Source organism: Bacillus sp. B1(2022) (assembly GCF_040259625.1).
Taxonomy (GTDB): domain Bacteria; phylum Bacillota; class Bacilli; order Bacillales; family Bacillaceae; genus Bacillus; species Bacillus velezensis.
This window is the reverse complement of record NZ_JANIFO010000003.1, coordinates 345,137-460,479: the sequence shown is the minus strand read 5'-3', so window position 1 is coordinate 460,479 and position 115,343 is coordinate 345,137. Positions and strand designations below refer to the sequence as shown.

67 protein-coding genes (2 of these 67 running past the window's edge) are annotated in these 115,343 nt (G+C 47.6%); 1 reads left to right on the top strand and 66 read right to left on the bottom strand.

Annotation, left to right across the window (positions count from 1 at the left end):
• The 12 genes from NQS30_RS08190 to NQS30_RS08135 form a co-directional block, all read right to left on the bottom strand.
• Window positions 1-3,799, bottom strand: the 5' portion of a protein-coding gene (locus tag NQS30_RS08190; protein WP_218791641.1) for a non-ribosomal peptide synthetase. 12,503 nt of this gene lie to the left of the window's left edge; only the first 3,799 of its 16,302 coding nucleotides appear in the window; its start codon is at window positions 3,797-3,799; its stop codon lies beyond the left edge, outside the window.
• Window positions 3,789-14,324 carry a type I polyketide synthase gene (locus tag NQS30_RS08185; RefSeq protein WP_015239891.1) on the bottom strand — a complete coding sequence of 3,512 codons (10,536 nt, stop codon included), beginning with the start codon at window positions 14,322-14,324 and terminating at the stop codon, window positions 3,789-3,791. Before NQS30_RS08185 ends, NQS30_RS08190 begins: the two co-directional genes overlap by 11 nt.
• Before the next feature lie 17 nt (window positions 14,325-14,341).
• Window positions 14,342-27,754: a type I polyketide synthase gene (locus NQS30_RS08180; RefSeq protein ID WP_218791640.1), complete on the bottom strand. Its 13,413-nt coding sequence runs from the start codon at window positions 27,752-27,754 to the stop codon at window positions 14,342-14,344.
• 1 nt (window position 27,755) lies between these two features.
• Window positions 27,756-42,707 (bottom strand): non-ribosomal peptide synthetase, encoded by a 14,952-nt coding sequence (locus NQS30_RS08175; RefSeq protein WP_218791639.1) that lies wholly within the window; start codon window positions 42,705-42,707, stop codon window positions 27,756-27,758.
• Window positions 42,708-42,746: 39 nt separating this feature from the next.
• On the bottom strand, window positions 42,747-43,496 hold the full coding sequence (locus NQS30_RS08170) for a polyketide synthase (RefSeq protein WP_168984986.1): 750 nt from the start codon (window positions 43,494-43,496) through the stop codon (window positions 42,747-42,749).
• Between the two features lie 9 nt (window positions 43,497-43,505).
• On the bottom strand, window positions 43,506-44,279 hold the full coding sequence (locus NQS30_RS08165; protein WP_124693034.1) for an enoyl-CoA hydratase/isomerase: 774 nt from the start codon (window positions 44,277-44,279) through the stop codon (window positions 43,506-43,508).
• Window positions 44,276-45,538, bottom strand: a complete 1,263-nt coding sequence (locus NQS30_RS08160) for a hydroxymethylglutaryl-CoA synthase family protein (protein WP_061581364.1) — start codon at window positions 45,536-45,538, stop codon at window positions 44,276-44,278. Before NQS30_RS08160 ends, NQS30_RS08165 begins: the two co-directional genes overlap by 4 nt.
• A 51-nt stretch (window positions 45,539-45,589) precedes the next feature.
• Complete coding sequence (locus NQS30_RS08155; RefSeq protein ID WP_012117592.1) at window positions 45,590-45,838, bottom strand: acyl carrier protein; 249 nt, start codon at window positions 45,836-45,838, stop codon at window positions 45,590-45,592.
• 65 nt (window positions 45,839-45,903) lie between these two features.
• The gene (gene fabD, locus NQS30_RS08150) at window positions 45,904-48,144 is read right to left on the bottom strand and encodes an ACP S-malonyltransferase (protein ID WP_043021109.1); all 2,241 of its coding nucleotides are present in this window, start codon (window positions 48,142-48,144) and stop codon (window positions 45,904-45,906) included.
• A gap of 1 nt (window position 48,145) precedes the next feature.
• On the bottom strand, window positions 48,146-49,120 hold the full coding sequence (locus tag NQS30_RS08145; RefSeq protein WP_043021108.1) for an acyltransferase domain-containing protein: 975 nt from the start codon (window positions 49,118-49,120) through the stop codon (window positions 48,146-48,148).
• 136 nt (window positions 49,121-49,256) lie between these two features.
• Entirely contained in the window at window positions 49,257-50,126 is an 870-nt protein-coding gene (fabD, locus tag NQS30_RS08140; protein ID WP_069007012.1) for an ACP S-malonyltransferase, read from the bottom strand.
• A 314-nt stretch (window positions 50,127-50,440) separates the two neighbouring features.
• Window positions 50,441-51,118, bottom strand: coding sequence for an MBL fold metallo-hydrolase (locus tag NQS30_RS08135; protein ID WP_012117588.1), 678 nt, complete (start codon window positions 51,116-51,118; stop codon window positions 50,441-50,443).
• A 932-nt stretch (window positions 51,119-52,050) separates the two neighbouring features.
• Here NQS30_RS08135 and NQS30_RS08130 point away from each other — a divergent pair.
• On the top strand, window positions 52,051-52,260 hold the full coding sequence (locus tag NQS30_RS08130) for a hypothetical protein (protein WP_043021106.1): 210 nt from the start codon (window positions 52,051-52,053) through the stop codon (window positions 52,258-52,260).
• A 382-nt stretch (window positions 52,261-52,642) separates the two neighbouring features.
• On the opposite strand, the gene mutL is transcribed toward NQS30_RS08130, so the two are convergent.
• The 54 genes from mutL to frr all read right to left on the bottom strand — a co-directional run.
• Window positions 52,643-54,517: a DNA mismatch repair endonuclease MutL gene (mutL, locus tag NQS30_RS08125; protein WP_218791638.1), complete on the bottom strand. Its 1,875-nt coding sequence runs from the start codon at window positions 54,515-54,517 to the stop codon at window positions 52,643-52,645.
• A 15-nt stretch (window positions 54,518-54,532) separates the two neighbouring features.
• On the bottom strand, window positions 54,533-57,118 hold the full coding sequence (mutS, locus tag NQS30_RS08120; RefSeq protein WP_025284749.1) for a DNA mismatch repair protein MutS: 2,586 nt from the start codon (window positions 57,116-57,118) through the stop codon (window positions 54,533-54,535).
• A gap of 118 nt (window positions 57,119-57,236) precedes the next feature.
• The gene (gene cotE, locus NQS30_RS08115) at window positions 57,237-57,782 is read right to left on the bottom strand and encodes an outer spore coat protein CotE (RefSeq protein ID WP_003154111.1); all 546 of its coding nucleotides are present in this window, start codon (window positions 57,780-57,782) and stop codon (window positions 57,237-57,239) included.
• Between the two features lie 251 nt (window positions 57,783-58,033).
• Window positions 58,034-58,465 carry a regulatory iron-sulfur-containing complex subunit RicA gene (gene ricA / locus NQS30_RS08110; RefSeq protein WP_003154113.1) on the bottom strand — a complete coding sequence of 144 codons (432 nt, stop codon included), beginning with the start codon at window positions 58,463-58,465 and terminating at the stop codon, window positions 58,034-58,036.
• Between the two features lie 2 nt (window positions 58,466-58,467).
• The gene (gene miaB, locus NQS30_RS08105; RefSeq protein WP_012117585.1) at window positions 58,468-59,997 is read right to left on the bottom strand and encodes a tRNA (N6-isopentenyl adenosine(37)-C2)-methylthiotransferase MiaB; all 1,530 of its coding nucleotides are present in this window, start codon (window positions 59,995-59,997) and stop codon (window positions 58,468-58,470) included.
• A 142-nt stretch (window positions 59,998-60,139) separates the two neighbouring features.
• Complete coding sequence (locus tag NQS30_RS08100; RefSeq protein WP_098081411.1) at window positions 60,140-61,318, bottom strand: glycine C-acetyltransferase; 1,179 nt, start codon at window positions 61,316-61,318, stop codon at window positions 60,140-60,142.
• Between the two features lie 12 nt (window positions 61,319-61,330).
• The gene (tdh, locus tag NQS30_RS08095) at window positions 61,331-62,377 is read right to left on the bottom strand and encodes an L-threonine 3-dehydrogenase (protein ID WP_043021104.1); all 1,047 of its coding nucleotides are present in this window, start codon (window positions 62,375-62,377) and stop codon (window positions 61,331-61,333) included.
• 257 nt (window positions 62,378-62,634) lie between these two features.
• Window positions 62,635-62,895: a stage V sporulation protein SpoVS gene (gene spoVS, locus NQS30_RS08090; RefSeq protein WP_003154135.1), complete on the bottom strand. Its 261-nt coding sequence runs from the start codon at window positions 62,893-62,895 to the stop codon at window positions 62,635-62,637.
• 199 nt (window positions 62,896-63,094) lie between these two features.
• Window positions 63,095-63,889 carry a TIGR00282 family metallophosphoesterase gene (locus NQS30_RS08085; protein WP_003154137.1) on the bottom strand — a complete coding sequence of 265 codons (795 nt, stop codon included), beginning with the start codon at window positions 63,887-63,889 and terminating at the stop codon, window positions 63,095-63,097.
• A 60-nt stretch (window positions 63,890-63,949) separates the two neighbouring features.
• Window positions 63,950-65,509 (bottom strand): ribonuclease Y, encoded by a 1,560-nt coding sequence (gene rny, locus NQS30_RS08080; protein ID WP_003154140.1) that lies wholly within the window; start codon window positions 65,507-65,509, stop codon window positions 63,950-63,952.
• Window positions 65,510-65,801: 292 nt separating this feature from the next.
• A complete protein-coding gene (locus tag NQS30_RS08075) occupies window positions 65,802-66,983 on the bottom strand; it encodes a serine hydrolase domain-containing protein (RefSeq protein WP_007409824.1) in 1,182 nt (393 codons plus the stop codon).
• 167 nt (window positions 66,984-67,150) lie between these two features.
• On the bottom strand, window positions 67,151-68,194 hold the full coding sequence (gene recA / locus NQS30_RS08070) for a recombinase RecA (protein ID WP_003154145.1): 1,044 nt from the start codon (window positions 68,192-68,194) through the stop codon (window positions 67,151-67,153).
• Between the two features lie 170 nt (window positions 68,195-68,364).
• Window positions 68,365-69,615, bottom strand: coding sequence for a competence/damage-inducible protein A (locus NQS30_RS08065; protein ID WP_218791637.1), 1,251 nt, complete (start codon window positions 69,613-69,615; stop codon window positions 68,365-68,367).
• Between the two features lie 17 nt (window positions 69,616-69,632).
• Window positions 69,633-70,214, bottom strand: a complete 582-nt coding sequence (pgsA, locus tag NQS30_RS08060) for a CDP-diacylglycerol--glycerol-3-phosphate 3-phosphatidyltransferase (protein WP_007409821.1) — start codon at window positions 70,212-70,214, stop codon at window positions 69,633-69,635.
• A 72-nt stretch (window positions 70,215-70,286) separates the two neighbouring features.
• Window positions 70,287-71,186, bottom strand: coding sequence for a helix-turn-helix domain-containing protein (locus tag NQS30_RS08055; RefSeq protein ID WP_167340664.1), 900 nt, complete (start codon window positions 71,184-71,186; stop codon window positions 70,287-70,289).
• 18 nt (window positions 71,187-71,204) lie between these two features.
• On the bottom strand, window positions 71,205-71,996 hold the full coding sequence (locus NQS30_RS08050) for a DUF3388 domain-containing protein (RefSeq protein WP_007409819.1): 792 nt from the start codon (window positions 71,994-71,996) through the stop codon (window positions 71,205-71,207).
• 127 nt (window positions 71,997-72,123) lie between these two features.
• Window positions 72,124-72,381, bottom strand: a complete 258-nt coding sequence (locus NQS30_RS08045) for a DUF3243 domain-containing protein (RefSeq protein ID WP_003154150.1) — start codon at window positions 72,379-72,381, stop codon at window positions 72,124-72,126.
• A gap of 75 nt (window positions 72,382-72,456) precedes the next feature.
• Window positions 72,457-73,185 carry an elongation factor P 5-aminopentanone reductase gene (gene ymfI / locus NQS30_RS08040; protein WP_015239877.1) on the bottom strand — a complete coding sequence of 243 codons (729 nt, stop codon included), beginning with the start codon at window positions 73,183-73,185 and terminating at the stop codon, window positions 72,457-72,459.
• Window positions 73,186-73,244: 59 nt separating this feature from the next.
• Entirely contained in the window at window positions 73,245-74,531 is a 1,287-nt protein-coding gene (yfmH, locus tag NQS30_RS08035; protein ID WP_029973455.1) for an EF-P 5-aminopentanol modification-associated protein YfmH, read from the bottom strand.
• Window positions 74,528-75,808 (bottom strand): EF-P 5-aminopentanol modification-associated protein YfmF, encoded by a 1,281-nt coding sequence (gene yfmF, locus NQS30_RS08030; protein ID WP_012117578.1) that lies wholly within the window; start codon window positions 75,806-75,808, stop codon window positions 74,528-74,530. Before yfmF ends, yfmH begins: the two co-directional genes overlap by 4 nt.
• 152 nt (window positions 75,809-75,960) lie before the next feature.
• A complete protein-coding gene (locus NQS30_RS08025; protein ID WP_218791636.1) occupies window positions 75,961-79,080 on the bottom strand; it encodes an MMPL family transporter in 3,120 nt (1,039 codons plus the stop codon).
• A complete protein-coding gene (locus NQS30_RS08020) occupies window positions 79,080-79,535 on the bottom strand; it encodes a MarR family winged helix-turn-helix transcriptional regulator (protein ID WP_015239873.1) in 456 nt (151 codons plus the stop codon). Before NQS30_RS08020 ends, NQS30_RS08025 begins: the two co-directional genes overlap by 1 nt.
• Window positions 79,536-79,641: 106 nt before the next feature.
• Window positions 79,642-80,970 (bottom strand): bacillibactin exporter BcbE, encoded by a 1,329-nt coding sequence (bcbE, locus tag NQS30_RS08015; RefSeq protein ID WP_218791635.1) that lies wholly within the window; start codon window positions 80,968-80,970, stop codon window positions 79,642-79,644.
• 12 nt (window positions 80,971-80,982) lie between these two features.
• Window positions 80,983-81,708 (bottom strand): GntR family transcriptional regulator, encoded by a 726-nt coding sequence (locus NQS30_RS08010; RefSeq protein ID WP_007409813.1) that lies wholly within the window; start codon window positions 81,706-81,708, stop codon window positions 80,983-80,985.
• A 124-nt stretch (window positions 81,709-81,832) separates the two neighbouring features.
• A complete protein-coding gene (locus NQS30_RS08005) occupies window positions 81,833-84,193 on the bottom strand; it encodes an FtsK/SpoIIIE family DNA translocase (RefSeq protein WP_025284740.1) in 2,361 nt (786 codons plus the stop codon).
• A 134-nt stretch (window positions 84,194-84,327) separates the two neighbouring features.
• The gene (locus NQS30_RS08000) at window positions 84,328-84,537 is read right to left on the bottom strand and encodes a YlzJ-like family protein (RefSeq protein WP_003154161.1); all 210 of its coding nucleotides are present in this window, start codon (window positions 84,535-84,537) and stop codon (window positions 84,328-84,330) included.
• Window positions 84,534-85,271 carry a ClpP family protease gene (locus NQS30_RS07995; protein ID WP_003154162.1) on the bottom strand — a complete coding sequence of 246 codons (738 nt, stop codon included), beginning with the start codon at window positions 85,269-85,271 and terminating at the stop codon, window positions 84,534-84,536. Before NQS30_RS07995 ends, NQS30_RS08000 begins: the two co-directional genes overlap by 4 nt.
• Window positions 85,272-85,386: 115 nt before the next feature.
• On the bottom strand, window positions 85,387-87,054 hold the full coding sequence (gene rnjB / locus NQS30_RS07990) for a ribonuclease J2 (RefSeq protein ID WP_007409811.1): 1,668 nt from the start codon (window positions 87,052-87,054) through the stop codon (window positions 85,387-85,389).
• Between the two features lie 178 nt (window positions 87,055-87,232).
• Window positions 87,233-88,102 carry a 4-hydroxy-tetrahydrodipicolinate synthase gene (gene dapA / locus NQS30_RS07985; protein WP_003154166.1) on the bottom strand — a complete coding sequence of 290 codons (870 nt, stop codon included), beginning with the start codon at window positions 88,100-88,102 and terminating at the stop codon, window positions 87,233-87,235.
• Between the two features lie 30 nt (window positions 88,103-88,132).
• The gene (gene dapG / locus NQS30_RS07980; RefSeq protein ID WP_003154168.1) at window positions 88,133-89,347 is read right to left on the bottom strand and encodes an aspartate kinase; all 1,215 of its coding nucleotides are present in this window, start codon (window positions 89,345-89,347) and stop codon (window positions 88,133-88,135) included.
• 88 nt (window positions 89,348-89,435) lie between these two features.
• Complete coding sequence (gene asd, locus NQS30_RS07975; protein ID WP_003154169.1) at window positions 89,436-90,476, bottom strand: aspartate-semialdehyde dehydrogenase; 1,041 nt, start codon at window positions 90,474-90,476, stop codon at window positions 89,436-89,438.
• Window positions 90,477-90,610: 134 nt separating this feature from the next.
• Window positions 90,611-91,201: a dipicolinate synthase subunit B gene (gene dpaB / locus NQS30_RS07970; RefSeq protein WP_007409809.1), complete on the bottom strand. Its 591-nt coding sequence runs from the start codon at window positions 91,199-91,201 to the stop codon at window positions 90,611-90,613.
• Window positions 91,202-91,203: 2 nt separating this feature from the next.
• Window positions 91,204-92,094, bottom strand: coding sequence for a dipicolinic acid synthetase subunit A (dpaA, locus tag NQS30_RS07965; protein WP_044801435.1), 891 nt, complete (start codon window positions 92,092-92,094; stop codon window positions 91,204-91,206).
• A 157-nt stretch (window positions 92,095-92,251) separates the two neighbouring features.
• Window positions 92,252-92,509 (bottom strand): YlmC/YmxH family sporulation protein, encoded by a 258-nt coding sequence (locus NQS30_RS07960; protein ID WP_003154176.1) that lies wholly within the window; start codon window positions 92,507-92,509, stop codon window positions 92,252-92,254.
• A 78-nt stretch (window positions 92,510-92,587) separates the two neighbouring features.
• Window positions 92,588-93,823, bottom strand: a complete 1,236-nt coding sequence (locus NQS30_RS07955; RefSeq protein WP_012117570.1) for a M16 family metallopeptidase — start codon at window positions 93,821-93,823, stop codon at window positions 92,588-92,590.
• Between the two features lie 39 nt (window positions 93,824-93,862).
• Window positions 93,863-94,822, bottom strand: a complete 960-nt coding sequence (locus NQS30_RS07950) for a polysaccharide deacetylase family protein (protein ID WP_012117569.1) — start codon at window positions 94,820-94,822, stop codon at window positions 93,863-93,865.
• A gap of 112 nt (window positions 94,823-94,934) precedes the next feature.
• Window positions 94,935-97,058: a polyribonucleotide nucleotidyltransferase gene (pnp, locus tag NQS30_RS07945; protein ID WP_015239868.1), complete on the bottom strand. Its 2,124-nt coding sequence runs from the start codon at window positions 97,056-97,058 to the stop codon at window positions 94,935-94,937.
• A gap of 174 nt (window positions 97,059-97,232) precedes the next feature.
• On the bottom strand, window positions 97,233-97,502 hold the full coding sequence (gene rpsO, locus NQS30_RS07940) for a 30S ribosomal protein S15 (RefSeq protein ID WP_003154182.1): 270 nt from the start codon (window positions 97,500-97,502) through the stop codon (window positions 97,233-97,235).
• Between the two features lie 165 nt (window positions 97,503-97,667).
• The gene (gene ribF, locus NQS30_RS07935) at window positions 97,668-98,609 is read right to left on the bottom strand and encodes a bifunctional riboflavin kinase/FAD synthetase (RefSeq protein WP_064107826.1); all 942 of its coding nucleotides are present in this window, start codon (window positions 98,607-98,609) and stop codon (window positions 97,668-97,670) included.
• Between the two features lie 19 nt (window positions 98,610-98,628).
• Entirely contained in the window at window positions 98,629-99,558 is a 930-nt protein-coding gene (gene truB / locus NQS30_RS07930; protein ID WP_218791634.1) for a tRNA pseudouridine(55) synthase TruB, read from the bottom strand.
• Between the two features lie 84 nt (window positions 99,559-99,642).
• Window positions 99,643-99,996: a 30S ribosome-binding factor RbfA gene (gene rbfA / locus NQS30_RS07925; RefSeq protein ID WP_003154185.1), complete on the bottom strand. Its 354-nt coding sequence runs from the start codon at window positions 99,994-99,996 to the stop codon at window positions 99,643-99,645.
• A gap of 16 nt (window positions 99,997-100,012) precedes the next feature.
• Entirely contained in the window at window positions 100,013-100,291 is a 279-nt protein-coding gene (locus NQS30_RS07920; protein ID WP_052827431.1) for a DUF503 domain-containing protein, read from the bottom strand.
• Window positions 100,288-102,438, bottom strand: a complete 2,151-nt coding sequence (gene infB / locus NQS30_RS07915; RefSeq protein WP_007611462.1) for a translation initiation factor IF-2 — start codon at window positions 102,436-102,438, stop codon at window positions 100,288-100,290. The genes NQS30_RS07920 and infB overlap by 4 nt, the downstream gene beginning before the upstream one ends.
• 19 nt (window positions 102,439-102,457) lie before the next feature.
• A complete protein-coding gene (locus NQS30_RS07910; RefSeq protein WP_003154192.1) occupies window positions 102,458-102,760 on the bottom strand; it encodes a YlxQ family RNA-binding protein in 303 nt (100 codons plus the stop codon).
• A 1-nt stretch (window position 102,761) separates the two neighbouring features.
• Entirely contained in the window at window positions 102,762-103,037 is a 276-nt protein-coding gene (gene rulR, locus NQS30_RS07905) for a glucose-induced regulator RulR (protein WP_003154193.1), read from the bottom strand.
• A 13-nt stretch (window positions 103,038-103,050) separates the two neighbouring features.
• A complete protein-coding gene (gene nusA, locus NQS30_RS07900) occupies window positions 103,051-104,172 on the bottom strand; it encodes a transcription termination factor NusA (protein WP_003154195.1) in 1,122 nt (373 codons plus the stop codon).
• A gap of 39 nt (window positions 104,173-104,211) precedes the next feature.
• Window positions 104,212-104,682: a ribosome maturation factor RimP gene (gene rimP, locus NQS30_RS07895; protein ID WP_007409801.1), complete on the bottom strand. Its 471-nt coding sequence runs from the start codon at window positions 104,680-104,682 to the stop codon at window positions 104,212-104,214.
• Between the two features lie 239 nt (window positions 104,683-104,921).
• On the bottom strand, window positions 104,922-109,235 hold the full coding sequence (locus NQS30_RS07890) for a PolC-type DNA polymerase III (protein WP_085341995.1): 4,314 nt from the start codon (window positions 109,233-109,235) through the stop codon (window positions 104,922-104,924).
• 111 nt (window positions 109,236-109,346) lie between these two features.
• Window positions 109,347-111,041 carry a proline--tRNA ligase gene (gene proS / locus NQS30_RS07885; protein WP_218791633.1) on the bottom strand — a complete coding sequence of 565 codons (1,695 nt, stop codon included), beginning with the start codon at window positions 111,039-111,041 and terminating at the stop codon, window positions 109,347-109,349.
• Between the two features lie 31 nt (window positions 111,042-111,072).
• A complete protein-coding gene (gene rseP, locus NQS30_RS07880; RefSeq protein ID WP_007611459.1) occupies window positions 111,073-112,341 on the bottom strand; it encodes an RIP metalloprotease RseP in 1,269 nt (422 codons plus the stop codon).
• A 6-nt stretch (window positions 112,342-112,347) separates the two neighbouring features.
• A complete protein-coding gene (gene dxr / locus NQS30_RS07875; protein WP_015239865.1) occupies window positions 112,348-113,499 on the bottom strand; it encodes a 1-deoxy-D-xylulose-5-phosphate reductoisomerase in 1,152 nt (383 codons plus the stop codon).
• A 55-nt stretch (window positions 113,500-113,554) separates the two neighbouring features.
• Window positions 113,555-114,352, bottom strand: coding sequence for a phosphatidate cytidylyltransferase (locus NQS30_RS07870; protein ID WP_007409796.1), 798 nt, complete (start codon window positions 114,350-114,352; stop codon window positions 113,555-113,557).
• Window positions 114,353-114,355: 3 nt separating this feature from the next.
• Window positions 114,356-115,138 (bottom strand): undecaprenyl pyrophosphate synthase, encoded by a 783-nt coding sequence (locus NQS30_RS07865; RefSeq protein ID WP_007611457.1) that lies wholly within the window; start codon window positions 115,136-115,138, stop codon window positions 114,356-114,358.
• A gap of 125 nt (window positions 115,139-115,263) precedes the next feature.
• Window positions 115,264-115,343, bottom strand: the final stretch of a protein-coding gene (frr, locus tag NQS30_RS07860; protein ID WP_003154212.1) for a ribosome recycling factor. 478 nt of this gene lie beyond the right edge of the window; 80 of the gene's 558 nt are visible here — the last part of the coding sequence; its start codon lies off the right edge, out of view — the gene reads right to left on this strand; it ends in the stop codon at window positions 115,264-115,266.

The window sequence follows — 115,343 nt, the reverse complement described above, 5'->3', positions numbered from 1 at the left end:
GCCCCTTTAATCCGAGCTTATGGGAAACCATCGTCGGAATCGTGCCGCTCTGCGCTAACACCCATGACACATAGCCGTCGGGAGATTCATGGCCTTCTGTCGTTTTTTCCGGCAAAAGCGACCGATACGAATTATTGCTTGCCGACATATAAACGCTTGTCTTCGGAATCTCTTTCGATACATATCCCGCATCCTCGACGGCTTTCCAAGAATGAAGCAGCAGAAGCCGAAGCTGAGGATCCATAAATTCTGCGTCTTTCGGAGAAATGTGAAAGAACTCAGGGTCAAAGAGATCTTTTCCTTCTATCGTCGATAATGCCGGCACATAGTCGGGATTTTCGATCAAATCTTCAGGCACGCCGGCTTCCCGAAGTTCTTCTTCCGAGTAGAAGCGGACGCTTTCCTTTCCTTCTCTTAACTGCTTCCAAAACTCATGATGGTTTTTCGCGCCGGGGAACTGGCAGGAGATCCCCACTATCGCCACACTGTCATCAAAGTAAGACGGCACCCCGTTTTGCGGTGTTTGTTCTCTTTCTCTCTCATCTTGGCCGGGCGCCTCTAATTCAGCCGCCTGTTTTGTTTCAACAATAAATCGGCTGATCGCCTGAATGGTAGAGTGTTCGAATAAATTGGTGACGGTAAAATCGCATTCCAGCTCCTGTTTAATGCGTTCTGCCGCCGCAACAGCCAGAAGCGAGTCGCCTCCCACATCGAAAAAGCCGTCTTCGATTTTGATGCCCGCCGTATTCAGCAGGTCTTCCCATATTGCGGTCACTTTCGCTTCCGCTTCTGATAACGGCAGTCTGCCCGTCTTTTCAGACCGGTGAACGATTACCTTGCGCTGTTTTAGGTCTTTGCGGTTCACTTTTCCGCTCGGTGTTAACGGCAGTGCATCCAGGCGGATAAAATGGGCAGGCGCCATATAATCCGGCAGACTCGATAAAAGATGGTTGCGGAGCGCTTTTTCGTCTGCCGTATGACCGGAGCGGGCCGTATAATAAGCAATCAGCTTTTTATGTCCGTTCTTTTCCTGAACCACAACCGCCTGGTCAAGGATATCCGGATGTTCGCTCAATTTCGTTTCAATCGCTCCCAATTCGATGCGGAAGCCGCGAATTTTCACCTGACTGTCAATCCGGCCGGCATATTCTATATTTCCGTCAGGCAGCCATCTGGCCAAATCACCTGTCTTGTAAAGTTTTTCTCCTTCACTAAACGGATTATCAATAAATGATGCCGCCGTCAGCTCAGGCTGATTGTAATAGCCTCTGGCCAGACCGGCGCCGGCCACGCAAAGCTCCCCGGCCACACCGTCAGGGACGGGGCTGAGCTTTTCATCAACGATATAAAGCCGCGTATTGTGAATCGGTTTCCCGATCGGCGTATTCCTGCTTGTGATTTCCTTTTGGCCGCAGCTGTAGTAAGCGGCATAAATGGATGTTTCCGTCGGGCCGTATATGTTTTCAATTCTGGCATGTTTGAAGATGGAAACTGACTTTTTAACTAAATCTTTCGGAAACGCCTCTCCGGCCACCATCACATATTTCACAGGGCCGTCTTCTGTAAATGCCGTATGCCGCTTTACCGTTTCCAGAAATACATTAAACACGGCGGGCGCAAAATTCAGATGCGTGACCTGGTGGGTTTGGATATATTCCATGCAAAGCTGCGGATTTTTTTCTGCACCAGGCGGCAAAATGACAAGCCGTCCGTTTCCGATAAACCAGCCGAATAATTCAGAAATCGAAACGTCAAATACGTAATTCGTTTTTAACAGATAGGCATTCTCTTGTGCGACTGGATACTCAGCTTCCAAAAACTGCAGCGTATTCATGATGGCCCTGTGCTCAACCATGACGCCTTTCGGTTTTCCCGTGCTTCCGGACGTATATAGAATATAAGCGAGATGATGCGGTTTTGAACGCGGCGTCAGTTTTGCCCCGCTCGCAGAACGTCCGCTGTTTTCAATTTCCACCGTGCTTACACCGCCGATGGCCAACTGTTCAATCATGCCGCGCGTCTTTTCCTGCGTTAATACGATTGACACGCCGCTGTCAGTCAACACGTGGGCCATCCGTTCGTTTGGAAAAGCCGGGTCCAGCGGTACATACGCGCCTCCCGCTTTTAAAATGGCGAGGATGCCGATGACCATCTCAAAAGAACGCTCCGTACAAATGCCGACCGGGCATTCCGGTGTGACGCCCTTTTCTTGCAGGTACACAGCGAGCGCCGTGCTTCGTTCATCTAATTCGCGATATGTAAGACTGTTTTCACCGAATGTGACGGCTTCTCTGTCAGGGTGGCGTCCGGCTTTTTCCGCAAATACTTCATGAATGCAGCGCTCATTCGGCTGATGGGATGAACGGCTTTCATCCCGTTTTTGATTGAGCAGGCCGGAACAGGCTTCAAAAGCGATCTCCGGATCAGAAAGCACCTTTTCTGCCAGTTTCATATAATGCTCCGCCATTCGTTCGATGAAAGAAGGGCTGTAGACATCCGGGTTGTACAGAAATTGCAGGACGGTTCCCGTTTCTTTTTTATAGACTTCAAGCGCAAGCTCAAATTCGCCTTCCTGATGAATGTCTTCTATCATTTCAATGCCGAGTGATTGATATAGTTCCGCCAGCTTTTCCGCTCCTTCTGTCCGGAAGAAGTTTTGATAGAAAAACGCGGTTTGAAAAACAGGCGACACCGCGGGCGAGCGTTCCGTCTTCAATTCTTTGACAAGCGCGGGAAACGGATACGCGGCATGGTCCAGCCCTTCTGCCAGTGTCAGCTGCAGCTCCTTCAAAAACGACGTAAAAGATTTGACGCCCGTCTCCCTGCTTCTGACCGCGATCATATTAATAAAGTATCCGATGACAGACTCAAATTGAGCCTCAGAACGCCCCATCGTCGGCATGCCGACGATGACATCTTCCTGATTCGTATATTGATAGAGCAGTCCTTTGAAAATAGCGAGATACACAACGGATTCATTGACATTATTTTTTTTGGCGCAAACTTTAATCTGCCGGTTCAGTTCATCAGGAAGCAAGCGCTGATACGCCTGCCCTTTGCAAGTTTGAACCGATGATCTCGGATAATCCGACGGAAGCTCAAGCACCGGCAGCGGTCCTTCCAGCTGCTTTTTCCAATAAGAGAGATGCGTTTTTCCCGCTTCGCTTTCCAGCAGCTCTTTTTCCCATTTCACAAAGTCATGATAATCTGCGGCCTGCTGAAGCATGACAGGTTCTTTGCCTTCGCTTGCTTTTACATAAGCGTCCAGCAGCGCCGACATAAACGTCATAAGAGAGACGCCGTCAAAAATGATATGGTGAATGGTGATTAACACAATCGGCTCCCGCTTCGCCCGCCGGAATACTTGAACACGCAGGAGCGGCCCGGTTTCAAGCGAGAACGGTTCTTTTGCTTTTTCTTTAATAAACGTAAGCGCATCACGCCCGCTTAATTCAGAAAGATCCATTTCTTCAATCGGAAAATGCCGATCCGTATCTTCTATCTGATACGGAAGGCCGTTTTCCTCTTTTATCACACTGGTCAAAATAGGGTGCTGGCGCTGCACGGACAAAAGGGCGTTTTTGAATGTCTCGATATCCAGCTTTTGAAAACGAAAGCATAACGGAATGTTATATGCGCTCATCTCCGGAAACATTTTCTGAAGCATCCACAAACCTTTCTGGCCTTCAGAAAGCGGACGTTTTGCAGTTGTCCGCTTGAAAGCCTGAAGCTTTTGTTCTACTTCAGCGATGGTGAGCGTTCCTGATCTGTAGGCATCGAGAAGTTCTTTATGATTCATAGGTCTTACTCCCTTCTATGATGTCTTGCACTCTTTTAAAATCTAATGTCCCCTCAGAGACCTGTTTCATCATGGCGATGATCTCCTGATCCGTATACTCCTTGCTTTCCGGAGCGGCGGCTTCTGTTTCGGTTTCTTCCGTTCTGTAAAACGTTTCGATCGTTTCTTTGTGTTCTGTCAAGTAATAGCTGATGACGTCTCCGAGCGTGGCATAGCTGTAAAATAACGCCGGAGTGACTTCAATGCCGTAATGACTCGTCAAAAGAGCGGCAAATTTGGCTAAATAGATGGAATCAAATCCGAATTCCGCCCAGTTTTTATGCAGGACGAGTTTATCTTTGGATATTTTCAGCAGACTGTGTATCTGCTCTTTCAAATCCGCTTCGAGCCGTTTTTCCGTGCTTTCTTCCGGAATGCGGCGGCTCACGGTTTCCAAAAGCGCTTCCGGTTTTGATGAATCGTCCCGCCGTATGCCTAAAAATCGTTCGGCACGGCTTCTTTTACCGGCAATGATAAGGCACTGGGTGTTGTCTTGAGAAATAACGCGCTCAAACAGCTCAATGCCTTCATCTGTTTCTAACAGGCGCTGGCCGCTTGATTTCAGGTACATGCCCGTCGTCTCTTCACCGCCGACGGCCATTCCGCCGTTTTTCCAGACCGGCCAGTTGATGACAAAAGCGTTTCCGCTTTCTGATTGTTCGTTTTTATAGCGGGCATACGCCATTTGGAACCTGTTCGCGACCGCGTAATCACAGCAGCCGAAATCTCCTAAAACAGCCGATGTGGATGAAAAGTAGCAGATGAAATCAGGCGTTTCGTTTTTCAGCCACTCGTCAAGAAGCAGGCTTCCGTTTATTTTCGGTTCAAGCGTACTGCGGAAATTCCCGATTTCATTTTCAAAGACGGATGTTCTGCTTTCGATGCCCGCCGCATGAATGACGCCGTGAATGGCTCCGAATCGTTCTTTCGCGCGCTTGATGCAGTCGCCCATTCCGATCGGATCACAAACATCGGCTTCGGCGTAAAGAACACCCGCGCCGAGATTTTCCAGGTCTTTCATTTTTCCTTTCTTTTCTTCATTGATCGGCGACCGCCCCGTGAGAATGACATTTGCCTGGTAGTTCCGGGCGAGATGGCGGGCAAATAAGTAGCCGAGCCCTCCTAATCCGCCTGTAATGAGATATGTTCCGCCGGTTCTGATCCTGCTGTTTTCTTTCGTTAGTCCGGTTGGTTCGGTGTGATAGACATATCGTTTTCCCTCTTCCAAGAAAACGGTTTGGTCTGTTTCAGCTTTCAGCTCGTCCCAAATGGTCCTCATCCAGTCCGTTATGGCCGCACCGGCTTTTCTGAAGTGGCCGGTAACACTTGTTTTCGGGAGAACAATGCCGAGCGAACGCTCAAAGCCGATCCATGATTCCAAGTAGCACCTTTCCAGACCGGATGCATATTCCCCCGCCAATAACAGCCTTTCCGGCTGCAGACCGGTCTCAGCCATTGCTTTGAGAATATGGACGATACATGAATAATCTTCGATGCAGCTTTTATCTTCAAGCGCCCATAAATACAAAATGGCAGAAGCTTCACCGTACTCTTTTTGAATATCCGCAAAAGCGTTCACATATGATTGCGGATCTTCCCGCACCACTTGGCAGCGGCCGGCGGACAGAGCCTCATACCGGTCTCCCTGAGCGATAAAAATAACGTCAATGCCACTGTCATACGATTTGATCACAGAGACGGCTTCCTGCTGCTTCTTCTGATCAGATAAGAAAGAAATCACCGTTTTGACTTGCTTTTCTCCGGCAGCCGGCAGAGCCTGTTCTTTAAGAACTTCTCTAAAAGCCATCACTTCAAATTGTTCCGCCGGATCATTTTCATCAGCCGGCGCCTTAACGGGCGCGGTCTTGCTTTGTACAGGCTGCTGATGCCAGAAGCGTTCTTTCGCAAACGGATAAGCAGGCAGGCTGATGCGGGCCGGAGGACGGTCTCCGTATAATTTCGCCCAATCGATGTCCAATCCTTTTACCCAAAGCTCAAGCAGCTTAGAATATTTCCGTTTGCTGATCCAAGCGTCTATGATTGTTTCCATATCATCATCCGCCGAAAATACGGCAAGCATCCGTTTGTTTTCTTCCGTGCCGTCACGGTGCAGTCCGGCGCTGTTTTGTCCGGCGATAAATCCATTCAGTTTTTCCTCAAGTTCATGAAGTGAATGGACGATAAAACCGAGACGCTCTTCCATCGGCACCCGGCCCGTCTGAAGAGTAAAGGCTATGCTCATAAGGTCGCGGCCGCTGTATCTTTTTTCACGGATGGCGTCTCTGAGCTGTTTTGCTTTTTCAGTGAGCCGTTCGCTGTTTTTCGCGGACAGGACGATGATGGCGGGCTGATCTGCCGGCGTCTCATCAGGTTCTTTGTCTGCCGTATATTCTTCTATGACGAGGTGGGCGTTTGCTCCTCCCGCGCCAAAACTGCTTAACCCCGCCCTTCTCGGTAGCTCTTTGCCGCCGATGACGGGACGTTTCCACTCACCGAGCTCCTGCTGAACGGCAAACGGCGTATACGCGAAATCAATATTCGGATTCAGCTGATCCGCGTGCAGGGACGGCGCAATTTGTCGGTCTTTGAGCTGGAATAATATTTTTGTCAGACCCGCAATGCCCGCGGCGCTTTCACAATGGCCGATATTTGATTTTGCGGAGCCGATGGCGCAAAACTGTTTGTCTGTTGTATCCTCTTCAAATGCTTTCGTTAATCCGGCGATTTCAATCGGATCTCCTAATGCGGTCCCCGTACCGTGGGCTTCAATATAACTGACGGTGCGCGCCGGGACGTTTGCCCTTTCGAAAGCTTCTTTTATTAAGGCGGCCTGCGCATTCGGATTCGGAACGGTGTATCCGTTCGTTTTGCCTCCGCTGTTAATGGTGCTTCCTTTAATCACACCGTAAATGTGATCGTTGTCGGCAATCGCTCGGTCCAACGGCTTTAATACGACCGCTCCTACCCCTTCTCCGTCGACAAAACCATCCGCGCGGTCTCCGAACGATTTGCACGTGTCGCCTGCGGAAAGCATGTTCATGACTGACAGATTCATATAATGGATCGGGTCGGTCACTATGTTTACGCCCCCGGCAATCGCACATTCGCTTGAACCGCTGTATATGCTCTCAAGCGCCAGATGAATGGCCGTCAAAGAAGAGGAGCAGGCTGTATCAACGGCAATGCTCGGCCCTTGGAAATCAAAAAGGTAAGATACCCTGTTGGCAATGGACCAATAGCCGTAGCCTGTCGGGTAGTTTTTGTTCATCGCGCCGGCAAAAACACCGATTTTTCTGCTCTGGCACAGGTTGTCAGGCGTATAGCCGGCATCCTCGATACTCGCATACGCCGTTTCTAAAAATAATCGCTCCTGCGGGTCCATTCGCTCCGCTTCCAAAGGAGAAATCTGAAAGAACAGCGGATCAAACTTGTCCATATCCTCAATGAAGCCGCCCCATTTCGTATAAATAGAGCCTTCTTTACCTTTCTCTTCATCGTAGTAATCCTGCCAGTTCCAGCGTTCCCGCGGGATTTCTTCTATGCAGTTTTTTCCTTTTTTAATATTAGCCCAAAGCTCAGCCGCTGTTTTTGCCTGCGGGTAGCGTCCTGAAACACCGATGATGGCCACGTCGCGAACCGAACTTTGCCGGACGGTCTCTTTGGCTGCCCGTTTTTCCCTCCGCCGCCAGCCAGTGTGAAGCGGCTTAGCAGGCTGTACAGCCTGAGGTTTTGGTGATGCCTTCCGTTCTTCCTGAACAGGCGTTTGTCCCGTCAGTTTGATCATCGCGTCTTTTTTCGTTTTGATTAAGTGAGCGACGAGCGCCTCAATCGTCTGATATTCAAAAAATAAAGTGCTGCTGACTTGGTCCAATACATTTCGTAACGCGTTTGTCAGCTGTACGACGACGATAGAATCAATTCCGTATTTTTCAAGCGGCGCTTTCGGATCAATTTGAGCCGGCGGAATTTTTAATGTTTCTCCGATTAACGTTTTCAAGTACTCGGTGCTTTTTTCTGTTAAAGACGTGTCGCCTTTTTGCACCGTTGTTTGCGCCTGAAGTTCCGGCGCATGTGCTGCTTTTGGCGGAGAGGTCCGTTTTCCAGCCCCTGCTTTAAGCGTTTTTTGGCGAACAATGCCGTTGCTTTTTGCCGCTATAATCTGATGGCTTAATTCATGTGCCGCTTCTGCCGGGAAGAAGACAGAATGCCAGCCTTCACTTTCTAACACGCGCTTCCAGCTTTCCGGATACAAGCCCGGGCACCCCGGAATACGAAGGGCAGAATCTTCATGCAGCCACCAGCCTTCAAGCAGTCCGAAAGTAATATGCGGGAACAGGCTGTTTCCCGCCATTTCATTTAAGAGCAGCAAACCGTTGTCTTTTAAAACGGCTTTGGCGTTTCTCAGCGTCTGTCGGATGTCTTTCGTCGCGTGGAGCACATTGGCCGCAACGACGATGTCGTATGCGCCCGGCTCTATGTCCTGGCCGGCAAGCGGCGCTTCTGCGTTAAAAAGCTTATACGTCAGATAAGGATTCCGTTTGCCGTATTCCGTCTCCGCATGCACGAGAAAAGCTTTCGATACATCGGTGTAACAGTATTCTTTTATATGGTTTTGATACGGCCTAAGCTTTTCAAATATGCCTGCGCTTGTGCCGCCTGTGCCCGCTCCGATTTCCAGTATGCGGATCTCGGCTTTTGAATGTTTGCTGATGTTTTCTTTCACATAAGCCGTTAATGTATCTGACAGGGCGCTGTTAAAGTAATCCGCGACTTGATTGTGCTTATAAATTCCTTCAACAAGTTCCATTGAAGAGTGCGGGAACATGATGTCTGTCGCCGGCACGTCTTCACGCAGAATGTCCGGCAGTGCTTTAAGCATCGTCTCGGCTAAAACAGTCATCGCTTTTGTATCGGCGTTATTGAGCCATTCCTCTTTTTCCCGCTCCCATTTTTGCCATAGCGCGGCGGTTGTGTTTTCGGCTCGCGCCGACAGTTTATATGAATCCGCATTCCCTTCCAGATAGCCATGTTCCAGAAGGAAAGCGATCGTTTGATTGAGCCATTTTTTAAAGTATTCATGTTCGGGCTCATACGCTTTAAGGCTTTGCGGCGTCAGCAAGTCTGCTTCTTTAAGCTGGGCGATCAACAGCTGATACAGATAATCATCGAGCTCCTGATGTTCAGCCTCTCTAACAAGACGTGCGCCGGGCGGAGCGACCTTCGGCTGTTGTGAAAAGACAAGCGGCTGAGGCGGATAAACGGAAATCTTTTCTCTTTCACTCATCCCTTCGACTGCGACCGGTTTTGTCGTATGAATGAAAGCCGCCTGATCAACCGGCAGCGTCATAAGGGTTTCAAGCGCCTCCATTGCAGCGTCCGGTTCGATCAATCCCAATCCGATCTGATCCATCAGCTGAATAAAATCCCCGTCTTCAGCCGCTTCGCTGTTGCCCCAATAGCCCCAATTCATCACTTTGACCGGACAATTCCATGTCTGATCAAGTTCTTTCGCAAATGCGTCACTGAAAGCGCATCCCGCGGCATAATGGCTTTGTTTCACGTTATGAATAAATGCCACAAGCGAGGAGAAGAAGAGCGCAAAGTCAAGCGGCTCCCGTCCAAATACCTCCGCCATGGACACACTTACATCGGCTTTTGCCCGCAGCACCGATTTGAACTCTTCTGTCTTCATATTATTTAAGCTTTGCTCAGACAGATCCATTGCCGAGTGGATGATTCCATTCATTTTTGTGTGGCGCTCTTTTATGAACTGATAAGCCCTCTCTAAGGAAGCACTGTCGGCGGCATCGGCGGAAACATATTCAGGCGCCGGGCCGAATGCGCTGAGCCGGTCGAGTTTCGCCTGTATGGAATCATTCAGTGTGCTTCTTCCGATCCAAATGATGCGTGCTTTGTAGCGGCGGATCATGTATTCACTCCATGCCTCGCCAAGATACCCCGCGCCTCCGATCACGGCATAAACCCCGCCTGTTTGGTACAGCGTGCCGTTTTTCGGCATATTGTCAAGCGGTATCAGCTGCCGCTCAAACAGCTGCTGATTGCGGTACGCCCAAATTTGACCGTTTTTCCCGGCAGAAAGACTGAGCGCCTCTTCGATCGGCCAGCTGCCGTCCGTTTCTGTGTCAATCATGCGGATATGCCAATGCGGATATTCTTTCGCCATTGTTCCGGCAAGTCCGCTGACTGCGGCTTGTGACGGGTCGGCGCTGTCTTGATCCGAAAACGGCTGGGCATTTGCTGTGACGATGCACCAGTCCAAACGTTTTTCTCCGTACCCTAAGGCAAGTAATGCTTTCATCAGCTTGAACACATGAAGAACGTTTCTTTCCTGTTCTTTGAGGCTGTCCGCACTCTCAGCCTGCGGAGCAAGCCAAATGATTTGCTCCAGTTCTTTTTGTCCTTCAAGCATGTGCGTAAGAGATGTGATATCATCCGTACCTCTGATCGGATAATAGGAAGCGTTCGGCAGGTGTTCTTTTATGCGCGTATGTCTCGAATCCGTTCCTCCGAATACTGCCGTCTGCTTATCCGCCGCTGCTTCCCCGGCTTTTTCAAGCGCAACAGGCTCCCAAGCCGGAATCAGCATCGTATGGCCGACAGGCGCCTCCGAGGTTTCTCCGCCCGCTGTTTGGCTTGTGTCAAGCGCCCGGACAGACGCGCCTTTCATCCGGACATAAACTGTACCGGCATCATCGCACATATCAATGTCAAATTTTCTTACGTTGTCATCTGCTTTGCTGCCTTCTGTGTACCGGATATATGACCAGATATGTTCAGGACACGGTCCGAACACTTCCACTTCCTGCATCGCAAACGGCAAAGAAAGCTCGTGGCTGTCTGCATCATCATGTATCGATCGGACAAGCAGACCGACGGAAGCGTGAAAAGCGGCGTCCATCATACTCGGGTGAAGCGTATACTGTTCTTTTTTGTCATGTACGGCTGCTGGGAGTGAAATACGGGCCAATAATCGGTCTTCTCCGATCAGCAATTGCTGTACGCCCCTGTATGCCTCTCCGTAATCCAGACCGATCTTCTCAAAAGCACCGTAACATTCTTCCGCAGTCACGATTCCTAAATTGCAGGAAGTTTTGACAGACTCGATATCAATCTGGGCGCTTCCCGGTTCGGTAATGACCGCTTCACCCTGGCTGTGAATAACCGGATCTTCGCCGTTTTCTGCCTCACTGTATATTTCATAGGTAATCTCACCATTATCTTCTGGGTAAAGGGCAATATGTATTTCCTTCGGTTTGTCTTCAATCATGACCGGCCGGACCCAAACAACCTGTCTGAGTGTGACGCTATGGTCTTTTTCCGTCACGGCAGCAGCCTTTTTGACCGCCTCTGCGGCCATTTCCAAATAGGCGACGCCCGGCAGTATTTTTTGTCCGTTGACGACATGGTCAGATAGGAAAAATTCATCTCCCGTAAAAAGAGACGTGAAGCGCTGCTGCGAAAAATCTGACGTATTTTCTTGTAAAAGCGGATGCAGTACTGTGCCTGACAGGCTTTTCTCCTGTTTTTTCTGCTGCGGAATCCAATAGCGTTCTTTTGCAAACGGATAAGTCGGAACGCTGGTTTTACGCGGTTTACCCGAAGCGTACAGCTTATTCCAATCTATTATTTTCCCTTCTGCCCATAACGCGGCAAGCCGTTTCGGATCGTCCGTCTCGGGAGCGGCTTCGCTCATCTCCGGCAGCTCAGCTTGTCCGCGCCATAAACCGGGGATGTTTTCGTTTCCTTTTACGAAATCATTCAGCTTTTGCTTCAAGTCGCGGATGTCATTTACAAGGAAGACAGCTCTCACCTCCATTGCTTGACGTCCTGTCTGAATTGTATAAGCCAGTTCAGACAGCACCGTCTTTTCTGAAAGCGATCGGGCTAGTTTTTCCGCATAGGCCAGAAGCCTGTCTTTATTTCTTGCTGACAGCGGGATGAGTTTTGCTGCCTCGTTTTCAGGTGCAGGCGCTTTTTGTTCAGGCTGAATGTATTCTTCTAAAATGATATGGGCATTCGAACCTGATGCACCGAAGGAACTGAGCCCGGCCCTGCGCGGATAATGTGTGACTTTACCGTTTTCTTCAGCTGACGGCTGCTTCCACGGAGCAGTCTGCTGCTGTACGTAAAAAGGAGTTTCCTCAAATTTCAGGTAAGGATTTAATTCCGCAGAATGCAGTGATTTGACAATCGTTTTGTGATGAAGCTGCAGCGCCGCTTTTGTTAACCCGCTGATCCCCGCCGCTGATTCTGCGTGGCCGATATTTGATTTGACCGAACCGATGGAACAAAATTGCTGATCCTGCGTCCCTTGGCTGAACGCTTTTGACAGACCTTCAATTTCAATCGGGTCTCCTAACGAAGTACCTGTGCCATGGGCTTCCACATAACTGACGGTCCGCGGGCTGATACCTGCTTTTTTCAGACAGGCCTTAATGACTTCTGCCTGTGCAGCAGGATTCGGGACGGTAATTCCGCTTACTTTCCCGACGTGGTTAACGGCGCTTCCTTTAATGACCGCGTAAATGCGGTCGCCGTCTTGTTCGGCTTTTTCCAGCGGCTTCAGCAATACCGCACCGACTCCTTCTCCGGAAACGTAGCCGTCCCCGCCCTCGCCGAATGTGCGGCAGCGGCCGTCACTTGAGTGCATGCCCACGCTTCCGTAGCTGAGATATTTCGCCGGGTGCAGCGACAAGTTCACCCCTCCCGCAAGCGCGGCTTCACATTCGCCGCGGCGGATGCTTTCAATGGCCAGATGAACGGCGGTCAATGATGAGGAACAAACGGTATCCACCGCGATGCTCGGCCCGTGGAAGTCACAATAATAGGACACTCTGTTGGCGATCTGCGCATAATTCAGTGAAACCGGAAAAGGATCAGTTTCAGATAATTGTTCTGCGCCGATTAAGGAATAATCTTTATGCATCACCCCTGCAAATACGCCGATCGGATGCTGTTTCTCCCCTTTATTTCCCAGCGTTTCAGGCGTATACCCTGCATCTTCAATCGTTTCCCAGCATGTTTCTAAAAACAGGCGCTCCTGCGGGTCCATCGTTTCCGCCTCACGCGGTGAGATTCTGAAAAACTGGGGATCGAAGCAGTCGGCATCGTCAATGAAACCGCCCCATTTTGATACTGTTTTTCCAGACGGGGACGTTACGTTTTGATATGTTTTCCAATCCCATCGGGACTTCGGAACTTCAGTGATGCAATCCGTGCCTGCCTTCAGGTTTTCCCAAAACTCCGCCACACTTTTCGCTTTCGGATAGCGGCCGGCCATTCCGATAATCGCGATGTCTCCGGTGTTTTTATGATGTTCTGGCGCGTCCGGCGCTTCAGCTTCAGACCGTGATGGTTCGGCTGCACGTTCCGCACATTCCAATGAAACGGTCTTTTTCAGATAGGCTGCGAGTTCTTTTATATTTGTATATTCAAAGAGAAGAGTGGGCGCGAGGTCCGCACCCGTCTTTTTATTGATATCCTGTACAATCTCAAGCAAAGAAGATGAATCCAGCCCAAGCTCATAGTAGCCTGCAAGAACGTCCAGCGTCTCCCAAGGCTGCCCAAGCTTATCAGCCAAAAGCTTCTTTAAAAACAGAATGATGTCTTTTTCATCTGCGCTTTCCGGCTCAGTTGCAGCCTGTTGATTCTGTTCGGCTGTATTCTCGTCTTCTTCGAACCGAACCGCTTTTCCCGTAATGTTTTTAAGCTCCGCCACCTTTTGTCCGGATCGGCTGAAGTACTCGATCGTCATCGTTGTGAGTTCTTTTTCCTGACGGACGCCGGAAGCGGCGATACGCGCCGTGCACTCAGATTGCAGTCTGTCGGCGGCCGTGAACGATTCATAATATAAAGGCAGATGAAGCCGGTTTGTTTCAGAAAGCAAACCGCTCGCCCCGATTCCGCTCGCATCCAAAAGGGCCGGATGGAATAAAAAGAAATCCTTTCCTTCTTCACAAGAAAGCTCAGCCAGCATGCCGCCTTCTGTTTCGTACAATCGTCCGTTCGATTTCATCATGCCGGAATGAACCAAGTCATGATCCAGGCAGCGGTTATACATGTCATCAAGATTCAGAGATCTGCCTGACTGCTTCACATCGCCGAAATCAATGGTTTCGTCAAATGTCACAGCGTCTCTTTTCACCATTTCAGCCGTCGCATATTGTATATTGTCTGACAGCTCGTCACCTTGCTGTTTCTGCCCTGAAAGGGAGATGAGCCACTTTCCATCTCCGCTATCAGAACATTGAATGGTCAGAATGATTGCAGCCGTTTCACTTACGGTTAAAGGCTGATAAATCGTAACGTGCTTCAATTCGAGCTCATTGTATACATAACCGTGTTCCTGAAAAACCTGATAAATCAAATCGATATAAGCAAGACCGGGCAATACCGCTTCACCAAAGACCTTATGGCCCTTCATGATGGGATGATCCAGTGAGATATTGATTTTTTCCGATATCATTCCTTCCCACTCCTCTCTCATTTAAATGCTTTCCAAAACATTTTTTTCGCAGGAAGCTCTTGTTTCTCCGCTAGTACGTCAGGTTCTTTTACCAGAGCCTTACGTCTTAATGACGGTACCGGCAGCGGCTTTCTTTTCATTCGGGTATCTTTTTCTTCCCAAGCTTCCAGAATGACGTGGGCGTTCGTTCCGCCGTCAGCAAAGCAGTTGATGGCTACTGACGGTCTGGCTGCATCCCATTCGCCGGCTGTTTTATGAAAATGAAAATCTGTCTTTGTTATATCAAAATGCGGCATCGGTTCATCTCCTGAGAGGAACGGAACCGTTTGTTTATGCTTCAGCATTAATACGACTTTAATGAAGCTTGCGATGCCTTCTGCGCAAAGCGGATGCCCGATGTTCGGCTTAATTGACCCGATGCCGAGCGGAACATGCTGGCCAGAGCGGTATACGGCTTGAATCGCCTTCAGCTCAAGCAAATCAGTTACAGCGGAACCCGATCCGTTTGCTTCGATATAACTGATGTCTTCCGGCTTTTTGCCGCTTTTGAAAAGCGCGCTTTGCATGACATCTTTTTGCGCCTGCATATTAGGAGCTGACGGGCCTGCCGTTCTGCCGTCATTGTTCATGGCGGCAGCCTTAATGACCGCGTGTATCGTGTCGCCGTCTTTTTGCGCCTGGCTTACTGTTTTTAACAGCACCATGCCGACGCCTTCACCGAGGACAACTCCGCCTGAACGCTTGTCAAATACGTGAAATGCCGGCTTTTCGTTTAACAGCCCGCGCTCTTGGAACATCCGGTGCGCCGCATCCGTGTTCAGCAGGCTGACGCCGCCAACTACCGCCGCTTTGATATCGCCGCTTCTCAGTGCCTGAACGGCCATGTTCATTCCTGTCAAAGCCGATGAACAAGCCGTATCAAGCACGATGCTCGGCCCGCGCAGATCAAAAAATTGCGAAACGTTTGCCGCTAAATAATTCTGCCCGCCCGCAACGATCGGGTTGCGGGTATTCGCAAGAATTTCAGGATCAGGCTGATGCTGGCTTCGGCCTCCGATATACACACCGGCCTCTATACCCTTGATTTCTTCACGGGAATAGCCGGCATGGCACCAAAGTTTCAAGCTCTCTTCCAACACCGCCAATGCCTGAGGGTCCATCGCTTTCGCGTCGTTTTCCGGAATGAAAAAGAATTCGGAATCAAAGTGATCCATATTGTCAATCAATCCCGCAACGTATTGATTTGCATATCCGAAACGTTCCGCCGGGACGGAGCCGATTGCGGACCTGCCGCTTCTCAGCAAGTCCCAATATTGTTCTAACGATTCCGCTCCCGGAAAACGGCAGCTCATTCCGACGACGGCAATGTCTTCAGTTACGGCATCACGCTTTTGTTCAGTATGAACCGTTTGTACGGCAGCCGGAACCAAGATTTCTGTATCAGGTTCCTCCCTTTCTGCAAGCAGCGGCTGTCCATTGGATACAAGCCATTCGGCAAACGCGTCAATCGTCGGATGTTCATATAAAACAGACGGATCTAAGTCCTCTTTGAGCGCTTGATTCATTTGCTGTAAAAGCTGCGCTAAAATGATCGAATCAACCCCGTAATCCTGAAACGGTTCGTCTGTTTCCAGTTCTTCCGGAGCGATTTTCAGCTCATCGGAAAACAGTTTCACAAGCCACGTCTTCGTATCAAGAAGCAGTTCTCTGTCTGAATGTTTTTCAGCGGCTTTGCCGTTTATTACGGCTTCAGTCTCTTTTTGTTTTTTCTCTTGACAGAGCAGCCTGTCAGGATGCCATTCGCTCCGATCAATGATAGCCGGCAGAACGGACGGGCGGATGTTTTCAGATAAAATGCGGTCCAGCAAGTCAAGTCCTTCCGCGTTGGACAGTCCCAGCAGCCCGGTCTGCTTCAAGCTTTCTGTGCGGACTTCACCCAATCCGGTTTCCTTCCAGTTCGGCCATTGAATGCTGACTAACGGATATTGATGCTGATGAGCCGCCGCGAAATAATCCATGTACGCATTTGCCATCGCATAATCCGACTGTCCCGCCGCGAGCGCCGGAACGACTGCAGATACTGAAGAAAATAAGACAAAAAATTGCAAAGGATCATTTGTGAAAAGGCTGCTTAATGTTTGAAGCCCTGCGACTTTCGGTTCCAGCACTTCTTGTATATCGTCAGCAGTCTTTCTGATAAACGCCGGATTTACTGAATTAACAGATCCCGCACAATGAATGACGCCGCCGATCGGTCCCATCGTGCGCCGGATCGTTTCAATTTCCGCTGCCGCCGCATCATGATCAGACAATTTCAGACTGATCACCGCCACTTGCACTCCTTTTGCTTCAAGCTCTTCAATCGCCCGTATCTTCTCTTTCAGCCTCGTATTAACGGCTGACCGTTTATGACGGGGAGGAATCGGCTCCCTGCCTGTCAGCACTACTTTTTTCACGCCGTGTTTTTCTGTGAAATGGCGGGCGCATAAGAGACCCAGTCCCCTCGTGCCTCCGGTAATGAAAAGCACATGGTCTTCAGGAAACGGTGCGGGCTTATGTTCTGCTCGCTTCCCGCTTGGAATCTCCCTGAATAAAGCACGGTATCTCTGTCCGTTTCGGCGGCAGATTTCCGGTTCTGTGCTGTCCGCCGCAAATTCATCTGCAATCTGTTTGGCAAGCGTCTGCTGATCCGTATCTGTATCGGCATCCATGTGTCTGGACGTCACGTTTTGATACTCATTTTGAAGCATTCTGTACAGGCCGCTTTTTGCCGCTCCTGCAAGATGAATCGTTTTCTGCTGAAATGGCTCCAAGCCTTTTGTTACATATAGCAGCGTCAGCGGCCGCGCCTGCCGGCGGCTTGTATCAATCAGAGTCTGGAGCCGGCTGATCCCTTCCAGTGAAGGGTCTTCGTCTCCGCATCCCGTCAGATCGATTGCGCCATCTATGTGATTCCAATCGCTAGCTGCAGTGTCAGCCGAATCGACCGGGAGAATGAATGAGTCAGTGAAATGCTTTGCAGTCTCTTCGGCTAGCTCCGCTGTTCTTGCATCAGCCAGAATCATGACCGTCTTGCCGCTTTTCTCACCGGCCGAATCGATCTCACAAGGAACCCATTGCTTTTCTAAAAGCACAGCCTCGCGCCGGTCTTCTGTTTCCTGCGGTACAGCTTTCGGCTCAGGCAGCCAGTACGGCTCCTTCGCAAACGGATAAGCCGGCAGACTGATTCTGCGGGGTTTTTCGCCTTGATAGAGTCTGTCCCAGTCCATCTGAAGCCCTTTGGCCCACAATTCCGCTATTTTGGCGTATTTTTTCTTATCGAACCATGACCTCACAAGCTGCTTCAGGTCATCGTCCGTTTCAAATGCTTTGATTTCTTTTTTAGCCGTTTTGATATGGGCTTCATATATCCCTTCACCCGTATTTCCGTTTACAAAATCGGTTAAACGGCTGATCAGTTCTTCTCTCGAACCGGCTGTAACCGCAAGACGGTAATCCATCGCATCACGCCCGGTTTGAAGCGTGTACGCCATATCTGAAAGATTGATATTCTGATTGGCTTTTGCAAATTCGATCACAGACTCGGCATAGGTTTTTACCTGGGGCGCTTTTTTCGCCGACAGCACAAAAATGTTTGTCTCATCAGGCTTACGGCTTCCCCGGTCTTTCGGCTGATACTCTTCGATAACGAGATGAGCGTTTGTGCCGCTGTAGCCGAATGAGCTGACACAGGCCCGCCGCGGTGCTCCGCCTGTTTCCCAAGGTTTGAGTTCGGTATTGACAAATAAAGGCGAGTCATCGAAATCAAAATGTTCATTCGGCGTGCTGAAATGAAGGGTCGGCACAAGCTGCTGATGCTTCATCGACAGCAGAACCTTCTGGACGCTTGCTACACCTGCCGCCGCCGACGTGTGCCCAATATTCGATTTAACCGAACCGATGGCGCAAAATTGTTTGCGATCCGTTTTTTCCTTAAATACAGAAGACAGGGCTTCTAATTCAATCGGATCCCCCTGCTTTGTGCCGGTGCCGTGCATTTCCGCATAGGTGATGCTCTCAGGGTGGATGTTGTGCGCTTCATACACTTGGCGCTCTAAATCCATTTGGCTTTTCGCGCTTGGTGCGGTAATGCCGTTGGTTTTTCCGTCCTGGTTAATTCCAGATCCGATAATGACTCCGTAAATATGGTCTTGATCGGCTTCCGCATCTTTCAGCCTCTTCAAAACGAGCGCCCCCGCGCCTTCGCCAGGCACAAATCCGTTCGCACTGTTATCAAATGCTTTACATTGGCCGTCAGGAGACAGCATTCCTGCTTCACACATGCTGATGTATGATTCAGGCGTTAAATACAAGGTCACACCGCCGACAAGCGCCATGTCAATTTCATGATTCAACAGCGCCTGACGCGCCAAATGAGTCCCGACGAGAGATGAAGAGCATGCCGTATCGATCGGAATGGCCGGCCCTTTCAAATTGAGATAATAAGGCAGGCGGGCCGCCGCGATGCTGAAACTGTTGCCCGTCGCGCTTCCTCCTGTCTGATGTTTGTTTAACATCATGCCGTATTCATTGTTCATAATCCCCAAATAAACGCCGCAATTTTTCCCGTTTAATTCTTTTGAGCTGTAACCCGCATCTTCAAAGGCTTTAAAACCTTCCTGTAAAAATATCCGGTGCTGCGGGTCCATAAGTTCCGCTTCAGACGGAGATATATTAAAGAACAGCGGATCAAACTCTTCAATGCCGTCAAGCATACCGATTGATCTGCAGTATACTTTGCCCTTCTTGTTTAAGGCCGGATCATAGTATTTGTTTACATCCCAGCGGGAAAGCGGGATGTCGCGAATGGCGTTTTTCGCACGGGCTAAGTTGTCCCAATATGTCTTTAGGTCCGGCGCATCCGGGTACTTGCCCGACATGCCGACGATGGCTATCGCGTCCGCTATCTCGTCTTCAGGCTCCCGTTTGGCCTGCACCGGTTCAGGTTCCTTTTGAACCGTTAATCTCTCCGGCTCGGCAGGTGTTTTCTCCTGCGGGGCATGTTGCGTAAGCGGCTTTGTACGTACGGGAACCGCCTGTTTTTTTCTTCCGCGGACAGACGGCTGCGTACGCAGAAAATCGGCAAATTGACGGATTGTCGGATAATCATACACTTTCGTTACGTTACAGTCCGTGCCGTACCGTTTATTGACGGCCTTTATCCATTCAAGACCGGTAATCGAATCCATACCCAAGTCAATAAAGGCCTCATCAATATCTACTTCATGCCGCTCCATGTACAATACATCAGCCAGTGCTTTTGATAACTCGTCATGCACCGCTTCAATCGGTTCTTCCGGTTCGGCGGAAGCTGCCGTTTCAGACATCGCCTCCAGAATATCCGCTTCTGCTTGTGTCACATGCTGCTTATGAGCGTTTAAAGGCTGCAGCATGATGTTTGATGGTTTTTTCACGGCCTCTGTTTTCTGCGGTTCGGTTGCTTCCTCAAGGATCGGTTCTGTCCCGAGCTCTTTTTGCAAGAAAGCCGCAAACTGGCGGATTGTCGGATAATCATATACTTTCGTCACCGTAAGGGACGTGCCGTATGCTTTATTAACAGACTTTATCCATTCAAGACCGGTAATTGAATCCATGCCGATATCAATAAATGTGTCGTCTGCGTCGATATCGTCGGCATCCATATATAAAACGTCTGCCAAACTTTCGGTCAATACGGCACTTACTTTTTCAGCGGAAACCGCCGGACGGGAAGCGGGCTGTACGGTTCTTTTCGGTTTCGCGCCGCTCAAAGTCTGCAGTGTAATGTTTGACGGTTTTTCTTTGACAGTCTCCTCGTGAAGAGTTGTTACTTCAATGACCGGTTCCGGGGCGGCCGCCGGTGCGATCGGCGCAGACTGTGTTTCGGCCGGTCTTTTGACAGCTGCATCAGCTGATGTGTCGATCCAATAACGGTCTTTTGCAAACGGGTAGGCCGGAAGACTGATTTTTTGCGGTCTGCCCATTTGATACAGCTTATCCCAATTCAGCGGAAGGCCCTTCACCCAAAGCTCTAATACCTTTGCGGCTTTGCCTTTTTCAAGCCACGCCTCAATGGTTTTTTCCATGTCCTCATCAGCCGTAAACAGCGCCATCGTGTCTTTATTCTGTTTGACTTGTCCGCGGTAGAGCTGGTCAATTGACTCCTTGCCGCCCGTAAATTCGTCAAGCTTCTCTTCAAGCTCGCGCAAATTGCTGACAATCATTCCGAGACGCTCTTCCATCGGTTCACGGCCGATTTGAAGCGTATATGCGATCCGGCTCAGATCTGCTTCCCGGTAACGCCCGCTCCGCAGTGCATCAAGAAGACGTTTCGCCTGTTTTTGAAGCCGTTGCTCATTTTTCGCGGAAAGGACGATCATCGACGGATGAGGCGCGGCAAAAGCCGTCTCCTTATCCTCATCAGCGGAATATTCTTCGATGACGATATGAGCGTTGACGCCGCCGGCTCCGAATGAGGAAAGTCCCGCGGTTCTCGGCAATTCCTTATCATTTATGACTGGTCTTTTCCACTCTTCAAGCGTCTGCTGCACTTTAAACGGCGTAGCGAGAAAATCAATATTCGGGTTAAGCGTCCGGGAATGCAATGACGGTGCTAGCTGCTTATGCTTCATTTGCAGGAGCACCTTCGTCAGCCCGGCGATGCCCGCCGCGCTTTCACAGTGGCCGATATTGGATTTCGCTGAGCCGATGGCACAAAACTGTTTATCTTGTGTTTGTTCTGAAAAGGCTTTTGTCAGACCCGTGATTTCAATCGGATCGCCGAGTGAAGTCCCGGTGCCGTGGGCTTCGATGTAGCTGACCGCCCTCGGATCGGTTCCCGCGTCTTTTAACGCCTGTTTGATCACCGCGGCTTGGGCGTTCGGATTCGGTACGGAATACCCGTTTGTTTTTCCATCATGGTTCACGGCCGTTCCTTTGATCAGGCCGTAAATATGATCACCGTCCGCTTTCGCTTTAGAAAGCGGCTTAAGGAGTACGGCGCCCACTCCTTCACCGGGCACATAACCGTCTCCGCCTTCTCCGAAACTTTCACATCTGCCTTTGCTTGATAAAAATCTGTTCTGGCCGAGCATCAAATATTTATTCGGATGAACGGATACATTGACGCCCCCGGCAAATGCTGCCTCGCATTCCCCGTTCCGCAAGCTTTGGCATGCCAGATGAATGGCTGTTAAAGAAGAAGAGCACATCGTATCCAGAGCCATGCTCGGGCCGTTAAAACCGAATACATAGGAAGCCCTGTTCGCAATTGATGACGGATTTCCGGTCAGCGCAAGCGATTTTCCGCGCGCCTGTTCTTCGGCTCCGTAAAGCTGATATTCCTCGTACATGACGCCTACGTAAACACCGACATTAGCGCCAAGCAAATCACCCGATTTTTCCGTGAGCTTTTTGCGCGTGTAACCGGCATCTTCCATCGTTTCGTAGACACATTGCAGGAATAACCGCTCCTGCGGGTCCATCAATTTTGCATCACGGGGCGAAATAGAGAAGAATTGCGGATCAAATTTGTCCACGTCTTTCAAAAATCCTCCCCATTTTCCGTACGTCTTGCCTTCTTTATCTTTATCAGCGTCGTAATAAAGACTGTGATCCCATCGATCGTTTGGAATTTCGGTTATGCAGTCAGTGCCTTCACTCAAATTCTTCCAAAATTCCTGAAGATTTTCGGCCTGCGGATATCGTCCTGATATACCGATAATCGCGATATCTTCACGCTCTGTAAGCTGCTGATTTTTTCGCGTGTCTGGACGGACTTGCGCAAAGCCTTTTTTGCCTTCATTCCGTTTGAAAACGGGCTTTACTTTCGCTTTCTCAGACAGCGCTGGTTTGGCTTCAGGGGTTTCTTCTGTTTTCACCCCGGTCACTTCCAGCAGCGTGTCCCGGTGTGCTTTCATAAAATACTGCGCCAGCGATTCGATATTCTGGTACTCGAAAAACAATGTTTTTGACAATGAACCGAAGCTCTTTTCCAGCCGGCCCGTCAAATGCATAATCATAATCGAATCAATTCCGTAATCTTCCATAGGCGCCTTGGCATCAATTTTGCCGACAGGAAGTTTGGTCACTTCCGAAAGCACTTGTTTCAAGAAATGCTCCGTTTTTTCTGCAAGCATGCTCTCTCCGCCTGCTGTAAGACCTGCCGTTTCTTCCGTTTCGCTGCCCTTATCCGGCTGATCATCCGCTGATTTTTTCAGAAACGCCCGGATTTTTGCGGCGTAGCCTTCCGTCACCATGACTTGGGATGTGTTTGCCGCCCACCCGCGGTATAAAGCCTGAATGCCGTTTTCTGTTTGCATAGGGACCATGCCGCTTTCTTTTGTCAGCATGGCTTCCGTTTCAGCATCAACCGTCATGCCGCCGTCTTTCCAAAGCGGCCAGCAGATTGAAAGGGTATGTCCATAGCGTTCATTTCGGGCTTTTTTACGGTTTCTTTTTTCACTGAAGGCGTTCATAAACGCATTGGCCATCGCATAATCAGCCTGGCCCGCGCTTCCGGCGCTTCCGGCTCCGGAAGAGAAAAGAATCAGAAAATCAAGCTCAATGTCCTTTGCCGCTTCATCAAGATGAACCAGCCCGGAGACTTTCGGCGCCAGTACATCACGGATTTCATCTTTGTGCTTTTTCAGAATATAGTTGTCTTTTATCGTTCCGGCGCTGTGTATGATACCGTTTAATCCGCCGTACTGCCGACAGATGTCCGCTGTGAGCGATTGAACTTCTTGTTTTTCCGTTATGTCTGTTTGTTTGTACACAGCTTGCGCGCCGAGATCGGACAGTTCTTGAAGCTGGGCTTTTTTACGGTTATCCAACAGAGAACGCCCCGTTAAAATAAGAACGGCGTCTTTTGCATGCCGGGCGATTTCTTTGGCGAATAAAAATCCGAGTCCGCCCGCACCGCCTGTGATCAGATAAACACCTTTATCCTTCCACGGCTTTTCGGCGCCGAACTGTTCAAGCCCTGTTTCCTGCCATTGTGCCGTATAGCGCCTGCCGTTTTCATAGCGAATATGCTTGTCATCAGGATGAGCGCTGCATTCTTTTACATATCGGGACAGAATGTCTGCCTTGACGTCCGGCTCCAATTCAATCAGCTGGCCGGTCAGGTTCGGGTTTTCAAGCGCCGCTGTTTTCAAAAGCCCCGTTAAGCCGCAAAGGAGCTGCGTATCCGCTTCTTGAGGCACGACAATCTGTATGAGCTCGCGCCCGCCGGAATTTGAAGAAAGGATTTTCTTCACTTCTTCGAACGCCTGAAGCGCACAAGCTTCAAACCGTTCGTCTTCACTCTTATGCTGATCACGGAGCACATGACAGCTGAAGTCCGTCTGTATGCTGTTCATTTGATCCGTAAACCGGTCAGATATCATCACGTGACGGGCTTTGAAATGGATCGGCGCTTCTTCATGTACAGCGGCCTTCTCTTCCCATACGTGTTCAAAATATAGTGTATCTGTTTTATCCGTTTCAATTTCCCGTGCGGAATAACCAGTCATTTTCACACATACATTGCCTTGTTCGTCACATACATCAATATCCAGCTTCTGCACGGCATCTTCAGGCTTGCTTTCGCCGCTGTACGCAATGGAAACCCACATATCGCTTTTACAGCTTTTCAACACATCAATCTGTTCGAGAGCAAACGGCAGCATCGGCCGTATGTCAGTCCCGTCTCTGTCAAGCATTAACCCGATTGTCGCGTGGAAGGCCGCATCCAAAAGGCTCGGATGGAGGACAAACTGATCTTTTGTATGAGAAATAGATGACGGGAGTGAGAGCTTCGCGAGCACTTTGCTGTCTTTTGCATAGATTTCCGTGACCGCTTTGTGAGCATCCCCGTATTCAATCCCCATCTGTTTGTATGCCTGATAGCAAGCGTCAGGTGTGATCAGACGGCGTGACTCTCTTAATTTGTCAATCTCGATTTTGGCCGGTTCGCCCGCTCGGACAAACGCTGCGCTTCCTTGCGCATAGAGTACGGGCTCTTCTTCCGAGGAAGCCGATTCACTGTAAACCGTAAATCCCATCTCTCCATTTTCTTCGTCATAAAGGCGGAGATACAGTTCTGCGGACTCATCCGCCGCTGTAAACGGACGTATCCATACGACATGTTTCAGCCGGACTGTTCCTTCTTCCTTCGTTTCTGCCGCATGTTCAACGGCCGCCCGGACCATTTCCAGATAAGCCGCGCCCGGTAACGTCCGCTCGTTTTTGACGACGTGATCTTTCAGGAAAAACTCTCCGCCGCTAAACGAGGACCGAAAACGGACGCCTGACATGTTTGATACATTTTCATGCAGGAGCGGATGCAGCATGCCTGCATTTTTTTGCGGCAGCGATTCTCTTTTCTCCGCCTTCGGCACCCAATACCGGATTTTTTCAAACGGATATGTCGGCAGGCTGATCCGATTCGGTTTGTTTTCACCGTACAAGAGATTCCAATCCATCGTTCCTCCGCCGGCCCACTTTTCGGCAATCATCTCCAGAGTTCCGGAAGAAAGCCATTTATGTATTAAGTCCGGAGCAAGCTCTGCCTGTTTGCTTTTATCGGCTCGGTTCCGCCAGCACCCGCTGACCGTTTTACCCGCCAGAAAGCCTTCCAGCCGCTCTTTGAGCTGTGTCATATTCTGAGCGGTGAACGCAACCCGCTCCTCCATCTGTTCACGGCCGATCTGAAGTGTATACGCCGCATCCTCAAGCGGCAGGCCGGGATGAATAAATGCAGACAGCTTCGCAACATACTCTTTTAGCCGTTCTTCATTCCGGGCTGAAACCGGGAAAATGAATGTCTGTTCTTCTGCCGGTTCATACGCTGTTCCGTGTGATTCTTCAGGGATAAATTCCTCCAGAATGAGATGCACGTTTGAACCTGTCGCCCCGAAAGAACTGATCCCAGCACGCCGGGGATATACGGTTTCGTTTCCGTTTTCCTTTACTGAAGGCTGCTGCCACTCTTCGGTATGATGCTGGACGTAAAACGGTGATTGTTCAAAATCTAAATACGGATTCAGCTCCTCGGAATGAAGAGACGGCACCAAAGTTTTATGGTGAAGCTGCAGGGCAACTTTGCTTAAGCCGCTGATGCCCGCAGCCGATTCCGCATGGCCGATATTGGACTTCACTGATCCGATCGAACAGAACTGTTTGTCCTGTGTGTACTGGCGGAACGCCTTGACAAGGCCTTGAACCTCAATCGGATCGCCGAGAGAAGTTCCCGTCCCGTGCGCCTCAATATAACTGACCGTGCGCGGATCGATGCCCGCTTTGTCCAGGCATTCTTCAATCAAATCGGCCTGCGCGACAGGACTCGGCACGGAAATTCCGCTCACTGTCCCCACGTGATTGACGGCACTGCCCTTTATCACCGCATAAATCCGGTCTCCGTCTTTTACCGCCTCCCGCAGCGGTTTTAATAAAACGGCACCGATTCCTTCAGCCGGTACATAGCCGTCTCCGTCTTTCCCGAATGTATGACAAACTCCGTCTGTTGAAAACATGTCCCATAAACCGTATGTCAGATATTTATTCGGATGCAGCGACAAGTTGACGCCTCCGGCAACCGCCGATTCACATTCCCCGCGCCGAATGCTTTCCGCAGCAAGGTGAACCGCAGTCAGCGAAGATGAACAGACCGTATCGACCGCCATGCTCGGCCCGTGAAAATTGCAAAAATATGAAACTCTGTTTGCGATTTGCGCATAATTAAGAGAAAGCGGGAATACATGATCTTCAGAAGAAGCTTCAGCCCCGACCAACGTATAATCCTTATGCATCACCCCTGCGAAGACGCCGACGCGCTGTCTCTTATTCCGTCCGCGCGCCTCTGCGAGCGACTTCGGCGTATATCCGGCATCCTCAATCGTTTCCCAGCATGTTTGTAAAAACAGCCGTTCCTGAGGGTCCATTGTTTCAGCTTCCCGCGGCGTAATCCGGAAAAATTGGGGATCAAAGCAATCCGTATCATCAATAAATCCGCCCCATTTTGAAATGCTCTTTCCGGAAGGCGACTTTACATTTTCAAACCGGCGCCAGTCCCAGCGAGACTCCGGAATTTCGGTGACACAGTTTTTTCCTTCTTTCAGGTTTTCCCAGAATTCATGAATATTTTCGGCCTGCGGATAGCGGCCGGCCATGCCGATAATCGCGATATCTTCATCTTGCGGAACACTGCTTTTCCGCCTGTTTTCTGTTTGCGGCTCAACCGGCTTCGCCATTTTTGCCGGAGGCGCGCTGAAATGGCTCCCGTACTGCTCAGTCAGGAAAGCCGCCAGCTCTGCTGCCGTCGTATATTCAAACAGCAAAGTCGGAGAAAGGGTTTCGCCGATTTTTTCGCTGATCGTTTCGACGACATCAAGCAGTCCGGACGATGTCAGCCCCATTTCATAGTAGCCGACTTGAGAATCAATCTGTTCAAGCGGCTTGCCGATTTTTTCCGCCATCAGATTCATGACATACCGCTCTGCTTCCTCATGCGGGTGTCCGCCTTCAAGCGATGCCGCAACTTCCGGTAAACCGGCTTTTTCAGGAGACTTCTCAGCAGTCTTTCGTTCTGTATTGATCAGCTCGGCATCCCGCACGAGCTTGCTTGTGAAATCTTTCAGCTCGGCTACTTTCCGGCCGGATGCGTTAAAAAACTCCAGTGTAATGTAAATGAGCTCCTTTTCCTGCCGAAGCGACGAACGTTTGATTCTCGTGATGCAGCCGGCCTGCAAAGGTTCGGAAGCTGTAAAAGATTCGTAGAAAAGAGGCAGAAACAGCCTCTTTTCCCCATTTAACAGCGATGAGATCAATAGGTTTGCGCCGACGCCGCTTCCGTCAAGAAGAGTCGGATGGAACAAAAACCCTCCGGCCTGTCCCATCGCGTCTTTTCCGAGCGATACATCAAAGGTGACGCCGTCCCGCTCCTCAAACACTTCTCCTTCTGCTTTCATATATCCGCTGTGAACCAATTCCTGGCTTCTGCATTGTGCATAAAGCTCATTTAAATCGATGGTGCGTTCCGCCCCGCGTTTGACAGAGTCAAGATCAAGCGTGTCACTGAAAATTGCGGGTGCCGTCTCGTGCATTTCCGCTTTGACGTAAATACGTTCTTCCGGCTGTACTCGTCCGCCGCTGACCTCAGCCCCTTTTGCGGTAAGTTTCCAGCGCCCTTCTTTTACCTTTGTACATTCAACCGTAAGCTTGACGGCGCTGTCTTCTTTCGCAATAAGCGGCTGATATATGGATAAATGGCGCAGCTGAAGCCCGTCGTATGAATAGCCGCGCTCTTTGAAAATCTGATAAAACATATCAATATAAGCCAATCCCGGAAGGACTTTTTGTCCGTAAACGTCATGGTGTAAAATAAACGGATTTTTCAGCGATAAAGTGATTTGCTTATTGAAGTTCTTCACGTTAAACCTCCACTTCATAGGTATCCCAGATGTTTGCCGCAGCTTTTTCGTTCGTTTCTTCTTTGCTGTCCGGCGAAATCAGCCGCTTATTTAATGCAGGCGGTGTTAAAGGATGGCGCTTGATTCGGCGCCCTTCGTCTTCCTGCCACGCTTCCACAATGACGTGGGCGTTTGTTCCGCCGTCGGCAAAGCAGTTAATTCCTGCCGCCGGTATTGGTGACGGCCAGTCTGCCAGAGTGCGGCTGAACTGAATATTGGCCTTTTCTCTATCAAAATGTGTGTTTTCATGCTCGCCTGATAAAAACGGGATAAAGCTCTTTTCTTTCAGCATGAGAACAACTTTTATGAAACTTGCAATTCCTTCCGCGCAAAGCGGGTGCCCGATGTTCGGTTTCACAGATCCGATTCCGAGCGGGCCGGCGTCTTTTGAACGGTAGACGGATTGAATGGCCTTCAGTTCTAACAGATCCGTCACGACCGTGCCTGAACCGTTCGCTTCAATATGAGTAATGTCTTCCGGCTGTTTTCCGCTTTTTTCAAGAGCCGTCTTCATGACGGATTTTTGCGCTTCCAGACTCGGCGTAGCCGGGCCTGCCGTTCTTCCGTCATTATTGACGGATGCCGCCTTCACTACGGCATAAATAGAATCTCCGTCTTCAATCGCCTGAGACACGGTTTTTAATAGAACCATTCCGACACCCTCGCCCAGCACGACTCCATCGGCGCGTTCGTCAAATACATGGAACGACTGCGCTTTACTTAATATGCCGCGCTGTTCAAATAATTTATGGGTTTCTTCTGATTCAAACAGGCTCACCCCGCCGACGACAGCCGCTTTTATTTCTCCTGTTACAAGAGCCTGCACGGCCATATTCATTCCGACTAAAGCAGAAGAACAAGCCGTATCGAGGACAACGCTCGGGCCGCGCATATCAAAGTATTGAGAGAGATTGGCGGCCAAATAATTCTGGCCAAGCGCGACGATCGGGTTTTTCGCGTCCAGCAGTTTCTCTTCACCCGGTCTGTGACGGCTGCGTCCGCCGAGATACACACCTATTGCTTCTCCCTTTATCTCATCCGGCGTATAGCCAGCGTGATACCACAGGTTAAGGCATTCTTCCAGAGCGGCCAAAGCTTGAGGGTCCATTGCCTTTACATCTTCTTCTGCCAGTAAAAAGAAGTCCGGATCAAATTGATGAATTCCATCAAGCATTCCCGCGTAATAAGGCGTCTTCAACCCCCATCGTTCAGCCGGAACAGGACGGATAGCCGAACGGCCTTCAGCCAAAAGCGACCAATACGCCTCTAAAGAAGCCGCTCCCGGAAACCGGCAGGACATGCCGATGACCGCGATATCTTCCCGGTGAATCTGATTTCCGGCCGGCTCTTCTTGCACCTTAACGGCTTGTGTTTCAATTACCGGCTCAGCCGGCTTCTTCAGAACAGGCTTCGCCGCCGCCAAATCAAATCGTTCTGACAAAACTTCTGTATATCCTTCGAGAAGCCAATTTGCGAAAGATTGAATCGTCGGATATTCATACAGAATGGACGGGTCAAGCGATGCCGAGAGATTCCGATTGATCCGCTGCAGAAGCTGAGCAAGAATAATGGAATCCACTCCGTAATCTTGGAATAATACGTCTGTCTCAAGCTGATCCTGGTCAATCCGCAGCTCTTCAGAAAATAATTCTTTCAGCCATTCTTCTGTTTTCCTTATTAATTGATCGTTGTCTGCGGCAGTATAAGCGGTTTTTTCCGCCGGTTTTACCATAGCCGGACTCATTGGCTGATCCTGCCTGCTCCGCCGCAGGAGTCGCTCCGGCTTCCACAGTTTAGGATTCAGAACGGCCGGCAGCACCGGGCCCCTTGCTGATTCAAGAAGTATGCCGTCAAGGAGCTGTAGTCCTTCTGCATTCGTGATGCTGTATAGCCCGCTCTCTTTATAAGCTTTGTTCGTTACCTCGCCCATTCCGGTTTCTTTCCAGTTCGGCCACTGAATGCTTACGATCGGCAGCTGCTCTTTGTATGAGTTTGCAAAATAGTCCATATACGCATTGGCCATGGCATAGTCGGCCTGACCTGCCGAAAGCGCCGGTATCGCAGCTGACACGGAAGAGAACAAGACGAAAAACTTCAGCGGCTCTTCGCTGAGCACACTATATAACGCCTGAAGCCCGTCTACTTTCGGCTCGAGCACGCGCTGTATGTCTTCATCGGTTTTTCTGATGAATGCGAGCGTCTCTTTATCGGTCACACCCGCGCAGTGAATCACGCCGCCGATAGGTCCGAGCGTCTGTTTTATCTGACTCAGTTCCTGTCTCAGCCCGGCTTCATCAGCTAACGGGACTGACAAAACCTTCACTTGTACACCTTTGGATTCCAAGTCGAGAACAGCTTCAATTTTCGCTTTTACAGAAGCCGTCACCCCATTCAGTCCGCCCGTCCACTCACTTCGCGGCGGAAGGGTCTCGCGGCCTGTAAGCACCAGTTTTTTCACTCCGTAATGTTCGGCAAAATGGCGTGCGCATAAAAGACCGATCCCCCTCGTCCCTCCGGTGATCAGAAGCACATGGTTGTCCGGAAAATCAATTCTCTCGCCTTGCATATTCATATTTTCTGATCCGCTCAATACGGCGCGGTAGCGCAAGCCATCCCTCCGGCAAACTTCCGCGTCATCAGTGCGGGCATGAAACTCATCGGCAATCTGCTTCGCCAGTTTGTCATCCGAAAGCGCTCCTTCAAGGTCGAGATGCCTTGAAGACAGGTGACCGTACTCGTATGCCAGCATTCTGTACAGACCAGCCCGTTTTGCTCCTGTTGTTTGATTGGTCTCTTTATTTAATGACTCAAGGTCTTTCGTGACACAAAGCAGTGTCATCCCTTCTTTATGCCCATGCTCAATCAATTGCTGAAGCCATTTGATTCCGGCCATGTCTTGAGAATCTTCTTTCGCTGCGCCGAGGAGGTCGATGACTCCGTCAAACGCCTGCCAGTCATATTCACCGGTAAGGTCTGATGCGGTGATGATACGGTGATTCGGCATGTGCGCTGCGATCTCTTCCGCGAGATTGATCGTGTCCCCGCCTGTCAAAATCGCAACGGAACGTGCGCACGGTTCACCCAGTTCGATCGGGCTCAGTTCCCATTGTTTCGTCAGAATACGTTTCATCCGTTCCTCTGCATGGACCTTCTTTTTGTCAGGATTCTCCGGTACCCAATACGTGTCTTTTGCGAACGGATAAGACGGAAGACTGAGTAAACGCGGCGTACCCTTTTCATACAGCCGGTTCCAATTCAACACACCGCCTTTCACCCATACCTCTGCCAGCTTGGCGAATTTGCCTTTTCTGATCCAGGCGTCAATGACGATGTCCATATCTTCATCTGCCGTGAACAAGGCAAACGTATCTTTATTGCGGTGAGACTGGCCGGTATACAGCCCGGCGATGTTTTTCTCATTTTTCGTAAATGCTTCCAGCTTTGTTTCCAATTCCGCCATCGTCGCTGCAAGAATGGCCAAGCGCTCTTCCATTTCGTCCCTTCCGGTTTGCAGCGTATAAGCGACGCCCGCCAAGTCTTGATCTGTATACGGCGTTTGACGGATCGCTTTTTGCAGCTGCTGCGCCTGTTCAAACAGTTTTTCTTTTGATTTGGCGGACAAAAGGATGATTGCCGGATTTTCCGGGCTGTGCTCAGGCTGAGCGGCTGCTTTCGGGACATACTCTTCAATAACGATATGGGCGTTGACCCCGCCGATGCCAAATGAGCTGACCCCGGCCCGGCGCGGAACAGCATTTCCGTTTCTATCTTTTGCTGCCGTCCATTCCTGATTTTCCCGCACGATGTAGAAAGGACTGTCATCGAGCTGAATGTACGGATTGATCGTTTCGCAATGCAGGCTTTTCACCAGCGTTTTGTGCTTCATTTGCAAAAGCACTTTCATGACGCCTGATACTCCCGCGGCAAGCTCTAAATGGCCGATATTGCTTTTGACCGAACCGATGCCGCAGCGGTGACCGGAGACTTCAGGCTCTTGATGTGTTTTCGCCAGCTCGTGAAACGCCGCTTTCAAACCGTTTATTTCAATCGGGTCGCCCAATTCGGTTCCTGTACCGTGCGCTTCAATATACGTGACGGTGCTCGGGTCCACTCCCGCTTTCCGGTATGCTTTCACCAATAAATCAGCCTGCAGTTTCGGATTCGGCGAGGTTAACGTATTCGCCCGGCCGCCGTGGTTTTCAGCCGTACCGCGGATCACGCCGTAAATCGGATTGCCGTCACGTTCTGCATCTGTCAGTTTCTTCAGCATCAGAATTCCCGCGCCTTCTCCTCTGACATACCCGTTGGCATCTTTGGAGAAGGTTTTGCATTTTCCGTCTTTGCTGAGCATGCCTGCTTTGCTGTAGCTGATATGCGCTTCTTCCGTCAGAATCGTGTTGATTCCCCCGGCGATCGCCATGTCGCATTCTCCGTTTTCTATCGCGGATACCGCCCGGTGAATCGCCACAAGCGAGCTTGAGCATGCCGTTTCAATCGGCTCGCTCGGCCCGTGAAGATTTAACAAATAGCTCAAACGGTTCGGACCTATGGAAGGAATCATGCTGCCTGTCGCCGCATGTCCTTCCGGCGCACGACCTGCCCTTGTGAACAAATCTTTATAACCGGTATTTCCGGTGCCGATAAAGACGCCCGTATTTGTACCGGAAAGGCTTTCCGGCTTACAGCCCGCATCTTCTATCGCCCGCCATGCATAAGTCAATAACAGCCGCTGCTGCGGATCTAAATATTGGGCTTCCCGCGGTGAAATCCCAAAGAACAGCGGATCAAATTCAGCTATTCCGTCGATAAAGCCGCCCCACTTGATATTCGTTTTGTTCCCTTCAAGATTCGGGTCGCCATCAAACGCTTGCCAATCCCAGCGTTCTTTCGGAATGGTTGTGATCGAATCCTTTCCTTCTTTCAAATTGCGCCAAAATTCCTCTATATCCTTCGCGCCCGGGAATCGGCCGCTGATTCCGACAATGGCAACCGGGTCAAAGCGGCGCGGCTCTTGTGTCGCTGCCGCAGCGTTCATTACCGTTGCGAAGCGCTTTTTCCGCTGCATTTTCGGTTTTTGGGCTTTTGGCTGCTCTTTTTTCGGAGACTCTTTCTTCTTTTCGCCGAAACGGCCCGGATGCTCTTTTGCCAAATATCCGGCGAGACCGCTGATCGTTCCGTGCTCAAAGAAAATCGTCGGCGCCAGCTCCAGCTGATACGCTTCATTTAATTGATTCGTAAAGACGGTAAACGATACGGAATCAAAACCGTATTCACTCAATTCCGTATCTGTATCTATGTCTTCACGGTCAACTTTTAAAATGCCGCTTACCATGGCTGTCAAAGCGGTGTGAAGCGTTTGAAGAGATTCTTCTGCATCGTGTTTTTCTTCCGGCTGAGAAGGAAGGCCGGCTTCTGCCTCATCCGTCAAATACTCCGCTAAACTGCGGATCGTCCCGTGTTCGAAGAAGATCGTCGGCGCCAGTTCCAGCTGATACGCTTCATTTAATTGATTCGTAAAGACGGTAAACGATACAGAATCAAAACCGTATTCACTCAGTTCCGTATCAATATCAATCTCGTCTTGGCCGACTTTTAAAATTGAACTGACCAATCTGATAAGCGCACCGTACCATTTGTCTCCCGAAACGGCGGATACAGGCTCTATTTTCTCCACCTGCGGCTTTTCAGTTTCAGAAACGGACAGGAACGACTGTTTTAATTTTGCAGCTTGTCCTTCGGCTGCTAAAAGCTGCGGCTTTTCCTGAGCCATTCCTTCATAAAATGCAGCCAGGCCTGACACCTTTTGAAGCGGAACCATGCCGAAAGCTTTTTTCATCATTCTCTCCGTCTCGTCTCCCGCCTGCATACCGCCATCTTTCCACAGCGTCCAGTTAAAGGCGACCGTTTTTCCGTGCCGCAGGCCATTCTCCGTAAGGGATTGCCTGTAAGCGGCGTATGCATCCATAAACGCGTTGCCGGCGGCATAATCAGCCTGCCCGACATTGCCGAGAACGCCGGAAACACTGGAGAACAATACGAAAAAGTCAAGATTGCAGTCTTTGCTGGCTTCATCTAAATAAGCGGTTCCGATCACTTTCGGATCAAGCACTTCCCTGAACTCTTCCTTCGTTTTTTGCAGCAGAAAGCGGTCTTGTATCACTCCCGCAGCGTGAATAATTCCGTTAAGCTTTCCGAATTTCTCCGTAATCTCTTTGATCAGCGCTTCATTTTCCCGCCGATCTGCCGCATTCAGCTTTTTGTAGACGACATTTGCGCCTGAGTGCTGAAGCATAGCAAGCTCACGCTGTTTGGCTTCTGCCAGATTTGAGCGGCCGGTCAGGATGATTTTCGGGTGTTTTACGCGACCTGCGATTTCTTTTGTGAACATCAACCCCAGGCTTCCTGCGCCTCCGGTAATCAGATATACGCCTTCGTCCTTCCAGACGGCGCCCCCTCCTGCAGGATGCATTTCTTCCCAAGCCTTCACATACCGTTTTTCTCCTTTATAACGGATATGTTTATCATGCGGCCGATGACTGTCGTTTTTCAGTTTTTGAGCGACAGCCGGCATTTCGCCGATTGATTCCATTTCGATGAGCTGACAGTCAAGTTTTCCGTATTCCAGCTCGGCTGTTTTTAACAAACCTGTTAACCCCGCAAACAATTGCTGGCTGCCGTCTGCTGAAATAACAGTCTGAATCAGAATGCGGCCCTGCCTTTTTTCGCTGATGATCCGCCGGATGTGTTCAGCGATTGTCTGCGCAAAGCTTTGGAAGCGTTCAGCGGCTGTTTCACCCTCACCTTCTGCAATCAGCAGTTCGGCGTCTTTCAGGCTTGATGCCGCTTCATCTTTTATACGGCAGGCATCTTCACAAAGTATGATCAAATGCTCATCAGCATGGACAGAAGCTTTCTCGGATGCGGTTGCTTCTTTCCAGACCGGTGCAAACAAGACCTTTTCCGATCCTGATGGCGGCTGAGCCGATTCTGCATCGCCTTCAAGCACTCTCGTAGAGAATCCTCTCACCTTCACGCAAAGCGCTCCTGTTTCGTCGAACAGGTCAATGTCGGCTTTCTGCACGGAATCACCGGTTTGATATCCTTCACTGAAGCGTGCATGCGCCCGCATAGCCGGCGTGCATGCTTTGACGACTTCAAGATATTCCAGTGCAAACGGCAGAATCAGCTTTTGTCCGGAAAACTCCTGCATAATGCAGATCGTCGCCGTCTGAATAGCTGAATCAATGATGCTCGGATGAAGCGTAAATTGTCCGTTCGTGTGAGAAACAGAATCCGGAAGCTGTATGTCCGAGAGCACTTCTTTCTCGCCGATAAAGGCGGACTTAATGCCTTGGAAGGCTTTTCCGTGGAACATCCCCCTGCTCCGGCCCTCCCGATAAAAGGCCGCCGGATCAAGAATGTCCGCTGTGCACCTGTTTTGTATGGCAGAAAGGTCGGCCTCAGGCTCTCGTTCAGCCTTTATGATCTCGGCCCGTCCTTGGCTGTGCAGCACTTCTTCGCCGTCAGCGTTTACGCTGTAAATGTCATATGAGATGATGCCGTCCTCTTCAGGGAACAGCGCAATATGGACCTGGCGCTCTTGTTCGTGAACGACGATCGGTTTCATCCAGATGGTATGATGGAGCGTTATTCTGTCTTGGTCTTTTAATAAGCTGCCAAGCGCCCGTTTTACCGCTTCATAAGACATTTCCAAATATGCCGCTCCCGGCAGCACCGCTTTTTCCCTGACCACATGATCCTTCAGGAAAAATTCTGAGCCTGTAAACCGTGAGCTGAACCGCTGAACGGCCAAATCTGACGTATTTTGCTGCACGAGCGGGTGTAAAACTGAGACTCCGGTGTGTGCGGCAGATGTGTTCTTTTCTGCTTTTTTCGGCCAGTACGGCTCCTTTGCAAACGGGTAGACCGGCAAGCTGATTCGTTTCGGATGCTTGTCTTTGTAAAGCTTGTGCCAATTGATGGCGACGCCTTTACTCCACATTTCACAGAGCTTCGGTCCTTTTCCTTTCGCAAGCCATTTCTCAATGAGTTCAGCGCTGTCATCATCATCAGAAAGCCAGGCAATATCTTTCGCCTGCTGTTTTTCTCCTCTGAAGCAGCCTGTTACAGCCGGCTTATCATTGATAAAATCGGCAAGCTGCCGCTTCAGCTCCGCAGTGCCGCTTGTGATAAAGGCCGCGCGCTCTTCCATCGCTTCCCTTCCGACTTGGAACGTGTAGGCAAGATCAGCGAGGTCTGTGTCCGTTTTTCTTTCCAGAAAAGCCAGCAGCTGTTTTGCGTACTCCTTCAGACGATCTTTTTTTCTGGCAGACAACGGAATGATGAACGGACCCGCAGCGTCTGCTGCTTCAGATGCATCCGGATATTGTTCAAAAATCGCGTGTGTGTTTGTTCCGCCAAGACCGAAAGAGCTTAAAGCCATGCGGTGCGCTCTGTTCTCACGAGTTAACTCTTTCTTTTCTTCCGCTACGTAAAACGGAGAGTCTTCTAAATGAAGATTCGGGTTCGGCTCTTTGTAATTGATGCTCGGCGCGATTTCCTGATGATATAAGCTCATGACAACCTTGATGCAGCCCGCCATTCCGGCCGCTGTATCCAAATGCCCAAGATTTGTTTTGACTGAACCGATGCCGCAGTATTGTTTTTTATCTGTATATCGGCCGTACACCGATTGAAGTGCGGACAGTTCGATCGGATCGCCGAGTTTTGTTCCTGTGCCGTGAGCTTCGACGTACGCGATCGTTTCGGGATGTATGCCCGTCTGATCAATGACCTTCTGAATGACCTCAGCCTGTCCTTTGACGCTCGGCGCATAAAATCCGACCTTATCCGCTCCGTCGTTATTGACGCCGATTCCGCGCAGCAGCGCATAAATATGGTCGCCGTCCTTAACGGCATCAGACGCTTTTTTCAAGAGCACGGCGCCGGCTCCTTCACCGCCGATCATTCCGTCAGCATCCGCGTCAAACGCTTTAATATGCCCGTCGCTCGAAAAATTCAGCCCCGGCTGATGAACATATCCGGCGCTTGATTCCGTATGAAGGGTCGCACCGCCGACAAGGGCGTACTTGGCTTCGCCGGACTGCAGGCTTTGAAAAGCCGAATGCAGGCCGATTAACGAAGATGAACAGTTGGCATGGACAAAATAGCTCGGCCCTTTCAACCCGAGTTTATGAGAAATCATCGTCGGAATCGTACCGCTTTGGGCAAGCACCCATGACACGTAGCCATCCGGCGTTTCCAGCTGTGCTGTCGTCTCCTCCGGCAGCAGGCTGCGGTAAGAGTTCGTGCTGGCAGACATATACACGCTTGTTTCCGGAATTTCTTTGGAGATATATCCCGCATCCTCGATTGCCTTCCATGAATGGAGCAAAAGCATTCTCAGCTGAGGATCCATATATTCCGCATCTTTCGGTGAAAAGCCGAAGAAACCGGGATCAAACATTTCTTTCCCCTCTAAAACTGATTTAGCCGGAACGAAGCCGGGATGATCAGCCAGTTCTTCAGAAATACCGAATCGGCGGAGCTCCTCTTTTGAAAAGAAGGTGATGCTTTCTTTGCCTTCTTTGATGTTATTCCAAAATTCATAATGATCTTTCGCTCCCGGAAACTCACAGGATATACCGATAACCGCAAGGCTGTCCTCGTAATAATCGGGAAATTCTCCCGCCGGATGTTCCCGGTCTTCTGCATTCACTTTCTTTTGCGGTACAGGAGCCAAAACGGCTTCTTTCGGTTTTTGTTCAGCGATATACCGGCTGATGTCTTTTACCGTCGCGTATTCAAACAGCTCCGTTACACTGAATTCACAATCCAGTTCCTGCGTCATCCGGTCAGTGACAGTCACGGCAAGAAGCGAATCTCCCCCCGCATCAAAAAAGCGGTCATCAAGCTCTATATCTTTGCTTTTCAATACATCCTGCCAAATCGCCAGCACCGCCTGCTGGATATGAGATGATGAAAATGTTTGTGTGTCCGGCTGCTTTTCCGTCAGATCGCGGGCAGCAAGAAGCTTGCGGTCCACTTTTCCGTTCGGCGTAAGCGGCAGCTCTTCAAGACGGATAAACGAAGCTGGCGTCATATAGGCCGGCAGCGCTTGTTTCAAATGATTGCGCAATTCCTTTGCAGACGGAAGCGGCTCTCCGTTTTTCCGGATATAAAACGCGCAAAGCTTCTCATTTCCGGAGTGATTGTTCACAACCACTACACTTTCCTGTACGGCCGGATGGGCATTCAGCCTGCTCTCAATATCTCCGGGTTCAATCCGGTAGCCGCGGATTTTAACTTGGGTATCCATCCGTCCCATGTATTCAATGCGGCCGCCGGGGAGAAAACGCGCCATATCGCCTGTTTTATAAAGCTTTGATCCCAGTTCGAGCCGGTGGCTGACGAAAGCTTTATCTGTCAGCTCAGGCTTGTTGAAATACCCTCTTGCCAATCCGTCTCCCGCAATACAAAGTTCTCCCGGCACCCCTTCTAAAACAGGGTTGAGACCGGAATCCATAATATACACGCGGGTATTGGCGATCGGGCGCCCGATCGTAAGCGCGCTCTCATTTTCCGTTATACGCTGCACCGCGGACCAGATTGTCGTCTCTGTCGGCCCGAACATATTCCAAGCCTCGCTTTTCGTATCGAGAAACTGCTGCTTCAATTGTTCGCTAAGCGCCTCCCCGCCGCAAAGGATTTTCACATTTTCTTCATTTGACCATCCGGAATGAAAGAGCATTTTCCATGTAAACGGCGTCGCCTGCATGATCGTCGGTTTGTACTCTTGAATCACCTCTTTCAGCTTCCGTGCGTCTTTTGTGACTTCTGTCTTACAGATGTTGCACTCCGCTCCTTTGATTAAAGGAAGGTAAAGCTCCAGTGCCGCGATGTCAAAGCAATATGTCGTGACGGCAAGCAGTTTGTCTTCGGACGAAAGCCCCGGTTCATTCGCCATCGAGAGTAAGAAATTGGTCAGCGCCCGGTGCGGAATCATGACGCCTTTCGGTTTGCCCGTGCTGCCCGACGTGTAAATGACATACGCCAGATCGTCAGGTGTCACTAACCGCTTCAGCGACGTTCTTTCAGCGGCTGTACTTTCAATATGAGACCAATCGCGGTCAATGGCAGTTGTCTGCACGCCTCCCCAGTTCAAAGAGTGCTCTAAATCAGCTGTCGTCAGGCACATTGAAATCCTGCTGTCGGCGATCATATATTCCAATCTGTCAGCGGGATAAGAAGGATCAAGCGGCACATACGCTCCCCCGGCTTTTAAAATGCCGAGAAGTCCGACAGCCATATGCAATGAACGGTCTGTATAAATGCCGATGAGATCATCAGGGCCTGCACCGTGCGCCTGCAAATAGAGCGCCAGCTTCGTGCTTTTTTCATTAAGCTCATGGTACGTCAGCTTTTGCTGTTCATACACGACCGCACAAGCGTCCGGCGTTTCTGCCGCCTGACGTTCGAATAATTCATGGAAGCAGGCATCCGGATATTCACGGCTTGTCTCATTCCAAGACTTAAGAATCATGTGCTCCTCTCTTTTTGTCATGAGAGAAACATTCTCAAGCGGCGTATCCGGATTCGCCGTCAAAGCTTCAGCAGCCTGTACAAATTGGCTGAAAAGTCTGGCCGCCCCTGCTTCGTCGAATAATTCGGTGCTGTATTTAATCGTAAGATCCATACCTGATGCTTCTTCCCACATTTCAAATACAAGATCATATTCCCCCTCCTGATGAATGTCTTTTACAAACTCACAGGAGAATTCCTTGTATTCATCAAGCATCGATTGATAGCTGGAATGCTGCAGAAAGTTCTGATAGAAAAAGGCATTGCTGAAAACAGGCGAACCGTTCTGCAGGGGTTTCGCATGCACATCACGTACCATTTTCGGAAACGGATAAAAGGAGTGATCCAGTCCGTCCAGAACGGCATCCTGCACCTTTTGAACAAAGTCAGCAAATGTTTCTTTTCGTCCGGCTCTGCTCCGTATGGGAAGCATGTTGAGGAAATGGCCGACCACTCCGTCAAAGCGTTCTTCGGGTCTGACCATTGCAGGCATGCCTGTCACAATATCTTCCTTATCCGTATATTTGCTTAAAAGCACCATGTAACAGCTCAGCATGACGGTAGACAAATGAATCGAACGAGATGCGGCAAACGCCGTTATATTATTCAGCAGCCGTTCGGGAAGACGGCGTGTCAGCGTATCTTCTGTAAACTCCGGAACACTGCTGTCCGTGCGCATCGGCGGAAGCTGAAGGTCAGGCAGATCGCCCCCGAGCTGTTTCATCCAGTAAGCGCGGGCAGCTTTGCTTTCTTCACCCGCTAAATACCGCTTTTCCCAAGCCGCGAAATCGGGATGAATGCCGGGAGCGGCAGCCGTAAACTCTTCTTTTCCCTCCAGCAGCGCCTGATAATGATCCAGCAGACTGTGAATAAATGTAATGGATGAAATGCCGTCAAACACGATGTGGTGAATGACCGTCAAAAGATAATGTTCCTCGGCGGATTTTGAAAGCAGCTGCACGCGCAGTAAAGGTCCGCTTTCTTTGACAAACGGCTCTTTCACTTTTTTCCGTATCAGAGCGGATATTTGTGATTCATTGACGTCAGAAATATCTTCTTCCGAGAATACAAAAGGATCTGCCGCTTCTATGAAATAAAACCCGCCGTCTGTTTCATTCACGGCGCTTTTGAGCATCGGATGCTGCTTTAATACGAGCTGAAACGCCTGTTTCAGTTTCTCTTTGTCGATTCCGGATGTGAATCGGAAACAGAGCGGGACATGGTATGCAGTCGTTTCAGGCGACATTTTCTGCAATGTCCACAGCCCTTTTTGGACTTCTGAAAGCGCTGGCGCCGTTTGCCGTCTCTCCCGTTCTGCCGGCGGTTCGGCTTTTTGGGGATGATGGTCCGCTGACATGTTTGCCGCTTTTTCAGCAGTATAAGCCGCTAAAGCGCCAATCGTCGGGTTTTTGTGCAGCTCTCTTGCTGTCAGCCGGATGTGATACGTTTTTTCAATTGATCTGGCGAGTTTCATCATCTTGATGGAATTGACGCCAAGACTTTGAAACGGTGTATTTGGATCAACGAGCTCATCCGCGATGGAAAGTTCCTCTTTCAGAAAACGGATAAAATCCCGTTCAATTTCTTTCTCTGCAGAAGCCGTGTCTGAATTGCCGCCTTCTTGTCTGTTATTATGTAATGAATCAAATTGCCCTTGTTCAAATGAATGTTTCAGCTGAGTGCGCTGGATTTTCCCGATCGCCGTCTTAGGAATGTCTTCTTTTGCGACCGGAAGCAGATAATCAGGGGTAACGCCGATTCTCTGTGTCACGTGCTGGTGAATGTGGTGAAGAAGCTTCGTCATGCGGTTCTCATCCAACGGAACAGATGTCACAAAGAAAATCGCCAGCTCATCTGTCGTGCTTTGATTCGGCCGGACGGCGCATGCCGCTGTATATGACGTTTCAATTTCCGGCAATTCCTCAACGGCTGATTCAATGGCATGGCTGTAATAATTCACACCGTTGATAATGATGGCATCTTTCGTGCGCCCCGTTATCGTCAGGCGGCCTTCACGCAGAAATCCGAGATCTCCCGTTTCAAACCAGCCGTCTTCTGTAAAGACACTCTCATTTAAGTCCGGGCGCTCATAATATCCGCTCGTTACAGTCAGACCCGACACTTGGAAGCGGCCGATTTCTCCTTCTTCCACCACTTGATTGCGGTCATCCGTAATTCTCATATTAAATCCCGGGATCGGCAGACCGATCTCGACGAAACGATCGTCGTCACTCGTGTTTTCCAGTGTAAACTCATCTGAGAAAATAACGCCCGAAGACGTTTCGGACATTCCCCATGCGGGACGGATGGCATTAGCCGGCAGACCGTGCGGCTCTAAAAGCTCCATAATTCTGCGTCCGACTTTCGCAACCGCGGCCTCCCCGCCGTTCAGCATGTAACGCATGGAAGATAAGTCCCATTTCCGCGTTTGAATCTCTTCTGCAAAATCAGCAAGCAGCCCAAAGGCAAAATTTGGGGCCCACGTGACCGAAGCGCGGTAATGATCAATCAGGTCGAGCCATTTTAAAGGGTCCATCAAAATGGATTCGCTCGGTATGTTGATTTCCTCACATCCGAGATAAACATCACGCAGATGAAGCATTCCGATGCCGCCGACATGGTCAAAAGGCATCCAGTTAAACGTGACATCCTCACTTGTATAGCCCTGCATCTGAATATTTCCTTTGACCATGCAGACGATATTTTCATGGCTGAGCATCACGGCTTTCGGCGTGCCCGTGCTTCCCGAGGTCAAAAGCAGCATCGCCAAATCTTCCGGACGGGGATGATGACAGTCCGTATCCATTTCGTGCGCACTGAGATCTTCTGCCGCCAAAGCGCAAAACCCGGAAAGCTCCTGCTCCTCCGCCCATTCAGTCATCTCCGGCAGCACGTCACGGCTTGTGATGACATACGGCTGATTCAAAAGCGTCCAAGCGTCTTTCAGTTTTTGCGTCCCGCTGTTCATTTCTGTATAAGCCGGAGCGGCCGCAAGCGGAACCGGGATCGCTCCTAAAAAAACACAGCCCCAAAAAGCAGGAATCAGCTGGGAATTGTCACTGAGCTGTAATATGACTTCATCCTGAGCCTTCACTCCTGATTGGCGGAGCCCTTTCACAATCGAAAGAGCGATCTTTTTCAGGCCGCTGTAAGTCTGGTACACTTTGGTGCCGTCAGGCTGTATATATGTGATGCCCTTTTGATCTCCCGCTGCCGCGGCGGTTTTGTGCAGGACTTCAGGAATCGTCATCGGCTGATCCGCTGAAAGCCGCAATGATTTTCCATAGCTGACAGATGGCTTGAGTAACCCGCTTGCCTTCATATCACTTTTCATAGAGCTGCCTCCATTTCATCTGTATGTAAGATGTATGTCTTATACTCCGTACATCGTCGTGATTCGTTTTTTCACTTCATCATCATGAAACGTCTCATCGTGCATGATTAACTCCTTCTCAATGACGGCCGGAAGCTGCTCGCGAAACGGCGTCACCAAGTGCCTTTTCAATGTAATTAAAGAGTTTCTCGGTTTTTCCGCAAGCTCACGGGCCAATTCCTGCGCATAGTCTAATACTTCCTGCCGAGGAAGCACCGGAAAAGGCACCCCTCTTTTCTCCAGGTCACCGCCGCGGTAGTGGCCGCCGTTTAACAGCATCTCATGGCCGAGGCTTGCCCCAAGCTTCTCCGGAACGATAAAGGTAGCGCCCATTCCGGGGGTGAAACCGTATTTCATAAAGTTTGCGGTATACACGCTTTCTTTGCTTAAAATGACAAAATCACTGAAAAGCCCCATGACAAACCCGCCTCCGATTCCGTGGCCCTGCATGGCGGAAATGACGGGGATATCACATTCCAGCGCCAAAGAGTACAATTTGTCTTCCGTAAACTTCGTGATGCCCTGCTGAATCCTGAGCAGGCCTTCCTGTGTGCCTCCGGAAGCAAAGTAATGGCCGTATCCTGTTAAAATCACAGCTTTATAGACTGACGATTTTTTTATACGGGTGAATGCTTCCATCAATCCATCCGTCAGTTCTTTGGAGAAGGCGTTTTTATGGGCTTTATCCTGCATTGTCACTTGGATAATATCCGGTTCAATTTCGTGCAGTTCAACTGCGGCGTTCGGCATGATATCCTCCTAACTGTTCTCCGTTTCCCAAGGAAGCCGTCCCGTTTCTGCATAACGGGTGATGGCTGATTGGTTATCCGGATCTGAAAACATCGCTTGATTTTCGGCTAAAGCAATGGATTTCGTACGATGAACAAGGTCGTTTAAGGAATCCATGTATTGTTTATAGCGGATGACTGCTTTTTTCGACAGAGGGCGAAGACGCAGCAAATGCTTTCTCAGCTCTGTTGCTGAGTCCGGGACGCATACGTCACAAAGTCCCCATTCAAGCGCCTGGCGTGCCGGCACGGGCTTTGTCATAATCGTCATATAATGCGCCTTTTGAAATCCGATTCTTTGAATTAAAAACGGCAGAACGCAGGCCGGATAAAGTCCGAATAACAGTTCAGATAAACTGAACGAAGCATTCTCCTCTGCAATGACGATATCGCACGCGGCGGCAAAACCGACACCTCCCGCATTTACTTGTCCGCGGACGCGGGCGATTGTGATGTACGGCCCGGATTTTAATGCCAGCCACAAACGGTAAAGCGGCTCCTGCGATTCCGCATGTTGCATTCCCTGCCTCATTTTCCGGTACATCTCATCAAAATCCGCCCCGAAACAAAATACCTCCGGGTGCCCTTCAAGCACTACGGAGGTCACGGAGTCTTCACATTCAGAAAGAATATGCAGGCATTCCTCCACTAAACGCTCATTAATCGTATTGTTGGCTTCAGGCCGATCAAAGGTGATGAAGCAGACATTTTGCTGAAAACGGACGTTTATCGTTTCATAGGTCACGATATCCACCTGTATTTCCGATGAAATTCCGTGATTTCTTCCAAATATAAACGAGGGCTCCCGGCATGATGGTCTAAAATGTTCGGAATCATATTCATATCCAATTTGACATTCCGGGTTCCGAACTTCACCAGACCGCTGCCTTTAAACAGTTCTTCATACTCTTCCATGGACAGCCTGTATCTGTTGTTCAGATGCTCTTCTATTTTGAAAGAATGCTGCCGCGCTTGCCCTTCAGGCGTCACAACGCCGCTGTAAAATTCTGAACAGCATCCGGAGCCGTAGGAGAAACAGCCGATCCGCTTAGAAGTGTCGAATCCCCCTTGGTCAATCGTGCTTGCAAGAGCCAGTAAAGAGGCTGCTCCCATAATATTTCCGACTCTTTGGCAATAGCGGAGCCCCGGCTCTACTCTGGTTTGAAAATCCTGTTCGATTTCAGCGTTTTTCGCTTTTGCAAGCTTGCGCATCATCGTCCGGTGGGCCCCTTTGACCATGCCGCCAAACGGTGTATGGAAGGCAAGATAGTGAAACGTCTCTTTGTAGTCAGCGCCCGGCACACGGTTTTTGTACTCGCGAAATGTCTGTTCACAGCAATCGAGGTAAGACATCAATGACAAATCGGCGTCACCGGCTTCACTGTCCGGGATCGGACGGCATGTATCCATCACCTCATAGCCGTAATAGCCGTTAGCTCCCGCATCCGCCTGAAATACGATTGGATTTTCACCGATCAATAAGGCGACGGCACCCGCTCCGGCGCTCGGTTCTGCGTAAGACCAATCCTCACTTAACGCATCACCGCCTTCGGCAATTAAAAACCGGGAAATATCCGTCGCGACAACAAGCGCCTTCGCTCCGGGGGATGTCTGCGACAAAATAAAGTTAAGCGCCATCTGCAAACCCGCCGTTCCTGAATAACAGGCTTGTTTCAGTTCAAATAAACGGCAGTTCCGGTTGAGGCCTAAGTAATCATGAATATATGTACTGAGTGATTTTCCGAAGTCGATGCCGGACTCCGAGCAGGTAATCAGCAGCTCGATTCTGTCTTTTTCAGCCTCTGTCAATCGGTCGATAATCGGCTTTGCCGCGTTAACGCCGAATGTAACAGGGTCTTCGTACGGAAGCGCCACCGCTTTTTCTTTCATCAGTAAATTCTCAAATCTGGCAGGGTCTAAGTTTCTGTACTCCGCCAGCTGCATGACATCAAGGTATGCTGTCCCGCCAAACACATTTATCGCTTCTATTCCGGCAGCCGCCATGAACTTCGCCTCCAATATGAATTTTGAGTTTCCGATTTTTCCACCGTTTTATCAGACAGCCTGTACCTTTTCATAAAGCTTTTCCGCCAATTCGCCGATGTTTGACACTCCCGTCAGCTCAACACGCGGGATCTGCAGTGATAATTCTTCAAGCATCATCGTGATAATTTCGGCGCGGTCCACTGAATCCGCCCCCAGATCAACTAACCGATCTTCCTGTGAAAGCTGTTCGCCTTCTAAATCAGGTAAAACCTCGTAGATTGTGTTCTGCAGCAATTCAAAGATTCTTTCTTTACTCATTGTCAGTTCCTCCCTGTTTCATCTTTTATGAATATTCCATGTTTTCAATCTATCATTTCGTCTTGTCAACACGTTTGCAAAAATGAACCTAACTTCTGATTCAAAAGCGTGGCCGTCTCTTCCATAAGCCGCATGCCGATACCATCGGCATGGCGGTTTTTCCAAGACTCCAGCTCCGTACCTTTCACCCATTGATTAAAGGCGCCTAATGCCGGGCCGCAATGAATCTGGAAGTCTACCTTGGCATCCGGGTCTCCTTTAATCGCCGAAGCAGAGCTTTGCCTGAAATACCATTTGAATATGAGCGCCATTTTCTGTTTCGGATTCCGTTCGGCTTTTGAAATGTCTTCATTCGAATAATGAGCCTTCACTTTGTCATAAATACTGCTTACACTTGCCTTAAAATACTTCTCTTCTATTTGTCTGAGTGTCTTTTCATCAATTTCTTCAATTGAGCGGTGACGCTGATACAGTTCATGCAGCTTAGAGGCGCGGGTCGGAAAGAACAGCCCTTTCTTTAATACCTGCACCTTGCTGCCTGATTCAAACATATCGCCGGCCGGCGCGTAGGCCGTGTCCTGTACATTCATCTGCTGCAGGAGGTCCTTTACGAGGCCGCTCGTCGCTGCCTCAACGGTGCATTGGTTAATAGATCCGGTCACAATAAAATCAGCGCCGAGCATAAATGCTGCCATGGCAGCCTCGGGCGTTCCGATTCCCCCTGCGGCTCCGATGCGGACGGTTTTGCCGTATCGGTATTTTTTCATCATGTCATCTCGTAAACGGATGATCGCCGGCATGAGACTGTAAGCAACTCCGCCGTCAGTGTGGCCGCCTGAATCAGCCTCTACGCAGATGTCATGCGCAACGGGTATTTCTCTCATCAGACTTGCTTCTTCAGCGGTAATTTTGTTTTCGGCTGCAAGTTTCTGCAGAATGTGATCAGGCGCCGGGCTGAGAAACGCTTCCGCTACTTCCGGACGGGACAGCTTGGCGATAATCCGCTGACGCGCTATTATTTGTCCGCCGGCACCGCGTTTTAACCCCTTAGCGCGAAACCTTACTAAAGCGGGAGTAACCGTTAAAAACGCTGATGCTTCCAAGTTCTGAACCCCATGCTTCAGTAAAAGATCAATCATTTTTTCTTCTGAATCTGTATGCTTCATGTTATGTACAACATTTATGCCGAAGGAACCGCCGTCACGAAGCTCATGCTGAATTGACAAAATGACGTCCTCAACGTGCGCGATGTTCAAACCGCCCGTTCCGAAAAAGCCCATCATTCCTTTTTCGGCCAGTTTGACGACCATTTCCTTCGAAGAAATTCCGCGGTACATGCCGCCGGCCAAGTAGGCGTATTTCAATTGATAATCGCGCTTAAACTCTTCATTTCCTAAAGACGCCGCCGTAATTGAGCTTTTTCCAGCCTCAGCCGGGACTTTGATTTCATCTGTTATCGGCTCCGCTTCAGTCGTAATTCTTTGTATCAGCCCCGTCAGCACTTTTCCGGGACCGATTTCCTCAAAGCTCATGTTCTTTCTTCCCATTAAGAAACGGATGCTGTCTGTCCAGTTCACCGATCCCGTTATTTGTCCGGTGAGTGTCTCTTTCAGCTCTCTTTGCTCATAAGGTCTTGCCGTCACATTTGAAATGACCGGGATGGACAGCGGCTTAAAATGGAAAGATTCAATAAACCGTGAAAACTCTTTCTTCGCTTCCAGCATGTATCTGGAGTGAAAGGCGCCGCTGACATTTAAGCGGTGAACCATTTTTACGCCGTTTACGGCTTCAAAAACGGATGCTGCTTTTTCAATATCTTCTTTATATCCGGAAATGACAATTTGCTGCGGTGTGTTCATGTTGGCGATATCAATCATATCCAAGTGATTTTCTCTTAAAACATCCGTCACCTGCTCATGAGTCAGGCCGATCACCGCTGCCATGCCGCCTCCTTTTGCGCGGCTCATCAGTTCGCCCCTTTTTTTGACCAACTGTAAGCCTTCTTCAAAATCAAAGGCGCCCGAAGCGTATAACGCGTTATATTCGCCCAAACTGTGTCCGGCGGTAAAATCCGGTTTCAAGCCGGTTTCTTCTGTTTTTTTCAAATAACTGAGGGCATTGACGACATAGAGCGCCGGCTGAGTGAATTGAGTCTGATTGAGACGTTCTCCGTCCCGGCACAGCTCCTGAATGGAATATCCGAGAATGTGATCGGCCTTTGCGGTTAATTCAGGATAGCGGCCGAACAGGTCCTCCCCCATCCCTATTCTTTGCGAGCCTTGGCCTGGAAAAACAAAGCTGATCATCTTACAGTCTCCTTCCGGGCGGTGATAAAATGCTGTCTTCTATTTGCTGCAAATGTGTTTGTTCTTTATGAAACGGCGTCATAATGGCACGGATGCGTTCAGCCGATCCTGCAGGAAGAATCTGTTTGGCAAATGCGGCCAATGTTCCGGAAGGCCCGGCATCAATATACAATCCTTTTTGGCGGCTGTCTGCGAATTGAAGCGCTTCGCGGAATCGAATCGGCTTTCTTACGATATCCCAGAAAAAGTCCGCTTGTATATCGGTCTCAGCCTCTCCGGTCGCACTGGAGATGTACGGTATAAACGGAGTCCGGATTGATATCCGAGCTAAAAAGCGCTTGTACGGCTGTTCCGCCTGATCAACCAGCGCTGAGTGAAACCCGTAAGATACCGGCAATAGCTGATGAGGAATCTGCTTTTCTCTCAGATCGTCCATGATCTTTTTGATATGTTCCCGCTCTCCCGAGATGACAAAGTGAGAATGATAGTTTACAGATGCCAATTCACTATGTTCGCCGAGCAGCGGATCATCTTGATATAAAGCCGGATCACCCAGTATCGCAAGCATGCTGCCGTTACGGCAAGTTTCCGTAACGATTCGGGCCTGTTCCAGCACGCAATCTAAAGCATCCTCGGCGCTCAGCACCCCCGACACAGCGGCCGCTGCATACTCTCCGAGGCTTGCTCCGATCACATAATCGGGACGTATGCCTCTTTGCTCCAAAGCATATGCAAGTGCGTACTCAGCCATAAAAATGGCAGGATGGCTGAAAAGAAGGCGGTCAAATGGATCAGACAGACGATTGCCTGTATGATACATCTCTTTAAGGACAGAGTAACCGAAACGGCTGACTGCAAAATCGTCCAAGTCAAGCATTTTCTGCCGAAAAGCGGCGTTATGTGCAAACAGCTCTTTCCCCATTTGATAGTATTGGGAACCCTGTCCAGAAAACATGAAAACAATTGGCTGGTTCATTTGTTCTCCTTTTTGCTCTTTATTTTTTCAAAATATTGATTTGTGAGTGTTTCGTGATGTCGTGTGCAGGTGAAGTGGTCGTGATGTTGTATGGCTGGCACTATTGTGTGAGATAAGAATTTTGACTTGCATTCCGCTACATGGCGGGTGAAGCTTCAGTTTCTTTTTTGATGCGGTGAATAAGTCCTGTCAGCACATGGCCCGGGCCGACTTCTTCAAATTCCATCCGCCCTTTGTCCAGCAGATAGCGGATGCTGTCGTTCCATCGCACTGAATGGTCGATCTGATCGGCCAGAACGGAGTGGATTCCGTCTTGCTCATAAGGTCTGGCATGAACATTAGAAATGACAGGAATTGATATAGCAGAAAAATGAAATGACTGTAAAAATTTTTCGAACTCTTGTTTTGCTTCACTCATATATCTCGAGTGAAAAGCGCCGCTTACGTTTAACGGATGAAACATCGTAACGTCTTTTAATCCTTCGAATACGCTTTTGGCTCTTTCAATGTCTTCTTTGCGTCCGGATATGACAACTTGGTAAGGAGAATTCATATTGGCAATATCAATCGTATGTAATCCGTGCGTTTGAAGGGCGTCTGACACTTGAGCTGCAGTTAACCCCATAACAGCGGCCATTTTTCCGTCAGTGGCCATACTCATTAATTCGCCTCTTTTACGGACAAGCTGCAGACCGGTAATAAAATCAAAAGCACCTGCTGCAAACAGCGCATTATATTCTCCCAAACTGTGGCCGGCCACATAATCCGGCTTTATGTCATTGTCTTGGATTTTTTTCAAATAGCTTAACGCGTTTACAACATATAAAGCAGGCTGGGTGAACTGCGTCTTGTGAAGGTTGGAATACGGATTCTCAAGACAAAGCCGTTTCATGGAATATCCGAGTGTTTCATCAGCCTGCTCCGTTAAGTCTTTAAATTCATCAAACAATGAGCTCCCCATTCCCTGCTTTTGAGAACCTTGTCCGGGGAATAAGTATGTGATCATTTTCTCAGCCATCCTTTCTCGGATTCAGATAAGAAGCATGTTCAAGTTGATAGTAACTTCACAAAAATACCATGTCAAGTTAATTTATCCTATGCGAACTCCTGAATAATGCCTATTTTTCCCTGTCGAAAGGCGGACTCAGGGCTTTCGGAACAGGCGTAAGCAGAATGTCCCATCCGGCCTGCCCGGCGTTCTCTTCCGCAAACTCCCGTTACTCAGCCATTCATCACCAGAAATCTAGTAATAACTTCCATTCCATTTCAGAAGTTCCTTGCCTCAAAAGAAAAGCTAGTTAGATAGAACTAAATTACACATTACTTAAAATGAAACAGCCCTTTTTGATTTTTTCTGTTGCGGAAATTCACAAAATGTTCTTTTTTTTCAATCTGAAAGTAAATATTGTTTTTCAAAAGACTCTCCATTTTTTGACCCGGCTTCTCCCCGAAGGAGTGCCCCGGATACACACGCACATGCGGCGGAATGGAGGCTTTGATCCTCTGTATACTGTGAAACATATCTTCAGCTGAGCTGCCCCTGTCCCCACATATACCGCACCCTTCTGTAAACACGGTGTCACCGGTAAAAAGATGATCAGATAGCAAATAGCACATTCCCCCGGCCGTATGTCCCGGGGTCAGTATACTTCTGATGATAAACCCTCCGGCCGCAAAGGTTTGGCCGTCTTCAAGCGCTATTAAGTTTCTGCACCGGAATTGATAGAAATCGATTTCCGCCGACGACATGTATATATCAGAATGATAGATTTGCTGAAGCGGCTCCGCCAAGTTTACATGGTCATAATGCGAATGTGTTAATAAAATAGCGGATAAATCAACATCCAATTCATGCAGTTTATCGGTTATTTTATCGATTTCCCAGGACGGGTCCACCGCTATCGCAGATTTTTTTGAGCGGTCTGCGATAATATAACAATAGTTGGACCACATCTGGTGATAAGTTTTGATTTGATGCACTTCATATGTATGATCCATTGTCACCATTCCCATTTAAAAGATCCGGGCAGACTGCTGCCGCCGCCCAGCCGACTGTAACCACTTTACCAGATGACACCACGTTTTTCCATGGATTTTCCGGTAAAGTTAAAAAAACTTTCTGCTCCCGCCAAAAGCACCAGTCTGGACCTTTTTTACAAATTGCTATGCTGATATATAAGGAAATCAGAATATTAATTTAGATGAATTCTTTAGGGAATTTTATTCAGAAAATGAAGGATGAATATGAGTTTCGGATAAAAAGAAAACAAATTGAGCTTTTGTTTTGAAAAGCAATTGCCGAAGCGGCCGAAGGGGATAATCAGTTTTTAGAAATGACCCGCAATCAAGACTATTATTTCAATCCTTTTCTTCAAGATAAACTAAACCATACGGGCTCTCGAAATATATCAGAATACCTTAGTTCTTACACCGAATTCAACGTTATGTTGACATTAACATAATTGAACTTAGAAAAGTACGGCGTAATTTACACTCTTTTCAAATCAGCCCTAGCTGCAACAATTCACGAAAGCGTCGCGCAGCTTTTTACTGTGCAAAAACAAAACTAACATAAAATCATTAAGTGTAAAAAGTAAATATTAATCATTAGACAAATAGACTATGTTATATGGGTCGGAGTTTACTTCTCAAGGTAAATTGCCCTAGGATGCAATACCTGCTAAAGCTGCCTATGGGTAGAATCGGCGTTTTGAAATAATTCTTAATACGATCGACAATTTTACTGGTGCAGTGGAAGATGCGTGCTATGCGGGTGCTCTAAAAGAACTGGCAACCCAACAGCCGCTTGGTGGATTACTAAAACTCTTAGGCTTTTCATTTAAACGGGGCTATTGTTGGTGTTTAACAAATTTATCCTGTGTTAAGCTTTAAAGTGATTATTTTCTAACGTGTTAAGATCGGAGGTAACTATGGAAGATAAAAGTAACGCTGAACCGAGCCCAAAAGCTATAAGAATTCTAACTTACATCATTCCTATAGTTTTAATAGGACTTATCCTTGTTCTTAAGAATATTAATACCGCAACAGCAGAAATTTCATTTTATATTGTTGCTATCGGTGTGGTTCTCTTAGTGGTTTTCAGTTTGATCAAAAATAGAAAAAACCGCAGGAAGAACTAAAAGGGGGGCTAATTACTAGCCCCCCTTGACTTGCACATTGTCATCTCACCAAATTCCAATTTGATTTAAATTCTTCACAGATTTTTCAGGAACCGTTTTCTCCAATTATTTCACTATTAATGCAGTCAATTGACGATATAGACGGTTACACCAAACACAGGATACTACATCGCCAATCCCAAATACTCTCCAAAAACAATTTTTATATGACGGAAAAGCAGCTGGATGTTAAACAAATCATTTTCATGATTGACGGCATACCGATGCACCAATTATGCCAGAAATTAAAAAACTCAAAAGTTATCTCTGAAAGGCTGGGTCATTCAAACTAGTAAGGCTGCTTGTAGGCAAATAACGGTTTAGTCTCACATAAACGTTGTTATTACATCACACGTTTAAACATCTTCTCCATCTCATACGTACTGTGGTGGATAATGATCGGCCGGCCGTGCGGGCATGTGAACGGGTCTGTCGTTCGGCGCAGGTCGTCCAAGAGCGCTTTGATTTCGTCGTTTCGCAAATGGCGGTTCGCTTTGATTGAGCCTTTGCAGCTCATCATAATGGCCGCTTCCTCCCGCAGTTTTTTAATATCGATCTGTTTGGCGTCAAGCACCTGCTGAATGATTTCTTCAATCAGTTCAGCTTCTTCCCCTTTTGGAAACCAGGCCGGATGGCAGCGAACGATGTAGCTGTTCGTGCCGAATGCTTCTAAAAATACTCCGACGCTTTCAAGCTCATGCTGATGCTGGTCAATGATCAGCGCTTCATTTGCCGCATAATGAAAGGTGAGCGGCACGATCATATCCTGCACTTCAGGCTCAACCTGCCCGACCTTCTCCCGGAAATATTCGTATTTAATCCGTTCTTGGGCCGCATGCTGGTCAATGATATACAAGCCGTTTTCGTTTTGGGCTAAAATATATGTCCCGTGCATTTGGCCGATCGGATACATCACCGGAACTCTTTCTTCACGTATTTCTTCAGCGACAGCTTCCGGTTCCGGAGTATCGGAAACAGGCGCTGCCGTTTCGGGCATACCGATCTTCGGCGGCACATCATGATCCTCTTCATTCGGGAGGATCTCTTCTTCTATTATTACCGGCTCAGGCTCTTTTACGACCGAACTCAGCTTCATTGGTGAGTAAGACGGCTCCGACGTTTTTTCAGGAAGTTTCCGCTCAGGCGCGCTTTCCTCGAATGTCATAAATTGCTGTTCGTTTTTGGCCGGTGCCGGCGCTGATTTTTTCGGGAGCTGGGCGCTCGGAATAAGCCGCTGCTTTTGAAACACTTCCTTTATCCCGTCACGGATCAGCTCATGCAGCTCCGTCTCTTTGCTGAGGCGGACTTCAAGCTTCGACGGATGAACATTGACATCAACCAAAATCGGGTCCATCGTAATTTCGATAAACGTAATCGGATGGCGGCCGATCGGCAGAAGTGTGTGATAGCCCTCATGCACCGCTTTTACAAGCGGGAAATTCTTAATGTATCTTCCGTTAATGACAGATGACATGTAGTTTCTGGATGCACGCGTGATTTCCGGAAGCGCAATGTAGCCCTTGACTTCAAAATCAAGCGAGCTGACATGGAGCGGTATCATTTTTTTCGCAACCGCCGTCCCGTAAATTGCGGCCAGCACATGGCGCACATCCCCGTTACCGTTTGTCTGCAGCAGATTTTTCCCCTGATGGCGGAGACGGATCGATACTTCCGGATGCGCAAGAGCGATCCGGTTGACAACATCCGTAATATTGCCGAGCTCCGTATGCACGGTTTTCATATATTTCAATCTGGCGGGTGTATTGAAAAACAGGTTGGTAACGATAATCTCCGTTCCTTTTCTGCTGGAGGATTTCTGCTCAGAAATGATATTCCCGCCCTGAAGAATGAGATGGGTTCCCGCTCCCTCGCCGATGCTCGTTTTGATTTCCAGATGAGAAACAGACGCGATACTTGGCAAAGCTTCTCCGCGGAAACCGAGTGTTCTCACCCGGAACAGGTCGTTTTCATCTTTGATTTTACTGGTCGCGTGGCGGCGGAAAGCCCGCTTGCAATCATCGGTTTCCATCCCTTCGCCGTTATCGAGCACCCGAATCGACGAAAGCCCCGCTTCCTCTATGTCGATTTCAATGACTGTACTGTTTGCGTCGATGGCGTTTTCCACCAATTCTTTAACGACTGAGGCAGGCCGTTCGACCACCTCGCCGGCCGCTATTTTATTTGAAAGTTCATCTGACAGCTGGATGACTTTTGCCAAGTCCGTCACCTCTTTCTATTTTAATTTTTTTTGCAGCTTGTACATTTCATTCATCGCCTCAAGCGGCGTCATATCGAGAATATTGATTGACTTAAAAGCTTCAAGCACTTGTTTTTCTTTATTAGAAACAGCCGGTGCCTTCTGTTCTTTTTCACCGTCAGCAAAAAAGGACAGCTGTGCCGGTTCTTCTCTGACGGCGGACTTTTTCTCAGATACCGCCGGAAGCTCCGGCTTATCTCCCGTCTGCTCAAGCTGTTTCAAAATCTCCTGCGCGCGGCTGATCAGATCGTCCGGGAGCTCGGCAAGCTGGGCGACATGAATGCCGTAACTTTTATCTGCGGCTCCTTCTTTGATTTGATGGAGAAACACGACCGTTCCGTTATATTCCTCTGCGCGCACATGAACGTTTTTCAGCTGAGGAAGCTTATCTTCAAGCACCGTCAGCTCATGATAATGCGTGCTGAACAGTGTTTTAGCGCCGATATGATCATGGACATACTCAATAATCGCCTGTGCCAGCGCCATTCCGTCGTACGTTGATGTCCCGCGGCCGATTTCATCAAACAGGATCAGGCTGTCTTTTGTGGCGTTCACAATCGCGTTTTTCGCTTCAAGCATTTCCACCATAAAGGTGCTTTGTCCGGAAATCAAATCATCCGCTGCCCCGATTCTCGTGAAGATTTGATCAAAAATCGGCAGAACCGCTTCTTTTGCGGGCACAAAGCAGCCGATCTGGGCCATGATCGATAGAAGTGCGATCTGTCTCATGTACGTGCTTTTACCTGACATATTCGGACCTGTAATCAGGAGCATTTCCCGCGAATCGCCCATCAGGCAGTTGTTCGGGACGTATTCTTGACTGTCCATCACCTTTTCAACGACGGGGTGTCTCCCTTCAATGACTTTTACTTCATTATCAGAAAAGACGGGCTTTGTGTAATGCCTGTTTTCACTGATCGTAGCAAAGCATTGCAGTGCGTCCAGCTCACTCATTTGTTTGGCAAGACGCTGCAAGCGCGGAATAAATTGTTTCACCTTTTCACGCAGTCCGGCAAAAAGCTCATATTCCAGCTCGCAGATGTTGTTTTCCGCTTCTAAAATAAGCGCTTCTTTTTCCTTCAATTCCGGCGTAATGTACCGTTCGGCGTTTGTGAGGGTCTGCTTCCGCTCATACCGTCCGTCTTCAAGCAGATGAAGGTTTGCTTTTGTGACTTCAATATAATAGCCGAACACTTTATTGAAACCGACCTTTAATGAACGGATGCCCGTATAAGCGCGTTCCTGCTGCTCCAGTCTGGCAATCCAGTCTTTACCGTTTTTGCTGGCGTCACGGTACTCATCGAGCTTCTGATGATAGCCGTCTTTAATTAAATTGCCTTCTTTTAACGATAACGGCGGGTTTTCATGAAGGGCTTCTTCTAACAGGTCAAGCAAATCTCCGCACGGATCAATCAAGCCGGCGCGTTCTTTTGCTTTTTTATGGTTAAGAGACCCTACAAGCTCTTTGATGCTCGGCACTTGTTTTAAAGATTCTTTCAGCTGGATTAAATCCCTTGCGTTGACGTTTCCGAATGCGACCCGGCCCGCCAGACGTTCTAAATCGTATACTTCCTTCAGGCGCTCTCGCAGATCTTCACGCTCAAACAGATGATTGATCAGCGTCTCGACCATTTCCTGGCGTTCCTCGATTTGGGATGCCCTGATCAGCGGGCGGTCAATCCATTGTTTGAGAAGCCGGCCGCCCATCGCTGTTTTCGTCTCGTCTAAAAGCCAAAGCAATGACCCTTTTTTGCTTTTCGAACGGATCGTTTCCGTCAGCTCAAGATTCCGTTTTGAATACAGGTCAATTTTCATCGCTTCTTCCAATTCATATACTTGAACCGGCTGCAGATGATCCAGGCTCCGTTTTTGCGTTTTCTGCAAATACGTATATAAACGCATAAACGTCTCTGTCAGCTCTTCGCCCGGCAAGTGATTTGCGATTTCAATGCGTTCTGTTATTTCCCCGTCTTCGATGGAAATCGTGGCGCCGCACCGTTCTTTCAGCTGAGCAGCTGTATGTTCGTTAAACTTGCTTGATACGACAATTTCCTTTGCGCCGACTGAGTAAATTTCTGACATGACATCTTCAATCCGCTCAATAAATACGGCCAGGTTTTCTCCAGTCGTTAAGTCCGATAAAGCGAGACCGTATCCGTCACGGAATTCGGAAACGGAAGCGATAAAGTTGTTTTCCGATTCATGAATGCCTTTTCCATCCATCACGGTTCCCGGTGTGATCAGCTGGACGACTTCTCTTTTTACAACGCCTTTAGCCGCCTTCGGATCTTCCGTCTGCTCACAGATCGCCACTTTATAGCCCTTTTTAATCAGCTGTTCAATATAAGCCGCCGCGGAATGATACGGCACGCCGCACATCGGAATTTTATCAGCCGAACCTCCGTCTCTGCTTGTCAGTGTAATTTCAAGCTCTTGTGACGCTTTTTTTGCATCTTCAAAAAACATTTCATAAAAGTCACCAAGCCGAAAAAATAAAAAGGCATCTTGGTGCTCTGCCTTTATCTTCAAGTATTGCTGTATCATAGGCGTGTAACTAGCCATCATTTAATCCCTCACTATGTATCTTCTCTTATCCGAATCCCATTATAACATAAACAAAAGAGTGATATCTTTATATATAAAAAAGAGACTTGGGGTGTTAAACTCCCCTAGCCTCAACTTATTCTTCAGGATCTCCGACTAAAAATTCAGGGTTAATGTCCTCTAATTCTTCATCAAGATCGTCTTCCCAATCATCATCATCGTCTTCTTCCCAGTCAGGATTGACTTCGACGACGACTTTCGTTTCACCGACCACTTCTGCTAAAAATTCTCTCTCTGCCTGAACCACGATTTTATTTCCGTTAGGAGAAATGGTGACTTCAAGACAATTCGGCTGTTGCAGCACTTTGGCAATGACTTCGTGTTCGTCATCTAAGTAATTTGTGTCTCTGTATCTGAGTTTAATCACATCGACATACTTTACTCTCTCGGTTACAACTTCCGTTTTTGTATTATCGGCGTAAGAGTACCAGACGTTTATATCATAATACCCTTCAATTTCTACAGTCTTCCCGATCTTTTCGGCATCGTACTTGTGGTTGATAATCCAGCCGCCCAATATACTTGACGGTTTTTCTCCAGGTGAGATCGTGTTGGTGCATTGGGTGAATTTTCTTCCTTTCGCAACTACCGCTTTCGTAATAATTTCCCTGTATTCAGACATTCCGGCAGGCCTCCTTGTTCTTCTTCGTGTTATCTTATGCTGGGCATTTGTCTCATGTGCATTTTTATAATAAAAATATAAAAATACAAAGTTTCTGTTTCATTGTATGCAGCCCTGCCCAGAAACTTTACTTTTAAGTATGATAAAACTTTCCAGTAAAATGGGACAAAACGGTGAGTTAATGAAAATTTAGTACATATTACAATTAGTTCTCAAAAGCAAAAAAACACGGGCCGATGAAGGCCCCGTGTTTAAATAGAACAGCTGTTATTCGAATGTTTTACTTTTGAACCGGTTTCTCCCGTCAGCAGGTTGCCTCCGGTAGATGTAATGATTTCGTTTGTCACCTGATTTGAGATCGTATGTGCGACAAGCTGAAGAAGGTCATTGACCTCAATCTGGGAATCTCTGAATTCCTGAATGATCGGAATCCCTTCAAGCTCTTCCTGCAGGGCGTCAATTTTACTTTCCACTTGTTTCAGCGCTTCAAGCTTTTCGTAGTGCTTCAGGTTAACGGCTTGCTTTTGCAGGGTTTTAATCTGATTAATAATTGCAGAGACTTTTTCATTTTCGTTAATCTGCGCCTCGGCGCGTTTGAAAAAATCAACTTCTTCTGTTTCAGAAATCATTTTCGCAAGGTTCCTAGCCTGCTGTACAATGTCTTTCTTTGAGTAAAGCGTCATTATTATTTCACCTCGATTGCTTCTCCTGCCATCACACCGTCAAGCGACCATGTTTTCGCCTGTTCGATTTTGACGCGTACAATCTTGCCGATGGCGTCTTTCGGCCCTTTGAAGTTGACGAGCTTGCTTTTTTCCGTATAGCCGGCAAGAATGTCAGGGTTATTTTTGCTTTCTCCCTCAACTAATACTTCGACAGTCCTGCCTTCATATTCCTTCATTTTTTTGGCTGAAATTTCTTTCACCAAATCATTGAGGCGCTGAAGACGTTCTTTCTTGACCCTCATCGGAACATTGTCTTTCATCTTCGCTGCCGGCGTGCCTTCACGAGGAGAGTAAATAAACGTATATGCGCTGTCAAATTCCACTTCGCGATATAACGAAAGCGTTTCTTCAAATTGTTCATCGGTTTCATTCGGAAAACCGACAATAATATCGGTCGTCAGTGAAGCGTTCGGCATCGCCGCTTTAATTTTTCCGACAAGCTCCAGATAGCGTTCTCTGTCATATTTGCGCGCCATCATTTTTAACATCGCTGAGCTTCCTGATTGAACCGGAAGATGGATATGGTCAAGAAGGTTGCCGCCTTTGGCGAGCACTTCGATCAGATGATCATCAAAGTCACGCGGATGACTCGTCGTGAATCGGATTCTCGGAATATCAATTTTGCGCAGTTCGTCCATTAAATCACCGAGTCCGTACGTCATATCCTCAAAATCTTTTCCGTACGCATTCACGTTTTGACCGAGCAGTGTGATTTCTTTATAGCCTTCACTTGCAAGTCTTCTGACTTCCTGGATAATTTCCTCAGGACGGCGGCTTCGTTCTTTTCCGCGGGTATACGGTACGATGCAGTATGTGCAGAACTTGTCACAGCCGTACATAATGTTGACCCAGCCTTTAATTTTTCCGTTGCGGACTTTCGGAAGGTTTTCAATGACATCCCCTTCCTTCGACCACACTTCAATGACCATCTCTTTTGATAAATATGCCTCTGATAACAGTTCCGGCAGACGGTGAATGTTGTGCGTGCCGAAAATCATATCGACAAACGGGTGCTTCTTAAGGATGCGGTTTACGACTGATTCTTCCTGTGACATGCAGCCGCAGACGCCGAGAATCAGGTCCGGGTTATTTTTTTTGAGCGCCTTTAAATGGCCGAGCTCGCCGAACACTTTGTTTTCAGCATTTTCCCGGATAGCGCAAGTGTTTAATAAAATAACGTTCGCGTCATCAACCGAATTTGTCGCTTCATAACCGAGCGCCATAAAAATACCCGCCATGACTTCCGTATCATGCTCGTTCATTTGGCATCCGTACGTGCGGATATAAAATTTCCTGCCTTCACCGAGGCCTTTAAATTCTTCTGAGATTTTAAAATCGTTATGATATTGAACGGATTCTTTGCCCCGTTTTTTCGCATCTTTTAAAGAAGGCGGAATATATACGGCTTCAAAATACTTGCTGTAATCCTTTTCGGATGTTTTGTCCGCCGGATTCACTTGTCCGCTTTCCTGCTTTTGCTTTTCATTCATGTTCGAATGTCTCCTTTCAACCGAAACTTCCACCCTCAAGTATACTGGTTAAAAGCGTTTGGCACAACCGCCAGCCTATTATTGTACACCTTATTGAGAATAAGAATCAATAAGAAATAAAAAAGAGGGAATCATTTCCCCCTTACACAAGCTGCAGCTCTTTTGCGGCTGAACGGATAACTTCCAAGGCCCGGTCAAGCTCCTCATTTGTATGCTCCGCCGTAATAATGGTGCGGATTCTCGCTTTTCCTTGGGCGACCGTCGGATACACGATGCTTTGTGCAAAGACGCCGCGGGTCAATAAAAGGTCTGATAATGCCTGGGCTTTTTCTTCCTCCCCTATTAATATCGGCACGATCGGTGTTTCGCTTTTTGTGAGGGTCAGCCCCATTTGAACCAGTTTGTCTTTGAAATACGCCGTGTTCTCCCATAGCTTTTCCATATGCTCAGGCTCTTCCAGCAGGACGTCAATGGCTTCTATGCATGCGGCTGTTACCGCAGGCGGATGAGAAGTGCTGAATAAGAAAGGACGCCCTTTATGGCGCAGGTAATCGATCAGAACCTGCGACCCTGCGGCGTAACCGCCAAGCACTCCGATGGCTTTGCTTAATGTGCCCACCTGTATATGGACTCTTCCGTCAAGACCGAAGTGATTAACCGTTCCCCTTCCGTTTTTTCCGAGTACGCCGGAAGCATGCGCGTCGTCGACCATCACAAAGGCATCGTACGCCTCTGCAAGTTTGACGATGTCAGGCAAAGGAGCGATGTTGCCGTCCATTGAGAATACGCCGTCGGTGACGATCAGGCGCATGCGGTAATTCATTGATTTTTTCAGCACCCTTTCCAAATCGTCCATATCAACATGGCGGTACACCTTTTTATCTGCTTTCGTCAGCCTGATCCCGTCAATAATGGAAGCATGGTTCAGTTCGTCAGAGATCACGATATCTTCTTTTGTAAGAATGCTTGATAAGACGCCCTGATTCGTTGTGAACCCCGATTGAAAAACAAGTGCCGCTTCTGTTTTTTTAAAGTTTGCCAATTTTTTCTCCAGCTCATTGTGCATTGTGAATGTTCCGGCGATTGTCCGGACGGACCCCGTACCCGCTCCGAATTCTTCCGCGGCGCGTTTGGCCGCTTCGACAAGCCTTGGATGCGACGTCAAACCGAGATAATTGTTCGATGAAAGCTGTATCACGTTTTCCCCTTTGACTTCCACCGACGGACCCTGCTTCGTTTCAATTTGTTTCATTTGCTGCCACGTTTTATTTTCTTTCATTTTATCAAGCTCTGCTTTTAGAAATTCAAATTCTTTCATTATAGAACCCTCCCCTTATGGAATCAAAATGACTTTGCCGCACTGGCCCTTTCTCATCAGGTCAAACCCTTTTTCAAAGTCTTCAAGCGGAAACTGATGCGTGATCACCGGCGTCAGATCAACAAGGCCGGATTCAAGCAGGTGCGATACCTGCCGCCATGTTTCAAACATTTTTCTGCCTGTGATGCCTTGGACGGTAAGTCCTTTAAACACCACGTCATTTGTCAGGTCAACCGTCACCGGACGTTCCGGCAGACTCAGCATATGGAACCTTCCCCCGTTGGCCGCCATCTTTAATCCTTGTGCTATAGCTGCCGGGTGGCCTGACATTTCGCAGACAAGGTCGATCCCTTCTCCGCCTGTTAAGGTGTCGATCACCTCAAGCGGATCTTCCTTATCAGCTGAAATGGTGATCGTGGCTCCCAATTTCTTCGCAAGAGCCAGCCTGTAATCATTTTTATCAATGGCCGCAATACGGGATGCACCGGCCGCTTTAGCCACTGCCACCGCCATCAGCCCGATCGGTCCGCAGCCGATAATTGCAGCGGAACCGCCCGCAAGCTGGCTGCTTTCCAGCACCGTATGCACCGCGTTGCCAAGCGGCTCTTGAACAGAAGCGACGGCGGGGTCCATATCAGCGGGATTTTTCCAAACATTTCGAGCCGGCACTTTGACATATTCAGCGAAGGAACCGGCTGTATCTACGCCGAGGATCTTTGTATGGGTGCACACATGATGTTTTCCTGTTAAACAAGGGACACAAGTACCGCAGACGAAGTGGGTTTCAGCCGAAACGTAGTCACCTGTTTTGACATTTGTGACGTGCTTGCCCGTTTCCGCTACGATACCGCTGAATTCATGTCCGAATACTTGAGGTGTTTTGATTCGTTTCTGCGCCCATTGATCCCAATTATAAATATGCACATCTGTACCGCATATAGATGCGGCCTGTACTTTAATGAGAACTTCATTCTCATTAATGGAAGGTATGGGAATTTCTTTCAGAGTTGCTCCGAAAGCGTTTTCATTTTTGACGATAGCTTTCATCTTTCCTCCCAACATGTACACTCCTCCTCGAAAAAACACTGTAATAACTGGATTGTAACATGATATAAAAAGGAGGTAAACACCAGTGTCCACTCCGAGAAAACAACTGCTTCCGTCCGGAAAAATGGGCGGGATTTTTTTTGAATATTATATGAATAAAGCCATTTATCATCTCTTCGTACTATCAATATAATATTGTGAGAAAATATGACAACAATAAAAACAACCCGCTCGCCTTACGCAAGCAGGTTGAGAATGTCATGTTTTTGTTTTTAACGGGGTTCGACGATTAACTTAATCGCCGTTCTTTCTTCTCCGTCAATCTGTATATCTGTAAAAGCCGGAATACAAATCAAATCTACGCCGCTTGGCGCGACAAAGCCTCTGGCAATCGCAACCGCTTTAACAGCCTGATTTAAGGCACCCGCCCCAATTGCTTGAATTTCGGCGGCTCCGCGTTCCCTCAATACACCGGCAAGCGCGCCTGCTACTGAATTTGGACTTGATTTTGCTGAAACTTTTAAGATTTCCATTTCTGCTCCCCCTTAGTTTTACAATGGATAAGTGAGTGTTCATTAGAACAATCATTATTAGATGTTGCTATCCAAAAAGCCATCCCCACAATGCTTTTCAAAAATAGCGGGCTACCTTCCATTTCTACTATATTCACTAAGAAGTTGCTATATTCCTGCTTTTCCTTTTAATATTTTTATAAAATAAACACATGATCACCTATTCAAAGAACATATGGTCATCATTGATTAATATCCGTTCGATATTTACGGCCTTTTTCGTTTGATCGTCGATGTCAATGAGCACTCCGCTCAGCGTAGTTTTACCTTCCGCCACCGTAAACCGGACGGGAAGATTGGTTTTAAACCGCTTGATGACCGTTTCTCTGTCCATACCGAGAATTCCGTCGTACGGACCCGTCATGCCTACATCAGTAATATATGCCGTTCCTTTCGGCAAAATGCGGTTATCTGCCGTTTGCACGTGTGTATGGGTGCCTACCACGGCAGAGGCTCTTCCGTCTGTGTACCAGCCGATCGCAATTTTTTCGCTTGTCGCTTCGGCGTGAAAATCAATAAAAATGTACGGCGTGCGCTTTTTCGCTTCTTCTATTAATTCATCCGCTTTAGCAAACGGATCATCAAGCGGCGGAAGAAACGTCCGTCCCTGTAAATTAATGACGGCAAGCTCTTTTCCGTTCGATTTAATATAGGTAATGCCTTTGCCCGGCGTACCTTCCGGGAAATTCGCCGGCCGGACAAGATGCGGCACATCATCAATAAAGTCGAAGATCTCTCTTTTATCCCACGTATGGTTTCCCATTGTAATGGCATCTGCTCCCGCTTCCATCAGGCTGTGGTAGATCTTTTCTGTCAGTCCTTTTCCGTGTGCTGCATTTTCTCCGTTAATAATTGTAAAATGCGGTTTATGTTTCGCTTTCAGTTTCGGGACATATTCTTTTACCATGTCGCGGCCCGGGGAACCGACAACATCTCCGATAAATAAAATTCTCATACATTCCATTCCTTCCTTTTCAGGGACTCAAAAAAATAAAGTGATGCGCTAAGCATCACTTTATTTTGCATACTCTACGGCTCGAGTTTCTCTGATTACGGTCACTTTAATGTGGCCCGGATAATCAAGCTCGTCCTCAATTCGTTTACGGATATCACGTGCCAAACGATGGGCTTCTAAATCATTAATGGAGTCCGGCTTTACCATGATGCGAACTTCACGGCCGGCCTGAATCGCAAATGATTTTTCAACACCTTCGTAAGACTCGGAGATTTCTTCAAGCTTTTCAAGTCTGCGGATATAGTTTTCGAGCGTTTCACTTCTCGCACCCGGTCTTGCGGCTGACAGTGCATCAGCGGCAGCGACCAGAACGGCGATAATGGAAGTCGGCTCTTCGTCTCCGTGGTGTGACGCAATACTGTTAATGACGACTGGATGCTCTTTATATTTGGTCGCAAGCTCCACTCCGATTTCCACGTGGCTTCCTTCCACTTCATGGTCAATTGCTTTTCCGATGTCATGCAGAAGACCGGCCCGCTTGGCAAGCTTTGCATCTTCTCCAAGCTCGGAAGCCATTAAACCTGCTAAAAACGCAACTTCCATAGAATGTTTCAGTACGTTCTGCCCGTAGCTTGTACGGAATTTCAACCGGCCGAGGATCTTGATCAGATCCGGGTGGAGTCCGTGAACGCCGACTTCAAACGTCGTCTGCTCACCCATTTCCCGGATATAGTCATCAACCTCACGGCGGGATTTTTCAACCATTTCTTCAATGCGCGCCGGGTGAATACGGCCATCCTGAACGAGTTTATCAAGAGCGATTCTTGCCGTCTCCCGTCTGATCGGATCAAATCCGGAAAGAATGACTGCTTCAGGTGTGTCATCAATAATCAGGTCAATACCTGTAAGCGTTTCAAGCGTACGAATGTTACGCCCTTCACGGCCGATGATACGTCCTTTCATCTCATCATTCGGAAGATTGACGACCGATACCGTCGTTTCGGCAACATGATCTGCTGCACAGCGCTGCAAAGCAAGCGACAGAATGTTTTTCGCCTTTTTATCTGCCTCTTCTTTCGCACGGTTTTCGGTTTCTTTTGTCATGATGGCGATGTCATGTGAAAGCTCATTTTCAACCCGGTCAAGAATGATTTGTTTCGCTTCATCCCGTGTCAGGCTCGAAATGCGTTCGAGTTCTGACTGCTGCATACGAATCATCTCATCCACTTTGCTTTCCATCTCTTCAATATGTTGTTGTCGTTCATTCAGAGAATGATCTTTCTTCTCCAACATCGCTTCCCGTTTATCAATTCCTTCATGTTTACGGTCAAGATTTTCTTCTTTTTGAAGTAAACGGTTTTCTTGTTTTTGAAGCTCATTTCGTCTTTCACGAACTTCCTGTTCAGCATCTATTCGAAGTGTATGGATTTCGTCCTTTGCTTCAAGCAGAGCTTCTTTTTTCAGTGCTTCAGCATCACGCTTTGCATCTTCAAGGATTTGCTCGGCAGCACCGCGTGCGCCCGCAATCTTTGCTTCGGCAATGGTTTTACGAACATAGTAGCCAACAACTAAACCGAGCAGAGTCAGCAAAATGGAGATGAGAACCGTCATTGGGGTCATACTTTCACCTCCTCTTGCTATGAACTTGGTTTTTGCTTAAATAAGTGCCGGCATGTACATTGTCTGATTTTCTCAACATACAGAACCTTCACAGGGAATGAGTCTCTCATGCCCTTGTCAAGTTTAAATGGTTTAACAATCATGTTAAAAAAACAAATGTTACAACTTCATTGTAATTGTGTCGGAAATACTTGTCAAGCTTGCCAGCTTAACGATTCGCCTTCAGCTCGGATCTTCGCCCATGTATATATCATACCATACCTAGATCCGCTTTTCGTGAATGACGGCTCTGTTAGTCCGGCTGGTTAAGCAATTGGTAAATTCTATTGTTCACCTGTCCTAATTTGGCGTTATTCTGAATGTTTGACAGTAATATGACATATTTGCTTGCCGAATGGCTGAAGCTGTTCAAAATGTTGTAACCGGGCATAACACCGTGATTGGAATAGCTTCCCGGATCAATGTAAAACCCCATGCCGTAAGCGGCACTGCTTCCTGCTGTAAACATTTTTGTGAAGCTTTCTTTTGAAAGGAGCGTGCCGTTTACGATCGCTTTATCAAATTTATAGAGATCTTCAGCGCTCATATACATGTCGCCCGCCCCGTACAGCTGTGATAAGTCCAGAAGGTGCGGCGTTACAAGACTGCCGCTCTCATCGACTTTGTAGCCGACGGCAGGATATTTGGCTTTGGCAAATGTTTTGTAAAATCCGGCATGCTTCATTCCGGCCGGTTTGAACACGTGTTCTTTTATATATTGTTCATAAGACTCCCCGCTGACCTGAGATACGATATAAGCAAGCACTGAATAGTTGGAATCCCTGTAATCCCAAACCCCGGGCTGCCGTTTAATTCCGCGGTATTCTATATCCTTGATTAAATCAATTGGAGAAATCGGTCCCTGCCCCTCAATATGCCCGTTTATGCCGGACGTATGATTGAGCAGATTTTTCAATGTAATGCGCGTGCCGTTAGGAAAATTCGGCAAGTATGTACTGACGGGGTCACTCGTCTGCAGCAGCCCTTTTTCTTCAAGCTGCAGGACAGCCGTCGCGATTAACGCTTTTTGTGAAGAACCGATATAATATGATGTCTCCGGATTGTTTTTAATTTTTTGTTTTCGGTCCGCATAGCCAAAGCCTTTTTTCAGCACAACTTTTCCATCTTTTACGATCATTGCTGTGCCGCTGAACCCGATCTGTTGCAAGTAATTGCTGATCTGTTTATTGTGATCGATTGATTTAGGTGTTTTCTCTTTTTGCGTCTTTTCTTTTTTCTGTTGAGTCTGGTCTTTTGAAGTATCAGATTGAGCGGCGGGAGCGTTTTTAACGGATTCCTTCTCCCGGTGATGCGCTGTGACGGTCCAGATCATAATAAAAACAGTGACAAGCAGCAGAAAAAGAAACAGCCCTCCCGTTTTCATCAGCTTCTTCTTTCTTTTTTTATTTATTCTTGTGCGGCGGGGGCTCGTCATCTTTTTTCCTCCTCAGATATAATTTCAACTTTCGCCATGATGTTAGACGAGTGAAGGGTGAAAAAAGTTGTAACATTCCAGATAAAATTTTCCGAAACAGCCAGTGTTTTTTGAAACACACAAAAAAAAGAGCGGAAATTGCTTATTCCGCTCTTTTGATCGTGTTTTTATTCTTCTAATTCCATCTCTTCCTGAACTTCTTCCGCTTTGTCCGTTACACCGTTATTGTCTAAACCGTAATATTCACGGATTTGTTCCTGAATCATCAGCATGATGTCTTTATTTTCTTTTAAGAACTGCTTGGCGTTTTCACGGCCCTGACCGAGGCGTTCTTCTTCATAAGAATACCACGAACCGCTTTTTTGCACGATATCCAGTTCAGTTCCAAGGTCGATGATTTCCCCTTCTTTGGAGATTCCTTCACCGTACATAATGTCCACTTCAGCCGTACGGAACGGAGGAGCGACTTTGTTTTTTACGACTTTAATTCTCGTTTTATTCCCCATGACGTCGTTGCCCTGCTTTAATTGCTCGGCACGGCGCACTTCAAGGCGCACGGAAGAATAGAATTTCAGCGCGCGGCCGCCCGGTGTCGTCTCCGGATTTCCGAACATAACGCCGACTTTTTCACGAATCTGGTTAATAAAGATTGCGATTGTTTTAGATTTATTGATGGCGCCGGAAAGCTTACGGAGTGCCTGAGACATGAGACGCGCCTGTAAACCGACGTGTGAATCACCCATGTCACCTTCAATTTCAGCTTTTGGAACAAGCGCCGCAACAGAGTCAACGACTACGATGTCAACAGCTCCGCTTCGCACCAGCGCTTCAGCAATCTCTAGCGCCTGCTCTCCCGTATCCGGCTGAGAAAGCAGAAGCTCTTCGATATTGACACCGAGCTTTTGCGCGTAAACAGGATCAAGAGCATGCTCAGCATCAATAAATGCTGCCTGTCCGCCTTTTTCCTGAACCTCAGCGATTGCGTGAAGCGCTACAGTCGTTTTACCTGAGCTTTCAGGTCCGTATACTTCAATAATCCGTCCGCGCGGGTATCCGCCTATTCCGAGAGCGGTATCAAGTGCAAGGGAACCGCTTGGCACCGTTGAAATTCTTGTATCTGTTTTTTCTCCGAGCTTCATGATGGAACCTTTGCCGAATTGTTTTTCTATTTGCTTAAGAGCCATATCTAAGGCTGCCTGACGATCACTCATTTATTTTTTCCTCCTTTATCTTGCCACTACATATACTATACCTTGTTTACTGGCATTTGCCAAGAAAAAAGCGAACGCATATTCGGATTTTTTCCGCGTTCGCTTTTCTACAAAAGAGCATAATTTCCCTTGTAAAACTTAAAAATCAGAGAAATCGCCTCTTTAAAACTTTATTTTTGATCCAACATTTTCAAAATGAGATGGCAGCCGTATTTAGCGGCGCGCTTTCTGATTCCGGTTCTTGAGCCGGCAAAGTTAAATTCGTGCACCTCTTCTTTTCCTTCCGCCGCAATGCCGATAAAGACGCGGCCCGGCGCATGCCCTTCCTGCGGGTCGGGACCCGCCACCCCGGTAAAGCTGATGCCGATATCGCTTCCGGTCAGCTTTCTCACACCGGCTGCAAGCTCTTTCGCACACTCTTTGCTGACCGCTCCGCTTTCTGCGAGCGTCTCAGCTTTCACGCCGAGCACATGCTGTTTCACGCTGTCGGAATAACAGACAACGCCCCCTGCAAATAGTTGAGACGCACCGCTTAAATCAGTCACCCACTCTGAAAACAGGCCGCCTGTAAAGCTTTCGGCAGAGGAAATCGTAATTCCGTTTTGTCTGCATGCTTTTGAAAGCTCCTTCACCAGAGACGTATCATCATATCCGTAGAAAAATTCACCGACACGTTCTAAAATAACGGCTTCCGTTTCTTTTAAAAGCCGTTCTGTTTCTTTTTCGTCGGCATGTTTCGCCGTTAAACGCAGCGTGACCTCTCCGTCAGCGGCAAGCGGCGCAATCGTCGGGTTCGTCTGCGCATCAATGATATCTTCTAAATCAGCTTCAAGCTGGGATTCACCGATTCCGAAAAACCGCAGCACGGTTGAAACGATTTTCTCATTAGAACCGAGCTTTTTAAGAAGCAGCGGCTTCGCTTCATTTTCAAACATCGGACGCAGCTCGCTCGGCGGCCCGGGAAGCAGCATATAAAGCCTTGAGCCGTGCTCTGCAAGCATTCCCGGCGCCATGCCGAAATGATTCGCCAAAACGTCTGAGCCCTCAATGACGAGCGCCTGTTTGCGGTTATTCGGCGACATGGTCCGTTTTGTTTTCGCGAAATATTCTTCGATCGACCGGAACGCTTCGTCATTCAGAACGAGCGGGCGCCCCAGTGTGTTTGCAATGGTTTCTTTCGTCAAATCGTCCTTGGTCGGTCCGAGGCCGCCTGAAAAAATAATCAGGTCTGAGCGCTCTTCGGCAATGCGGATGACTTGCTTAAGCCGCTCCGGATTGTCACCGACAGCGGTATGATAAAACACGTTTACACCAATTTCCGCCAGCTCTTTACTGATAAACTGCGCGTTCGTATTGGCGATCTGGCCTAGCAGAAGCTCCGAGCCGACTGCAATGATTTCTGCTTTTTTTGCTATTTCCATCTTTAAGTCCTTCTTTCTTAGTTAGATGTTTTTAACGCATCCCAGTTCTTCGCAAAATAATCCCAGCCGGAAATGACTGTGAACAGCACGGCCACCCATAAAGCGATATCGCCGAACGGGAAAGAAACGAGCTCAAACGGAAGATTATGCAGCAAAAGCGCGGCAACAGCGATGATCTGAGCCCATGTTTTAATTTTCCCCAGCATATTGGCGGCTACAACTTCCCCCGTTCCCGCCAGCACAAGTCTTAATCCCGTTACGGCAAATTCGCGGCTGATGATGATGATGACCATCCACGCCGGCGCAAGGTCAAACTGCACAAGCGTAATTAATGCCGCGGACACCAGCAGTTTGTCAGCCAGCGGATCTAAAAATTTCCCGAAATTTGTCACGAGGTTCAGTTTTCTGGCGTAGTAGCCATCCACCCAGTCAGTCGTTGATGCGATAATGAACAAAACAGCTCCCGTAAGATGCGCGACCGGAATCGATTCATCCCCTATATGAACGCTGCCCCACTGAAAAGGAACAAGCATGATAATCATAAATACAGGAATTAAAGCGATTCTTGCCAGTGTGATTTTATTCGGTAAGTTAAACATAAAGCCCCTCCAATATATGTACTCGGACGTGAAGAAAAAGTCATCTTAATCGTTCAGATGACTTTTCCCCTTTTATTTTTTCATCTTGATTGTGATGGTCTGCGCCATCACATCATGCGGATTGAGTTCATAGGACAGAACCTCTCCGTTGATTTTAATTTTCAGGTTAGGGGCATAGCCCGTGCGGATTTCAATCTGCTTTTGATCCGTGACGTCTTTTTTAAAGGTTTCGCCTTTTTGCAGTGTTCCTTCTTTTAAAGAACCGCCGCTGTCATCACGGACGCGGATCCATGCGCTGTCAGAAGCAATCAGTTCAAGCTTATACTTATCTGCCCCGGAGACGTTGTATGAAGAAGCCGAGCCTTCCGTTCCGGCCGCTTTGATCTCCGTCTTTTCACTGCTTTCTTCTTTCTTTTTCTGCTCTGACGCTTTTGTGTCCTTTTTGTCTTTTTTGCTGTCAGATTGCGCTTCGTCATTTGTATTGCCGTCGTTTTTCAGCGCAGAATCCTTAGGAATCTCATACTTGCTCTCACTTTGGGTGACTGCCTTATCTCCGTCTGTCTGCCCGGATTTGCTCATTCCGAGCTGAATAATCGCATAAATGATCGCGATGACGATAATGACACCGATGACGACAAGGACGGTCGGAAGCCATTCCGCCGCCTTTGAAGCGGACTTAGGAAGCTCCCTTTGCATGGCGAGACCGGAGATTTTTTCCGACACATCGTCATGGTACGTGTTAGGGATGTCTTTTTTATATTCTTCAAATAACTGATCTGAATCAAGCCCGACAGCTTCAGCGTATTGCTTGATAAACGCCCGCACATAAAAATTGCCGGGAATGACGTCATAATTGCCTTCTTCCAGAGCGGTTAAGTATCTTTTCTGAATTTTCGTCGCCGCCTGGAGTTCATCCAATGACATCCCTTTTTCCTCTCTGGCTTCTTTAAGCCGGATTGCTAATTCTGTCACAACAAACACCTTCCAATATTAAAAATCAAAGCTTGAAAAACCGGTCTGATCAAATATTTGCGGTTCTTCTGCATGTTCATATGTAATAACTTCGTCAGGATCATTTCTGAGTTCGATAATATAATCGAAATCATCGAGCGTATACTCCGAATTTTGAACAAAAATATCCGGGTGCTCCACGACCTTTGTCGCCGGAAGCCGCATAATTTCACTGACGAGCTGAAGATGGCGCTCAGATCCCCGTCTTGTCGAAACGATGCCGTCGAGGATAAACACGTTTTCCGTGCTGTATTCATCGGCAACCAGCTGGCTCCGGATCGTTTGTTTTAGCAGCGTTGATGATACGAAAAGCCATCTTTTGCTGGCACAAACGCTTGACGCAACGATGGACTCCGTTTTTCCGACCCTCGGCATTCCCCGGATTCCGATCAGTTTGTGCCCTTCTTTTTTAAACAGCTCGGCCATAAAGTCAACCAGAAGACCGAGCTCGTCCCTTTCAAAACGGAAGGTTTTTTTGTCATCGGCATCACGCTGAATGTATCTTCCGTGGCGGACTGCGAGACGGTCGCGAAGCCTCGGTTCTCTCAGCTTCGTTACTTTAATGGTCTCCATTGTTTTTAAAATTGATTCCAATCGTTTAATTTGATCTATATGCCGGCATCTGAGCAGCATTCCCCTTCTGGAAAGGTCGACACCGTTAATTGTGACAATATTAATTGACAGCATCCCGAGAAGAGATGAAATATCCCCGAGCAGGCCGGGGCGGTTCACTTGAATTTCATATTCAAAATACCATTCGAGCTTTGCCAAATGATATACCCCCTCCATTGTGGCAAATTTTTACCTTCCTTTATCATAAAACATTTTTCTCTAATTAGAAAGAAGAATGTTGCTCTATAGAGGAAAACATAAAAAAAGAGAGGAGAAATCCCCCCTCTTAATGAGTGCTGTTATTTTCAACAAGCTTCACCATCATATTTGCGATGGCGCGCTGTTCATCTTCAGAAGCAACGCTCCAAAGATCAGCAAGCACTTTTTCCTGATGGTTTTTCGAGTCGACTTCGTTCGCAAGGTAACCGCCGATTTCTGTAGCGAGGTCAGTGATCGTTTCATCACTCATCCCTTTTTCCTGCGCATAGTTCAATCTGTCGCCAAGGAAATTCTTCCAATTATCCCAGTTTTCTAATACTGACATGTTGGGTTCCTCCATTTCATCTGTTGTTACAAAATTATTTTGTCCGTACAGATGCAAACTATACACACATTTTTTTCAGCAGTGCCAGCCGCCGTTTACGGATAATATATGCCCCGTAATATAGGAAGCCTTGTCCGATAATAAAAAGGCCGCCGCTTCGGCGATTTCCTCCGGCTTTGCCAGCCGGCCCGCGGGAATTTCCTCTGCCAACGCTTCTTTTTCATCAGACGTGAACTGATCAAGCATATTTGTATCAACGGCACCCGGCGAGACTGCATTCACGCGGACGCCGCTCGGAGCAAGCTCTTTGGCAAGCGCTTTGACGAACGAATGCTGCGCTCCCTTGACCATGCTGTATAATACCTCGCACGATGCGCCTGTTTCTCCCCAGACGGAACCGATCGCGACGATGCCCCCGCTTTTTTTCCGGATCATGCCGGGCATCAGATTACGCGCCAAAAGAAACGGACTCGTCACATGCAGCTGCACCATCTCCCGCGCCGTGTCATCCGTAACGTCCGTAATCAGGCCGAAATGACTTTTGCCGCTGTTTAATATCAGAGCATCCACAGGCTGCTTAACGGAACGGCTGAGTGTCTCCGCTCCATCCGGTGAGGACAGATCCGCCTGAATAACGGAGGCTTTTACGCCGAATGATGCGCTCAGCCTTTCCGCAAGCCTGTGTGCGGCTTCCTTATTAGAATGATAATGCAAGAGGACGTCATATCCGTTTTTTGCGAGGACTTCACTTATACTTTGTCCGATTCCGCCGCTTGCTCCGGTTACGAGCGCTGTCTGTTTCATCAATCAATACTCCTTCTTTCCCCAGAAAAACATCCCTCAGGGCGTGAGGGATGTTTTTGTTATGATTTTGGCACGACTTTGCAGACTGTCAGCCTGTCTTCTGATATTTCTTCTTTAATGACCCGCTTTACGTCTTCCAGCGTAATCTGCTCCAGTACGGTTACGACATCAAACAGACTCATATCTAAAAAGGCGTAGCGTGTGAATTGGTTGGCAATATATTCAGGCGAATTGAGCGCTTTTAAGAATGACCCGATCTTCTTTTTTCTCGCAAGATCAAGTTTTTCCGCAGTCACGGCTGATTCTGCATCAAGCAGCATGTGTTTTAATTCGTCAGCGAGCTTATCCGGCTCCGGTGTATCTCCTCCGACAGAGGCAAAACCGAATCCGTATTCAGCCGTGTAATCAAAGCTGAAAGTTTCATCAATGTAGCCTTTGTCGTACAAGTCACCGTAATGCGGTGAGCTTTTTCCGAACAGACATTCAAGCATGAGGTTCATGCTGAGCTCGTGCTTCAACAGCTCCTGCCCCGTTTTATAAGGGTCTTTCGCCTTTAAGCCGACAAGACATTTTGAGCCTTGCACGTTCATTTTTAATTCCTGCTCCCGGCGGAAAACCGCTTCCTGCTCCTGAACTTCTTCACGTTTGATTTCGGGCTGGTCTGTAAACGGCTTTTTCTCCTGGTTTTTCCGCACCTGGCTGATGACCGCTTCAGGATCTACGGGACCGACGATAAAGAGCAGCATATTGCTCGGGTGATAAAACGTTTCATAGCACTCATACAGCAGATCTTTCGTAATATGTGAGATGCTCTCCACCGTTCCGGCAATGTCAATTTTCACGGGGTGGTCTTTATACATATTTTCGATAAGGCCGAAAAACAGCCGCCAATCCGGATTATCATCATACATATTGATTTCCTGGCCGATGATGCCTTTTTCTTTTTCAACTGATTTTTCCGTGAAATACGGATCCTGAACAAAATCTACGAGTGTTTCCAGGTTTTTCTCCACATTAGAAGTGCTGGAGAACAGATAAGCGGTTCGTGTAAATGATGTAAAGGCATTTGCCGACGCCCCCTGCTTACTGAAGTCCTGAAACACGTCGCCGTCCGCTTTTTCAAACAGTTTATGCTCCAGAAAATGCGCGATTCCGTCAGGGACGTGTACCATTTCCTCCTTATTTAAAGGAACGAATTGATTGTCAATGGAACCGTACTTTGTCGTAAACACGGCGTATGTTTTATTAAAGCCCTGTTTCGGCAGCACATAGACATCAAGGCCGTTTGCCATTTTTTCATGATACAGCGTTTCCTGAAGCTGTTCGAAGTTTATCGGTTTAGTCAAGATGCTCCCCCCGTCCCTTTTAAGAAATAAGTCGTATCCAGCTTAATGTTCTTTCCGACATTGATAATGTCCTCTTTTGTCACTTTCTCGATATTGTCAAGGAATCTTTCGATCGGTATCTCTACTTGGGCTGAGGCCTGCTGATACAGAAATTCCGCTAAGCCGTATGCCGTATCAATGGTTTCTAATACTTGATTTTTAATAACGGCTTTCGTTTGGGCGATATCATCTTCTGAAAAGTCACCGTTTTGCATAGCCTGAAACTGTTCTTCAATGATGGTGACGGCCTGCTTGTAATTTTTCACCTCAATGCCCGACATGACCATCAAAAGCCCTTTGAAGCTTTCCACCCTTGAGGCTGCATAATAGGCGAGGCTCGCTTTTTCACGGACATTTATAAACAGCTTTGAATGAGAGAAACCTCCGAACAGCCCGTTAAACACTTGCAATGCAGGATAATCCGGATCTGTATATGTCGTATTGGTCCGGAATCCGATATTCAGCTTGCCCTGCTTGACGTCCTCTTCATCAATGACTTCCTTCGGATCGGGCTGTTCATTCGCCGCGCTTCTTTCAAAAGGCTGAAGCTCCCGTTCTTCCGTTTTAAAATACGTATCAACGGCCGTTTTCACCTGATCTGTATCAACATCGCCGATGACGTACAGGTCCAGCTGATCTTCGCGTATGGCTTTTTGATAGGCTTCATACAAATCTTGCGGTGTAATGTGTTCAACATCATCGAACTCGCCGTTGACGTGAAGGGCATACGGTTCGCTTTTGCACATTTCCTGAACGAGACGCAGATTAGAATACCTCATCTTATCATCATATACGGCTTGAATCCGCTGTTTCAGCGTCCGTTTTTCCTGCGTGACATAAAGGGGCAGGAAGGCGCCGTTTTCCAAAGCGGGCGAAAAGACAAGCTCTGATAAAAGCTGAAGGCCTTTTTCCAATAACGGTGTGCGGTCCTTCAGATACTTTTCATTAGGAATCTCAAGTCTGAACGTAATGACATGACGTTCTCCCTTTTTTGTCAGATCAGCTGAAACGGATGTGCCGTACAGTTCATCAAAATAAGACCGCAGATCAGCGGTTTTCGGGCGGCTTTCTGTTCCGCGCAGAAGCACATGCGGAAACAGCGCCCTTTTTGTTACGAGCTCTTTCGTTAAAGGAGCCAGCATTTTAAACGTCAGCGAAACGGTTTTAAATTTCTCGGTCTTTACGATGTGGGCGGTGATCCCGCCGTGCTTTGACTTCATTTCATTTACGTAAGTCATGTGAAACCTCCTTCGTTCATTCTTTCATAGTATGTATTATGACCAAATTTCAGCATTCGCAAAAAAGAGTGCGCAGATGTAATTATATCAACTGGAGGATTTATAAGGAAACAAAAAAACCTCTGCCCGAAAACAGGCAGAGGCATTGAACGTTATTTTTTCAAATTGAAAGGCCACCAGTTGGCTCTTCCGAATATTTTCACCATGACCGGTACAAAAAACGGAAGGACGACAATTGCGTACATGAGAAGGCCTGTTAATACCACGGTTGCAATCTGTAATAAGGAAAGAACGCCTGACGGCAGCATGGCCGCAAAGGTTCCCGCTAAAATAATGGCTGCAGAAATGATGACGGAACCCATATTTTTCATACTGCTGATCATTGCGGGTTCCGTTCCTTCTTTTTTAAGCTCATTAAAGCGGTCCATTAAAAAGATGGAATAATCCACGCCAAGAGCCATCAAAATGACAAAGCCGAAGAACGGCACGGCCCAGTTTACGCCCGGGTACCCGAAGAAGTGTGTAAAGATGTATTCTGTCACGCCGATGGATGCGAAATACGTCAGTACGAGCGACGCCACTAAATAAACAGGCATAATGAGGGAGCGCAGCATCACGATGAGAATCAGAAAAATTCCCGCCAGCATAAACATGGCCGTCCGTTTGAAGTCTGAATCCGATACTTCCTTCAGATCGGCATTCATGCTGGAGACTCCCGAAACGCCGAAGGAAGCATTCTTCAGATCCGTGTTCGGAATGGCCCTTTTTACGCTCGCTTTGATCGCTTGAATATCTTGAATGGCCGTATTTGAGTAAGGATTGTTATCAAGAACGACGGTCAATTCTGTCGTTTTTCTGTCATCTGACATGTACGTATTAAACACGCTTGTGAAATCACTGTTTGTCAACGCATCTTTCGGCACAAACCAGCCTGTCATTTCTTTGTCTGACGACTTGTGAAGCTCACCCAGGTAATCATTCGCCCCCATCATGCCGCTTGATACTTTCTTAAGCCCTTTTACACTGTCGTTAAGGCCGGAAGAAAGTTCGCTGAGCCGGGAAGAAAAATCACCGAGACCGCTCTTCATTTTTTTCTGGCCCTCCGCGAGCTGTCCTGCCGCCGATTCAAGGCGCGGCATTTGTCCCGCGAGAGCCCCCTGTCCGTCTGACACTTGCTGCAGACCGTTTTCAATACTGGTCAGACCGTTGATCATTGCGTTAATTTGAGTGTCAATCTTCTTCTGAGCGGCTGCCAGTCGGGCAAATTGTTTTTCCGCTTGCTGCAGATGAGCCTTTTGACTGTCGACCTGTTTAGAAAACGCTTCTGCATCCGCGTTTGCCTTGGAAACGGCTGACTGTACACCCGTAAAGGCTGATTTGATTTCTTGGTAAGAGGGATCGGTTTTGACTGACGGTATTGACGCTTCCAATTTTGCAAACGGCAGCCGGGCAAGCTGCTTGTTCAAATCGGCAAGCTGTCTGCTGGCTTCATCTTTCATCGGCAGGACGGTTTTTACCAATTTTAAAGCGTTTTGCGTTTCTGAAGCGAGACCGCTGTTTTGTTTGAGCTGTGAAGTCAGCATTTGTTTTTGCTCTTCAATCTGCTTTCTCATCTGGGCGACGCCGGCTTTATTCTCGTTCACGCCAGCCTGCAGTTTATTCAGGTTTTCTCCTATATCAGAAAGCCCGGATTTCAGAGACAATGTTCCGTCAATAAGCTGATTGACGCTTTTCCCCGACTCTTCGATCTGCGGCTGTGAATCAGCTAACGACTTTGCGGCATGCCCTAATCCGTCCGTGATTTTTTCAAGTCCTGTATTGCCTTTATCAAGCCCTTCTTGAAGCTGCTTTGCCTGATTTGTGACAAATAATTGATTCAATCCGTTTCCAGCAGGGCGCGTGGCGCTTCTGACCGTTTTTACACCCTCTGTTTTTTCAAGTTCTCTGCTGATTTTTTCGATATCAATCAGGTGTTTTTCGGTATTTAAAGTCTCATCATTTTTGACGACGACTGTGGCCGGAAGAAGTTCTCCCGGGCCGAAGGCGTCTGAAATCGTATGAAACGCGCGGACGGATTCATATTTATCCCCGATTTCGTCAAGACTGTTGTAAGATAGCGCCCCTTTGTAAAGAAGGATAGGCGGGACAGTGAATACCGCAACGATTGCAAGACTGATGAGCGGCCTTTTAAATGAAAACCGCCCTGACGTTTCCCATGCTTTGCTTTGAGGATGCGAAATATCGCCCTTAACAGGCCAAAACAAGCTTTTTCCTAAAACAGCCATAAAAAACGGCACGATCGTCATGAGCGCAAGCAGCAGCACCGCGACACCGACCGCAACGGCCGCTGCCGACTGATACAGCTTAAATGTCGCAAATCCGATGCAGGCAAATCCGATCAGCACCGCACCGCCGCTGTACAAAACCGTCTTTCCGGCCGTTTTGTAGGTGACGACGATCGCTTCTCTTATGTCAGCGCCATGCGACAGTTCTTCTTTAAATCTGCTGAGAAGCAGAATGCAGTAGTCTGTGCCGATCCCGAACATAATCGCAACCATAAAAATCTGAGTAAAAGTTGAGAGCGGAAAATTCAGCTGATCGACTAAAAATGCGACAATCGACTGGCTGACTAAATAAGATATCAATACTGATAAAAGCGGCACGAACGGAGCGACCACTGACCGGAATACAAGGATCAGCACGATCAGGATAAAAGCGACCGTTATATATTCAGTCTTTTTCAAGCCGTCCTGTGAGCTTTTTAACACATCTTCGTCGATCAGCGATTGGCCTGTAATGCCGTATGATACGCCGTACGGTTTCAGCTCTTTATCAATTTTATTTTTTATTTCGATGATATCGTTTTTGGATGTATCAAGCTGCAGCTGAACGAGCATCGTTTGTCTGTCTTTTGACAGCAGCTGTTTTTTAATGTCGTCATTTTTCTCCCCGAAGTATGAGGTCACCGTTTTAATCTGAAGCGCTTTTTTATGTTCAGATAAAGTGCTGACGGCTTCTTCCAGACGATCTTTTTTGTCTGTCATTAAGCCTTTTTCGTGAAATACGATGACGGCAGAAGAAGACGGTGCATCGGAATCAGACATTTCATCAAGCAATTCATGGGCGTAAGAAGAGGAATATCCGTCCGGTACGGAAATCTGCCCTTTCTCCCGTGTCAATTCAGCCATATCAGGCGCTGTAAGCATAAATATCACCGTTGCGGCGACCCACACCGCGGCGATGATCCAGCGGGCTCGGATAATGTTTTTCATTATGTCTGCTGATCCTCCTCAGTCATCATCAATCGATATAATTTTTCATATGTATTCACGAACATCTCCGCCTCGTCTTCATCAAAATACATAATATATGAACGGACGAGTTCCTCAATCCGCCGCTCAACACGATGAAATACTTCCGTCCCCTTGTCCGTGACATTTAAAAGTATGCTCCGGCGGTCGCTTTGGCTGCGTTCTCTATTGATGTAGCCTTTTTCATACAGGCGGTTCGTCATAGATGTAATGGCGCTTTTATTGACGTGGCACACCGCGGCCAGTTCAATTGATTTGCAATCGGGATTGAGCATAATATAGCGGAGGATGTAATATTGATCCAATGTCAGTTCTTTGTTCACTTTTTCAGCGATAATGCTGTCAATTTTTTTTAAGACGTGCAGGTATACATCGGAATAACGCTGAATCAGCTGCTTTACTTTTTCTTCATGCACCTTTTCCCCCTCCTCCCAATAGTTAATATGTTTAACTATTAAAAAGGATAACGACTTGACGGTATCATGTCAATCTTCAAAATAAAATAAAAAAAGACAGTGCAGATTACACCGTCTTTAATGATTCCTTTTTTTCTTTTGCTTGTGATGAGATATTTAACAGCGCTAAAAATACAGACACAATGCTGCAAAAAGCGGATAAAATAAAAATCAGCCAGCCTGCATTTGACATCAGGGCAGCAAAGATCGGCGGTCCCGCCGCTACTCCGATAAACCGCATGCTGTTATAAAATGAGGTGATGGTTCCCGATTCCTCGTTGTCTACGCCTTCTGTGATGACAGCGTCTAAAGCCGGCAATGCCATTCCGATACCGATACCGCTGACACACAAAAAGATAAATAATAAATAAAAACTGTGATTCCACCATAGGCCGATAAACGACAGTGTCACGGCACTCATTCCGAAAACGATGCAAAACTTCATTTTGCCTTGGTCTTTTCCGATTTTCCTGCCTGATATATATGAACTGACGGATAGAAATAAAAGCGGGATTGCCAAAAGCGCTCCTTTAGCCACACCGTCAATGCCGTATTTCTTCTCCAGTGAGTCTGATAAATAAAAAAGAACCCCGAACAGCAAAAACATAATCACGCAGCCGATGATAAAAACCGTAAAGAGCCAGCGTCCGTCACGCTTAAATATGCGGCCGACATTTTTCACAAATTCGGAAATAGAAGGCGCTTCTTTTTGTTCCTCCGGCTTTGCCACCAAAAACAATACGAGAAAAAAACTGATGAGCGAAAAAAACGGAATGAACCAAAATGGCATAAACCAAAACCATGCAGCCAAGAGCGAACCGAGAATCGGGCTTATTACTTTCCCGGCAGTGTTAGACGTCTCAATATCGCCGAGCCCCGCGGTAATCCGCTCATCATCCCCTTTGAATAAATCACCGATAAACGGCATCACTACAGGAGCCGCCCCTGCCGAACCGATTCCCTGCAGCACCCGCCCCGCCAAGATAATGGGATAAGGATGCTTGAACGCGGTGGAAGCTATCGCGGCAAGCGCTCCGCCCGCACCGGCTATGAGAAGACAAGGCAGAAGAACCTTTTTTCTTCCGAATTTATCGGACAGATATCCGGCAATCGGAATACAAATAATCGCCACAATCGAATAGACCGTTATAATTAACGATACTTGAAAAGACGATATGGACAGCTTCTTTTCAATCATCGGAAGCACAGGAATCAGCATGGAATTCCCGAGTGTCATCACGAGCGGTACAGAAGCCAGAGCAATGATATTTTTCGTTCCATTTTTCTTCTTACTCAACTTATTCACCCATTCACTATACTTGGTTGTTTCCTGTTTTATTGTGCCTTGCAGAAAATAAAGTATGTACTGAAACGGCAAATAAAAAAACAGACACATGACGCGTCTGTCTTAAAAACGTTTTCTTACAACATGAAAACTGAACTTATCAGCCCGGAAATAATTTAATGAATACAGTACAGGTTCATCATTCTGATTATAGTGGGTTTGCTTCAGCAATAAAAGCGCCGTCTCCGGCTCGCATTCCAAAACCGGTGAAATCGTATCGTGATATCCGATCGGTTCGATATCAGCAACGGCATAGCTGATCACAGATCCGGAGTTTTTTTCCAAAAGATCAAAAATAGACTCCTGTTCATGACAGAAAGAATTCGGCAGAATGTGCATCGGAATCGTATCTAAACAGTAAACGACCGGAGTGCCGCTTGCTGTTCTCACGCGTTCCAAATAAAAAAGCTCCTGCTCAGGCTCAAGCCGGAATCTAGCGATATCTTCATCAGACGGCGTGATGACCTGAGACGACAAAAAAATCGTACCCGGCACCATGTTCGCCTGCTGAATCGTTTTCGTCACGCTGTTGAGCTGTTCAATACCTGAAAGAAACAGCGGTTTTGTATGGACGAAAGTGCCCACACCGTGCCTTCTGATAATCACATGCTCCTCTTCAAGGATACGCAAAGCTTCACGCAGAGTTGCCCGGCTGACACCCATTGATTTTGAAAGCTCAAATTCAGAAGGAAGCTTTTCCTTTTCGGTGTAAATTCCGTTTTGTATATCCTCTTTGATTCGCTCAATCACTTTTAGATACAAGTGACGATTGTCAGCTTTTGTAGACATGTTTCCCCTCCGTAAACCACTTTCATAAATTATTGAACAATTGGGACAACTATATCATGTTTTGATAAAAAAATAAATAGGAATGATTTTGGTGATATCATTTTCAGTGAAAACTCTCTCCTTTTTAAGAAGAGAGCTCATCATATTGTTCCTTAGATAATAGTACTTCCCTCGGTTTGCTTCCTTCATACGGCCCGACGACGCCCCGTTCCTCCATTGCGTCAATCAGACGGGCAGCTCTCGTATATCCGATTCTGAACCGCCTTTGGAGCATGGAGACTGATGCCGTCTGCATGCCGATAATCAAATCGACCGCTTCGTCATAGAGATCATCCGTTACTTCACTGTGTGTTTCCGAAACTTCTTCCGGAATCATCTCTTCTTGGTACTGCGCTTTTTGCTGCGTAATGACATGATCGACGACATGCTCAACCTCTTCATCGGATAAGAATGCCCCTTGCACACGCACCGGCTTATTTGCGCCTACAGGCAGAAACAGCATGTCTCCGCGCCCCAGAAGCTTTTCAGCGCCGCCCATGTCTAAAATTGTCCGTGAATCGGTCTGAGATGAGACACTGAAGGCGATTCTTGACGGGATGTTGGCTTTAATAACACCGGTAATAACGTCGACTGAAGGCCGCTGTGTCGCGATAATCAAATGAATTCCCGCCGCCCGCGCCATCTGTGAAAGTCTCGTAATTGAATCTTCCACGTCGGAAGAAGCGACCATCATCAGATCGGCAAGCTCGTCAACGATGACGACGATGTACGGCAGCTCAGGCTGCTTGACTTCTTCTTCGGCATTTGACCGCTTAATATGATCGTTATAGCCTTCTATATTTCTCGTACCCGTATGGGAGAACAGCTCATAGCGGCGCTCCATCTCATTGACGACCTTTTTCAAAGCCTGCGAGGCCTTTTTCGGATCTGTCACGACCGGCGCAAGCAGATGAGGAATGCCGTTATACACATTCAGCTCAACCATTTTCGGGTCAATCATCATCATCTTCACTTCATGCGGTTTGGCCCTCATCAGAATGCTCGTAATAATACCGTTGACACAGACGCTTTTTCCGCTTCCCGTTGCCCCCGCTACGAGCAGATGGGGCATTTTGTTCAGTTCGGCAAGCACGGCTTCCCCGGAAATATTTCGTCCCAAGCCGATCAGAAGCTTCGCGTCCGGCTTGTCATTGAGCTTGGATTCAAGCACTTCTTTTAACGAAACCATCGCAACTTCAGCATTGGGCACCTCGATGCCGATTGCCGATTTACCCGGAATCGGCGCTTCGATCCGGATATCCTTCGCGGCAAGCGCGAGCGCGAGGTCATCGCTCAGATTCACGATTTTACTGACTTTGACCCCGACGTCCGGATACACCTCATATTTTGTGACCGCCGGACCGAGATGAACCTGCGTCACTTTCGCCTTTACGCCGAAGCTTTGAAAAGTCCGTTCGAGTTTTCTTGCATTCTCGTAAATGTTTTTCTTATCGGTCTGCTGGCCGGTATGTTTCGGGTCAGCCAGTATGTCCAATGAAGGCATTTGATAATCTTTATTTTCAAGCTCTGTAAACGTCATCGGCGGAGCCGCAGCCGTTTCGCCACTGTCTTGAGCGCCGCCGGAAGGCTCATCTTTTGCCGCTTGTGCAGCCTCCTGCGTTTTTTCCGGAATCAGCGGTTCGGAGGGCTCTTCCTGACGGTCTGAAAAGCTTGAAATAATCGGCTCTGAATGGATGATCGGCGAAATGATTTCCTCATCCTCTTCCTCCGGTTCAGGCTCTTCTTTTTTCTTTTGAACCCGTTTTTGTTTTTTGCCCGATTTTGTTTTTGTTTTCGGCGAAGACATATTCGTTCTGACCGTCTTCATATCCTCAAGAAATGCCTGCCATTGACCGCGGATAAACCGGCCGACGGGGCTCGTCCACTTTTTGAGCGTTTCTTGCAGTGAACGGCCCGTTACAAGAATCAGCCCCATTAAGATCAGCACGATCGCCATGATCTGTGAACCCGTTGATGCAAATAAAAAGTGGGAAGCTGCAAACAGTACCGCGCCGATCATGCCGCCGCCCAAATCAGGGGAAGCAGCCTGCTGTTTCATGTCAATCATAAACAGCTCCCACGTGTTGCCGATGACACTTGCCGACCGAATCGACCCGTGATGAGACAGATTTTTAAAGAGCTGCACGTGAGACAGCAGCAATATACTGGCGATAATACAGTACAGCCCTGCCTTTCTTCTCGTTAAAAGGCTTGGACTCTTCTTTTTCCAAAACAGCGAAATTCCGAGAAGGAAGAGCGCAATTAAGCATAAAATAAACCACTCTCCGGCAAAAAAACGGAACAAGTACACAAATGTCTGTCCCACAACGCCGAGCTGCAAAACAGCAATAATCGAGATTGCAACACAGAGCAGTCCGCTTAGTTCGTATTTTAGATTGAGCTTACTCTCTTGTTTCTTTTTAGATTTCCGTTTTTTCTTTGCCACACTCATCACCTTACTGCGTTAAAAAATGTAAAATCATACATCATGAAGAAAAGCAGCCTTTTGCCGGCTGCATTTTTCTGTAGGATTCCCCTATTATAGCATATTTTGCCCCCGAGAAACGGACTGAATGCCGGTTAGATTTTCAGCTTGATTTTTTGTCCCGGAGCGATGTCCGGATTCAAGAAATCCATCGGGTTCGTACTTAAAATCTGTACGACTTCAGCTTCATTTCCCTTCATCTCAACTAGCAGCGGCACGCCGGCGTAATCTACCTGTTCATGCACGCTTTGCTCTATATCCTGACCGTAAACGACTTCTTGGGGCATGACGGTATAAAGGATCATTGAATCATCCTTCCTTCCTCGCCCTTTCGTTCCTCAATCAGCTGGTTCAGCTTTTTTATCGCCTGTCCGACGCCGCCCACGGCATCAATTAATCCGTAATCAGCCGCATCTTTCCCGACTACGTTCGTCCCGATGTCCCTGGTTAAGTTTCCTTTTGAAAACATCAGCTCTTTGAATTTTTCTTCGGAAATATTTGAATGATGGGTCACAAAGTTGACGACCCGCTCCTGCATTTTGTCCAAGTATTCAAATGTTTGCGGAACCCCGATAACCAGACCTGTAAGCCGAACGGGATGAATGGTCATAGTCGCTGTTTCCGCGATAAAACTATGATCACATGACACGGCGATCGGCACACCTATCGAGTGTCCCCCGCCGAGTACGATTGAGACGGTCGGTTTTGATAAGGATGCGAGCATTTCCGCAATCGCAAGCCCCGCTTCCACATCGCCTCCGACGGTGTTTAAGATGATCAGAAGTCCTTCGATTTTCGGATTTTGCTCAATGGCGACGATTTGCGGAATGACGTGTTCATATTTGGTTGTTTTATTTTGCGGCGGGAGCTGGACGTGCCCCTCAATTTGGCCGATGATCGTCAGGCAGTGAATATTGGTATCTTGGGACATTTGCGGCAGAGATGTCTCTCCCAGCTGCTGAATTTTGCTCATAATGCTGTCTTTCGCATCTGATTTTTCGGGCTGCTGTTCTTCGGTGTTTTCCATACGATGATCCATTTTATCTTTCACCCTTTCCGAATGTCTCTTTGTATTATGAACAAAGATGATGATTTCCATCCGGGACATGAACAAAAACAAAGCCGGAGCATCATGCGCTCCGGCTGTGTATACATTATACTTCCATAATGATCGGAATGATCATCGGCTTGCGTTTTGTTTTTTCATAAAGGAATTGATTCAGCGCATCACGCATGGCTTGTTTCAGCGTGGACCATTCTACGGCAGATGTTTCCGTCGCTTCAGTCACGATAGAGCGGACGAGCTCAGTAGCTTGTACAATTAAACCTTCTGATTCTCTGACATATACGAAACCGCGCGTAATGATCTCAGGACCTGATACGAGGTTCTTTTTCTGCTTATCGAGTGAGATCACGACGATGAGAATGCCGTCTTGTGACAATAAGCGGCGGTCTCTCAGCACGATGTTGCCGATGTCGCCGACTCCGAGGCCGTCAATCAACACGTTTCCGTACGTGACTTTATCCCCGATTTTCACATTCTGGCCGCGGAATTCAACGACGTCACCTTTTTCAATCAAGAAAATATCGCTGCGTTTCATGCCGATCTCTTCTGCGATTTTGGAATGCGCTTTTTGCATTCTGAATTCACCGTTAACCGGAATTAAATATTTCGGTTTCAGCAAATTAAGCATGAGTTTCAATTCTTCCTGCGAACCGTGCCCGGACACATGCACGCGTTTTTGGGCGAAAATGACTTGAGCGCCGGCGCGGGCAAGCAGGTTGACGGTTTTGGAATATATCAATTCATGCCCCGGAATCGGTGTTGATGCAATGACAACGGTGTCTCCTTCTTCAATGTTAAGCTGCTTGTGCGCCTGCTTGGCCATCCGCGTAAGAGCGGCCAGCGGCTCACCATGGCTTCCGGCTGTAACAATTGCCACTTCCCGCTTCGGATATTTTTTCACATCCTGCACAGGAATAAACATTTCATCTTCGGCTTCAATATAGCCGAGCTTGCGCCCCAGCTGAAGCACGTTTTGCAGATTTTTTCCGGCGATTGCAAGTTTGCGGCCGTTCTGGACGGCAGCCTGTATCACTTGCTGGATCCGGTTGATATTAGACGCGAATACAGCAATGATGACACGGTTTTCTGAATTGTTCATCGCATCGGAAATTTCACCGCTTACATATGCTTCTGACGGAGTATACCCCGGGCGCTCCGCATTGGCGCTGTCAGAAAGCAGGGCGAGCACGCCGCTGTTTCCGATTTTGGCAATTTCGCCAATATCACATGATTGGTGATAAGCAGGCGTCTGGTCAAATTTAAAGTCTCCCGTGCATACAATAGAGCCAAGTGATGTTTTGAAGCTGACTCCCACTGAATCCGGAATACTGTGAATCGTTTTAAAGAACGATACTTTCGTTGATTCAAATGTAATGACTGATTTAGAGTGAACTTCACGCAAATCAGCTTTTCGATTATGCCCGTACTGCTTGAGTTTTTCTCTCAGTAATGCAAGCGTAAGCTTCGTTCCGTATACCGGCACCGACAGCTTATTCAATAAATAAAAGACGCCCCCGATGTTTTCATCGTGCCCGTGTGTCAGAAAGATGGCCTTCACGCGGTCAGCCCGTTCTACTAAGTAGGAAATATCCGGAATGACGACATCAATACCGAGCATTTCATTTTCAGGGTGCATCAGCCCTGCATCCACTACAAATATGTCTGAGTCAATTTCAATGACATATAGGTTCTTCCCAATTTCTCCGACGCCGCCAAGGGCGATAATTCTGACGTTTTCTGTATTTTTCTTTTTCAAAATCTGTATCCTCCTAGTCTCATACCCGTCCATCATCACTTGTTCCTATTATAACTGATATCAATTTTAGAAAACAAGAAGAAGCGGAAGGTTTAGGGAAAACCAATATGTATACAAAACGGTCAAACTCACGATAAAAATGAGAATGACCGCGTATTTTAACTGTATAAATTTTTTCTTACAGTTCGCTGATGACGCTGCTCAGGCTCAGACGTTCATCTTCATTCAGCGGGATAAGAGGAAGACGCACAGATCCGACATCAAGGCCTTTCAGCTGTAGCGCCGTTTTGACCGGAGCCGGATTAGGCGCTTTAAAGAGCTCCTTCATGATCGGCAGAAGCTTCTGATGAATCAGTGCCGCGGTTGCCGTCTGCCCGTTCGTATAGTTTTTAATCATCTGCTGCATGTCAGAACCTACGATATGGCTGGCCACTGACACGACTCCTCTTCCGCCGACTGCGAGAATAGGAAGCGTTAACCCGTCATCACCTGAATAGACGTAAAAATCTTCCGGTGTTTCGGCAATGATTTTCGTAATGGCATCAAGATCGCCGCTCGCTTCTTTAATCGCAGAGATATTCGGTATCTCCGCAAGTCTGATGGCCGTTTCCGGCGCAAGCGAAGCGACCGTTCTGCCCGGCACGTTGTAAAGCATCACAGGAAGAGACGTTTCTTCAGCTATGGCTTTAAAATGACGGTACATCCCCTCTTGGGAAGGCTTATTATAATATGGCGTGACAAGCATAACGCAATCGACGCCGGCTTCTTCAGCTTTTTTTGTCAGTTTAATGGAGTCTTTCGTATTGTTGCTTCCCGTACCCGCAATAACAGGCACGCGTCCGTTCACTTCTTTGACTGTAAATTCAAAGAGTGCAATTTTTTCTTCCGTTGAAAGTGTCGGAGATTCGCCGGTCGTGCCTGCGACGACTAAAGAATCCGTGCCGTTTTTCAACAAATAGTCTATTAATGTAGACAGTTTTTGAAAGTCTACATTCCCTTTACTGTCAAAGGGGGTAATCATCGCTGTAGATATATTTCCGACATTCATTTTTTTCACCTCATCATGATTCAATCACATTTACTTTGAAAGTTCAAACACTTCATGCAGCGCATTTACGGCCGTTACCATATCTTTTTCATGAACGAGCACCCAGATCGTCGTATGGCTGTCGGCAGATTGCAGAATCGGAATGCCTTTATCAGAAAGTGCGGAGACGATTTTTGACGTGACACCCGGAACACCCATTATCCCGGCGCCGACCGCTGACACTTTCGCACAGCTCTCCGTCACTGTCGGCTCATATCCTAATTCAGCCAAAATGCTGCGCGCGGCTTCCGTTTTACTGCCGGCCACGGTATATACGATTTCACTCGGCGTAATGTTAAAGAAATCTACGCTGATTCCGGCATTTGCCATTGCTTTAAAGACTTCAGTCTGAACGTTGTATTGCCCCATTTTGGCGGGAACCTTAAATTGCGTCACATCTTTCACATGGGCGATCCCCGTGATCAGCCGTTCGAATACATCGCTGCCGATGTTAGACGAATGATGGGACGTCACCAAAGTGCCTTTGTCTTTTGAATAAGTGGAGCGCACGCGGATCGGCACCTTTGCCTGCATGGCGATTTCCACCGCGCGCGGATGAATGACTTTCGCGCCTTGATAGGCAAGGTTGCAGATTTCCGTATATGTGACGTTCGGAAGCGGCTTAGCATTTTCCACGATTCTCGGATCGGCTGTCATAACGCCTTCCACGTCCGTAAAAATGTCGATAAACTCAGCATCTACCGCCGCGCCGAGCGCCGCTGCTGAAGTATCGCTTCCTCCTCTGCCGATCGTCGTCGTGTCGCCTTTTTCAGTCGCTCCCTGAAATCCCGCGACAACGACAGCGTCATGGCTGGCAAGTGCAGCGAAAAGCCGCTCTGTTTTCATTTCTATAATTTTGGCGTCAGTATGCTGGGCATTGGTTAAAAAGCCGGCCTGGGCTCCTGTTAAAGCTGCGGCTTTTATGCCGTTTTCCTTCAGCATGCTGGAAAAAACAACGGACGAAATCGTTTCTCCGCAAGACAGAAGCATATCCTGCTCTCTCGGAGAAATGTCGGACTGGCTGCCGTAAAGGAGCCCGATTAAAGAATCTGTCGCGTACGGGTCTCCTTTTCTTCCCATCGCCGATACGACAACGACAACTTTATAACCTTCACTGATGGCATCTTTAATGTGTGCTAGCGCAAGCTTGCGGCCTTTGTCATCTTTTACGGATGTTCCGCCGAATTTTTGAACAATGATCTTCACTATTTTCACTCCAAATTAGTCTGACGTAACAGAAGAGAGCAGGCAGAGCCTTACTCTCTTCTGTTCGCCTATAGAAAATACGTTTGTTTTATACGAGGTTCAGTTTTTGCAGGCTTTCCGCGATTTGGACTGAGTTCCAAGCGGCGCCTTTTAACAGGTTATCAGAAACAACCCACAAATGAAAACCGTTTGCTCTGTCCAAATCTTTACGGATTCTTCCTACAAATACATCGCGTTTGCCGACGCAATCAGCAGGCATCGGGTAAAGCTGCTCCGCCGGATCATCCTGAAGCGTAACACCCGGAGCTTCTTTTAAAAGCTGTTTAATATCTTCAACGGTTGCGTCATCACGGTCAAGCTCAATGTAAACAGATTCTGAGTGCCCTGTTTCAATCGGCAGTCTGACACATGTCGCAGCCACTTCCAGCTTCGGCATATGCATGATTTTTTTCGTTTCATTAATCATTTTCATTTCCTCAAACGTATAGCCGTTATCTTGGAATTTATCAATTTGCGGAATGGCGTTAAATGCGATTTGATAATGCTTTTTGTCGCCTTTAACCGGCATAATGGACGGTTCTGCGGGTTCATTGTTTAAAATCGCCTTTGTCTGGCTGTACAATTCCTTCGCCGCTTCATTGCCGGCCCCGGACACAGCTTGGTAAGTAGATACAATGACTTTTTTCAATCCGTACGCTTTGCGGATCGGTTCAAGCGCAGCCACCATCTGAATCGTTGAACAGTTAGGGTTGGCGATAATGCCGTTATGTTTGTGCAGATCACCTTCGTTCACCTCAGGCACCACGAGCGGTGTATTTTCGTCCATACGGAATGCGCTGGTATTGTCAATCACAATGGCTCCCCGTTTTACAGCCTCAGGCGCCAAGCTTTGTGATACGCTTCCGCCGGCGCTGAATAACGCGATATGAACGCCTTCGAAGCTTTCAGGAACAGCTTCCTGCACTGTATATTCTTCGCCTTTAAACGTTACTTTCGTACCAGCAGAACGCTTTGAGGATAGTAGTGTGAGTGTTTCGATTTCAAAGTTTCTGTCTTCCAGTGTTTTCAGCATTTGCTGTCCTACGGCTCCCGTCGCTCCGACAACTGCTACGTGTAATCCTCTTCCCATCTGTAAAACTCCTTCCGCCAATTAAGCATCATTTGTTGAATTGACTTTGCATTTTACGTTTTATTTTACCATAGAATAGTCACGGATTGATCGAATTTTTTTATTCCGGAATGATTTTCTGTCATCATGATTTTTTATTCATGGTGGTGTACGAGCACCGGCTGAACCTGCTGGTGCAAAAGAGCTTTTTCTACCGTAATCGGAAGGAGATCCATTCTGGCGACGAGCGATGTCGGTTTTTTCACGTGGTCGTCCTGGCCGAACGGGATGAAATATATGTTTTTTGCGGACATCAGCCTCATTAAGTTCGTTCCGTTTAAACCGAGTCCGTCGTTTGTCGAAATTCCGAGCACGACCGGGCGGCCGTTGCGGATCGTGGCTTTCGCAGCCATAAGGACGGGGCTGTCAGTCATCGCATTTGCGAGTTTGCTCATTGAATTTCCGGTTAAAGGGGCGATGACCATGCAGTCGAGCGGAAGTTTCGGCCCGAGAGGCTCCGCTTTTACGATGGAATCAATCGCCTCAAAGCCTGTTGCTTCTTCAATTTTTCTGACCCAATCTCCCCCCTCCCCAAAGCGGGTATCGGTCGATTGAACGGTTGATGTCACGACCGGCCGGACTTCAGCTCCTTGACTGATAAGCGCCTCTATTTGCGGAAAAACTTCCTCATATGTGCAATGCGAGCCGGTTAATCCGAATCCGATTCTTTTCCCTTTCAGAGACATGGTTATTTCCCCTCTTTCTTTAAGTCTGCCAAAAGCTTGCTCAATACGTTCGCAATAATCTGTCCGGCTGTTTTCGGGGCCACAATTCCCGGAAGACCCGGAGCAAGCAGCGCTTTAATGCCTTGTTTTTCAGCATATTTGAAATCCGTTCCGCCCGGGCGGGATGCTAAATCCAAAATCAAGGTCTTCGGCGTCATGCGCGATAAAACGCTTTGATTCAGAATCAAGCTCGGTACGGTGTTAATGCAGATATCAATATCATTTACATGTTCAGTAAGCTCTTCAAGCTGAAAAGGAGAAAGCCCCATTTCCATTATACGGGCCAAATGAGCCGAACTCCGCGCGCCCACTTTTACCTTCGCCCCTAACGCCGCAAACGTCCGGGCGATCGTCATACCGGTGCGCCCCATGCCGAGAACGGCGACATTTGATCCGTGAATGGTATAATCCGTATGCTGAATCGCCATCATGATTGTTCCTTCAACAGTGGGAATCGAGTTGAATATCGCGATATCGTCCCGTTCAAATAATTTCACAAGTTTGCGGCCGGCTTCGCTGGCGATCCCCTCAAGATACGCGTTGGAGATGCCTGAATAAATGACGCAATGCTCCGGTGTCCGCTCAAGATAGCTCTGCTTTAATACCACTTCTTCATTTGAAAAAACCGTGGAAACAACGCCTTCTCCGGTCGTTGCCGATACGGGCAGGATGATACTGTCTATTTTTTGAAAGGGAATCTCATCAATTTTGCATTTGACGGTTCCTGTAAAACCGTCATCCAATTGGTCAAACCCTGCAAGATAAATATCGGCATGCTGTTCTGTCAGCTTTCTTATAATCTCAAGCTGTCTTGCGTCACCGCCAATGATCGCAATTGTCAATCCGGTTAACATCTGAAACGTTCACCTTCTTTACAGTTACTGGATCTTTTAAGTGTCATCCTCCTCTTCATCGTATGTGCAAAGAGAAAGGGCGGTGAATGTACAGCGTTCTTTTTCATGAAAAAAGCACCGGCTGTATGAGCCGGTGCTTGCAAAAAAAGAATAAGATCTACTCTTCGGGAGGCGTGATCTCCCCCGGAACGTCTAAAATGATCATGTCTGACCCGATTTTTTGGATATGGTTCCAGGGGACGCGGATGTCGTGGCCTTGTTTTCGCAATCCGAACCATTTTACCGTCGGTATCAACAGCGCGGTAATTTGTCCGTCCTGTTCATTAATTTCCAAATCGGTCTGGCCGAGCACGCCGAGCCGCTCTGCCCGTTTAATGTCTACAATTTCTTTACCTGACAGTTCACTGAGCCTCATGATAGCCACCCCCTTGTACTATATGACCCGGAGCAAAAAAAAATGCCTGCCCCGTATAGAGGCAGACTGCTTTTCCGATTAAGACGAGGCCGGCATATTGCCGGTCGGGCTGATGAGCGATAGTGCGTAATCATCCGTAAATAAGCGGCGGCTGAGGCCGTTGACGCTTTCCAGGCTGACCGCATTTAATTCAGTGATAATTTCATCCATGGTCTTATGCTTTCCGAGCAGGAGTTCGTTTTTCCCGTTCCGGCTCATTTTGCTGTTTGTGCTCTCTAAGCTGAGCATTAAGCTCCCCTTCATTTGCTCTTTGCTGTTTTCCAGCTCTTTCGGGGTGATACCGTCACGTTTTAGAACCGATAACGTTTCCTGAATAGTTTCAGACAGAAGTCCGAGCTGATTCGCGCCGGTGCCTCCGTAAATCGTCAGCATACCGCTGTCTTCATAGGAACTGTGATAGCTGTATACAGAATAGGCCAGTCCTTTATCTTCGCGCACATCCTGGAAAAGACGGCTGCTCATGCTTCCGCCCAGCACATTGTTTAAGACGATCAAATCGTAAATGTCCGGATCTCCGACTTTCAGGCCTTTGAAACCGAGACAGAGATGCGCCTGTTCGGTGTCTTTTTTTCTGGTCAGCTTTTCATAATGAAACTCAGGCTCGCTGATGCCGCTTGCTTTGCCCTTCGCTTCGTATGTACCGAACCATTTCTCCACGTCTTTAATGAATTGTTCCGTTACATTTCCGGCGACAGAAATGACGACGCGGTCCGGCGTGTAAAAGTCATCCATATGCTGTCTGAGAGAATCGCCGTTAAATGACGAAAGCGTTTCCTCCGTCCCGAGAATCGGGTAGCCGAGCGAATGATTGCCGTATGTCGCTTTGCTCAGCAGATCGTGGACAATATCATCCGGCGCGTCTTCATACATTTTGATTTCTTCATATACGACGTTCTTTTCTTTTTTGAGCTCATCTTCGTCAAAAGCAGAATGAAAGAACATATCAGCCAGCACATCAAGTGCGTAGTTTGCATGCTCATCCAGCACTTTGGCGTAATAGCACGTATATTCTTTTGAAGTGAAGGCATTCACTTGGCCGCCTATCCGATCAAAGGATTCTGCGATTTCACGTGCGGACCTGGTATTTGTTCCTTTAAAAAACATATGCTCAAGAAAGTGCGAAATACCGTTTGTATCCGGCGTTTCATGACGTGATCCCGTCCCGATCCATACGCCGATTGCCACAGACCGCACCGTTGGATTATTTTCAAGCACAACTCTTACACCGTTTTGGCATGTATAGCGTTTTATCAAGTCTGTTCCTCCTATTCAAAGACAGGCAACTGCCGCCTGCTACTTCATCAGCCTGTTTTCATCCATTAAGTCAGACACTGAGCCGAGCGCGTAGCCTTTTTCTTTGATTTTTGCAATCAGTGTATCCAGGCTTTTCGCAGTCGGATCAGTCGGATGCATTAAAATCATGGCTCCGTTATGTATTTTGCTCAACACCCTTGTTTGTAAAACAGCCGGAGACGGTTTTTGCCAGTCAATGGTGTCCACGGTCCACATGATGGTGCCCATTCCTTTTTCCGCCGCAAGATCGACCACAGCTTTTCTGAAGCTGCCGCTTGGCGGCGCAAACCATTTCGGCTTTATGCCGAGCGTCTCGCTGATTTGTGCATTGGTTTTGTCAAGCTGTTCGGAAATGCTTCCTGAAGTCAGTTTGCTCATATCAGGGTGATTGTATGAATGATTTCCGATTTCATGTCCGTCTGCCGCTATTTTTTTCCCCAGCTCCTGATTGTTTTTCAGCCATTTCCCTTCAAGAAAGAAAGTTGCTTTGACCTGGTGCTGCTTCAGAATAGGCAGCATTTGCTCCACGTATTCATTTCCCCAGGCGACATTTATCAGGAAAGCGACCATCGGTTTGTCGGGATTTCCTTTATAAATGGGTTCGGGCGCGAGAGAATCAAGATGGACTTTCGGTTTTACCTGCTCATAGACAAGGCCGTCTTCGTGAAATTCTCCGTCCTTTTTCATTTGTTTATAGGATTTTTCCACATTGACTTTTAAACCGTTATATCCCGGTATACTCTTCCATATTTTATCAATCCGCGCGTCTTGCGGCTTCACTTCATACTCTGACGCTTTTTGCAGTAATTCTTCATAGAGCGGATCTTTTGATGCTGACACAGTTACAGCGTCTTTTTTCATTGCGTCTATGTAATCAACTGTATACGGATTTTTTAACATTTCAAACGAAACAAAAAAAAGAAATAAAAAAACGGCAAACGGCACGAATTTTTTCAACATGTCCTTCCCCCCTCCTCACACATTATGTATGAGGAGGACAAGGTAGAACCCGTCTGTTGTCTTTCTCAAAATAAAGAAGCCGGGTCTCCCAGGCTCCTTGTTAGGTTTTCATTTAAGATTGTTGTTGTTCCTGTTCTTTTTCTTTCTCTTCGCGCAGCACTGCTTTACGCGACAGATTCACTCGTCCCTGTTTGTCAATTTCAGTTACCTTCACAAGGATTTCGTCACCGATTTTCACAACATCCTCAACCTTGCCGACCCGTTCGAGCGCTAGTTCAGAGATGTGAACGAGACCGTCTTTTCCGCTGAAGATTTCAACGAAAGCGCCGAATTTCTCAATCCGTTTGACTTTACCGAGGTAAAGCTGGCCGACTTCGACTTCTCTGACAAGATCTTCGATGATTTTTTTCGCTTTTTGGTTGCTGCTTTCATCAGTAGAAGAAATAAAGATGGTGCCGTCTTGTTCAATGTCAATTTTAACACCGGTATCTTCAATGATTTTGTTGATTTGTTTACCGCTCGGTCCGATAACATCACGGATTTTATCCGGATTAATGTTCATCGTTAAAATTTTCGGCGCATATTGAGAAAGTTCTTTTCTTGATTCACCAAGCGTGCTGAGCATGCTGTTCAAGATTTCCATTCTTCCTTTTTTCGCCTGCTGAAGCGCTTCTTCAAGAATTTCTCTTGAAAGGCCTTCAATTTTAATGTCCATTTGCAGCGCTGTCACGCCTTTTTCCGTGCCGGCTACTTTAAAGTCCATGTCACCGAGGGCGTCTTCCATCCCTTGAATATCCGTTAATACCGTATAGTACTCGCCTGATTTCACAAGTCCCATCGCGATACCCGCAACAGGGGCTTTAATCGGAACACCTGCGTCCATCATGGCAAGCGTGCTCGCGCAAATGCTGGCCTGTGAAGTGGAACCGTTTGATTCAAGCACTTCGGATACGAGGCGGACCGTATACGGGAAGTCTTTTTCATTCGGAATGACCGGCTCAAGCGCACGCTCTCCAAGAGCACCGTGACCGATCTCACGGCGTCCCGGTCCGCGCATCGGGCCTGTCTCCCCTACGCTGAACTGCGGGAAGTTATAATGATGCATAAAGCGTTTTGATTCTTCCACGCCTAAACCGTCAAGAATCTGAACGTCCCCAAGGGCGCCTAATGTACATACGCTGAGCGCCTGCGTCTGTCCTCTCGTAAACAGCCCGGAGCCGTGCGTTCTCGGCAGAAGGCCGACTTCTGAAGAAAGCGGACGGATCTGATCAACGCCGCGGCCGTCCGGACGGACTTTTTCTTCTGTGATCAAACGGCGCACTTCGTTTTTCACAAGTTTAGACAGTGTCTGTTTCACTTTTTTAATCGTATCTTCATCATGCTCTTCTTCTTCGAATTTCGCGACAACTGCATTTTTCACTTCATTAATCGCGTCTTCGCGAGCATGTTTTTCGTGAACCTGAATGGCGCTGAGAAGATCCGGCTCCGCAAGGCTTTTTACTTTTTCGCTGAGCTCTTCGTCAATTTCATACAGTTGGATTTCTGTTTTCTCTTTGCCGACTGCTGCGACGATTTCTTCTTGGAATGCGATCAGGCGCTTAATTTCTTCGTGACCGAACATAATCGCCTCAAGCATGATTTCTTCAGGTACTTCATCCGCTCCGGCTTCCACCATGTTGATGGCGTCTTTTGTGCCTGCAACGATGAGGTTGATATCACTTTTTTCAAGCTGGTCAACCGTCGGATTGATGACGAATTTCCCGTCAATGCGGCCTACCGTCACACCCGCGATCGGGCCTTCAAACGGGATATCGGAAACGCAAAGAGCGAGTGATGAACCGAACATTGCAGCCATTTCAGATGAGCAGTCCTGATCAACACTCATGACAATGCTGATGACCTGTACTTCGTTACGGAATCCGTCTGCGAAAAGCGGGCGGATCGGACGGTCGATCAGACGGCTGGCTAAAACGGCCTTTTCACTTGGACGGCCTTCTCTTTTAATAAAACCGCCCGGAATTTTACCTACTGCGTATAATCTTTCTTCATAGTTAACGGTAAGCGGGAAAAAATCTAGCGGTTTCGGTTCTTTTGATGCGGTTGCTGTGCTGAGCACTGCAGTATCGCCGTAGCGGACCATGACAGCGCCGTTTGCCTGTTTGGCAAGCTGGCCGGCTTCTACTGTAAGCTGTCTGCCGGCCCAATCTATGGTAAAGACATGTTTCTCTTGTCCCATTCGATTACGAGCTCCTCTCTTAATGTGTGAAATAATCAATTACTCCTATTATGAACGAAATGAATTGAACATATCAATGTCAAAGTAGTATGTAAAAGGATTTCATTGTTTTTTTATCATTATTTTTTTCGCTTTAATACGATAAAAAAGCGGGAATCCTCCCGCTTTTTACGATTATCGACGTAAGCCTAGTTTGTTAATTAACTCACGGTAACGAGTTACGTCTTTATTACGCAGATACGTAAGAAGATTACGACGTTTACCTACCATTTTAAGAAGACCGCGACGTGAGTGGTGATCTTTCTTGTGAGTACGCAAATGCTCGTTCAAGTTGTTAATTGAGTCTGTTAGGATAGCGATCTGAACTTCTGGAGATCCAGTATCAGATTCGTGTGTTTTGAACTCACTGATGAGTTGATTTTTACGCTCTTGAGTAATTGCCATCCTGTTTCACCTCCATATCATAATTAGCCCCAGTTACCTAGCAACCGTCGGTGACTTCGGATTGCCAAGCAATGGTTTTAAGACTACGAAACATATGATACTAAAAATCGCGCCCATATGCAAATCTTTTAGAAGAAAATTTGTGTACTTTTGATGTTTTTTCCGTTATTTGCTGAAAAAACGGATCGCTTCTTGTTTGTCTTTCCCGATCTGAGCCGTCAGTTCTTCGATGCCGTTAAATTTCCGTTCGCTTCGGATTCGTTTGTACCACTCGATTTTAACGTCTTCTCCGTATACATCCTGCTGAAAATTAAACAAATGAACTTCAATTGACGGCTGATCGGGACGCTTTTCATAAAAGGTCGGTTTGTAGCCGATGTTGCAGACGCCTTCATACACCTCGCCTTTTATTTCGGCTTTCACTGCATACACGCCTGTCGGCGGCACGATATAGCTGTTGTGCAGGCCGACATTCGCGGTCGGAAAACCGATGGTGCGGCCTCTTTTGTCTCCGTGAATCACAGTGCCCCGGATAAAATACGGCTGGCCGAGAAGAGTGTGCGCAAGTTCAACGTCACCATCCTGCAGCGCTGACCGGATATAAGTGGAGCTGATCTTTCTGTCCTGCTCGGTCTGTTTCTCGACAGTCGTGCATCCGGCCTTGCCGTTTAAATCGTCCGGCAGCGTCTCCATCGTGCCTTTTCCGTATTTTCCGTACGTAAAATCGAAGCCTCCCACAGCGTGCCGCGCGTTTAACCCTAAAATATACTCCTCGGCAAACTGTTTTGGAGACAGAGACGCAAACGCTTCATCAAACTTTACGACATACAGCACATCAGCGCCTAAACGCCCGATCTGGCTGATTTTATCTTCAAGCGGCGTAATCAGATCCTTTGGCTCTTTGTCCCTGCCCAACACATGGGAAGGGTGGGGATGAAACGTCATAACGGCCAGCGACAGGCCTTTTTCTTCGGCAATTTGTCTGGCTGTTCCGATTACTTTCCGGTGTCCCAAATGAACGCCGTCAAAGTAGCCGAGCGCCATGACAGACGCCGGCTGCTCTTCTTTTTGTAAATGATGCGGATGAGAAATATGTATCGTCTTCACAGAACGGTCACCTTTTTTCTTATTGTTCGCTTTTTTGCATGAGCACTTTAGCCGGTTTCAGCAGTCCTTTTTTTGAAGGATGCGGCATATAAATGGCCACACATTCTCCGTCTTCAGTACAGACCGCTATACGGGCGTCAGCTGTCATTGCAGAAAATTCCGCCGGGATGTCAAACACTGACCCGTTTTCAGCTTTCTTAGCTAATGTATCACTTATGACCCATTTCGGCAAATGATTGAGCGCTCTTTCAATCGGCACGGCATGCTCTGCAACCATGCCGTCTGAAACCTGCTGTTCAAGTTCCTCAAACGTGAAACACTCATCAAGGCTGAAATCGCCGGAAGCGGTGCGGATGAGATGCGACATATGCGCGGGATAGCCGAGTTTTTCACCGATTGTCACCGCCAATGTTCTCACGTAAGTGCCCTTTGAGCACGTGACTGTAAAGCGGAATGATGCTGTGTCTTCTTTATAAGTGACAGGGGAAGTGAGCGCGATATCTTCAATCGTGATATTCCGCTTCGGCCGCTCCACTTCAATACCCGCCCTGGCGTATTCATAGAGCTTTTTCCCGTTGACCTTTACAGCGGAATACATCGGCGGCACTTGCTCCTGCGGTCCCTTCAGTTCGTCTAAAACGGCTTTGATATCCGCTTCTTTCAGCGGCTCCTTGACAGGTTTTACGCTGACCGTTTCTCCAGTCTGGTCTTCGGTCGATGTGGAGAAGCCGAGAGTGATCTCAGCATCGTACGTTTTTGACTTGTCGGTGACGTACTCAACAATCTTTGTGGCCCGTCCGACACAGATCGGCAGTACGCCTGACACTTCCGGATCAAGCGTTCCCGTATGTCCGACTTTCTTTGTTTTTAACAGTTTTCTTATTTTCATTACACAGTCGTGAGAAGTCATGCCGACCGGTTTATGTAAAGGGAGAACTCCGTTAACCATCTGTCTTTCGCTCCTTTGTTATCAATTGTATCCCGTAAAACGCAGAAAAGAGGACAGACGACACTCGCCCATCCTCTTTCCTTGTTATTCAGACGGTTTATCTGAATGCAGTTCGTGAATCAATGTTTCAATACGGTTGCCGTACTCAATTGATTCATCAAATTCAAATTCAAGCTCAGGCGTTTTGCGGAGTCTGATTCGGCTGCCGATTTCGGAACGGATAAATCCTTTCGCTTTCTCAAGCCCTTTCAGCGCCTCCTCTTTCTTTTTCTCTCCGCCGAGAACGGAGATATACACCTTCGCTATTTGTAAATCACCTGAAACACGTACGTCTGTTACAGTGAGAAATCCGATTCTCGGGTCTTTCAGCTTTCGGCTGATAATATCCCCGAGCTCTTTTTTCATCTGCTCGCCGACACGGTTTGCTCTCATACTCAATTCAATCACCTCTAAGTTAAAACCACTCTGTTCTAGTGATCGTCCGTTCTATTTCGGGAAAGGAGTCAATAAACGCGAGTACACGCTGGATCTCCTTTTCCGCCTGAACGTGAGAGGAGGAGACGACGGCGATTCCGAAGCTGGTCCGCTGCCAAGTGTCCTGATAGCCGATTTCTGCAACCGACACGTTAAACTTATTCTGAACCCTCGTTATAATCCGCTTCAGAACGGCTCGTTTCTCCTTTAATGATCCCGCATCATAAATGATGCATTCACATTCCGCAAATCCGATCACTTTCTTTCGATTTCCTGCATGACATACGCTTCAATGATGTCGCCTTCGCGAATGTCATTGTATTTCTTAATTGTAATACCACATTCATATCCTTGTGAAACTTCTTTCACATCATCTTTGAAGCGTTTCAGAACGTCTACTTCCCCTTCGAAGATGACCACGCCGTCACGGATCAGGCGGAGTCCGCTGTCACGTGTAATGTGGCCGTCTGTTACATATCCGCCGGCAATCGTGCCGATTTTCGACACTTTGAATGTTTGGCGCACTTCAACCTGACCGATGACTTTTTCTTCGTATTCAGGATCAAGCATTCCTTTCATCGCCGCTTCAATTTCTTCGATGACTTTGTAAATGATACGGTGAAGACGGATATCTACATTTTCAGCTTCAGCCGTGCTCTTAGCATTTCCGTCTGGGCGCACATTAAACCCGATAACAATTGCATTTGAAGCAGATGCGAGAATGATGTCTGATTCCGTAATCGCACCGACGCCTGTGTGAATGATTTTCACTTTTACGCCTTCTACTTCAATTTTTTGAAGAGCGGCTGTTAACGCTTCGGCTGAACCTTGAACGTCAGCTTTTACGATTAAATTGATGTCTTTGACATCGCCTTGTTTAATTTGTTCAAACAGATCATCGAGGCTCAGCTTCGCTTTGTCGCTGCGCTGTTCTTCCAGTTGCTTGGAAGCGCGTGCTTCACCGACAGAACGGGCTGTTTTTTCGTCTTTAAAGACGAGGAATTGATCGCCAGCCTGCGGTACGTCGTTTAAGCCAGTAATTTCTACAGGTGTGGACGGTCCGGCTGTTTTCACGCGGCGGCCGAGATCATTGACCATGGCCCGCACGCGGCCGAATGTATTTCCGACAACGATCGGATCTCCGACATTCAATGTTCCCGTTTGAACGAGAAGTGTCGCGACAGATCCTCTTCCTTTATCGAGCTCAGCTTCAATAACCGTTCCTTTTGCCTGACGGTTCGGATTGGCTTTCAGCTCTTCCACTTCACTGACAAGCAGAATCATTTCGACAAGCTCGTCAATTCCCTTGCCTGTAAGAGCGGACAGAGGAACGAAAATCGTTTCTCCTCCCCATGCTTCAGGAACGAGTCCGTATTCAGTCAGCTCCTGCATGACACGGTCAGGGTTCGCGCTTTCTTTATCCACTTTATTCACGGCAACGATAATCGGAACCTCAGCCGCTTTCGCATGGTTGATGGCTTCGACTGTCTGCGGCATAACGCCGTCATCAGCCGCTACAACTAAAATGGTAATATCAGTTACTTCCGCACCGCGCGCACGCATTGTTGTGAACGCCGCGTGTCCCGGAGTATCTAAGAACGTGATTTTTTTGCCGTTTTCTTCGATCTGGTAAGCCCCGATATGCTGGGTGATTCCGCCGGCTTCACCTTCAACAACTTTTGTTTTTCTGATGCTGTCAAGGAGGGTCGTTTTCCCGTGGTCAACGTGGCCCATGATCGTCACGACAGGCGGACGGATTTGAAGATCTTCTTCTTTGTCAGCCTCTTCATATTTTTCAAGCTCAGTTTCTTCAAGCACAATCACTTCTTCTGTTTCTACACCGTATTCAGATGCGATCAGTTCGATTGTGTCTTTGTCAAGCTCCTGGTTAATGGTAGCCATTACGCCCAGAAGCATCAGTTTTTTAATGAGTTCAGACGGCTCTTTGCCCAGTTCCTCGGCTAAAGCTCCGACTGTTAAAGAGCCGGAAAACGTAATTTTCTCAGGAAGCTCTTTTTTCGGCTTCAGCGGTTTTTGCTGATACTGATTTTTGTTGTTATGATTGCGTTTGTTTTTGTTTTTGTTGTTGTTGTTATTCTTCTTGTTTTTGTTAAATTGATTATTCTGCACGTCATTCTTCTTTCCGTCTCGAATTTTGTTTGGTTGATTCCCAGCAGGCTGCTGATTAATCCCTTGCGGCTTGTTTTTGTTCGTTTCCGCAGGCTTCTGAGATGTAACGCCGGCGCCGCCTTTTTTAAATTTCGCATCAAGCTGCTTAATGGTCTTTTCTTCAAGCATTGCCATATGGTTATTTACTACTATATCCATGTTTTTCAGCGCAGTCAAAATTTCCTTGCTTGAAACATTGATGGCTTTTGCATATTCGTAAACTCTCATTTTAGCCATTCGTTCACCCCCAAAAATATTAATCGAGCAAGCTGATCAGCTTATTCGCAAAACCTTGGTCAGTGACGGCGACAACGACACGTGATTCCTTGCCGATAGAGCGGCCGAGATCAGCGCGGCTTTCGACTTTTTTATAAGGCACTTTATAATAATTGCATTTATCGGATACTTTTTTTGCAGTATTCGCAGATGCATCTTCTGTCAGCAGAACAAGTTTTGCACGCGCATTTCTAATTTCTTTTATAACCAAGTCCTCGCCCGACACGACCTTACGAGCTCGATTGGCCAGACCCAGCAAGGGAAACCATTCCATTCCAGACATGTTATTTTTTCACCTTTTCCGCCAGTTCCAGCAATTCTTCGAAAATCTGGTCATCGATTTGTGATTGAAATTGATTTTGCAATGTGTTTTTCTTTTTCGCAGCTAAGATGCATTCTTTCTCAAGGGTGATATAGGCACCCCGTCCGTTCTTCTTTCCCGTCGGATCGACTGAAATCTCTCCTTCTTTAGAACGGACAATTCGGATCAGTTCCTTTTTAGGCTTCATTTCCCCCGTTACCACGCATTTGCGCAGAGGAATTTTTTTTCGCTTATTCACCTAAAGTCACCTCTTATTCATCCGATTCGGCTGTTTCAGGCTCCATAAAGAGCGGCTCTAAATCGTCATCTTCTTCATGCTCTCTCGGATAGATGCCAAGGTCTCTTGCATCCGTTTCACTTTTGATATCGATTTTCCAGCCTGTCAGTTTCGCAGCTAAGCGGGCGTTTTGCCCTCTTTTTCCGATTGCCAGAGAAAGCTGGTAATCAGGAACGATGACAGTCGTGGCTTTTTCTTCTTCGCTGACGATGACATCCAGCACTTTAGACGGGCTGAGCGCATTGGCAACAAATTCAACCGGATCATCAGACCAGTTGACGATATCAATTTTTTCGCCTTTCAGTTCATTGACGATCGCCTGCACGCGCTGGCCTTTAGGACCGACGCATGAACCGACCGGATCAACGTCAGGATCATCAGTGCGGACGGAGATTTTAGAGCGGTCGCCCGCTTCTCTGGCAACGGATTTCAGTTCGACCGTTCCGTCATAAATTTCCGGCACTTCGATTTCAAAAAGACGCTTCAACAGACCAGGATGCGTTCTTGATACATAGATCTGCGGCCCTTTTGTCGTTTTTTCGACCTTTGTGATAAATACTTTAATCCGATCGTGCGGTTTATAGCTCTCATTCGGCATTTGTTCATTGACGGGCAGCAGCGCTTCAATCTTGCCGAGAGACACGTAAATAAACTTGCTGTCTAAGCGCTGTACAATTCCCGTCATGATGTCTTCTTCACGATCGATAAATTCTGAGTAAATCACGCCGCGCTCAGCTTCACGGACACGCTGCGTCACCACTTGTTTCGCCGTCTGCGCAGCAATGCGGCCGAAGTCTTTCGGCGTTACTTCTATTTCAACGACATCTCCGACAAGGTAGTTCGGATGGATGTGCTGGGCGTCGTCAAGCGAGATTTCAAGTCTTGAATCGTATACCTCGTCTACGACATCCTTTCTTGCGAACACGCGGATCGTGCCCGTCTCACGGTTCAGATCGACCCGTACGTTTTGCGCCTGATTAAAATTTCGCTTATACGCGGAAATTAAGGCAGCTTCAATTGCTTCGATGATAATGTCTTTACTGATGCCTTTTTCTTTTTCAAGAATAGTGAGAGCATCTAATAGTTCACTGCTCATGTTAGCGGTCTCCCCCCTTAAACACTAATACTTCATTCATTAAAATGTTACAGCTAATCTTGCGTTAGCTATTTTTTCATACGGAATATTGACCCGTTTCTTTCTTGTTTTGACCGTCATCTCTATTGTAACAGTTTGTCCATCGAATTCAGCCAATTTGCCTTCAAACACTTTTAAACCGTCAATCGGTTCGTACGTTTTCATGTACACATTTTTGCCCAGTGATTTTTCGAAGTCGGCTTTTTTCTTTAATGGACGCTCGGCTCCAGGAGAAGATACTTCAAGAAAGTAGTTCTGGGTGATCGGATCGGCCTCATCCAGCTTTTCGCTTAACGCTTCGCTGACTTTGGCGCACTCCTCAATATCAACACCGTTCTCGGAATCAATAAACACGCGAAGGAACCAGTTTTGACCCTCTTTGACAAATTCAATGTCTACGAGTTCAAGCTGAAGGTCATCCAGTATGGGCTGAGCCATTTCTTGAACGGTATCAGTCACTTTTTTGCTCATGTTTTTCCTCCTTGTGCTGTCGATATCATATCAGCCGTTCCTCTGCATAAAAACCCTGCTTCAAAAGAGCAGGGGCATTGAGAAAACGATGGACATGTCGAGGCAAAATTGCCTGTTCAATACAAAAGAGCGGGTTTCCCCACTCTTTGCCTCGGTAATCGTTAGCATTTCCAATAAAACTATACCATAACCATATATTTAATGCAAATCAAACTCCGCTCGGAGGCTGTGCACAAAGCTTAAAACAGAGACAGCTGATTTTGGTCCGGAAGCGACTCAAGACAGCCGTGACGGTCTAAATACTCTAAAATGGTTTTTGACACTTTTCCGCGTTTTTGAAGATCCTCTTTTGAAAGGAACTCCCCTTCCTTCCGCGCTTTCACAATATTGAGAGCGGCGTTGGTTCCGAGTCCCGGAATTGAGTTGAACGGCGGGATGAGACTGTTGCCGTCAATGATAAATTCCGAAGCGCTCGAACGGTATAGATCGACCTTCTGGAAGGAATAGCCGCGCTCACACATTTCAAGCGCAAGCTCTAACACGGTAAGGAGGTTTTTCTCCTTCGGCGAAGCATCAAGCCCTTTAGAGCTGATATCATCCATCACCGCTCTGATGGCAGTCGAGCCTTTAATCATTGTATCAATGTCAAAGTCATCTGCGCGGACGGTAAAATACGCAGCATAATATAAAAGCGCGTGATGCACTTTAAAGTATGCAATCCGCACCGCCATCAGCACGTATGCGGCGGCGTGGGCTTTCGGGAACATGTATTTGATTTTTTTGCATGAATCAATATACCAGTTCGGCACATTGTTCTTTTTCATTTCTTCTTCCCATTCCGGCGTCAGGCCTTTGCCTTTACGGACGAATTCCATGATTTTAAAGGCCAGTGAAGGCTCAAGGCCCTGATAGATCAAGTAAACCATAATGTCATCACGGCAGCCGATCACTTCGCTAAGTTCACACGTATTGTTGTGTATCAGTTCCTGCGCATTGCCGAGCCATACGTCCGTTCCGTGAGAAAGCCCGGAAATCTGGACAAGCTCGGAGAACGTCGTCGGCTTCGTATCCTCAAGCATCTGCCGCACAAATCGCGTCCCGAATTCAGGAATGCCGAGCGTCCCCGTTTTACAGCCGATCTGCTCTTCAGTGACGCCGAGCGATTCTGTGCCTTGGAAAATCTTCATAACTTCCGGATCATCTGTCGGAATCGTCTTCGGATCAATTCCGCTTAAATCCTGGAGCATCCGGATGACGGTCGGATCATCGTGCCCCAATATATCAAGCTTCAGCAGGTTGTCATGAATGGAGTGGAAGTCAAAATGAGTCGTTTTCCATTCAGACCCCGTCGCATCTGCCGGGAATTGTATCGGTGAAAAATCGTAAATATCCATGTAATCCGGGACAACGATAATCCCCCCCGGGTGCTGGCCGGTCGTTCTCTTAACGCCGGTGCAGCCTTGCACCAGACGGTCGATCTCCGCGCCGCGCATGTGTAGGTTGTGATCGCCCGCATAGCCTTTCACATATCCGTAAGCCGTCTTTTCCGCGACGGTGCCGATCGTTCCCGCGCGATACACGTTATCTTCACCGAACAATACTTTCGTGTAGTTATGGGCATGCGGCTGATACTCACCTGAGAAGTTCAAGTCGATATCGGGTACTTTGTCACCTTTAAAGCCTAAGAACGTTTCAAACGGGATATCATGTCCGTCCTTTTTCAAAGGTGTACCGCAAGACGGGCAGCTTTTATCCGGAAGGTCAAAACCGGAACCGACTGATCCGTCATTAAAGAATTCGGAATATCGGCAGCTCGGGCACACGTAGTGCGGAGCGAGCGGGTTCACTTCAGTAATTTCCGTTAAGGTCGCCACAAGCGATGAACCGACGGACCCCCGGGAGCCGACGAGATAACCGTCATCCAGAGACCGTTTTACAAGCTTATGAGAGATGAGATAAATAACGGCGAATCCATGACCGATGATACTTTTTAATTCTTTTTCTATTCTCGCTTCCACAATTTCGGGAAGCTCTTCACCGTAAATGCTTCTTGCGCGCTGATAGCTCATTTCACGGATTTCTTCATCGGCCCCGTCAATTTTCGGCGTGTACAGATCGTCTTTGATCGGTTTGATCTCATCGATCATCGAAGCGACTTTCTGCGTATTGTCAACCACGATTTCTTTCGCTTTTTCCGCACCGAGGAAGGAGAAAGCCTCCAGCATTTCATCTGTCGTTCTGAAGTGCACTTTAGGCAGTTCGTGTCTGTTTAACGGGTTGGCGCCGCCTTGGGAAGATATTAAGATCTTCCGGTAAATTTTATCCTCATCGTTTAAATAGTGGACATTTCCCGTAGCCACGACCGGCTTATTCAATTTTTCTCCGAGCTTTGTAATGTTGGCGATGATTTCTTTCAGCGCTTTTTCATCCCGGACGAGCTCAAGCTGCAGAAGGTGTCTGTATACTTCCGGCGGCTGCACTTCAAGATAATCATAGAAGGATGCGATATCTTCAACCTCTTCAGGAGATTTTTGCATCATGCCTTCAAAGACCTCACCCCTGTCACAGGCAGAGCCGATTAACAGACCTTCTCTGTATTTATTAAGCTGCGACCTCGGAATGCGCGGCACTCTGTAGAAATATTGAATATGAGAAATGGACACGAGCTTAAACAGATTTTTAAGGCCGGTCTCATTCACGGCAAGCAATGTAGCGTGATAAGGCCTTGATCTCTGATAAGCATTGGATTGTCCCATATTCTCATTCAGCTGATCATGATAAAAAATGTCTTTTTCAGCGGCATCTTTGAGCATTTTCAACAGCAGGTAGCCCGTTGCTTCAGCGTCAAAAACCGCTCGGTGATGCTGGGTTAATTCGATATCAAACTTCTTACATAACGTATTTAAGCGGTGATTTTTAAACTCAGGATACAGGAAACGCGCGAGTTCCAGCGTATCAATGACCGGATTTTTCGCTTTTTCCGTTTTCAAAAGACGCTTGTACGCCACATTTAAAAATCCCATATCAAAGCTGGCGTTATGAGCCACAAGCACGTCATCGCCGATCCATTCTTTAAAATCCCGGACGACGTCAACGACATCGGGAGCGTCGCGGACCATGTCGTCCGTAATCCCGGTAAGCTCTATCGTCGTTGCTGACAGCGGATGGTGCGGATTGGCGAACGCTTCGAATTTATCGATAATTTCTCCGCCTCTTATTTTGACTGCGGCAAGCTCAATGATGGTGTCATACACTGCGGACAGACCTGTCGTTTCAACGTCAAAGACAACGTATGTGTCTTCTTCCAGGAGACGGTGAGCTGGATTGTATGCGATCGGAACGCCGTCATCTACGATATTGGCTTCCATTCCGTAAATCATTTTAATGCCGTGTTTTTTCGCGGCGGAATAGGCATCCGGGAAAGACTGCACAACGGCATGATCAGTTAACGCAATCGCTTCATGTCCCCATTTTTTCGCCTGTTCGACAAGCTTTCCGATGCCCGTTACAGCATCCATTTGGCTCATCGGAGAATGCAGATGAAGCTCAACCCGTTTTTCGCCTTCAGGAGCGGTGTCTTCACGGGTTTTGGCTTTTATTTCATTCACGTCATTTGCAATCATGACGAGGTCTCTAACGAATGTATCGTTTTGAATGCTTCCCCGCGCCTTCACCCACATGCCTTTTTTCAGCGTTTTCATCAAAGCGGCGTCTTCTTTTTCTCTGGCGAACATTTTTACTAAAATGCTGTTTGTATAGTCCGTGATTTTGAAAATACAGAGCGTGCGTCCGCTTTTCAGCTCGCGTGTTTCAGCATCAAACACAAACCCCTGCACCGTAATTCTTCTTTCTTCATCCATGATGCTGTCAAGCGTCCGGATTTCTTCGTTCTCTTTAATTTGATAGCCGATGACAAGCGGTCCGGACGGTGCCTGATCCTCATCGCCCTCTTTTTCCTTCTTCTCCATCTCGATAAGCGCCTGCATCGCCCGCTCCTGATCTTCAGCAAGCTTTTGCTCGCGGAATTTCTGGACTTCTTGGTCAGATACGAAAATTTCGGTATCCAGCTGAAGTTCCGGAAAGCCGAATTGGCGGTAGCTGTGCTGAATCAGTGCGCTGTATTTATTTTTGAGCGCAGATGCTTCTGTATCTGTTTTTGTTTTCACGATCAGTTTGTTTCCCCTGAGCTTCGGCTTCTGCTGATTCAAAAGAGCCACCATCGGCGGCGAAGTTCCTTCAAGCTCTTCAATACAGCGTGTCCAATAATCCTGTACAAGCTCCTCTGTCACTGTAGGGTCGATGACCTGAACAGACGATGTGACACGGGCGATGTGAGCAAACGATTGTGTTAACCTCATCATGAATGAATCATATATTTGATACGGCAAAAGAGCCTTAAAGCGAAATTGGAAATGCCAGGCTTTTTCTGCTTTATGGATTGTCAGTTTATCAATCTCTCCGTCTTCAAAGTATGTCATGAAGGTATCATCTGTCATATTAAGCTGCTGCAGAAGAATCTGAAACTGTCTTCTGTTTACTGATAACTGTTCCATTCAGACAGTATCCCTCCCTTAAAACATCATAAGTGAAGGTACCTCCGCAGGTGATGAGGTACCTTCTTTTTTCTCTATTTTAACATGATTTTGTATGATTCGTTATGGTGTTTACTTCGTCTTAATAAATTCAGAAAGCTCATCCACTGAAACTTCGGCAGATTCACCGGTTTTGCGGATTTTCACTTCTACGATGCCTTCGTCGGCACGTTTTCCGACAGTGATGCGGATCGGAAGGCCGATCAGATCAGAATCAGCAAACTTCACGCCTGCGCGTTCAGCGCGGTCATCGTATAATACCTCATAACCTTCCGCCTGGAATTTGCCGTAAAGCTGTTCAGCAAGCTCTTTTTGCGCTTCGTTTTTCATATTCAGCGCCAAAATATGAAGGTCATACGGAGCAACGCTTTTCGGCCAGATCAAGCCTTTTTCGTCGTGATGCTGTTCAGCGATGGCTGAAAGCGTTCTGGACACGCCGATTCCGTAACATCCCATCAGCATCGGCTGCGCACGCCCGTTTTCATCAAGGTATGTCGCATTCATCGCTTCAGAGTAACGCGTGCCGAGTTTAAAGACTTGTCCGACCTCAATCCCTTCAGCGAAACGGATCGTGCCTTTTCCGTCAGGTGACGGATCGCCTTCCTGAATGATTCGAAGATCGGCATACGCTTTTACTGACGCGTCACGTTCGATGTTTACGTTTCGGTAATGACGGTCTTTTTCATTCGCGCCGCTAACGGCGTTTACCATTACTTTTACGGCTTGGTCGGCATAAATCTCAATGTCGCCGGCAGCGCCGATCGGCCCCGCAAATCCCGGCTCCGTGCCAAGTTTCTCTGCTACTTCTTCATGAGACGCAAGCTCAACCACTTCCGCGTTCAGAAGGTTTTTCACTTTCACGTCATTGACCTCATGATCGCCTCTTACTAACACGAGAACAAATCGGTCATCCGCTTTAAACAGCATTGATTTGATGCAGGCGCTCGGCTCGATCTGCAAGAACGAAGCGAGCTCTTCAATGCTTTTGACATTCGGCGTATCAATTTTCTCCAATGCCTCGGGTGTTTCATCTGACGGCTCGCTGTTCATGACAACTTCCGCCATTTCCGTATTGGCTGCGTAAGAGGAACCATCGGAATAAGCGATGGTATCTTCCCCTATTTCAGAAAGAGCCATAAATTCATGCGTGTCTTTTCCGCCCATCGCACCCGAGTCGGCAATAACGGGACGGACGTTTAATTCACAGCGTGCGAAAATACTGCTGTATGCGCCGTACATGTTTTGGTATGTTGCCTCCAGACTTTCTTCAGAAGCATGGAAAGAATACGCATCTTTCATGATGAATTCGCGTCCGCGCAATAACCCGAAACGCGGGCGTTTTTCATCTCTGAATTTAGACTGGATCTGGTAAAGAGTGAGCGGCAGACGCTTATAAGATTTCACCTCATCGCGCACGAGAGAAGTAATGACTTCTTCATGTGTCGCGCCTAAAGCAAATTCACGGCCGTGGCGGTCTTTCAGACGCATTAATTCAGGCCCGTACGTATACCACCTGCCCGATTCCTGCCATGTTTCAGCCTGCTGAAGGGCCGGCATCAGCATTTCCACCGCGTTGATTTTTTCCATTTCTTCACGCACGATCTTCTGAATGTTTTGAATGACCCTGTAAGCCAGGGGCATATAGCTGTAAACCCCGCTCGTATTTTGTCTGATAAATCCCGCTCTCAGCAGAAGCTTATGGCTTTTTGCTTCAGCATCAGCCGGCACTTCTCTCAGGGTCGGAATAAGCGTCAAACTTTGTCTCATGTCTTCGCACCTCTGATTTTTTACTAGTCAATTATAAGAATAAACGCTGGATATCGTTCCATGTGACAACCAGCATAAGAAGCATTAAGAAAGCTACGCCGATAAATACAACAAATGCTTCCTTGTCACGGTTTATCGGCTTGCCGCGGATTGCTTCAATGAATAAAAACAGCAGCCGCCCGCCGTCAAGCGCCGGTATCGGCAGCAGGTTGACAATTCCCAGGTTGATGCTTAAAAACGCCGCAAACTGGAATAGGTTGATAATACCGGTTTTTGCAACTTGATCCGTCATATCATAAATGCCGACAGGACCCGAAAGCATATCAAGCTTAAACTGGCCTGTCACAAGTTTGCTCAGATTGGTCAGAATCGCTTTTGTGACATCAACGGTAGATGTCGCGCCATAGGCAATCGCTGCAAGCGCGCCTTTTTCAGTCGGCGCATAAGAGCCGAAGCGGCCGATTGTTTTTTTATTTTCATCTTTTACAGCTTCAGGTGTAACCGAGATATGAAACGATTTGCCGTCCCGTTTGACGGCGACATCGATTTTTTTCCCGGGATTTTCTTTTACCGCTGTCACGATGTCTGTCCATGACCTCATTTTTTCACCGTTAATGCTCTGGATATAGTCGCCTTCTTTTAAACCGGCAGCCGCTGCGCGTCCATTGTCTGTCAGCTTCCCGAGCTCAGGCTGATTCGAAGGCACGCCTTGAATGAATCCAAGCATGACGAGAATGACATACGCTAAGATGAAGTTCATTATCGGACCGGCAGCAATCGCCTTAATCCGCTTCCATACGGGTTTAGACCCGAATTGTCGATTGTAAGGCGCAATCTGCACTTCTTCTCCATCTACGATAAAAAAAGAGGTCTGACTGACAGTAAAGCCCGCCAGTTCATCTTCTTTCCCCTGCTCGTACCCGGTAATCTTCATTTCGTGCTCAAGATCAGCCGTCTCCACCTCGATAATTAAAGCGTCGGGATATTTTTCCTTTTGATTAATGATGACTTTTTCCACTTCGTCATCTTTATTAAAAAGAAGCCCGACGGTATAACCGGGTTTGACTTCGATCATCTCCGGGTCTTCACCGGCCATGCGGACGAACCCGCCGACCGGAAGGAGTCTGATCGTATACACGGTTTCATTCTTTTTAAATGAAAAGATTTTAGGGCCGAAGCCGATCGCAAATTCACGGCAAAGGATTCCCGCTCTTTGGGCGAGCAATAAATGCCCGAGCTCATGGAAAAAAACGAGCGTTCCGAAAATAATAATAAACGCGATAACTGTATTCACGAACATACCACCTTATGTGAGTATTGAATTAACGTATCCCCGGGTGTCTTTGTCCACTTCTTGGATATCCGCAAGACTCGGATCCTGAATTACGCTGTGGCGGTCCAATGCTTTTTCAATCAGGTCCTCAATCGATAAGAATGAAATCCGTCCGGCAAGAAAAGCGGCAACGGCTTCTTCGTTGGCCGCATTTAAAACCGTCGGCATCGTTCCCCCTATTTTACCTGATTCAAAGGCAAATTGTAAGCAGCGGAACCTTTCAAAGTCAGCTTTCGCAAAATGGAGGTTTCCGATCTCCCATAATTCAAGCCTTTTAGTTTCAGGCAGAGGCAGACGGTCCGGATATGTCAGCGCATATTGAATCGGCACCCTCATGTCCGGATTTCCGAGCTGGGCGATGACGCTTCTGTCGTGGAATTCAACCATCGAATGAATGATGCTCTCCTTATGTAATACAACGTCAATCTGTTCATACGGAATGTCAAACAGCCAATGCGCCTCAATGACTTCAAGTCCTTTATTCATCATTGTAGCCGAGTCAATCGTAATTTTTGCACCCATCGACCAGTTCGGGTGGTTAAGGGCGTCGGCAATCGTTACAGACTCAAGCTCCTGCCGTGTTTTATCTCTGAAACTGCCGCCGGATGCCGTAATGACCAGGCGCTCGATATTTTTGCTCTGTTCGCCTTGCAGCGCCTGGAAAATAGCGGAATGTTCGCTGTCGACCGGAAGAAGAGGAACACCGTATCGTTTTGCGTGTCCTTTCACTATATGCCCGGCAGTGACGAGAGTTTCCTTATTTGCAAGCGCAATTGTTTTTTTCTGTTCAATCGCTTTCAAAGTCGGGATTAAACCGACGCTTCCAAGCAGCGCATTGACCACGATATCGACTTCGTCCATGACTGCCGCTTCAATCAGGCCTTCTTCTCCGATGCCGATTTGACATTCATGAGAAAAAGACGCTTCTTTCACTTTTTGGTATGTATCCATGTCGCCGACTGCTACATATTTCGGCTGAAACGTTCTGATCAACGGGATCGCTTTCTCGGCGTTTTTACCGAAAGTCATCGAGACGAGACGGAACTGATCTTGATGCATGCGCAATACGTCTAACGTCTGCTCCCCTATTGATCCTGTTGCTCCTAAAAGACAAATATTCTTCAAAATGCCACTCCCATTCTATGCGTCCAGATTGGTCTTATTTTCATATTAGCCTTTCTCATGAAAAAAGCGCAAGCAGAAAGTATAAGAACGGCATGACAAACAAAAAGCTGTCAAATCGATCTAAAATGCCACCGTGCCCGGGAAGGATTTTTCCCGAATCCTTCACATCATAGTGCCGCTTAAGCGCTGATTCAACCAAATCCCCGATCTGTCCGAACACAGACAAAACAAGCGTGATGACCAAAAGAACCGGGTATGAAATCGGAAGGTGCGCAAACAGCTGAAAAACAGCCGTAAAAATAAGGGCGATGACAATACCGCCGAGAAACCCTTCCACCGTTTTGTTGGGACTGATTTCGGGCCACAGCTTCCGCTTCCCGAGCGACTTTCCGACGAAATATGCGCCTGAGTCCGTTGACCATATGACAACGCAGGCATAAAAGATATACAAAAGCCCGTTTGTTTCAATGTTTCTGATTTCAATAAAATAATGAAAACACAGTCCGATATATACCGTCGCGAGAACGATAAACCCGACTTCGTCAAACGTAAAAGTGTTTTTCACGAGCACCGTATAGCTGAGCAGAATCAATACGGCGAAAATCGTTACTTCCATTTTCGCATCGAAAAAATGATACTTGTCCGGCATCATATACAGCCATAACAACAAGAGGCTGATCAGACCCGGAAAAGAAAAAAATCTGAGCTTTTTCATCCGCAAAAGCTCAAAAAGCGCTATACTTCCCATCACGTAAACAAATACGGTGAACGGCAATCCTCCGAAAATAACCAAAAATAAAAATAGTGCCGCTGCCAGAACACCCGTTAACAATCTTTGTTTCATTTCCACCATCCTCTAAATTCCGCCAAACCTCCGGCCCCGCTGCTGAAATTCTCCCACTGCCTGCAGAAAGTGATCTTCTTTAAAATCGGGCCACAGGACATCTGTAAAAACAAATTCACTGTAAGCCACCTGCCAAAGCATAAAGTTGCTCAATCTGATTTCTCCGCTCGTTCTGATGAGCAGCTCCGGGTCCTGGATTGATTCTGTCATTAAATGCCCGGAAAAGAGCGCTTCATCAATGTCTTCGATATTCAGCGTGCCGCTTTTCACCTGTTCAGCCAGTGCTTTTGCCGCATTGACGATTTCCGTGCGTCCGCCGTAGTTCAAAGCGAAATTGAGAATCAGCCCGTCATTTTGTTCTGTATCTTTTACGGCCTTCTCAATCGCCCTGTACGTATGAGAAGGGAGCGCGGATTCATCTCCGATAATTTTCACCTGTACATTTTCCTCTATTAATTCAGGAAGATACGTATTCAGGAACTCTTCCGGAAGCTTCATCAAAAAGTCGACTTCCATCTTCGGGCGCTTCCAGTTCTCCGTTGAAAACGCATAAAGAGTCAGAACTTTAACGCCGAGCTGACTTGCGAGCTTTGTCACCCTTTTTACCACTTTCATTCCTTCATGATGTCCTGCAATCCGAGGGAGTGAGCGCTTCTTCGCCCAGCGTCCGTTTCCGTCCATAATAATGGCAATGTGTGCGGGAATTTCACCCTTCAGTATGTCTTCTTTTGTATACCGTTCTAAGTTGGAAGCCGCATTCTGCTGATTCTTCCAATTTTTGAGTATGTTGAGCATGAGATTCCTCCGTCACCCAAAAAGGTTGCGTTGCTGATGATCAATGTAATCAACAGTATTAACAAAAAAACCCCCTGTAAACATGAGAGGGTCTTTTCACATTATCTATTGTACATAGTTTTTCATTAAACTTCCATGATTTCTTTTTCTTTGTCCTTCGTGACGCTGTCAATTTTTGACACATATTCATCTGTCAGCTTTTGAA

Excerpts from the sequence above, each read along its gene's own strand:
- NQS30_RS08185 (WP_015239891.1), bottom strand. The coding sequence starts at position 14,324 with ATGATATCGGAAAAAATCAATATCTCACTGGATCATCCCATCATGAAG.
- NQS30_RS08000 (WP_003154161.1), bottom strand. The coding sequence starts at position 84,537 with ATGATCCTTTATACCGTCATGCCCCAAGAAGTCGTTTACGGTCAGGAT.
- ymfI (WP_015239877.1), bottom strand. The coding sequence starts at position 73,185 with ATGAAACAGACAGCGCTCGTAACCGGAGCAAGCGGCGGAATCGGACAA.
- dapA (WP_003154166.1), bottom strand. The coding sequence starts at position 88,102 with ATGAATGTCGGAAATATATCTACAGCGATGATTACCCCCTTTGACAGT.
- NQS30_RS07870 (WP_007409796.1), bottom strand. The coding sequence starts at position 114,352 with ATGGTGGAAATGAAACAAAGATTGTTAACGGGTGTTCTGGCAGCGGCA.
- fabD (WP_069007012.1), bottom strand. The coding sequence starts at position 50,126 with ATGATCACATACTTATTCCCCGGACAAGGTTCTCAAAAGCAGGGAATG.
- NQS30_RS07910 (WP_003154192.1), bottom strand. The coding sequence starts at position 102,760 with ATGTCTGGAATGGAATGGTTTCCCTTGCTGGGTCTGGCCAATCGAGCT.
- infB (WP_007611462.1), bottom strand. The coding sequence starts at position 102,438 with ATGGCTAAAATGAGAGTTTACGAATATGCAAAAGCCATCAATGTTTCA.
- bcbE (WP_218791635.1), bottom strand. The coding sequence starts at position 80,970 with ATGTGTCTGTTTTTTTATTTGCCGTTTCAGTACATACTTTATTTTCTG.
- rseP (WP_007611459.1), bottom strand. The coding sequence starts at position 112,341 with ATGTTCGTGAATACAGTTATCGCGTTTATTATTATTTTCGGAACGCTC.
- NQS30_RS08135 (WP_012117588.1), bottom strand. The coding sequence starts at position 51,118 with ATGGATCATACATATGAAGTGCATCAAATCAAAACTTATCACCAGATG.
- spoVS (WP_003154135.1), bottom strand. The coding sequence starts at position 62,895 with ATGGAAATCTTAAAAGTTTCAGCAAAATCAAGTCCAAATTCAGTAGCA.
- miaB (WP_012117585.1), bottom strand. The coding sequence starts at position 59,997 with ATGAATGAAAAGCAAAAGCAGGAAAGCGGACAAGTGAATCCGGCGGAC.
- NQS30_RS08160 (WP_061581364.1), bottom strand. The coding sequence starts at position 45,538 with ATGGCGGCTGCCGGAATAGAAGCGATAAATGTGTTTGGCGGGACAGCA.
- truB (WP_218791634.1), bottom strand. The coding sequence starts at position 99,558 with ATGGTTAACGGAGTTCTCCCTTTACATAAACCGGTCGGCATGACTTCT.
- dpaA (WP_044801435.1), bottom strand. The coding sequence starts at position 92,094 with ATGTTAACCGGATTGACAATTGCGATCATTGGCGGTGACGCAAGACAG.
- rpsO (WP_003154182.1), bottom strand. The coding sequence starts at position 97,502 with ATGGCAATTACTCAAGAGCGTAAAAATCAACTCATCAGTGAGTTCAAA.
- mutS (WP_025284749.1), bottom strand. The coding sequence starts at position 57,118 with ATGGCTAGTTACACGCCTATGATACAGCAATACTTGAAGATAAAGGCA.
- fabD (WP_043021109.1), bottom strand. The coding sequence starts at position 48,144 with ATGATCAGCTTTGTTTTTCCAGGCCAAGGCTCGCAAAGAATAGGGATG.
- yfmF (WP_012117578.1), bottom strand. The coding sequence starts at position 75,808 with ATGACTTACGTAAATGAAATGAAGTCAAAGCACGGCGGGATCACCGCC.
- dpaB (WP_007409809.1), bottom strand. The coding sequence starts at position 91,201 with ATGTCTCTGAAAGGGAAAAGAATCGGATTCGGATTAACCGGCTCGCAT.
- NQS30_RS08085 (WP_003154137.1), bottom strand. The coding sequence starts at position 63,889 with ATGAGAATTTTATTTATCGGAGATGTTGTCGGTTCCCCGGGCCGCGAC.
- NQS30_RS08065 (WP_218791637.1), bottom strand. The coding sequence starts at position 69,615 with ATGGAAATAGCAAAAAAAGCAGAAATCATTGCAGTCGGCTCGGAGCTT.
- NQS30_RS08075 (WP_007409824.1), bottom strand. The coding sequence starts at position 66,983 with ATGACGAGCCCCCGCCGCACAAGAATAAATAAAAAAAGAAAGAAGAAG.
- recA (WP_003154145.1), bottom strand. The coding sequence starts at position 68,194 with ATGAGTGATCGTCAGGCAGCCTTAGATATGGCTCTTAAGCAAATAGAA.
- pnp (WP_015239868.1), bottom strand. The coding sequence starts at position 97,058 with ATGGGACAAGAGAAACATGTCTTTACCATAGATTGGGCCGGCAGACAG.
- nusA (WP_003154195.1), bottom strand. The coding sequence starts at position 104,172 with ATGAGCAGTGAACTATTAGATGCTCTCACTATTCTTGAAAAAGAAAAA.
- NQS30_RS08175 (WP_218791639.1), bottom strand. The coding sequence starts at position 42,707 with ATGAAAAGTGATATGAAGGCAAGCGGGTTACTCAAGCCATCTGTCAGC.
- NQS30_RS07865 (WP_007611457.1), bottom strand. The coding sequence starts at position 115,138 with ATGCTCAACATACTCAAAAATTGGAAGAATCAGCAGAATGCGGCTTCC.
- cotE (WP_003154111.1), bottom strand. The coding sequence starts at position 57,782 with ATGTCTGAATACAGGGAAATTATTACGAAAGCGGTAGTTGCGAAAGGA.
- asd (WP_003154169.1), bottom strand. The coding sequence starts at position 90,476 with ATGGGAAGAGGATTACACGTAGCAGTTGTCGGAGCGACGGGAGCCGTA.
- rny (WP_003154140.1), bottom strand. The coding sequence starts at position 65,509 with ATGACCCCAATGACGGTTCTCATCTCCATTTTGCTGACTCTGCTCGGT.
- NQS30_RS08145 (WP_043021108.1), bottom strand. The coding sequence starts at position 49,120 with ATGAACCAGCCAATTGTTTTCATGTTTTCTGGACAGGGTTCCCAATAC.
- NQS30_RS08130 (WP_043021106.1), top strand. The coding sequence starts at position 52,051 with ATGGAAGATAAAAGTAACGCTGAACCGAGCCCAAAAGCTATAAGAATT.
- NQS30_RS08155 (WP_012117592.1), bottom strand. The coding sequence starts at position 45,838 with ATGAGTAAAGAAAGAATCTTTGAATTGCTGCAGAACACAATCTACGAG.
- ricA (WP_003154113.1), bottom strand. The coding sequence starts at position 58,465 with ATGACGCTTTACTCAAAGAAAGACATTGTACAGCAGGCTAGGAACCTT.
- NQS30_RS07950 (WP_012117569.1), bottom strand. The coding sequence starts at position 94,822 with ATGTTGAAAAAATTCGTGCCGTTTGCCGTTTTTTTATTTCTTTTTTTT.
- NQS30_RS07890 (WP_085341995.1), bottom strand. The coding sequence starts at position 109,235 with ATGGAACAGTTATCAGTAAACAGAAGACAGTTTCAGATTCTTCTGCAG.
- proS (WP_218791633.1), bottom strand. The coding sequence starts at position 111,041 with ATGAGACAAAGTTTGACGCTTATTCCGACCCTGAGAGAAGTGCCGGCT.
- rimP (WP_007409801.1), bottom strand. The coding sequence starts at position 104,682 with ATGAGCAAAAAAGTGACTGATACCGTTCAAGAAATGGCTCAGCCCATA.
- NQS30_RS07960 (WP_003154176.1), bottom strand. The coding sequence starts at position 92,509 with ATGAGGCTCAGTGAACTGTCAGGTAAAGAAATTGTAGACATTAAACGG.
- NQS30_RS08045 (WP_003154150.1), bottom strand. The coding sequence starts at position 72,381 with ATGTCAGTATTAGAAAACTGGGATAATTGGAAGAATTTCCTTGGCGAC.
- tdh (WP_043021104.1), bottom strand. The coding sequence starts at position 62,377 with ATGTTGGGAGGAAAGATGAAAGCTATCGTCAAAAATGAAAACGCTTTC.
- NQS30_RS08170 (WP_168984986.1), bottom strand. The coding sequence starts at position 43,496 with ATGCCGAACGCCGCAGTTGAACTGCACGAAATTGAACCGGATATTATC.
- NQS30_RS08025 (WP_218791636.1), bottom strand. The coding sequence starts at position 79,080 with ATGAAAAACATTATCCGAGCCCGCTGGATCATCGCCGCGGTGTGGGTC.
- pgsA (WP_007409821.1), bottom strand. The coding sequence starts at position 70,214 with ATGTTTAACTTACCGAATAAAATCACACTGGCAAGAATCGCTTTAATT.
- NQS30_RS07995 (WP_003154162.1), bottom strand. The coding sequence starts at position 85,271 with ATGGATCATCGTATGGAAAACACCGAAGAACAGCAGCCCGAAAAATCA.
- NQS30_RS08010 (WP_007409813.1), bottom strand. The coding sequence starts at position 81,708 with ATGTCTACAAAAGCTGACAATCGTCACTTGTATCTAAAAGTGATTGAG.